We start from the raw sequence: 115343 nt of genomic DNA, 5'->3' as shown, positions 1-115343 counted from the left end.
CGTCATCGTTGCCAATGACGAGCAGGTTGTGGCTGTCATGCGCCACAGTCATGGCAATGGCAGCAGGCTCGGTGAAACCGACGCCCGTCACGAGTGCCACCGCATGGCTGCCACTGGCATGATGCCGCTCGAAGACGGCTATTTTGCACAGATCCTGCGCGGGATCTGCCGTGACCTCACCATTGCGGACCGGAACGGTCATCCGCACTTCCTTCGTGTCCACGTGATTTTCCGTGACACGAATGACTCGTACAGGTACGTTCCCCTCCTGTACTGGAGCCGCAATGCGGAAATCCGCAGCGCTCAGGTCGCGTCCCAGACGGACCGTGTCCATCACTTCCGCAGGATAAACGAAGCCCTCCCAATCGGCGACCATTTGGCCGTGCTCGGCCACCAGTTGACCCGCCGCAATCGTAGCGGTCACGTTCACTTCGGCCAGACGGCCATCGAGCAAAATAATATCGGCAATCGCCCCCGGAATAATCGAGCCGATATCCCGTGCTACGCCGAAGCGCTCTGCCGTATTCAGCGTAGCCATCTGAAACGCGGTCACGGGCTTGACGCCCTGCGCAATGGCATGACGCACGACGAAGTCCATCTGACCCTCATGGAGCAAGGATTCCGCGCTGCGGTCATCCGTCACCAGCATCATGCGACGGGTGTCGAGGCCCATTTCCGTGCTGGCGCGGATGGTCTCGGCCACATCATGCCATGCGGAGCCCTGCCGCATTTTGGCATACATGCCGAGCCGGATACGCTCGGCTACATCCTCGGGCGTGACACATTCGTGGTCGCCTGTAATCCCTGCGGCTGCATATACTGGCAGCCGCCAATCGTCGGAAGCCCATGTAAAATGGCCGTCCGCCACCTTGCCCGCGCGCAGCGTGGCCTGAATTTCCCCGATCATCACATCGTCTCCATAGACAACGCCCGGGAAATTCATAACTTCGCCCAGCCCGATCATATCCGGGCCCCAGCTTAAGGCTTCCTCGACTTCCGCCGGGCCGAAGGAGGCCCCTGTCGTTTCCAGTTCCGGCCCTGTGGACGGAACACAAGAAGCCACCTGCATGTAAGCAGCCAGCGGTGTCGTACGTGCTTCATCAAGCATCAGGCGAAGCCCTTTCAGACCGAGAACATTGGAAATTTCATGCGGGTCAAAAAATCCACCCGTCACGCCCAGCGGCAGCACCGCTTTTGCAAACTCGGTTACCGTAAGCTGCGTGCTTTCGATGTGACAATGTCCATCCAGTAATCCCGGTGCCATATAGCGGCCTTCCGCTTCAATGATCACGGTGTCTTCTCCAATGGTATGGCTAACGTCCCGACCGACGTATGCGATACGGGAGCCCTGCACAGCAATAGACATTCCCGGTAATAATTCGCCCGATACCACATTGACCAGCGTTCCTCCGCGGATAACCAGCGATGCCTTGCGCTCCCCTCTGGCTGTAGCTACCAGCTCGGGTACACAGTCCGCCAGCGGCGCGCGTTGAAATACACTCTTCATGTCCATTACGTTTTGTAACCTCCGTTTATGCTTCTTACCTGTTTTTCTTATTTGCTTATGTTACTGGAATACGTACAATTATGCCAGTCTTACAGAACAGGATCACTTTCTTCCACTTTACGGGTATACGTATCCGATACCTGCGAACTCACGAACGGTGTAATTTCGCCTATCGTATAGATGTGTAGCAAATGCATAGCCCGTGTACAGGCAGTGTAGAACAGCTTGCGCTCACTTTCACGCTGATATTGCTCCGCTGAACCGTCATAGATCAGGACCGCATCAAATTCCACGCCTTTTGCCAGGTAAGCCGGAATGATATGGACTCCCTTTTCAAAAGCCGGGGTTGTCTTCTTGATCAGCCTTGGCTTCACGGGCAACTCTCCTTCGAGCGCTTCATAAGCTGTCGCACTTTCTCCGGCATTTTTGCAGATCACTGCCACGGATTCATAACCCTCTGCCAGCAATTCCGTGATGTTCCCGACGATCAGACGATGCAGCGTTTCACGCGAACGTACCTCCGTAACACGAGGCTTCTCACCCTTGCGGTTAAACGGTACAATATGCTCGCCTCCAGCCACCATTCCCCGGGTAAACTCCACAATTTCCTGTGTCGAGCGGTAGCTGCGTGTCAGGGAAATCATCTCGGTTTGTTCCGCTCCATACAGCTCATAGAGAGGCTCCGCATCCTGAAGGACAGAAGCATGCGCATAGATCGCCTGATTAAAATCGCCCAGCGCGGTCATTTTAGCCTGTGGAAACAAGCGTTTGAAAAAAGCCAATTGGAAGGGTGAATAGTCCTGTGCTTCATCAATAAACACATGACGGATATGGCTATTGGAACGGAAGCCCAACATCAGCTCACGCAGATATAAAAATGGTGTCACGTCCTCATATGCCAGTTCCCCGGCCTGCATCCGATCCAGCGTTTGACGGCTGATTTCACTCCAGCTATCGGGCAGCTCGGCGTGATTGGCCAGCTGGCTCAGTAGCGTCTCATTCAGGAACAACTCGCCATATAAGCGGGTCGTGTCCACAAAGCGAAGTGCTTTGATCCATTTACGCAAAGGCTTCAAGCGGTCACTGACCACCATTCGCGCCAATATTTCCCGTTCACGTGTAAAATCGTCAAAGGTATGGCCTTTATTCTTGGATTTACGCCGCATGCGATTATAAGCACGCTGGTAATCCTCAGGTTCCATCAGGTCCATCTGCTGATCAACCCATGGAGCGGAGCATTCCTCTTTACCGAAACGGGCCAGCTCCTTGAGCATCCAATCCCGAAGCAGCTCCAGCCGATTCGCCAGCCGAACCGAAGCATCAAACCCATAAAACTTATGCACCATTTCCTCCAATGGAACCACCTCGCGCCCTTGAAACCGGATCGGTTTAAAACGCATACCCTCCTGCTCCAAATACGCCTTGTATCCGGTAATGGCTTGCAAAAACGTCTTGGACGACTTAAAGCGGATGCCTTCCATTCTGGCCTCATACCCCGGCTGTGAAGATGCCGACAATACATATTCCAGCTGCTCAAAAGGGTCTTCCAATTGAAACTCCCGGCCCAGCCGACGCTCCAAATACTCCTGAAGCGTCGCCTGGAGCATGTTTTCCTCACCCAATTCAGGTAATACCGTCGAAACATAGCTGTTAAACATCGGATTGGGCGAAAATAGCACTACCTGATCCGCGCGCAAGCGGTCACGGTACTTATACAGCAAATAGGCTACTCTCTGGAGCGCAGCAGATGTTTTGCCGCTTCCTGCCGCCCCCTGTACGATAAGCATCCGGCTTCGATCATCACGAATGATGCGATTCTGCTCCTTTTGGATGGTTGCCACGATACTTTTCATCTGAGCATCCGAGCTGCGACTCAGCACCGCCTGTAGCAGCTCGTCTCCAATCGTTACCCCTGTATCGAACATAAAACGAATCTGTCCATCTCGGATCGAGAATTGGCGCTTGAGCGTCAGTTCTCCTTCCATTTCCCCTGCTGGAGTCTTATAGGAAGCGGGACCCGGCATATTATCGTAATAGAGATTGGAAATCGGCGCACGCCAGTCGTAGACCAGAAATTCCTCATCCTGATTATCCAGCAGGGAAGCAATCCCCAGATAAACACGCTCTGCGGGCTGCCCTTCCTCAGCAAAATCAATACGTGCAAAATACGGTGATTCCAGCAGCTTTTTCAAACGACCTAGCGCCTCTGTAGAATGCTTGTGCCTGCGCTCCCGTTCCGACAGAATTTCAGATTGCTGACGTAAACTGGTGGATGTCTCTCCCACATCATCCGCCTCACTAAAGTTGATCGTTACCTCATCCCAAAAGTCTTTACGCATATCTACGACATCTCCGCGTACAGAGCCAACCTCCGTCTCCAGCTTCCGAATTCGCCCGCTAATGACAGCAGTCACGTCCTCTACTCTCCGTTGTTCCTCGTTCCATTGCTGCTCAGTAGCCACTGGCATCACTCCTGTTCCGTTTCCTCCTGCTCCACCGCAGGGCTAAACTATGCTCTATTATGGACCTGGGTATACCCCTGGCATCCCTCTGATCCGGGAAAATTGACTTACACTTTGAAACATGCTATAATATAAAATGAAGTGTGATTAACGACTTTAAACTTATGGTTTTATCATAAACATAGCATCCTCTATTGTAGCAAGTTTAACCCCTGTTCGCAACCAGCGGGCTTTTTTTATGCCTTTATATACGTAAAAAGCGGTCGTCCATCTATAAGATGAATACGGCCGCTTTTTACTTTTTCATACATTCGCTACTTGCTCTCTTCCACAGGATGAATATGTTCCGCCAGTCTGCTCAACCGCTCCAGTTGATGACCATAGTCATACATCGCAGCAGCCACAATCGAGAGTCTCAGCATCCCCTCCTGACAGTGGTCAAAACGGGTAATCGCATGCTTCATAAACTCACCGTTCGCCTGCTGGAACATTTCGCTTTCGTCCTCGTTCGGTTTCAGCTTATCTTCAAACTTCAGCAGCGCATGTTCATGGAACCGAATCAGCAGTTCCAGATGACCATCAAAAAACGCATCCGTTCCCTTCGGTCGCACAGACTGGAAGTAGTGCCTTTCCACCGCGTCCAGTACCTCATATCCTTTGTGCAAACTTCCGAGCATTTGCTTGTATACCACCATCTGTCTCGTCTGACTGAACCGGGAGCGCTTGAGCTTCTTCTGCTCTTCCTCGAACAAATGATATTTATCCGATAGCGATTTTATGGCTCCCTCCAGATTGCCTTTTTCCTCTTTAAAGACAGACTCCTTAATCTCATCGGAAATGGCGGTGCGCAGCAGCAAGGACATAGTGTTAAATACACTTTGAATCTGATTGATAAACTGTCTTTTCGGTTTCGGAGGAAACACCGTAATATTAATAACAAAAGCAGAAACAATCCCGATTAAAGTAAGCACAAAACGGGTCACCGCAAATTTCCAGTCATCCGAGGCTTCCATGACAGAAACAACGGTTACCAGTGTTAGTCCTACCGTATCAGCCATATTTAATTTCAGACATATCATAAGTACCAGCACACATACCAAACCAACCGCAATAGGCTCATTCGAAAATACCATTCCGCCCAGCAAAGCCATGATTGCACCTAGTGTGCTTGTTTGGAGTTGATCCAGAAAATAACGCCACGACCTGTATATTGACGGTTGCATGGCAAAAATAGCGGCTATCGCTGCCCCCACAGGCGAATGGGTGTTCAAAAGCATGCTCAGAAAAAGGGCGAGCGTCACTGCGATTCCCGTTTTTAACACCCGTGCTCCAAAAGCCAAAGCCATCCCTCCTGCTTACCCTTCAAATTTATTCATACCGAATTACTATAATGAAATTTCAATGTAAAGTCCATGCTTTATTATTACCCAAAACAATCGGAGACAAGGAATATTTATGAAATGCACAGATCCTGCTAGAATACATATCAATACAATCTACTGATCTGTATCAACGTCACAGGAGGACCGCATCGTGCCATGGATTAGCAAAATGTTAGACGAGCCTCGAAAGTGGCCGCGTAATATCCGATTGTTTTTTATCGCCAATCTGCTGTATCAGATGGGTACGGGAATGTTTTCCGTTCTGTATAACCTGTATATCCAGGAGCTTGGCTTTGGGGATGACATGAATGGCCGAGTGGTGAGCATGCAAGCACTGGCTACAGCCTTGCTATTTATTCCGGTCGGTTTTTTGGGGGATCGGAGGAGCCGCAAACACATGCTGGTCATCGGCGCGTTATTCAGCGGTGTTGCCTTTCTCATCCGTACCTTTACGGATACCAGTGGCAGTATGCTGGTTTTCGCCGTCGTTTCGGGTGTATTCGCCGCCTTTATTCAGGTGCTGGCTGTACCCTTTTTAGCGGAAAGCATCAGCAAAGCCCAACGCTTGAAAATATTCAGCTATTACTCTGCTCTTGTACTCGCAGCACAGGTCATGGGGAGCTTTGGCGGTGGTGTGCTTGCGGATGGGCTGCAAACGTGGGGGATCACACAGCTCTCCAGTCTGCGGGTTGCCCTGTTCCTCGGAGGAACGGCAACATTAACCGCTTTTATACCATTATTGTTCATGACAAAAGCAACTCATGTTGAGGAAGAAGCGGCCCTTGCGAAATCGACACCTGAACCGGTATCAGCGAATACGGCGGAATCCACGTCCGCTTTACCAGTACCACCTGCTCCTGCTGCTTCTTCGGATACCAGAGTCATCGGACAATTTGTCCTTGCCCAGTTTTTTCTCGGGTTGGGCTCAGGTCTGGTCATCCCTTATCTCAATTTGTATTTTACGAACCGCTTTTCCGTATCGCTCAGTGCGATGAGTTTGCTGATTGCTCTCGGTCAGCTGATGACGATCCTCTCTATGCTGATCGGGCCTACGCTTGGCAGCCGAATCGGACTGGTCAAGGCTGTCGTTGGCTTCCAATTGCTCTCGCTCCCGTTTCTCCTGATTACCGGCTTCACAAATGTCCTCTGGATTGCTTCCATCAGCTTTCTGTTCAGGCAAGCGTTGATGAATGCCGCCAATCCGCTGCAAACCGCCATTCTGGTGGAACGTGTATCGGATAAGAACCGGGGGATTGCCAACTCGGTTCTCCAGACGACCTGGATGCTAGGAACCGCAGGCATGGGACCTGTACAAGCCTATCTGGTTACGACCTACGGCAATTACTGGGGCTATGCCATCACGTTCAGTATGACAGGTGTATTTTATATTTTGTCCTCCCTCGTCTACTATTGGATGTTCCGAGAAAACCGCCCGTCCGCGGGTCAGCTTTTACAAAACCCGGCAAGCCCGTAAACAAAATCATGGCACAATAAAAGCCGGAGCCTCCAAGCGGACTCCCCTGGATCGTCATAGGATAAATGAGAATGGCGGAGGAGGAATGAAGGCATGCTTCGAGTCGCTTTATTTACGGACACGTATGCGCCTGACGTAAATGGCGCTGCCCTGACACTGGAACGATGGATTGGCTATCTGGAGAAACATGGGGTATCTACGCTCGTCTTCGCACCGGAGGCAGACCACCGTCTGCCCTCCGGACCGGGTGTAGAACGGCTTCGGAGCATTCCTTTTTTGTTGTACCGGGAATGCAGGCTTGCGATCCCCAACGCCAAACAGATCAACGACCGTTTGTCCGCCTTTTCCCCGCACCTGATTCATGTCGCTACCCCATTTAACCTTGGCCTGTACGGAACAAGCTACGCAGCCAAACACCATGTTCCGCTCGTCGCCTCATATCATACCCACTTTGATAAATACCTCGAATATTACAAGCTTCGCTGGCTTGAACCTGCCTTGTGGAAATACATGCTCTGGTTTCACAGACATTGTGAAAGGGTGTATGTACCCTCTGGGTCAACCATGGAGTTATTGCACAATAAAGGAATGAGTCAACTCGAAATCTGGGGCAGGGGCATTGATACCCATCGCTTCCAACCTAAAGTGGATCGTCACGCAGTATGGAGAAAATGGGGCGTTCGTGCAGACGCATTCGTTATTTTATATGTCGGCAGACTTGCACCAGAAAAGGGAATAGACACCTTACTGGATGCTTACCTCCAGTTGCCGGACGATGTCCGGGCAGAATCTGTGCTGGTCATTGCAGGAGACGGTCCACTGTACAAGGTCAAAACAGCGGCAGACATGGGGGTGCCAGAGCATGCAGTCCATTGGCTTGGCTTTGTGAAAGGGCAGGAATTAGCGGGGCTATACGCCGCAGCGGATGTATTCCTGTTCCCCTCCACTACGGAAACATTCGGCAACGTCGTGCTGGAAGCCATGGCGAGCGGAACACCCGTGGTCGGTGCCGATGAAGGCGGGGTAAAGGATAATCTCATTCATGGGAAAACGGGCTTGTTGTGTCCTGCCGGAGATGCCGCTTCCTTTGCCGAAGCTGTGCACCTGTTGTACAAAGACAGACCACTTCGTGATTCTATGTCCGTGGCGGGTAGAGCCTACAGCGTGGAACAGACATGGGACCGCATTTTCGAACGACTGCTGGACAGCTACATGGGTGCCGCAACCCTGCATCTCGACAGCCGCCCTATGACGCATATGTAGCCCTGGAAACTGCCGATCTCAGGATACATCAAAGGGTGGTTAAAAATGCTTTAGCATGCATTCTATAACCACCCTCCACTATCATTATAACTTTATACCGTCCAGCTATGTTCTCCTAAAGAAAGGAACACATTAATATCTTAGCTGTTTCAGCAGCTTGTTATGTACTCCGCTCAATAGAATCACGGCTGTCAGAGCGCCGATCAAAGCGAGAAGCATATCCCATTGGGTATCCCATATATCCCCTTGGGTTCCCAAAAAGGCTTCTGCGGCCGTTCCAGTCGCCTTGGCTACGGCAAACTCAATCAGCTCATACGCAGCACTAATCGCAAGGCACACACTAACCGTGAGAAAGGTCAGCCAGCCTCCGCTTCCCAAGGTCGTTTTACGCAGCAGCACTTCTCTGACAATAAGCGCAGGCACAAAGCCTTGCGCAAAGTGCCCAAGTCGGTCGTAATAATTACGCTCCAGCCCGAATGTATCCCGTATCCAGTTAAACAGGGGCACTTCCGCATAGGTATAATGCCCGCCGACAATCAAAATCAGCGCATGCAGCCATATCAGAGTATACACCAGATTCGTGAACCGGAATTGGCGGTAAACAGCCACCAGCAGTCCAGCTCCCAAAATCGCCGGAAGAACTTCCAGTACCCAAGTAAAATGATCCGCCGGATGGATAAAGGACCAGATGAGAGCAAGCACCAGTAATACAAGCAAAACAAGCGGGTAGCGATCATGTTTCGACCTTGCCGTTGCCTGTTTCATGCGTCATTCCTCCTCAGCCCGCAGCTCTATCCTTCATTCGTTACGATATGCTTGACACGCCCAACCTGTCCGTCTGCCAAACGCACTTTGATTCCATGCGGATGACGCGAAGAATTGGTCAAAATATCCTTCACCCTTCCTCGTGTCAGCTTTCCGGTAGGCTGATCTTTTTTAAGCACAATATCTACCTGAAGCCCTGCGCGAATATCTGATCGGTTCTGTCCGTTCATGGTTTCTATTCCTCCTCTCTATTCAAGCTTATGAAGCTACTCAGCCACTCAGTCGCATCTAAATCATTAGTTACGCCATTCATCCCGACGGCTGTATCCGATCCAAACCACGCACATCGTGGATACATAGCTAATGAACAAAATAGCAAATACCATCCCGCTAAACTCCACAAAATGAGTACGCTGTAGGGTATCTGCCCATATGGAGGACACCTGCACATACAGCTGGGAAGGCGCAGAAATAATATCCCACGTATTTCCCCGAAAGAAACGGCCAATATAAATGCCCAAGCTGCTGAGCAGCAATACCGCCAGCACAAACAGCCAGCTTACAAACCCGCCACGTGCACGTCGTACCAGCTGTCGTACAGATTCTAGAGATATAAATCCCATCGTAAGTCCAAGGACAGCGACCAACAGCATGCCCAGTACATGATTCCAGAAATAAGGCTCTCCCCAGAAGCGTTGCTCCCCCAGAAATGGATATCGGGCGAATACATGCAGCAAATCTGTGATTAAATACGGTGTGTTGGGATAAAAAAAGAGCCATACCGCTCCCGTTATCCAGAGCAAAAATGTTCTCGTTCCCCGCCGCCAGGAACTATAAATCACATCAAGCAGCAGCGTTAAAAGCATCGGGATCCAGGCCAGCATCATATTCCACCAAATAAAAAGATAAGGGCGGCCTCCCGAGGGCAGCCGCACGTTAATGATCCACAAGGTGCTGATCACTGAGCATACAGCTAATACGATAAAAACATACCCTTTTATAGGATAATTTAACGATCTTAAACGGGCATACATGTGTGTCTTTTCCTCCTTTGCAGCCGTCCAGCCTTTTGACGTTCCAATTTACACCTGTTCTGGACAGTGTACACCACAATCGCTTCAAGCTCAATGGAAGCGCTCCATTCAGCATGCTTCAAGACGCGAAAAAGCACCTGTTTTACGAGACTGATCTCATCCTCGGAAACAGGTGCTCATCGAACCTCAAACTTCACTCACAGGCAAAGGCGACATGCGGATCGTGATCGTCTGATCAAACGGAGCCATCCAATTGACCAGCAATGTGTGACAATCCACTGGGTATGCAGCCCCCCGAACCGAGTTAGCCGTATGCTCCATCGCTGTTCCTGTCAGCTCAAACCACGCATTTCCTGATTCATAGCGCGCCATACCGCCAGTCCAGCATTGCACCGCTTCATTAACCAGCCTATATTCCCCGCAAGTGAATTTCCCTTCACGCCCAAAAACAAATAAAATCTGTGTCATGCAGTCCACCGGACCTTCTGAACGAAAACGAAGCGTCCACACATCCTCCTGACGATCCACATCCACCCGGATTTCATGCTTTTGTTCATGGGTTAGTGGACGTTTGTGATGCGGGAGCAAATACCACGGACTAATTTCCTCCTGCGAGGTAGGCGGCAGATCGGCGGCAGCAACAGGCCCGTAATAGCCTTTGGCCTGCTGACCCGATAGCGTCCAGCCGGTTTCATGGGCAGTCAACTCCTGCATAGGCACGAAGCCCGGCAAGAAATAGGAAGCTGCCTGAACCGCCAGCAGACGCGCATCTCCATGACGCAACGACAGGAACGATGAAGCCTCGGTCATAAGCGTCGCGCTGGTATCCTTCTGCCGATATCGAGCAACCAGAGCACCAAAATCCGTATGCAGCCTGCTGTGATAAATGTGCTGATGATGCCCTGCCTCGTCCATCCGGCTCAGATAGTCAGTTCTCGGAAAGTCTCCGTTCAGCAGCTTGTTATAGGTGACAGGTAATGCAGCAGGCGATATTTTGCGGGTTTGCAAACGTGGCTCCAGCAAGAAGCACACAGCCGCATTAATCGGAGCACCGCCCGGATGATCCGTTACCTGAACAGCGGCGACAGCCATCGCTTCGAATATAGCATCCTCATCCTCGGTAGCCAGCATGGCATACGGGAGAAGATAGGAGGATAAATTCATCATCACGCCGAAGTCCTGTCTTCCCGAATACTCTGTGACCACTTCCCCATCCGGATGGACAAGATACACCATCATGTGCAAATTGCGCCGTACCGGCTCAAGCAGCTCCGGCAGCTTCAATAAACGGGCGGCATGAATCAGCATAATATCGCTGACAGCATTATAAATTCCATTGCTGCGTTCCGTCCATTCGCCATCCGGCGTCCCGTCCAGTCCTTCTGCCAGCCACATGCTGGCCTGGGCGAGCGCTTCGGGCAGATCAAACAGCTCGTGCAGGAAGCCCAGAGCAGCGCACAGTACCCAACGGTGATTCGGCGTATGGCAGCCTCCGGTCAGCATGACCGGAATCGTCCGCTCCAGAAACAGGCGGATCGCGTCAGTCACCCGGCGCAGCTCCAGCCAGTCGTCACCGATCAGCAACTGGTAGACCTGAGCGTAGCCCACTACCACGAACGCCGTATCCGGCGGCGAGTGAAAATTGGTCCAGCCCGGCGAAATAGAGCCGTCCTCATGCTGTACGCGCAGCATGTACTGCGCCGCCAGCTCCAGTCGGATCAGCACACCCTCATTCCGGTAATAAGCGGAATCCGGATTGACGAGCGCGGCCGCCCAGACCGCCATTGCCGCAGGAGTGCCAACCGAATGATTAGGCCAGGCAATCCCGTTCTCATCATCGGTCACCCCACCATAATAACGGTTGTCGACTTCCAGCACCTGATGGTCCATGCCCGGTTTCACCCAGGCATCATTGACCGCTACAATTTTACTATACATTCCCTCAGCCCCTGTGATATGCATAATCGTTGATCATCCTTGCGTCTGAAGTTTCGCTATCTTGCTTGTCAGCAACTCATGGCTCCGTTCAATATCCTCCGGCTGACAAGCTGCTTTCAGCTCATAGACCTTAATTGGGGCTTGCCGGATAATATTCACAAAACGATCAAAGAACTCCAGATCACCACTATGAATATAAGGGCACCAGTGATCGGATAACCCTATCGTTTCATGAATATGGACACCGAGAATATAGTCGATCATTTCATTGGCTTCCTTGGCATTATCGTACAGCCCCATTCGGTCCATAATTATGCCGTGTCCAATGTCATACCACAGATATACAGGGGCGCCCTTCAAATCGTCTATGATCGTCTTGGCCTCCTGTAAGGTAGGCATCTGATAACAGCGTGAACGCGTTTCGATACCAATTGCTACATCATAGCCCTTGGAGGCGATACGGTCACACACCTCTTCCAGACTGTCGCGGATACGCTGTACATAATGCCCGCTCAGCGCATTCCGCCGCTCCAGCATTTGTGCCCACAGCGCCTGATAAGCAGCCGAATCCCTGCCCTGCTCACGGTAAATCACTTCCAGCTCACCGCTGATATCGTAAGGAAACGGAACCTCTCCGGGATGTACAACCACCGCCTTTGCACCATAACGATGCGCATATTCCGCAGATTGTACCAGCAGCTCTATTGCGCGTTTTCGCTTCGTCTCATCATCAAATCCGAGCAGAACGGAATCCGTACCGTAATCCGGGTCAGGCGTATATGGAAACGTATTATGCACACTAGATATTCCGATTTCTCCCCGCTCAATCATAGGCTCAATCGTCGTCAGCATTTCCCGGGTAATGTTATAATTCAGCTCCACCCTGCCAAAGCCCAGCTCGCGGATTTCCTCCACAAGCTCCTGGCCGACAGTATGCCTTTTTAAATTCCAACAGGTGGAAAAGGAGTATTCCCCCTTCGCCTTCATCGTCATCATCCTTTCACCGCTCCAAGCATCACGCCGCTGACAAAATATCTTTGCAGCCATGGATAAACAAGCAGGATCGGAACCGTTGCGAAAATGACACTCGCCGCCTTCAGCCCTTCAGGTGTAATTCTCGCGCCGCTCGCTCCTTCCAGCCTCGACAGCTCGGACACCATGTTATTTTGAATCATTTGATACAGCTTGAGCTGCAACGGGAACAAATCCGGGTTTTGAATATACATCAGCGTATCTTGAAACCCATTCCAGCGCCCCACACCATAAAACAGACTTAATGTCGCCAGGACGGGCAGGGACAGCGGAAGCACAATCCGAATCAAAGTGCCGAATTGGCTGCTGCCGTCAATCTCTGCCGCTTCTCCCAAGCTCTCTGGAATCCCGTTAAAGAAGGAAATCAGAATAATCAGATAAAACGGACTGATCAGACCTGGTAAAATAAGGGACCCTATATTATTCAGCAAATGCAGATCGCGCACCAGAATGTATTCTGGAATGATACCGCCACTGAAAAACATCGTGACTACAATCATGAACATGATCGTTTTGCGGCCCTTTAAATTTTTCTTCGTTAATGGGTATGCAGCTATCACCGTCATCAGCATACTCAGCACCGTCGTGATCACGGTCAGCATGACCGTAAACCCGAGCGAACGAATCATGCTCATGTCGGAGAAAACTTTTCCATACGCCTTCAAATTGAACTCAACCGGAAACAGGGTAACCTCCCCGGACGTAATAGCCCGGTTTGAGCTGAAGGAAATAGACAAAATATGAATAAACGGGGCCAAACACAGCAGTACAGCCACAGCCACCAATAGGGTGGTTACAATATCAAAGGTGCGGTTCGCAGTACGTTCACTCATCAGATGTCAGCTCCTTTACCACTTACATAATACTTTCATCCGTCAGCTTCTTGGAAGCATAGTTCGCACCCAGTACGAAGATCAGGCCCACCACGGCTTGGAACAAACCAACCACCGTTGCCAGTGTGTATTGCCCGGACTCCATCCCGATGCGGTATACAAACGTACTTAGCACATCGGAATAATCCCGAACCGCCACGTTGCCAATCACATAAGGACGATCAAAGCCAATGGTGATCATATTGCCCAGATTAATGATGAGCAGCGTAGCAATCGTCGTTTTCATACCCGGGATGGTAATATGCCAAATTCGTTTCATACGCCCTGCGCCATCTACCTCAGCGGCCTCGAACAACTCCCGGTTAATTCCAGTCAAGGCAGCCAGGTACAAAATCGTTCCCCAGCCTGCACTTTGCCACACACCTGTAAGCAGATACGTGATCACCCAGTCATTTTTATCCGTCAAAAATGGAATCGCCTGAAACCCGAGCGAGGTCAGCACATTGTTAATCATGCCGGACTGCGTACCAAATACTTGGTACACAATCCCGCCGATAATTACCCAAGAGATAAAATGGGGAATATACAAAATCGTTTGCGAAAGCTTTTTAAACCAAACTACTTTCATTTCATAGAGTAAAATCGCCAGGACCAAGGGTGCCGGAAAAGATACCAGCAGATCAAGCAAATTCAGCACGATGGTATTGCGCAGTGTTCTATAGAAATCGTCCATGCGGAACACTTCCCGAAACGCGTCGAATCCGATCCATTCACTTCCCGTAATTCCCTGGAAAAAGTTGAAATCCTTAAATGCAATCTGCACGCCCCACATCGGGCCATATTTGAACACAATGAAGTAGGCCAAAGGCAGCACAAGCAACGCGTATAATTGCCAATATCTGCGGAAGTAAACGTTCCCTTTCATGCGCTGTCTCCTCCTTTACGTTCCGCCTTCTTACTTGCCTGTCATGGCCTTGTAAGCCTCGGTGCGCTCATCCAGTATCGCCTGACCGCCGCTTGCCATATAATCCTTCAACGCAGCTTCAAAGGTTGCATCAAATTGTGCGGACGGCGCCATCACCGATTTGACGACCATTTCATCAAACTTGTCCAGCAGCGAGTTGCTGTATTTGGACTCGGATTTAATCGGATGGTCAAATTTCAGCGGAGGAATGGTATCCGTGTTGGAAATATCCATTGCTTTGCGAACTTCCCCCTGGAACTGGGACGGCATACCCAAAATAAAGGCTTCCTTGTTCTTCTCATCATCGCCTGCAATCTTGCCGTTCGCTACGATAACTACATCGCCCTGATTATAGATACGGTCTTGTGCTTCTTGTGTCGGGTTTTCCTTGGCGACTGGAATTCCGTCTTTCAAGGTATAATTTTCGCCTTCCACACCATTTTGCATATCGAGCAGCACCTTTTCGGAAGACATCCAGTCGAGGTACTTGATCGCCTCAATCGCATGCTCACTGGATTTAGGCACCATAATGTAGAGTCCATTGGATGCAAATTCCGGCTTAGCATGCTTACCCTCACTGTTCGTGTACGGGTCCATTGGCGTCAGCTTGGCTTTCGGCTGGTTGGCCAACAGATTTGGATAAGCCGAGTCATTGTAAAAAATGTTGTCGTAATCCTCGCTGAAAAAGCCGGTATTGCCGCTTTGAATGTCCTGAGTCAGCTGTTTTTTATCCTTATCCAAACCAAAATCCTTGCTGATCAGATCTTCATTGTAAAGCTTGTTCATAAACTGAACTCCATCCTTGAATCCAGGCAGCAGGATCGGATAGTCACGGGAACCCAGCTTTTGAGTCAGCGTATATTTCTGCTCATCCGTCACTGGCTTGATAAAAGACCACAGCAGCGAATCATATTGTCCAGGCTCCATCGTCATCCCCATTGGAATCACCTTGCCGCCGGTCTTGCCGGGGTCTTTTTCCTTGAACGCTTTGAGCGTGTTATATAGTTCGTCTGTCGTTTTAGGGACAGGCATTTTCAGTGTGTCCAGCCAATCCTGGCGTATAAAGGAAGAATATTTCCCTAAAATAGTGCGCTTGCCCGGAATGGCGAACTGCTTGCCTTCCACCTGACCGTAGCTCAGCGTATCTTCACCGAGGAATTTTTTGAGATTCGAGCCATACTCATTCAGTAGCGGAGTCAAATCTGTCAGCCCACCTTGCTCTGCGTACCGCTCAAAAGTGCCGGAATCGTAAGTGAATACGATATCAGGTACATCGCCGCCACTCGCCATCAGGACATTCAGCTTGGTAACCTCTTCCGAGCGCTGAACAGGCACATACGATAGATCAATATTGTTGGGTTTGCCAAAGTTCTCTTTTGCATAACGGGTTAAATAGCTGTCAGTAATGGTGTAGCCTTGAGGTGTGTTGCCTCTGTCAAAAATTTCAACCTTCAATGAACCACCCTTGTCTCCGGTAGCAGCAGTCGAACTTTTGTCCGCCTCACCTGACGAGCATCCGCTCAATACAATCGACAGTGCAACCGTAGCTGCAAGCAGCAGACGCAGCTTCTTCAATGTTCCTTTGGCCTTATTTCCTCTCATTCCTGAACACCCCTTTGTCTGCTTTTTCCCGTTCGTCCCCTCTTCTTTAATGAGGAGGTTATGGCATATCATGCATCGGCATGTGTCTGTTCCTCCGGGTCCGGGATGTGCCTTAGTATGACATGAGCGTAGGAAAACTGACAATAAACTAGTTTCCCGATCATAAACAGTTTAGATGAAAGCGATTACTTAATACGATAAAACGCTTACTTTTATAAAAGATCACTATTTTCCTGCGGATAAACTATTTTCTCCGTTCGAATCGCGTTAGGTATGTTGCCATATCAAGTGACTTAAAAGTTGCTTTTACGCAAAAAAAAGCATCCTCCCTCTCATCAGGGTTGGGATGCTCTCTGTGTTTTGTTAAGTTTTAACGATGTAGTAGCTTCACTATACTACTCCTACGGCGAAGTCTCTGATGGAAGACTCATGGATAGCTTGCGCACCTTCTCTGTCTTTCCATCTTTACGGCTGCGTGATACATAAACCATCATTAACGCACCTAAGGTCGCGCTGATCAGACAAGCGAGATTCATTAACTGTGGCCCCCCGGCATGAAGGAGGTATCCATTCAACAGATTACCTACAATGCCCGCCAGTCCGGCGAATACCATATTGAACACACTTTGTCCGGTGGCCTGCATATCCTTTTCCGTCACATGCGATACATATTCAACAGCCGCAATGTAGAAAAATCCAAACGACAACCCATGCAACACCTGCACAGCGATCATAACCGCAGGATCAGGAAATGCCAGTTGAACTCCCCAGCGCAGCATATAGGCTACAGCCCCTAGCAAAAGGGTTCTCTCCAGCCCAATCCTGCGAATCACCCTGGAAGCCAGCAGCATAGAGGGCACATTCGTAATGGAAGCAACCAGCAAAGCAACCCCGACCAACTCTGTAGGTCCTCCCGACATTTTAAAGGCCAGTACAAAATAGGTATTAAATGCGGTCAACGTCTGATTTACCAAAAAGCTGCCACCCAAAAATATTAAAAACGTCCTGTTACGGATTAATTGACCGATACCGTCAGAAAACGATTTGCGCAACGCCAGATCTTCCTCCGTATTTTTCGGAAGCGCCAGGGCCGTCAGGGCCGCAAGACCGTTCAGTACCAAAAAAGGCACCCAAATCATGGACACCGATAGAAGCGACACAAACAGCCCTCCGGCATAACCGCCCACCGCATTACCTATACTCGCCATAAATCGTATGCTGCCGTAGGTCGCTCCTGCCTTTTTCGCTGTCACGATCGCATAGGAATCAGCGATCGGCGCCTGTGTTGCCGTGAATATAGCCATGATCGAATAAACAAGCGCCATCAGCACAAATTGCTCCGACTGATAACATACCGCCATTACACCCGGGACAGCCACACTCAAAATAAGCACCAGCCGCATTTGACGGTATTGATCCACAATAATTCCCCATACTGGCTGAACCAGAATGGATACCAGCGTACCGATCGCCATCAGCGCACCAACACTGGTACTCGTCAAACCGTTCTGAACCAGCAATAAGGTCAAATACGGGTTAAACATCCCCCCGGCCAAACCAATAAACAAATAAAAGCCTCGCAGCTTCAGCATTTGTGAGCCAACCATCTGGAATCCTCCCTGTTGTTTAGCGTACCTTGCTGCCCAGAATCGTCGCCAGCGCTCCGATGGCCCCGGCTTCATTACCCAGCCCAGCAGGTACAATGGTACAAGGAATGTCCGTCCATAAGGCTACTCTTTGCCGAATTTCATCCAAATAATACGCGCTCCCTTCAGCCACACCGCCGCCTACAACGATCATTTCCGGGTTCAGCAAGCTGATGACATTCGTCAAAGCCATCGCCATATGAGCCAGCACAGGCTCCAGAATCGTCTGTGCTTCCACATCTCCTTCGGCTGCTGCTTGCAGAACATGTCGCGCCCCAACATGTTCCCGTTGTCCATCCGCCAGCCGTACCATGTGCGTACCTGGTATGCCGGATGCGAGGGCCGATTTTACACTGTGTGTTATTGCCGTACCCGACGTTAAAGATTCGAACACACCGAACTCGTCCGTCCCTTTCCGTTTTGCCGCTTGCCGCGCCTGTTCCTCGCCTGCAATCCAGTAGGCCATCTCACCAGCTCCGTTGGCCGCTCCCTTGTACAGCTCCCCGTTCAAAATAAGACCGCTTCCGATGCCTGTTCCCACCGTTACCATCATCACATGACGTAATCCCCGGGCCGCCCCTAGCCATTGCTCTCCCAACGCAGCCATATTCACATCGTTATCCAGCACCAAGCGTCCGCCATAGCGCTGTCCAATGACAGATCGTATACCGCCATGCGCACCACTGTCACGTGTGCTGTCGTGCATATTCCATTGGAGCGCCGGAGCATGAGTGATCATGCCGCTATCATTATCTACCACACCGGGAAAGCCGATTCCGATTCCTTTTAATTGCTCCAGCGTCAAGCCTTCCTGCTCCAGACAGCTTTCCAGTTCCTCGAACAGACACTTAAAGAAAAAGGCTGCATCCTTCGTATGAACCGTCGGAATTTTATGCCTCACTACCACTTGCCGTTCCGCTGTACCGATACAGATCAGTGTCTTCGTCCCGCCGACATCAATGCCTGCTGCCCAGCCGGAAGCCTTCGGCTCATCCCCATATTGCTTTTGTACATCTATGTCCGCCATAGCCATCCTCCGTCATTCCGGTTCGCCCTCATGCCTGCCAATACATCGGCCGTTGACGCCCTGTAGGTTCAAGATATGGACATAAGTATCGCATTTGTCCCCCTGTGCCGCAATAAACTAAATTCCGCCCCATAAACCGACACCGTCTGCCCGCCTTTTTAACGAAAAAGCAAAAAAGGCGAGCGCCTAAAGCGCTCCCCCTGTTAACGATGAATCTTCCGGCTTCATTCTCAGCTTGCGATAATCTCCCGGCGTTACACCAACCACACGCTTGAACACCCGTCCAAAGGTAATCGAATTGGCATAACCGACCTGGGTGGCAATATGCTGAACCGTCTCTGTAGTGTTGCACAGCATTTGCTGGGCATGGTTCATGCGCAACCGGGTCAAAAAATCCACGAATTTCATATCAAACTCAGTTTTAAACAGATGACTGGCATATTTAGGCGATACATCAAAACGTTCGCTCAAATGATTCAAAGATAAATCCGGGTTCGTATAATGCTCTTCAATATACTGCTTCATCTCACTGACCATAGCCCGATAGCTCTTGGTTTCACTGGCTGCAACATAAGTCCGGTACACGGTGGTCATGTGTTCCAGCATCAGGGTGTGCATCAGGGCCAGCGAAGGAGCAGACTCCACCTCAAATCTCCACCTCTCCATCTCCGAACCGTTAAAATAACGATCCAATGCGCCCGACACGTCCTTCATCTCGCGCATTTCCCTTTCCAGCAGCTCCTGTAACCACTGAATCACGGTTAAAATATCCCCATCCTTCAACTTGTCCGTTTCCATCGTTGCGAATATACCTTCCAACTGTCCACGCCAATCATGGCTGGCCAGCCGAAAAGAACGGATCGTCTCTGAAATCAACGGCAGATACGTATATAACGGAATTTCATTGTCCTGCGGAACCTGGTCACTGGTCACAATATCGCGTACCCCGAGCGTTAGCCGATACCGAAGGGCAGAAACAGACGCCCGATAGGAATCCTTAATATACTCCAGCTCTTGAGTTTGACCACCAATTCCGATGGTGAGCTGTACACCCAGATGACCCTGTAGCCACTCGCAGCCCGTTTGCGCCATCTCTTGCAGCTTCACAGCCAGCAACCCTTCCCCATCACCATCCTCTTTCCGCAGCAAAATGGCAATTCTTTCGCGGCTCATCCATTCTGCCCAGCCCTGCCAACCATAAGTGGCTGCAAGCTCCTGCATCACACCAAGCAACGACAGGCTTAGGCGTTGATCTTCACTTCCATGCTCATTCGAACTTCTACTACCCGCTTGTGGTCCTTCGGTTGTGTACGGCTGCTCCAGTTCCAGATCATGCAGCTCTACCACCATGACGGCGTAGACACGGATAGCCTCTCTCTGGGTATCGTCCACAAAAGGAGACAGATTATCCAAACGCACCGCGGCCGTTTCCATGGTTGTACCTTCCATCAGGTCAAGGAACAGCTGTCGTCGCCGAATAAGTACATTCGCCTGCTCTTGCTGTTCATAATCGACCGTTTGCCGAATCAGACTTTGCAGCGCGTGATCAATCATCCACAGCTCATCTTTGTTGTTTTCCTCACCGGGGCGGCCCGGCAATTGTTGAATGCGCTGCATCATCAGTTGAATCGGCCTGTAATTTCTGCGTGTTACATAAATAATGTAGATCACTGCCAATACGACAACAGCCAGCCCGAGCACAATCCAAACATAAGAAATCACAGACACCCACTCGAACAGTTGCCCGGCACGAATGCCACTTTCGAAGCTCCACCCTAGCCGGGCCGACGGCAGATGAGTCAATTGCTGTCCGTCTTCCTCTTTTACAGCTCCCCCTGCGCCGGATGCAACCGGATAGATCGTATGCCCATTGCCATCCTTAATCACCAGATAAGAAACCGCCGGATTCGTCATTTGACCGATCATTTGCTCTAACGGATACACACCGATATTGACCACCAGCAACCCTTGTCCCCCGAACGGCAACGGAAGACGCTTATGCATCGAAATCACACGATCTGACGTATGTTTGCCCGGCTCCTTCCATTCCCGCACTGGTGACCACTGCCGATCCTCAGACCGCAGCGCCTGCTCGATATACGGATAATCGCCAAATGTCTTGGCATCCTGAAGTCCGCTCCTGGTAAGTACCTTTTGATCTTTCATCCTGTAAATATAAATAGAATGTACCAATTCATGATTATCCTTGAGCGCACGCAAGCTTCCTGCCAGTCCATACAACATCGTACTGCCGCTCTGCGCCTGTCCATTCAGAAAGTAGCTGTAGCTCTTATTGGTTTCCGCCTCGCTTAATACGTCCATTTCTACCTTCGTCAGCGACTTTTCCACACTGTCCATCACAAATCCGGTCGTGATCCGATTCGCCTTCCCGGTTTCATTACGCGATATCTCATTCACGATCAGGAAGGATAAAAAAATGAGAATAGACACGGTCAACATAAAAATCGGGAAATAGGAAAAAAACAATCTCCTGTACCAGCTCTTTCGCATCATATACCCCCTGCCGCCTAATGCTTTCATGACCCTTTTTATAGACCTTCGTCCAACACTAAGCATACTCGTGATGTCAGCTTTAATGCGATCTTGATTATACTTTGAACCTATTCTACCAAAATTAGAGGCTAAATAGATAGATTTCTCACAAATATCCATTAACATTAAATTTAAAAACTTATTTTTGTTAAATATACTAACACAACGAAAGCGCTGTACATATCATCACAAAATCATGTTTACAACAAAAAAAGGCTTATCCGCCTAAATGAAGTACGGATAAACCTGATCTGTTCTCTAATCTTGTATCCAATCTAGCAACGAGCGTACCGTCAGTTTGCCTGGAGAAGCTGCCTCAAAAGCCGAGCTCCCTCTGCCCAGAGCCAAAAATCCCACCGTTTTAGGAATACCGGGAGCCAAATCCAGATGATTGTCGCTGAAAATGCCTTCCTGGTCCGCCGACAGCCATACATGCCTCGCCAATACATCCGAGCGAAGGTTAAAGCTGCTTCCTCCGCTTCCCTGCACCTCTGTTACTTCAATATTCGGCTGCGGCAAATCCATCTCTTTTGTGTCAGCAAAATAAACTTCACAGGAATCCACCGGTTCACCGTTTTGTATCAAACGTGCGACCAGCATATGCTCAGCAGGGTTCAGGCCCTTCAGCCATTTGTCGGCAGGCAGTATATGTACCGACCCCGCTGCATTAGCTTGCTGCTCTACCTGAATGTCCTCTTCACGGATGGCCTTACTACCCCGGATATGCAAAAGCGTCAGCCGCAGCGTGCCTTGAACAGGTTTTAGCGTATCGTTGACAATATGCAGCTCCTTATTACCCTGCTCCGTATCCGCCACGCTCAGCAACACGTCTACAAAGCTGCGCTTAGCCGTATATTGCAGCGCCTTCCAGCGACCAAAATAGTCCATACTCGACCAGGAGGCAACGGGCCAGCAATCATTCATTTGCCAATACAATGTGCCCATGCAGTAAGGTTTGCGACGCCGATGCGCCTCGATGGCCATTTTCATCGCTTCCGCCTGTAAAATCTGACTCATGGGAAGAAAAGCTTTAAAATCCTTCGGCTCCCGCATGTACCGTTCCATATATTCTTTAATCAGGCGATTGCCCGCCCCGTTCTTTTGATGCGCCAGCATTACCGCAGATTCCAGCTCCAGATCGTTCTCTTCCGCATAAGCGCGCACGGACCTGTATTCGGGAAAGGACTGAAAGCCATATTCACTCATAAAACGCCCCACATGCACATGGTAATTCTCAAAAGGCTCAGATGCGTGCCACACGCCCCAGTAATGAACATCCCCAGCCGTCGAGGACGGATGAGCATGCTGATTTCGGTCTTCAGACAGGCCGATCAGTGGAGACGAGGGCCAATATGCCGTCTGCGGGGACCAGCTGTGTACCACTTCCGGTAAAATCCGGTGAAAGAGCGTCTCATAATCAAACCACAAGCGCTCTCGTTGCGCTGGCGTATAATTCTTTTTCCAGCCCCAGCCTCCCTTCTCCTCATAATGCGCCCAAGCCGAATCAATCTCATTATTGCCGCACCATAACGCGATACATGGATGATTGCGCAGACGCTTGATGTTGTCCTCCGCTTCCTTAGCCACATTGTCCAAAAAAGCTTGATCGCCCGGGTACATACTGCACGCGAACATAAAATCCTGCCATATCAATAAACCGTATTCATCGCAAAGCTCATAAAATACGTCTTCCTCATAAATACCGCCGCCCCAGACCCGCAACATGTTCATATGAGAGGCGGCAGCACTGGCAATCTCGTGCCGATACCTTTCCCGTGTCACTTCAGGGGCAAAGCTGTCATTCGGAATATGGTTGGCTCCCTTCGCAAACACTGGAACCCCGTTCAGTTCAAAATAAAAACTCTCTCCCGCCACATCCTGTTCACGCACAAGACGAATCGAACGCAAGCCCGTCTTCACCGTTTTTTCCGCGATTACAGCTCCTTCATCCCGCTCCACAAGCTCAGCTGCAAACGTATATAGATGCGGCTCTCCAAGTCCCCGGCACCACCACAGCTTTGGCTGCTCCATATACAATTCCAGATCCACCGTTTGCCTTCCCTTCAACAAACGAACAGGCTTCGACCACTCCCTGCCGTCAGCGGAAATACGCAGATCGGCTTCTCTGATCTCACCCGCATTCTCAATCTCTGCCACAGCCGTGAGTCTGGCTCCCTCTGCACTTATTTCATCCTGCCGGATAAACAAGTCCCTTACGATAAGGCCGGACCATGCCTCCACGCGCACCTCTCTCCAAATGCCACTCGTCACCAGCCTCGGTCCCCAATCCCAACCGTAATGGTAAGGAGCCTTGCGCGCGAAAACGCTTACCTTTTTGTCCGCCAAACCACCTGCTTCGGACTGATCATTCGGCGCAGGAAGAGCGTAACCTAGTTGTTCCAGCTTGGGCACATCCTCAGCTATTGGAGAACGGAACGCGATTTCCAGCCGATTCTCTCCCTGTTGAACCCATGCCTTCACATCCCGTCTCCACATCCGAAACATATTGTTGGCCGTCAAAACGGGGTGTCCATTCACTTTTACCTCCGCATACGTGTCCAAGCCCTCCAGCACCAATTCTACACACGGGCACTGAAGCTGTTCCACACTCATTTCAAAATGGGCTTCGTATATCCAGTCCTGTTTGTCAATCCATTGTACCTTCTCCTCGTTCGTTCCGATAAAAGGATCAGGAATTTTACCATGTCGTAAAAGGTCCGTATGCACACATCCCGGTACCTTCGCGCTAAGCCACTCATCACCTTGCGCTTCCCTAAACCTCCAGTTATCCAACCCTGTCACATTGAACATCGTCGCAAGCCTCCCTGTAAGGATGATTGGGAACATCTTGGCTCCTCTATAAACATAACAAAAATAACATTAAGCTAACAAATTAGTCAAATCGTTTTTTGTAAAAAAACAAATTGAAAAACAACAAAGAAAAGTCGCTCTCGCCCAAAAAAGGCTAAAAGCGACTTTTTTATCTTCCCCATGTACGGAGCTCAATCATCTACATCTGGACATCAACTATATTTGATTGTACTAATCGGGTGTTCATGATCATCATTTCCCTGACTGAGCCGCGGCGCATACCCCTCCCGTATGACTAGCTCCGCGTGCAGCAGCTTTTTCTCGACGGGCGAATCCGGGTTGGTTATACGCCATAGCAATTGATCCACCGCACGCATTCCCAGCAGCTCCTTATCCACTCTCACCGTAGCATAAATCGGCATCTGCTCGCTCGTATCGTCAAAACCAGTCACTCCACAGCGCCTTGGGACGTCAATTCCCTTTCGTTTGAGCACATCCACCACGTGCCCGGCAGTCACATCATTCACACATACAAAGATCTCAGGCAATTCATCCTCGGTCAGCTTGTCCAATTCCTCGGCGAGCTTCTGCGCTCCCATGTGGAGCAAAGCTCCGTTTTGCTTTAAGTCTATTCCTCCAAGCTCCAGTGTGGAGCGAAAAGCTTCCCAACGTTCATAGAAACTGTGAGCATCGTCGATATTTCCGACAAATTGAAAACGGGTATAGCCCCTGCACAGCACATTTCTCATGAGTTCAGACATACATGTGCGGTTATCTGTAAACACCGTATCGCTTAAAAACGCAGCATCCCAATGGTCCACCATGACGACCGGAATGCTCATCCGATAAATATTCAGCAATATAGAAGTAGAAATCGACCCCACTGTGATAATGCCCCTGATCGCTTCTGGATTCAGCAAAGAAAACATATCCTCTGTTGAAGGCTCCGTTAACGTCAGCATGTTCATTCCCTTTCCATTCAGGCGCTCAGAAATGCCTTCAAACACAGGACCCCAATACCTGGATTCTCTGTTCTGGTGCCGTATATTCGGAAATAACACCAGCACAGTTCCCGACCATTCCCCGGCATCCGTGTCCCGAGGTTCCACCCCCGTTGTCTTTGGATGATTGCGAAAATAGCCCATCTGGGCAGCCAGCTTGACCAACACTGCCCTCGTCTCCTCACTTACTCCGGGCTTGCCGGACAATGCACGCGAAACAGCGAACTTTGAAACACCGGCCGCATCCGCAATTTCCTGCAACGTTATTTTTCCACGCATCTTCTCACCCAACCCTATTCGGAATCTTTTTTTGCCTCTGCCTTTCCAATACATGGGTGTACCCATAAACTGGTATCATCGTAGCACACTTTGTTTTATATCATCAAACGATAGATTTACACAAATCCACACCATCCACCAAAATATGTTTGCATAATAAAAAAACAAACACATAACAAATCAACATAAATGACTTGACGTAGGGTTCGGTATTTCCTACAATTTACTATTGAAAGCACTTACATTATGTAAATCATACTTATAAAGGGGGATTTTGCAGATGTTCAAGATCAGGTCGGTACGACAAGGCTCCATCCTGCTCCTGGCTTTGTTGCTACTCGTCACGACGGGCTGCGCAAACGGAACAGGCGGTACGGCAGAAAAGGAAAATCCCGATGATACCAGTCCTGTTACACTTACTTTTTTTGGTGGTGACGCCAGCTCGAACTGGAATAACATGAAAGATGCAATTGGACAGGAAATTATCAAAAAAACGGGCGTGACACTGAACGGAGAACATGCCGTCAATGGCCGGAGTGAGGAAAAGTTTGCTTTGATGGCTGCCAGCGGAGAGTATCCTGACCTGGTCTATCCCAAAAGCGATGTCGGTAAGCTGGTCGATGCCGGGGCACTCATTGACTTAACCGACCTGATTGATAAATACGGCCCCAATATCAAGAAAGTGTACGGAGACTATTTTAACCGTATTAAATATAGCAATGACGACCCTGCCATCTACACCATTCCGACAAATTTGGGCGTAGATCACATCGCATTTGACGCACAAGCCGGGTTCGAAATCCAGCATCAGGCACTCGAGAAGCTCGGCTATCCGAAAATTCGCACGGTTCAGGATTTTGAAAAAGCACTCAAGGACTATGTAGCCCTATATCCCACCACTAACGGTCAGCCTACCATCCCCCTCTCCCTTGATGCCGAAGATTGGAAAATTCAAATTACCGTGACAAATCCGGCAGTTACCGCTACAGGCGGACCGGACGATGGAGAGTATTATATCGATCCCAAGACGCGTAAAGCCATTCTCCACTACAAACGCCCGGAGGAACGGGAATATTTTCGCTGGCTGAATCATATGTACAACGAAGGACTGCTGGATAAGGATACTTTTGTGCAAAAAAGCGATCAATACAAGTCCAAAATCGCCGCAGGTCGTGTGATTGGACTCATCGATCAGGAGTGGAATTATCAGGATGCCGAAAACGCGCTCAAAGCGGCGGGCAAGGATGAATTTACCTACGCGCATTTCCCGGTTACGTTAAGCGAGAAATACGAGGATCATTCCCTCCAGCCGCTTGGCTTTGATGCTGCATACGGGATCGGAATTACGACCTCGTGCAAAAATCCCGTGCGTGCCATCAAATTTCTGGATTTTCTGGCCTCCGACGAAGGACAAATTTTGCGCAACTGGGGAATCGAAGGCCAGCATTACAAAGTAGAGAATGGCAAACGGGTTATTCCGCCCGATGTGCAGCAACGTAAAAACACCGATAATTCCGCTTTTACGAGAGAGTCGGGCATCGGTTTGTACTGGATATGGGGACCGCATTACGGTGACGGCATCAAGGACCCTTCCGGCAACTACTATACGACGAACTATCCCGAGATGATTACCGAAAATTACAGCCGGGCCGAAAAAAAATCCCTGCAAGCCTACAATGCTCGAACGTGGAAGGACCTGTTCCCGAACGAAAAGGATTTTCCAGTGAAAGAATGGGGCGCCGCCTACAACATGCCCGTTCCGACCAATACGAACTACAATGTCATTTATCAGAAGTCGCAGGACATTGTGCGCAAACGGATTCCCGAAGCTGTACTCGCCAAGCCCGATCAATTTGATGCTGTCTATGACCGCATGCTCCAGGAGCTGGATCAGGCAGGTGTGCCGAAGGCTGAAGAAACCTACACCGGACTGATCCAAAATCGGCTTAAGCTGTGGAACGCAGAAAAATAACGATCAAATAAGCTGAACTTAAAAGTTACTTACTGTGCCACTACGCAGTCGGATGGTGCTTCGCTTGTACAGCACCATTCCGCCTACTCCGTTTTGATGCTTATTTTTTCAAGTCAGCTTATAGTTCGAGTTTGGCTTATATGAATGAAAGCTTACAGGGGCTGACAGCCTGATGCTGTTCAGCCCTTTTACCTTGAACGTTCTGTTTCATTCCATATATACATGACACGATGATGACTGTCTGTTTCCCTGCACGTTCTGCGAAGATTCCGTCGTTTGCTCCGCAGCCTCATACTCACTTCGCAAAATGCCCATTTGAATGATGTCATAGTATTGGCCTTCTCTGAACAGCTTTTGCCGCAGCCGACCTTCCTCCTTGAAGCCGCAGGCCAGATAGCAGCGATATGCACGTTCATTATATGAATAGACCTCCAGCTCCAGCCGATTCAGATTCAGCGTATGAAATACAAATTTCTGTAATAGCCGGATCGCTTCATGTCCGTAGCCTTTGCCCAGGTTATCATCGCGCCCAATCACAATGCCGAGCGTGGCATGCCGATTCATCCAGTTGATTTTAAATAAATCCAGTTGTCCAATATAGTCCAGTGTGTCTTTATGCGCAATAACAAAGCCCTTGATCTCGGAGTTACCGTCGATCATCATCTGTACATAGGCTTCGCTATTCGTCTGAGAATGAGGATAAGTAAAAACATCGCTCAAACCGCGTGTAATATCCGGGTCATTGACCCATTTTCGTATTTCCGGTATATCCTCCTGACGATACTCCCTCAATACGATGCGTTCCCCAATCATATGCGGCATAGTACATCTTCCCTTCGGTTATGTAATGGTATCTTAATATAGCATCAAACGACCCTGAATCCATAAATCCATTTCCCATCATACGTATCCCCCCTACAGTAAAAGGTAGATTTACCACAGTACCTCCTATTGACAAATCGTACATCTTCATCCCTCAAAACTCCAGTACATTTGTAAAATTCGCACGAAAAAAAAAGTTATTCTGCTTATCCCGCCCCCCGCTTGGACTTGCCCCCAATCCTTGTGCCCAACCTTTTAAAAGTGATTGACCTCACCTATATATAGATATAAAATAGAAATCGTACTCTAAATATAGTGTGCAACGCGTATTTTACACATATATCTTTAAAATACAGATATGGAAGTACCGATATAAATAGGCGTTAAAATTTTGGCGAAGCACAGCCAGCAAGGGGTTGCGAATCTTTACAGGATTTCGAGCCTTGGACAGATGCTGTTTTGCCAAATGTCAAGGAGGATGAATACAATGCTGATTGCCTATGATTCCAAGACCGGCAATGTAAAAAGATTTATCGGGAAGCTCAAGCTTCCGGCGGTCCAAATCCAGGAGCAAATGACTATAGAGGAACCATACGTACTCATTACATATACAACGGGGTTTGGACAGATACCTGAGAGGGTATCTTCCTTTTTGCAAAAAAATGCTCAAAACCTCGTGGGTGTGGCTGCCAGCGGCAACCGTAACTGGGGCGAGAGCTTTGCCAAAAGCGCGGATTTGATCTCCGACCATTATAACGTGCCTGTCATCAGTAAATTTGAATTATCCGGAACGTTCGGCGATGTAGAGCGTTTCAAACAGGAGGTGAGCCGAGTTGCGGCATATTGAACTGAACAACATGTTGATGAAACGCGATACAGATGGCTTTTTCCAATTGGAAAAGGACCAAGAGGCTGTAGACGAATTTATGAAGGAAGTCGAAGAACGGAGCTTGAAGTTTGCGGATACAGCGGCTCAAGTGCTCTACATGATTGAGAATGATTATTACGAAAATTTCTATAGTAGCTATACAGCTGACGAAATTAAGGATATTTTCCATATCACTCATAGTTATAATTTTAAATTTCCTTCCTATATGGCAGCATCCAAGTTTTATACGGATTATGCAGTGAAGAGTAATGACCGTAAGGTTTATCTGGAGCACTATCCTGACCGGGTGGCGGTCGTCGCCCTGCATTTGGGACGCGGTAACGCCGATACGGCGCGCCTGTTGTCCCGCTCGATGATGGAGCAGCGTCTCCAGCCGGCTACGCCAACCTTCCTAAATGCAGGCAAAAGCCGTCGTGGAGAACTGGTGTCCTGCTTCCTGCTCGAAATGGACGACTCCCTCAACTCGATCAACTACGTGCTAAACACTTGCATGCAGTTGTCCAAAATCGGCGGCGGTGTCGCGGTCAACCTGTCGAAACTGCGGTCACGTGGCGAAGCGATTAAAGGTGTAGAAGGCGCGGCTAAAGGAATTATGCCTGTGCTGAAACTGATGGAGGACGGCTTCTCCTACGCGGATCAGATGGGTCAACGTAAAGGCTCCGGCGCTGCATACTACAACATTTTCGGTTGGGATGTACTGGAGTTCCTGGATAGTAAAAAAATCAATGCCGACGAAAGAGTACGCCTCAAGACACTCTCCATCGGACTGATTGTTCCGAACCGCTTTTATAAGCTGGCTCAGGATAATGAGCCGCTGCATGTATTCGCTCCTTACAGTGTGTACAAGGCCTACGGTACGCATCTGGACGATATGGATCTGGATGAAATGTACGATACACTGCTTGCTGACGACCGGGTGAAGAAAAAGGTTGCGATGAGCGCGCGTGACATGTTGACCAAAATTGCCATGATCCAGCTGGAATCCGGCTATCCATACATGATGAACAAAAGTAACGCTAATCAGGCACATGCTCTTAAAAACGTGGGTCAGGTTAAAATGTCAAACCTGTGCACAGAAATTTTCCAATTACAGGAAACCTCTGAAATTGCAGATTACGGTCAACAGGATACAATTCGTCGGGATATCAGCTGTAATCTGGCTTCTCTCAACATTGTAAATGTGATGGAGCATGGGAAAATCCGCGAATCCGTTCACGAGGGGATGATTGCCCTGACCTCGGTCAGCGATATGACCCAAGTCGCGAACGCGCCGGGTGTTGCCAAGGCAAACCGTGAGATGCATTCTGTCGGTCTGGGTGTCATGAACTTGCATGGCTACCTTGCCAAGAACAAAATTGCTTATGAAAGCAACGAAGCGAAGGATTTTGTCCGTACCTTCTTTATGACGATGAACTATCACTCGCTGGAGAAAAGCATGGAGATCGCGCAAGCGGCCGGACAAAGCTTTTATGGCTTTGAGGAATCGGATTATGCGACTGGGGTGTATTTTGACCGTTATCTGAATACCGATTACCGTCCGACAACGGCACGTGTACAAGAGCTGTTCAACGGCATCTATATTCCTTCTCCAGAGGATTGGGACAAGCTGAAGGCAGACGTGCAGAAGAACGGCTTGTATCACGCGTACCGTATGGCGATTGCGCCGACGGCCAGCATTTCATATATTCAAAATGCGACGTCCAGCGTAATGCCAATCGTGGAACAAATTGAAACACGTACCTATGCGAACTCGACGACCTATTATCCAATGCCTTACTTGCAAAGAGATAATGTGTTCTTTTATAAATCCGCTTATCAAATGGATCAGTTCAAAGTGCTTGACCTGATTGCCGAAATCCAGCCTCACGTGGATCAAGGAATTTCGACAGTGCTTCATGTGAACAGTGACGTGACTACACGCCAATTGGCGCGTTGCTATCTCTATGCTGCTCACAAAGGACTCAAATCGTTGTACTACACACGTACCAAAAAGCTGTCTGTGGAAGAGTGCCTCACCTGCTCGATCTAAGACCGTATGGATAGCTTATAATTAGAAGTCCTCATATGTATGGATGCTTTTCATTAGAAGCTGTATCCAGCGTGATGTTCACCCTTTATGGGTTGGGACACGGCCTCGCGGATGCAGCTTCCGTATGTCAAGCATACGGTGATTCGCCTATGTCATTTCATTATGACTCTAGGAAATCTCGGAAGCTGAAGGGAGAATGCTAAACAATGACAGGTATACAAGCTGTAAACTGGAATCGCTCGGACGATGATTTCACACTGATGTTCTGGAATCAGAACATTATGCAATTTTGGACGGATGATGAAATTCCGCTGTCCGACGATAAAATGAGCTGGGTAACCCTCAGTGATATTGAAAAAGAAGCCTACATGAAAGTATTAGGCGGCTTGACGTTGCTTGACACGATTCAAGGCGGCGTGGGTATGCCGCAAATTATGGAGCATGTGGATGGGCTGCAACGCAAAGCTGTACTGAGCTTTATGGCGATGATGGAGCAAATTCATGCGAAGTCGTACAGCAGTATTTTTACAACCCTGGCTTCTACGGAAGAGATTGATAATATATTCCGTTGGGTAGAGGAAAATCCGCATCTCCAGACCAAGGCGGAAACCATTCGTCAGTATTATATGAATATTCATACGCCAAAAGACTTGTATCTCGCTATGGCAGCGTCAGTGCTGTTAGAAAGCTATTTATTTTATAGCGGCTTCTTCTATCCTCTCTATCTGGCGGGTCAGGGCAAGATGACATGCAGCGGAGAAATTATCGACCTTATTTTGCGGGACGAAAGTATTCACGGTGTTTATGTAGGTGTGCTGGCACAGGAGATTTATGCAGAGCTGGACGAGGAAGAGCAACGCGATCTGTACCAGACGCTGGTAGGGTTGCTGCGCTACTTGCACAATAACGAGGAACAATACACCGAGCAAATTTATGCTCCTATCGGGCTTGTGGACGATGTCAAAGTCTTCTTGCGCTACAACGCCAATAAGGCCATGATGAACCTGGGCTTTGATCCGTTGTTTGAAGAAGAAGAAGTCAATCCAATTGTATTCAACGGCATCAGCACCCACACCAAGCAGCATGATTTCTTTTCTAAAAAAGGAAACGGCTACGTGCGTGCAATGAATGTGGAGCCGCTGACTGATGATGATTTTAATTTTGGAGTGTAGGTAATAGGTATATGTGAAAATAGTTTGTTTAGGTGATGCTGAGGAAGACCACTCCGCAAGTGGATAGTTCTTCCGATCGCTGTTGTCAGGGGATTCTTTTGGATTAGAATTTAAGGTTAGAGTCCCCCGGCAAAGGCGAACGCTTCCCTTCTCCAGAATCCATCCACTCGCTGTTATAGTCATCTCTGCATACTGAGTCACATATCTTTGTATATTTGTAATACTTCCAAAAGAAAATCCTCATTATACCCTGTTTTTTGATGGAGTCGATCACACCATGCTTTAATATCCTTTATCTCAGGTTCATTTATAATTCCAGCCGTCGTACTCAGAAAACTCGACCAGTTATAAAACTCCCAATGTGCAATTTCGGATAAATACGGAACTCTACATTCTAGCAAAGGCGACTTTTTTATCGTGTTCTGAGAAATTTCCGCCGCCTTCCAAAATGTCGAGAATTCCAATGGTGCAAGATCGAACTTCTGACGACTCATTTTACCATTAGGTCTGTGATATAAGATTGTAACGGCATCCTGATGCGGTTGAACCTCAATTTCTGCTGCTGGAAAAAATCCTGTTAATCTCTCTGATGTAAAGCTTGGATGATCTGCATCTACTAATACTGGAATCAACCATTGGTCTCCCAAATCGCATAAATAACGTCTGCCATCTTCATTTTTAGCTATTACAGCGACGTGTGCCTCTGTTGTCCCCAAATCATGGCCGATAGGATAAGCTTCAATTCCTTCTTTTTCAAACTCGTGCAGCAGCCATATCGCTAAGTCAAAACAATTACCTGTAATCCCATACCGCTCATGGTGCTCCTTCATTAAAGACACATCTCTCTGTTTCTTTCCGTCCGTTTTCCTATAAAACCAAGCCTTCGTTAACGTCTCCATCGGAAAGGTATTAAACTTTTCCCATATAGACAAAATCTCGTTAGGGACTAACATCGTCAACCTCCTCAGGTCTCTCCATTTTGATCATCAAAGATCAGTTACACACATATTACCCTGTGCTTGTAAAAACTGATAAGGCCACCCATACTATAAGTGCATATTTGATTTTCAAATAAAAGCATAGTGCTATGATTGATAAGGAGGCCCAATGAATGGAACTTATTCACGTCATTAATGAGGCATTTCAGGCGGCACAATCAGGGGATGCTCTACGGTTAAAGGAGTTGCTGGAATCCTACCCAAGCCTGACCGACACTGAAAATAGCGATGGACTTACACTATTGGGATTTGCAGCACATTACGGTCATGCTGATGCCGTGCAGGTCCTTCTGGATCATGGAGCGGGCATTAATGCAATCTCTCACTCCAAAGTTTCTTTCATCCTTTCCAACACCGCCCTTCATGCTGCAATTGTCGGAGAGAGAAATACGGATGTAATCCGTCTCCTTTTGTCCCACCAAGCCCGGACCTACATCCAGGATAGCGATGGTCATACTTGCCTGCATACCGCTGCATATCATGATAATCAACCGGAAATCATTCGTCTGTTAATGGAGCACGGCGCTGATGTAAATGCCAATGGAACCGATGGAGAAACCGCACTGTCTCTTGCTGTTCAGCAAGGCCACCAGAACGTTGCAGAATACCTTCGCCAGCATGGAGCAACCTCTTGAACGAGGATTCATGCATAAAACAAAACGGCCAGATCACCAAGGTAGCGAAATCGGGCCGTTTTCCATTGTTTAAGACCGAGCCTCCGTGAAAATTTGAAAGGTGATACCAAACTTGTCCGTTACATTCCCATAAGCAGGACTAAAATGGGTTTCTTGCAAGGCCATCCCCACCTGTCCTCCTTGCTGTAGAGCGTCAAACATTTTTTGGGATTGCTCCACACTGTCGGTTGTAATACAGATGCTCACCTGATTCCCGCTGCTGAACGGCGAGCCAGGAAAGGTGTCGGAAAACATAAGCTCTGTCTCACCAACTTTGAGGGTGGCATGTCCCACACGTTCCTTGACCTCTGCGGGAATGGGAAAATCAGGGTTTTCAGGCATTTCACCGAAGGTTTGGATAAAAAGCAGTTGGGCATCCAATGCCTTTTCATAAAATTCGATTGCTTCTTTTGCATTTCCATCCATCGTGATGTAAGGAATCAAACGTTTTGACATTTTCAACACAACTCCTTCATTTTTAAAGCTATCCTGTCATTTCTCCTGTATTATATGCAAAAAGTGTTAAGATAAACAGAGTTGTTTGTTATCTTTCTTCTACCGATATGCCAAGCTGCTCCAGTTCTTTCATCGCTTCCGTCAGGTCGCGCTGAGGATGCAGCGTAGAGATCATCTGTGCATGAATCGGAACACCATTGAAAATCCGGCTTACAATCTCCAGAGAAATCGGCAGGTCATAGTAACTTTCAGCCCATTTCTGATATTCCTCCGGTGTATCTATAATTTTCCCCAGCAAAAAGGATGAGCCATCATCATACGCCTCAGGAATGTTCACGTTGCCCATACGCCATGCCGTATCTCCAGCTTCCCTCCATATACAAAAGGTAACGTCCTCCTTTTCCAGCGCCGATAACAGCATCATTCGTTCTTTTAAACCATCCGGCGTTACTTGTGTATCCAGCATCATATTTTTCATCCTTCCTAAGCTTCGCCTGCTGAATCACCTGCCGAATGAAGGACCCTTTGGCCTCGGTATACGCTAGACGATCATATTTGAACTGCTGCGCCAAATCTTCTACCCCAGCCATAATATCAATAATCGTCTTGGCTCCAAGGCCAGAAACGGATGTGCTCCCAATATGCTCTATACCCATACTTATATCTCCGAGAGTCTCTGCGATTTTTGTCCGCTCACACGCACTCTTTTACCCACTGCGGGTCATATTGCGATATCTCCACATGCGAGGACATCACGAACACGCCTCCCTTCATTGGTAGCAAAAAAAGGTATACCGAATATTCATAGAATGTTCCCTCTTAGTATATCATTTTCAAAATCACTTTTTTCCATAATTATGGTACATTAAATCGGAAGTAACTTGTGAACGAGCAGACAGAATGTCTGTTTCTTTTACAAATGAATCAATTGTCTACTAAAGTGTAAAAAAGCCTTCTGACCGCGTTAGACGCAAATCAGAAGGCTTTCTTACATTTTATCAGTCTCACTCGATAACAAAACAAAGCATACTAACCACTCTATTGCGGCTTCTCAATCACAATCAGACAGGTGCTATCCGGCAGGGGAACAGGCTGACCCTGCTCATCGGTAAATTCAATACGCCCAGCAAGCGCTTCCGCATATCCCTCCTGCAAATAGTGACGGCTCTCCCGGATTATAGCCTGCGATCCAAGCGTGCGACGAATACACTCTTCATACTGTGAAGGAGTTAAATACCCAAACTGCTCCTGCACTTCATGCACATAAGCTTCTGTTCCCCACGTGTAGGTGTATAGAAATTCCATCGCATCGTTCACAGGCAAAATAGCCTCATGCTCACTCACACGCTCCACTTCAATGTCGCGACCCGCAAAATCTTTGGCATATCGCAACAGCCATTCCATTCCGTCCGGCTCCAGGAACCGGATTCGTCTACGCTGTTCTGCCGGTTCAGTCATAATGCCGTCACGGAGAATGATCCGTCCGCCCGGTGCCAGCACACGATAGGCGCTTTGCAAAGCAGCCTCCACCGTATGCAGATTGAATCGGGCTCCATCCCGTTCAATGTAAGAATACAGCTCATGGAGAATGGAAGAAAAAATGACCGTGTCCATGCTCCCAGGCTCTATAAATTCCTCCAGTTGGAGGGCATCTCCTTTAATAACATCCCAACGGTGGCCCTCCAATTGCTTTTTACGTTTGAGCGCCTCAATAACGTTCACAGAAATATCAAGTCCCAACGGCTTCGCGTCCGGTATCTCCTGTTCAATCAGGTCCAGCAGCACACCCCCGCCCGGTCCGATATCTAGTACACGAGTTCCCGTCACGTAATCTAGAATGACCTTTTTGTAATCTACGGTTTGGTTCATATCCGTAAGGTATGTTTCCTCATTATGAAAACGATCATAAGCATCACGGCGCAAACCGAACAGATCAAACAGTAGTAATATAGCTTTGTCATACAAAGGCGTTTTTTCCGCCTCGATGCAAAAGTCGATCAGCTTCTCAGCCGCAGATGAAAAATGAAAATTGAAAAATACGGTACTCGGCAGTTCCTCTTTATGCTCCACAATCACATTCAAATGAGGATTATGCTTCCGTTTTCCTTTCAAGATATCCTGCCAGGATAGCGCGTGTAAATATTTTTCAATCATCCGTTTTTTATAAACGTTAATTTTCTTGATGCCGCGATAGTCATAATGCATGGTGTTCATGAGCGATTCAAAGCTGATATGACGCACCGTTGCAGGCAATTCCTGTCCCGTACCATCCCGTAACGTGAGCAAAAACACCTTCACCAGCTCCTGAAGCGAAAAATCCTGTAAAGCCGACTCCACATACCAAAGCGTCCGATTCTCCAACGGAGCCAGCGCCTTATCTACATTCAACTCGCGCTCCAGCTCGGCGTAGGCCTGCTCGAAGGGCTCCCCTTCATGAATAGAAACCGACCGTAATCTCTCCAGTCGTTCCTTTACACTCCAGGCCACAGGCGCGTTATCCCATGCGATCCAGCCAATCAGTTGCTCCACTTCACTCCGTACCTGCTCCCATAATGCAGGGTCTACCCCGGCGATAATGCACTCGTTCAGCGCCCGCAAGGCAAGCTCCAGTTCCTCGTGGCTTAACCAGCCCTTACGGGTCATTTCCAGCAGCGCCCGATTTTCCGCAAAAGGAATTTCACCCCGTATATACTGTCCGATTAATCCATGCGTCTCAATCAGAATCCGAGTCATAGTATTGCGGGGAAACACCGGTTTCTCCGCTTGAGCCTGTCTGACGTACAGTTGGGCGGAACCGATATTATGCACAAATAAATTGATGCCCTCCTGCTGCCAGCGCAGCCGTTCGCGAACTGTGCCTCCTTTGGCCGTCTCAGACCAAACCAGCACGTCTTCTAGCAGCTCCTTAATCCAGAAAGACAGCGGAAGCCCGTCCAAAATATGCAACGTATGCTCCACATAATCCAGTACGGGATTAGCATCCTTTAACTCCCCTATGGAGTGGATGCGTTCCAGATTCACAATACGCTCCTCAGCCGAAACGAGTAGTTTCAGCCAAGTCGGCGTATCCCAGGCCAGATCATTTTCTTTCCGATAATTAGCAATGGCTTTTAATGATTGCAGCATTTTTCTCACCTCGTGTGATTCGGATTCGGTATGCACATGAGACTTTGGAAAAAAACTTTAGGATAAAAAATTCTTGTATAAACTACACTTTACCATACATTTGCAGCTTCCATCCCGTGGAAAATATTAAACATTTTTATCAAATCAGATGCTTGGCATACCTTTCTCCTACAAAACAAATGGCCGTAACTCCAACATAAGGAATTACGGCCAGCCTGCTTACTTCCATATACAGTTTAAAAAAATCACCCTTGCTTTCCCGAAATAAAAAAATATCCCCCGGCCTAAAGCTCAGGGGATATCTTATTCCTCTTGTTATGCGTAGTAAATTATAATTCCTACTCTATTTAGAAAGCTACAGTATTGCTGTGCAACACATGAACCATCTACAACATTCGTATCGCTTATTTACCAGCAGGAACTCCATCCGGTACAGGAATGCCAAAATCAGGCGTCCCGTCCTCATGCCAGTTCAACGGCTGAACACGTGTATGGCGATTCGGGTCATACAACGGGTCACCCGTAATCTCCTTGTAATTCCGTGCATGATACACGATGACGTCATTACCGTCAGCCCCAACCGTAAAGCTGTTATGACCGGGTCCAAATTGGCCCGTTTCCTCATTCGTGCAGAATACCGGCTCAGGCGATTTCGTCCATGATTTCGGGTCGAGCAAGTCTGCATTCTCGTCCGCTGTCAGCAGCCCCATGCAATAATTATAGTCTGTGGCGCTGGCTGAATAGCTGATAAAGATTCGTCCGTTTCGTTTCAGAACTGCCGCTCCTTCATTCACCTTAAAACCGATGACTTCCCAATCATATTCAGGGGTAGTGATCATCACCTGCTCACCGCGTAGCGTCCACGGATTGCTCATTTCAGAAATGTACAGATTGGAATTACCGACGATGTCCGGGTCCTTCTGGGCCCACACATAATACAGAACTCCATGATGCTGGAAGGTTGTGGCATCCAGCGCGAACGTTTCCCAACGGGTTTTAATCTGCCCCTTTTCCACCCATTCTCCTTCCAGCGGGTTGGCCGAAGCATTTTCCAGCACGAACATCCGGTGGTCGAACAAACCTTCCTTCGTTTCTGTGGTGCGAGCTGCTGCAAAATAAATGTACCATTTGCCATCAATAAAATGAATTTCCGGTGCCCAAATGTTGGCGCTTAATGGGCCTGTTTCATATTTGTGCCACACGGCAACAGGCTCTGCTGTATTTAAGCCCTGAATGGTATGTGCCCGCCGAACCTCAATGCGGTCATACTCCGGTACAGATCCGGTAAAGTAATAGTAACCGTCACTATGCTTGTAAATCCAAGGGTCTGCCCGTTGCTCAATGACCGGATTAATGAAAGGTACATTTTGATTCATGGTTCTTCTCTCCTCTATGTGTAGTATGTAAGTTCATACAATTAATCGCCGATACGCTTACCCCAAATGGAAACTCCCTTGTCGTCCATACCCGTAAAAATTAAAGTTTGGCGACCCAGCTCCCAATCCCATGAAGGAAGCAATACTAGTTGTTCCTTGGTCCTTTCGGATGTATCGCTCCAATCCAGTGTTAAAGTACGCTTGCCGTCAAAGCTCCACTGGCCTTCAAGCGTTCCGCTGATTGCCCGACCTCCATCTTCCAGCCGAAGCGGTTCAGCTTCCACTTGACCGTCCACTTCCTGCTTCATCACGATGCGTTCCCAACTGCCGGGTAATAATCTTTTAGGTATATCCTGCTCCTGCTCGCCCGCATACCGTTCCGGCGATACGACAGGCCAGCCCTCAACGGTCCATAATATTTTGCGTACATGCAGATACGGCCAGCTCTTATCCGTTTCTCCCCGTGCATGATGCACGATATAATAATCCTCTCCGTCCTTCAGAACGGAATTGTGACCTGGCGCAACCCAGCCTTCTCCTTCGCTGAACCGATAACCACCCAATACCTTGTTCCCGATCTCATATTGGGGCAAGTAGCTGGTATCTGCCATATCATGTCCATTGATATCCACATACGGCCCTGTGATCGAATCCGAGCGGGCAACGCGTACATTGTAGTCCTCGAACAAAGAATCATATGAGACAAACAAGTAATATTTGCGGAATGCGGGATTGTACACAATGTACGGCCCTTCCACAGCACCGTCCTCTGTTGCCCGATCTCTGGCGGCAATATTTTTGCCGTAGCCGGACTCCTTCAGCTTTCCAGTCTGGGGATCAAGTGGCGTAATATAAATGCCTCCAAAAAACGAGCCGTACACCATCCACGGATTCCCCTCCGCATCCAGCACCGGATTGGCATCAATCGCATTCAGCTTATCATGCTCCTTCGTTTTAACGACCAGCCCTTCATCCTTCCACGGGCCTTCCGGCGAGCTGGATGTCTGCAATCCGATTGCTGACCGTGTGCTACCGAAGGTGGAGGCTGAATAATACATCCGATAGGCATCACCCATTTTAATAACGTCCGGTGCCCACAGATTGGTTGCTGATGACCATGCCCCCGCTTCCTTTGGAATGCCGGGCAGTGCATACTGCACCCAGTTCCAGTGAATCAGGTCGGTCGATTTACGTACCATGACCCCCGGTCTCAGCTCTCCACCTGCCTTTACATCCGTGGAATATACATAATAGCCCTGATCTGTTTTGATAATCGCAGGATCATGCGCATTATTAATCGTCCAGCGCTGCTCATCATTTATCGTACTTTGATCATACAAGTGATCGGGAGGCGGAGCCTGCGGATACACAGGGTCCGGGGTATTATCCCCACAGCCGGATAGGCCCAGCATAAGCAGCATCACCATAACTGTTGTTCTCCTCCTTCCTTTACCATTTACCATTACATATTGTGATTGCCTTGCATCATTCATCCGTGCCCTCCAGTGGCTACACTTAACCTTTGACACCGGAAATAGCAACCGACTCAATAATCTGTTTCTGGAAGATCAGGAATATAATCAGCACAGGTAACAAAGCGACTATGGAAGCTGCCATAATGAGCGGATAATCCGTCTGAATGGCATAGGTCGCATTAAAGTTCGCTATGACCAACTGCAACGTCTGCGTTTCCGGTGAATTCAAGTAAATAATCGGTGCCAAATAATCGTTCCAAATTCCCATGAACCATAAAATAAGCTGTGCCGCTACTGCTGGCTTAATAAGCGGGAATGTAATGGACGAATACAGTCGGAAATAAGAGCTTCCGTCAATTTTAGCTGCTTCGATAATGGCATCCGGTACACTGAGCAAATACTGCCGCAGGAAAAAGATCATAACCACATTCCCGAACAAACCTGGAACGATCAGAGGCAAGAGTGTATCTACCCAACCGAGCTTGGAAAACATCATAAACTGTGGAATCATAACCGTTGGGTATGGAATCATCATCGATGCGATGAGTAAAAGAAACAGTTTATTTTTATGAGGGAATCTCAGCTTTGCAAATGCAAAAGCAGCCACACTGGATGTAAAGGTACCCACAACGGTAACACTTACAGCCACAATCACGCTGTTCTTGATCCCGCTTAACAAAGGTCCCGCTTCCCAGATTTCCTTGTACTTGCTAAACTGGAACACCTCTGGTATCCATACCGGTGGAAGAGCAAAGACATCCTGCTTTTCTTTCACCGAAGTGGACAGCATCCACAGCAGCGGCGCGATCATCGCAATCGCTCCAATCGCCAGTGCAATAAAAATAATGATATTGGTAACTTTCGTTCTTTGACTATGGGACATAATCAGACTCACTCCTTTCCGCGAAAATCAATCCCCATCAAAGGACGATTTTTCATTCATTTTGAATTGAATCAAAGTTACGATAAAAATGAAGATGCCAAGAATCATAGCCATCGCGGAGGCATATCCCATTTGCAGGTTTTTAAATGCCTTATCCCAAATATAGAAGACGATTGAGGCGGATGAGTATTCCGGTCCCCCTGTAGGAGTCATAATGTTCATTTCAGTAAAGATTTGTGAACCGCCAATGATATTGGTTACGACCAGGAAAAAGGTCACTGGTTTCACCATTGGCCATGTAATGTTGCGGAACATTTGGAATCCGCTAGCTCCATCCAGCTCTGCTGCTTCATAGTAAGAGCGAGATACACTTTGCAGGGCTGCCAAATACAGTAACATCGTGTAGCCAAGACCCTTCCAGACCGTCATAAGGATCAAGGCAGGCTTAACCGTATCCTTATCCATCAGCCAATTGGGACCTTTAATACCGAACAATTCGAGGAATTGGTTCACCAGACCGTAGTCTCCGTTGTATGCCCAGTTCCACATAATAGAAACAGCAGCCAAAGAAGAAATAACCGGAATATAGTAGATCACACGAAACGTTGTCGTGCCCGGAATCTTGCGATTCAACCCCAGTGCCAGCAGCAAAGCTAACAAAAGACCGATTGGAATACCCAGCATTAAGAAAAGAGTATTGTACATCGATTTGTAAAAGAGTTCATCGGTAAATAAATCTTTAAAATTATCGAGACCAATAAAGTTCATTTGTCCCAATCCGTCCCAGTCTGTAAAAGAGCCGTATAACGAATAGACAAACGGGAACAACGTAAAGATTAGCAAACCGAGAATAGGAGGAAGGATAAATAAATATCCATATATTTTCTCTTTGCGATAGAGATTAGATTTGGTTATCACAGGGCTCACCTCTGTTTCTAATTTGGAATGAAGATGATGCCAGCAGCATGATATCAGCCACTAACATCATCCTCTATCCGCTATTTACGTACTATTTCTGTGATTTTTTCTCTTGCTCCACCGCTTTATCCAGCAGTTTCTGCATCTTCGGTTGCTCCTGCTTCACATAATCCGCTGCCGTAATTTTTCCGTCCAGCACAGGCTGAATATCGGTGAAGAAAATATCGTACCATTCTGCGTTATACGTATAGTTGCCTGGTAATGAGCGTCCATAGTCATTCACAATATCAATGAATTCCTGTTTATTGTTAGGCTTGGTTTTCGTATCTTTGGACCACTCATCTGCCATATCTAACAGATTCGGAATTTGTACCTTGGCATCTACAAGCTGCTTCATTCCTTCTTTGGAAGTCGTCAGATAGTTGACCAGTTCTACAGCTTCATCCGGGTACTTTGTTTTAGAGGAAACACCAATACCCAGAGAACCAATCCATGTTGCCGATTTGCCAGTCGATCCTGCCGGGAATGGCAACAGATCATATTCAAATGGCAGTTTTTCAAATGTACTCATATCCCAAGGACCTACCGGGAAGAATGCCATTTCGCCCTTCATCCAGCGTTGATAGGTGTCCAGTGTTTGTGACTGTTCAATACCAGGCGTAATCTTATATTTGTTTTGCATATCAGCAAAGTATTGAAGCGCTTCCGCAAATTTAGGATCATCAATCGTTACTTTCGTTTTGCTCTCATCCAACCAATCCGCACCATTGCTCCATACGAAGGCTTGCAATGCCCACTGAACGTTAAAACCTGTACCATACTGATCCGGTTTGCCATCACCATTCGTATCTTTTGTCAGCTCTTGGCTGACCTTGATAAACTCATCCCATGTATACGGTTTGTCTTTATCAGGTAACGGAACGCCTGCTTTTTCAAACATGGTTTTGTTATAACCCAAGGCGAATGGACCCAAGTCCTTTGGCATACCGTAAATATTTCCTTGGCCAGCCATTTTACCGTCATATCGATACAAATCCACACCGTATTTCCAAATGTTATCCAGCTTTATATCCTTGTTCTTCTCAATGTAAGGTGTAAGATCCTTCAGCACCCCACTATTTACATAAGCTTTCAAATCTCCAGGGGCAAAATAAAAGATATCTGGAAGATTATTTCCTGTAATCGCAGCTCTAAGCTTTGTAGCATATTGATCTGCTGCCGTCACGACCATTTTAACCTTCACGCCAGGATGTTCCTCTTCAAATTTCTTGATAACTTCCTTATAAGCCTTCTGCTCATCCGTACCACCACGGAACATGAACGTCAGCTCCTTGCTTCCATCACTACTGGAGCTTCCTCCACTACAGCCAGCCAGTGCAGCAACCATCAACAACAGCACAACCATTGTCATTGCAAAACCTTTTTTCTTTATCAACGCGACCCCTCCTAGAATTGAAATGAAACCGCATACATATAGTGTTGAAATAAACTTATACCACTTGGCCTATATTCATCTGTACGGTACATCATCTGCTGTTCACTCCAGCCTGTGATCATCATCCCTCTCATGTGCCATATAATTAACATTTTACTTTATCAATAATGAATTCGTTTACAAACAAAATATAGCACGGCATTCTACAGTTCGTCAATGCATTTATAAATCTTTTTAAATAAATATAAAGTATAGAATTAAATAGCATGAAAAACGAAATAAAATCGTATTTAAGTTATTTTATTGAAGAATTTAGAGTAAATAAACTTAAATGCGATTTTATTTAGGTGAAAAATCAATTCTGAGTTTCGTTTCACTCCCCTTTTTATTTTTGTAAAAATAATTTACAGCAAAGCGGTTTACTTCTTTCTGATTTTATTTTAACATAAATCAAAACAAATATATAAGCGCTTACATTACATTTTTTATAGATAAGGAAGGTCTATAGCTATGATTTATATTAAGGACTTAATGTCAGGGCTAGACATTTTCAAAGCGCTCGGCTCGGAAATACGCATTCAAATTTTGGAATTGCTCGCCGCCCATCAAGGACAAAGTATGAATGACATCGCTAACAGGCTTGATCTGAGCAACGGTACGATTACGATGCATATTCGTAAGCTGGAGGAATGTGGCCTTGTCGAGATCAATACAGTAAGCGGCAAGCATGGTACCCGAAAAATGTGCTATCTGAACAAGGAAAAACTGATGGTGGACTTGCGTAGCAGAGAGCAGAAAAATGTGTACGAGGTTGAAATTCGCATCGGTCATTATAGTAATTACCAGGCAGTACCTACCTGTGGCTTGGTGACCAGAGACAGCATTATTGGTGATTTTGATGATCCCCGCTATTTTGCAGATCCCGGGCGGCTGGACTCGGAAATGATCTGGATGGCAGATGGTTTTCTGGAATATCGGATTCCCAACTATCTGAAAGAGAATCAATCCTTTACCGAAATTCAATTTTCCGCAGAGCTGGGCTCAGAAGCACCGGGTTATTGTGAGGTATATCCTTCCGACATTTGTTTTCATGTCAACGGCATCCCGATTGGTCACTGGACTAGCGCCGGAGATTTTGGAGAAGTACCGGGGGTTCTGAATCCCGATTGGTGGCCACCGCATTTGAATCAATATGGCATGCTCAAATTAATTCGCATCAATCAACATGGAAGCTTCATTGACGGGTGCCGTATATCAGAAGTCACAATAGACGATATTGGGCTTAACTATAAAAGCGATATTACACTACGCTTATCCGTATCCGATCAGTCGGAGAACAAAGGGGGTCTCACCATTTTCGGCAAAAGATTCGGCAATTTCAGTCAGGATCTGCTGGTGCGTGTGCTTTATGAAGAACACGGGGAGGCCAACTATAGCTGATGGCTTCCCATATGTAAAAAGGCCGAAGCCCGTATTCATGGAATACGTATCCTCGGCCTAAGCGTGCTTCTCCTCACTTAAAGAGATATAGATCAACAGATAAAAAATGACCGCGATTCCAAACACCAGCCAGCTAAAAGACAACAAATGAAGCCTTGCTCCGGCATGTACCACCCATTTCCAAACATTCATCACGATCACCATGGGTTGCAACGCCACATCCCAGCTATTCCAGCGAGCAAATCTGCCGATATAGACACCTACACTGGACAGCCACAGGAACATAAAAACGATAGCCCACGCAAGCCAGCTGGAACAAACCTCTTGCAGCATACGGTGGATCGTAAATATACAAATGGAAGTAAGAAAAAGACCAATCCCTGCTGCCGAAAAAGACGTAAATAAGATCAACCAAAATTGAGTATTCAGCCAAAAACGCGAGTCAGGATTCACATCATAAAAACGGAATGCATGCAGTAATTCAGTCAGCAAATACAGCGCATTCGGCAGAAAAAACAGCCATACGACTCCGGCAATTAATAAAAAAAGCCTTCTCACTTTTATGTTTCCCAGCCTGGATAAGGCGAGCATTCCCAGAGAAATCAAGACTGGAATCCATGCCAGAAATATATCCCAGTACAAAAATTGATACATTTTCGTCCCACTTGTGGACTGCACATACATAATAAGCCCATAACATCCCAACGTAGCTACAAGCAGTACACCCAATAAGCCGGGCAGCTTATATCTCTTTCCTTTAAACAACAAACCCTTGTCCAGCCCCCTGCCTGAATATACGTATATACGTCAGGCTGGCATACTTGTTTATAGAAATGCTCACTCCGTTTATTACACAGTTCGTATGTCCCCGGTTACGTGATTCTCCACAGTCAAGGCATCAAAAGTAACATCACAACCTTCTCCGACCGGAGATTGTGCAACGACCCCAACCTTTAGCTCGTTTGGAACATCCATGCCAAAATATCTCGCCAACTTCCATTGCTGCCCGTCTGATGAATAATGAAAGGCAAAGCAATTTCCGGCTTTTGCCACTCGCAAATACGGATTGGAAACGTCCATCGTCCCAGATATACAATCATCGGATGTATCCCGTGTGACCACACTAAGAATAGAGGGAGTGCTTTCAAAATATTCAAAGCATAGCTTGGCCCAATGGGTATCATCCGCCATAATCATCAAGCATCCTGAATCATAAGGCTGCTTCATATCGACACGAACCCTCGTCCATATTGTAAAATCACCTTGAAGCGTTGTATGCAAAAAGGGTGCAGACGATTTTATCGCTGCGCCGGACGGATCTCTAAAGAAATCCGCCTGTGAAGGTGCAGATACCTGTAAATTCTTGGATTCATCGAATCTCCATACAGTCGGTTCGTTGATCCAGCCCCATCCCGTAGGCAAAACCTTGCCGTTAAAGCGTTCAAATACGTTCATATGGACACCATCCCTCTCTAGCCAATATAGTGCAAATAGCACAGTGAAATTTGGGGGACAATCCCCCTTGATACCACTATATACGTTATCTTCCAGTCGTCAATGATGAAGCTCCTGTCTTTAAAATTTATAAAAAAAGACTTGCCATCCTGAAATGTTGTGCTTATAATTACACCTAACTTGATACGGCAACAAATTTCAATGACGAGAACGAGTAAGCTATACAGCGGATTTGCAGAGAGTTGGGGCAGGTGAAAGCCAACATTCCGAGGGTAGCTGAACGCCATCTCCGAGAAGCAGGCTGAACCTGAAGTAAGCTCTGCCGCCTTTCCAGCGTTAACCGGAACACGTATTGATGGATACGTGAACAGAGTGTCATTTCTTATGGAATGAAACTAGGGTGGTAACACGGGTGTAAACTCGTCCCTTTACAGGGGCGGGTTTTTTTTGTTTTTCAAAAAGGAGGAAATCAATATGACGAACGTATCGACCACAGTATCTATAAGCGATTTTTTGATTCCAGCTGTACGGGAAATGCCGCCTTCAGGCATCCGTAAGTTTTTTGAATATAGTACGGGCAGAAAAGATATCGTTTCGCTTGGTGTTGGCGAACCGGACTTTGTGACCCCTCAACATGTCAGAAAGGCTTGTATCACAGCACTGGAAAATGGCAAGACCTCGTACACACCGAATGCTGGCCTTCCCGAGCTGCGTGAGGAGATTGCCGGGTATCTGGAGAGCAACTTTAACACGTCCTACAATCCGGCAAATGAAATCATGGTAACAATCGGTAGCAGTGAAGCGCTGGATTTGGCGCTCCGCGCCCTGATTACGGAGCACGATGAAATTCTCATTCCGGCTCCCTGCTATATTTCGTATTCACCGATCACGTTCCTGAATGGAGGGCATACGGTAACGGTTGAAACCTCTGCTGATCAGCAGTTCAAGCTGACGGCTGAAGCGCTCAAAGCCAAGCTGACTCCACGATCCAAAGTGCTTATTCTCTGTTATCCGAACAATCCGACAGGTGGAGTAATGACTTATGAGGACTGGCTACCGATTGCCCGCTTGGTGGAGGAGCATAATCTAGTCGTGATCTCCGATGAAATTTATGGTGAGCTGACCTATGGACAGAAGCATGTAAGCTTCGCCGCTTTGCCGGGCATGAAAGAACGAACCCTGCTCATCAGCGGCTTTTCCAAAGCCTTTGCGATGACGGGTTGGAGAGTCGGCTATGTATGCGGCCCGCAGGAGCTGATTTCAGCCATGCTGAAAATCCATCAATATACCGTTATGTGCGCTCCTATTATCGGGCAAATTGCCGCTATTGAGTCCCTGCGCCATGGGCTGGAGGAAAAAGACCGCATGATGGAATCGTACAATCTGCGCAGAAAATGGTTTGTTGAAAGCTTGCGTCAGACAGGACTGCCGTGCCATGAACCGAACGGTGCCTTCTACGCTTTTCCATCCATTACACACACGGGCTTAAGCTCAGAGCAGTTTGCCAAGCGGTTACTGGAAGAAGAGGGTGTCATTACCGTACCCGGCTCCGCATTCGGACCGGGCGGCGAAGGCTTTATTCGCTGCTCGTACGCATCGTCACAGGAACAACTGGAAATCGCCTTGGAGCGCATCAGTGTATTCTTGAAACGTCTGTAATCAGCCCTTCATATATGAACACTGGATAAAAACTACTTCAGCAGCTCCTGAATAAGCTTTTTCTGGTGTGCTGGCAAACCTTCCGGCCATTCCCCTACACGGCAATAACAAATGTCGGAGATTTCGGAGATTGGTCGGAAAGTACCGGGAATAACGCGGCCTGTAAAAATAAGATCCACGCGGTTCGGCGTCTGGCCAAATCTGGCTCGCGCCAGTGAGGTGATCTCTACCTCCAGCCCGGTTTCTTCCTTGACTTCACGCTGCAGTGCGGCTTCCAGCTGCTTCAGGTATACGTGCTTTAATAGTAGCACTTCCCCGGCATCATTCGTAAAAATGCCCAACACAGCAATCAGAAATTTGTGTTGCGCCCGATACACCAATGCATTTTTCAATCGGGTGAACGGCGTATGCTTATACATGAATACAAGCCAATCCCTCGGGATTTTATTTATCAGTAATGACCTATTCGACATAAAGGAGCGGAATGACACCATGAACATTCAAATCAGCCCACTGGCTGAGCAGCGGCTTACACAAATTCTCGGCGATCAACCGGGCTATATCAAGCTTTTTTACGACACAGAGGGCTGCGGCTGTGATGGTATTACGGTGCTCAAGAGCGTCAGCGCACCCGACAACGGCGATATAGAAGTACAGGCGGGCAGCTTGCCTTTTCTCGTTAGCGGCCAGCAGGGGATTTATTTTGAGGAATCCATGCGCCTTGATGCAGACGAGAAGTTCCCTTCCTATAAACTATCCAGCGATTCTACCTTCTATAGTAACAATGTGAAAACCCGGGATGTCCGGCCGTCCTAATCTTTAGGATGGTCCGGCATCCAGAACGTTTTGCACAAAATCGGTTTTAGCGTCCGTGTACGCTTCACGATCATGCTGATTTTCCATCGCCAGCTTCCTTTTTAATGCATCATATTGCTGAACCAGCTCAGGCCGTTCACGAAGACGGTTCCGAAACAACAATTGTTGATCCCAATGCTCCTCATGTTCCAGCATGAGATGCAGATGTCCCTTTCTTTGATCCTGTTCCACTTTAACCAAAAATCTTCTCCATTCCCGACCATCCAGCTCAGGCGGAACATAGCTCCAACCTGCTGGTTGCAAAGCAGATACAATCTGTTCCAGCCTATCCCAGGATTCCAATTTTGCCATAATGTCTATAATGGGCTTGGCGGAAAGATTGGGAATTGCCGTGCTTCCTATGTGCTCCATTTCCGTCACCTTAAACGGCAGTAGCAGCTCCCGCAACTCGTGAATAACCTGCAAGCCCTGCTCTGACCAGTCAGGATCAGGATTCACTATTTTTACAGGCTCCGTAGCCCACACTGGCCAATGTTCCTGATTTTGCTCCTCATGCATACCTTATCCTCCTTATCTCCACTCATGCATTCTCTCATTCAACCGTATCTTTTTTAATATCCTTTACTTCATCTTGCAACTTACGGCTGTATAACTGAGCATTATCCGCATCAAAACAAACAAAAAGTCCATCCTTACTTCTTTGAAATTTATGTTTACGATTAAAAATCATCTTAGATAACACCCATTATTAATATCAAAGGTCGCTCCCGTATAATGTCTGGATCTTTCCGATAGCAGAAACAGGACAGTATAAGCAACATCTTCTGCATTTAAAGGCTCTGGAATTAGCTGATGATTTGTATATTCCTCCTTTCTCCATTCAGGAATATGATCCATCATTGGAGTACTTACCATCGTTGGTGCCACAGCATTAACTCTTACATAAGGTGAAAAATTCATGGCACAGCTTTTAGTAAAGCCCAATATTGCAGCTTTTGATAATCCATAGATCGCATCCGAGCTTCCTTCCATTCCAGAAACAGAAGACATATTTACGATAATCCCCTGATGCTTCTTCTCAACCATGAACTTTCCAAAAAATTGCGAGAAATACACACATCCCTTAATATTTATGTCCAGCACCTGCTCTATTTCTTCCATACGATAGTCGAGTATACTCTTTCCTCTATAAACACCTGCATTATTGACTAAAGCTGTTATGTCCGTATGTTCTTCCTTAATGTATGTAAAGAAATGAGTTACTTCCGTATAGTTACTTATATCTATCAGATAGGTGTACAAACTTGGTGATTTCAGTTCAGCCTCAAGTTCATTTAAAGAATGTTTATTCATATCACACGCAATAACACTTGCACCTTCCCTTAAACATTGCTGAGTAATTTCCTTTCCAATGCCGGAAGCAGCGCCTGTTATTATAACTTTCATTGTATTAAGCAATGAAGAACCCCTCTCTCGTTCGGTAATATAGTTTTATTCAAAATGAAATAGTCACTTCAATAACATAAGTGTAGTCGCAACCGCATGATCCACAAAAGAACGCTCCGGACGTGACTTCATCATTACGGTAATCCCGATTAACAACGAGATCATCGTATGAGCCAAAGCTCGCGCGTCCGTAGTAGCCTCAAGCTCCCCTGACCGTATACCACGCTCGATGGTTTCTTGAAATACAGTAGAAAGATACATCTGATGTTCCCTCGTCAAAATTTCAAACTTCTCATCATGTGGGGCCAATTCTACCATCGTATTGATGCAAAAGCACCCCAGGTTAGGGCCTTCATCATATTCTTCTGCCACTACCCCTTCAAAAAAATTGCAAATTGCTTCTTTGACAGAAGCACTACTTAGCAGTCTGGACCGTACATTAGCAGCGTGGGATTGTGTGTATTTGCGCAGCGCGGCTTCGAATAATTGCTTTTTATCCCCAAAGGCAGCATAAATACTGGGGCGCTGAATTCCCATTTTGGAGGTTAAATCGCTTAAAGACGTAGCCTCGAACCCTTTTTCCCAAAAAAGTTGCATCGCTGCATCCAATGCCTTTTCCTCATCAAATTCCCGTGGTCGAACCATAAATAACCCCTTCTTTTCGTATCGTTCAGTATATTAAGATTGTATGATCATCAGAAGCGACTGTCAAATATGTACATGATAAACTCTTGACATCTCTTATGGACGCAAGTTATATTAACCTAAAATCATTACGTACCAATCGGTATATTATACTTATCGGTATGTAACTCGCAGAAAGTGATGTGGTATGTGAAAATGAAGATGTCAGAAGAAAAAGCCCCCGTTCGTTCCATGTCCCGATCTGTAGCGCTCTTATTTGCCATCGCCTGTGGGCTGGCTGTCGCCAACATTTATTACGCGCAACCATTACTGGACGCGCTGGCACACGAGTTTGGCATCACACATTCATCGGTTGGCATCGTCATTACAGTGACACAGATTTGTTATGCATTGGGACTGTTTCTGCTCGTCCCGCTTGGCGATCTTTTGAATCGGCGGCGGCTGATTACCGGACAAATGCTCCTATCTGTGCTGGCGTTAGTCGCAGTTAGCCTGGCTCCCACGCGTACAATCCTGCTCATGGGCATGGCAGCAGTTGGGCTGCTGGCTGTCGTCACACAGACACTTGTTGCGTTCGCCTCGACCTTGGCCGCCCCGGCTGAACGCGGACGCATCGTAGGTCTGGTGACCAGCGGTGTCGTTATCGGTATTCTGCTGGCACGAACCGTGGCTGGTGTATTGACCGATCTCGCGGGTTGGCGTTCGGTGTACCTTGTTTCTGCCGCATTGACGCTATTCATGGCTGTAGCGCTGTTTCGGGTGCTGCCACAGAATGAACCCAAAGGAGCAACGCTATCCTATCCGCAGCTACTTCGCTCGGTTCTCACCCTGTTCGTGCAAGAACGGATTCTGCGTGTCCGAGCCGTTCTGGCTTTGCTCATTTTTACTGCGTTCAGTATATTGTGGACTTCGCTAGTATTGCCTCTCAGTGCCCCGCCGCTATCTCTTTCACATACTGCCATCGGGGCCTTTGGTCTGGCCGGAGTCGCGGGAGCATTAGCGGCTGCGCGGGCAGGACGTCTTGCCGATCAAGGCTCAGGACAGCGAACGACGGGTATTGCGCTGGCTCTGCTGCTGCTATCCTGGTTGCCTATCGGCTATGCCGAGCACTCGCTGTTCGCTTTGGTCCTTGGCGTTATCCTTCTGGATCTGGCGGTACAGGCTGTGCATGTGACGAATCAGAGCATGATTTTCACTGTGCGTCCTGAAGCGCGTAGCCGACTTACCGCAGGCTATATGATATTTTATTCCATCGGCAGCGCCACTGGAGCCATCGCCTCGACTCATATGTACACATATGCCGGCTGGAATGGGGTATGTCTATTGGGTGCTGGCGTCAGCACTTTGGCACTTATTTTTTGGGCCGTAACCCGTAACACATCTATAGATCAGTTGTCACACACTAGAACTAAAACAGCTCCATGATAAACAATGTCCGCTTTATAGCGGACTACATATCCATTTTTCAAGCTACGTTCATTTTTACGGGTATTACGATGCGTACTACCCCACCACCATAAGGAGCTGCCTCGTTGTGATTTTCTAACATCATTGTACCCTGATGGTGGTTGATCACTTTAGCTGCAAACGTTAGCCCTATTCCATAATGCCCTTGCGAACTTCTGCTTTTATCTGCCATGTAAAAAAGCTGTGTAGCTCTCTTCAAGCCTTCTGGAGAGAATCCCTCGCCGCTATCTCTAATTGAAAACTCAATTGAGTTTCCTAAATAACTTACCTCCCATACTACAGTTCCCCCGGCAGGTGTATGATCCACAGCGTTGCAAAGTACATTCATTAATGCTCGTTGTAATAAATCCTGATACATATATACCTTGATGTCCAGCAGCTTATTATCCTTCAGCATGAACTGAACAGTTTTTTCTCCGCAATAGGCAATCGTAAGCCTGAATCAAGCTGTAACGGTGATGATGATTTTTCCAATTGATTCATCTTTTCGAACAAAGCTATGTATTCGTGTTCCCCTTGTCCCAAAGGCAATTGACTGTAATGCTCCATTTGTACTGCAATCGCCTGGAGGTCTGCCAATCTATCTTCAGCAACGCATGCCCTCCCCGCCTGTTCAATAAAGTATTGATACTGATCCAACACCGTAAGGGGCGGCCTTAGATGGGATAGAAGAAACTCCTTATCTATTAATTCCATGACATAATCCTTGATTCTTCCTCCTTCCGTATGAGGATACTTCTGACTTAGCCTTCGTGTGATATCCTGAAAGGATACAAATTCTCCGCAACTCTCATATACAATCTTAAATACAGGGGTAGCCCGAATACTGATTTCATCTGCTTTTCCATCTGTGCTGTATAATAAAAAAGCACGATCTCCCTTGACGTAACATGCATCATTCATCCTGAATTCAAGCCGATCCGCAGATTCTTTTTTCCAGCTTTTTAATCATGTTAAAGAGCCATTCCAGATCCACTCTGGCTTTTTTGTAAAATTGATGCTGATCAAATTCAAACTGATCTCCTGATGCAAACTGACCTGCTCCGACAGATGTAAAAAGTCCAAAAAGTGTCGTTCTTGTTGCCTTTCGTATCGCATATTTAATCATGGATTCAACAAAGTTTCTCTTCTTCTTACCTGTCAGTTTCTCTGGTTTATTTAAGAAATGTTTCATTGTTCCATACAATGTTTTGCTGGACACTAATACTTGTTCTCTAAAAGCAGGATCTTCACACAGCTGTTTCAAAAGCCTGTCTTGATCTTCGTTATTCAAAAAGGCCAAACTATTATTTTGTAACGGTAAACGAACCATAAACTGATCCGTTTGGTCATACAACGCTTTCATAACTATTCACCTACTTATTTTGAATTGTGACATTTTATACTATAAAACAGAAATATCAAGAAATTCTCAAGATGGAGTACCAAAAAACCTCTATATGCCGAACAGCACACAGAGGTTTCTTCTTTTCTCGTATGAAAGCAGATCATCACTTGATCGCAATGTAAATTAGTACAGGCTCATCAGGATTGCCATACACTTCAAAATCACCTGTGTACGACCGCTCTGCTTGTCCCGAGGCGGCCCAGCTCCAAATCGCTTGCCATACCCGGAAGACCGAGGAAGGTTCGGGTGTAGCTTGAAAGACAGCGTAACGCGCAGCAGGAATAACGAGTTGTTCAAGACCGTCAGGAGCTTCACCATCCGCAGCCGCTTCTTTTCCGATAAAAAAGGTATAGTCGCCAAAAACCCCATTTTCATAATTGGTATAGCAACCATAGACAGAACGGTGTTCTTCATGCCCGCTTATTCGTCCAGGCACATCTTCACTCCAGAAGCGTTCCCACATGCCTGGAATGATTGCCTGGGATGTTTGCTCATTCCGGTTGCTTGTACGTGCTGCCAGTCCGATCAGGCGAATCTCCCCCCGACTTTCCTCCCGGATCGGTTTAAAATCTTCTTCACGTTCCGTACTCTCCTGTGAACGCCAGCGTTTTAAATTCGGCAGATAACTACGCATCATCGCGACAGCCTCTTCCTTCTGCATCCCTTGCTCTGCGAGAATAGGCGCGCACTGCTGAATCATCTCCTCCATCGTCAGCTCAGGCTGCACAAACGCACCTTCCTTATAACAATACTTACAATATTCATCAGTTTTGGCCTGTTGTGCGTCCGTTCCGTATTGTTCCTCATGCTCCAGCGGCATCCCGCAACTTTGACAAGCTTTATCCATTTTCATAAATCCCCTTTCGTGATTGATATGACATCAGTATAACGAAACAAACCTGACAACTATCCGTCAGGTTTGTTTCTTTTATATGCTATGTTTTTCGAGATTCTCTATAGGAGGCTCTCCATAATTGGATGCAATACGTAACGCCATATCCCGAATCTTCTCCCGTAAATGGGTGGGTTCCTTGACGATCACATCCGGCCCCAGACTTAAAATAAATCCGTACATCCACGCATCCTCGGGAAAAGGAACCGAAACTGTATACATCCCTTCTTCCTGCTCAGTCAATGCTTCCACGCCAAACCAGTCTTCCGCCAGATGCCGGGATTTGTGGTTAAATTGCAGCGTAAAAGGCTGTACCGCCCTGACCGCCGCCAGCCGTTCCTCATTCCATGGCAGCACTTCATAGGAAAGGTCCCGGCGAGTGAAAGCCGTCTCCGTCACGACAGGATCACTCATGCGGGATAGTTTGAACAAACGAAATTGCTCCCTGTCGAGACAGTATGCGTATACAAACCATTGCTGTCCTTTCAGAACGAGCGTATGCGGCTCGACATTCCGTGCAGTCACGGCTCCCTGCGCATTCCGATAAGTAAAAGCAATCGTACGCGTTTGACTCAGCGCCTCCTTCACCTTTACCAGCTTAGCCTCCTGCGCAGACTGATTTCCCCAACCCGAATGATCGACGATAAACTGTGTAGTATTGACACTGAATTTCGCTTTTCCCGAATCCGGTATAATGCTTTCAAATTTATCGAGCAGCCGGGTTACATTCGGTCCACCTAACGACGAGGACAAGCTCTGCAAGCCCATCACAATGTCCTTCACATCGCCATCCGTCAGCACACTGCGATCCAGGCGGTAGCCATCCATCAGGCCGATTCCCCCATTTGCCCCCTGATAAGTTACCACCGGAATACCAGCCAGGCTAATCGCTTCGATATCTCTGTAGATCGTCCGTATCGAAACTTCATATAAATCTGCCAGTTCCTTCGCCTGAATTCTATTTTTTTTCAACAACAAAATGACGATAGAAAGCAACCGATCAATTTTCATTTCTCCAAAACCTTTCATTAAATAGATCACGCTTTTTGTGCTCTGAGTAAGCAACTGCATCTATGTCCGCTACGTGACCGGATTATTCTTGAACGCTTACGCTTCTCCAAAACGACTCCGCTCTCTTCGCTGCTTTTCTGCTCAAATATTTTCGATCTTCTTTTCGAATCTAAATCTACGCCTAATGAAATTCCTTGATCCTTTAAATATTGTTCTTTACAATCTTTTATTATGTCTAAAACTTCGGTGAATTTCTCTATTGCGAATTGATTAAGTAATTATAATCTCCATCTTACTCTAACTCTTATCTAAAATGAATCTGTTATTTCTAGAATAAAAAACCTCAGGCATTCCATCCCGTTGGATAGAACTCCTGAGGTTAAATCATTTATTTCACTTATGGCTCATAACGCTTAATAACGATGACCGCATTGTGGCCGCCAAAGCCGAAGGAATTGGATAGCCCGATATTTAATGAGGCCTTGCGTGCTTCGTGAGGCACATAGTCCAGATCACAAGCCGGGTCCGGGTTGTCCAGATGAACCGTCGGCGGAATGATGCCTTCCCTTAGACTCCGTACAAGTGCAATGGCTTCAACACCGCCTGCTGCTCCCAGCATATGACCGAGCATGGATTTATTCGCGGTGACCGGAATTTGGTAGGCATGGTCACCGAACAGTTTGTGTATCGCGAGAGTCTCGGCCAGATCGCCAACGGGCGTACTCGTTGCATGCGCACTGATCACATCCACCTCTTCAGGCGTGATATGGGCGGATTGAAGGGCTGCTTTCATCGCCAGATAAGCTCCGGTCCCTTCCGGGTGCGGTGCAACCATATGGTAGGCATCCGAGCTTGCGCCATAGCCAATGACCTCCCCAACTATTTCTGCGCCACGCTGAACAGCATGCTCCAGCGACTCCAGTACCAGAATGCCCGCCCCTTCGCTCATAACAAAACCGTCGCGGTCCTTATCAAACGGTCGGCTCGCAATCGAAGGCTCCTCGTTACGAGTCGACAAGGCCGTTGCATTGGAGAAGCTCGCAAGCGCCAGTCTGGTCACCGCTGCCTCCGCTCCGCCTGCAAAAATCACATCCGCATCTCCTGTGCGAATCGTACGAAACGCTTCTCCAATCGCCGTATTTCCAATGGAACAGGCCGTAACCGGCGAAAGCGTGGGACCCATCGCTCCGAACGCAATACTGATTTGCGCTGCAGCCATATTTGAAATCATCATAGGCACCAGGGTCGGACTGACTCTGCCCGGCCCACGATTCTCCAATACATTCACATTGTCCACCAACGTATCCAGACCGCCGACCCCTGATCCTACATAGACACCGACACGCTCCAGATTCGTGTTATCCAGCTCCAGACCGGAATCCTTCAGCGCTTGCTCTGCCGCAAACAACGCAAACTGCGTGAAGCGATCCATTCGTCTGGCGTCTTTACGTCCCCATTGCTTTTCTGCATCAAAATCCTGTACCAGCCCGGCGATCTGTGCTTTCAAATCAGACACATCGAACGTGTCTATTTTTCGTATACCTGAACGACCCTCCAGCAGATTCTTCCACAGCGTGTCCACGTCATTGCCCAGTGGTGAAACCACACCCATACCTGTAATTACAACTCTTTGCATACGCTCTTCATTCCTCCTGCTCGTTTGCTTACTTATAAATCTCATTTTAACCTTAGCTTATCCTATTACAAGTGTTTGTTTATCCTGGTATAATGAACACTACTATAGTTAGAGCCTTAACTGCTCATTACTTATCCACCATCGAATGGAGAGAACTCGCTATGAAACCGGAAGCACGTCTGGAAGCACTATCTGTTTTTCTCAAAACCAAAAGAGCCCGTTTACACCCGCATATGGTCGGTCTGCCGAACGGACCACGCCGCAGAACACCCGGCTTGCGCAGAGAAGAAGTGGCTCAATTAGCAGGTGTCAGCACGACATGGTACACCTGGCTGGAGCAGGGACGCGATATCAAGGTGTCCGCCTCTGTACTGGATGCCATTGCCGCCGCCTTGCAGCTAAACACGGATGAACGAAAGTATTTGTATGATTTAGCGCTTGAAACCGGATTTCAGACACCTCCTGCTCTTGCAGAGCAGACGGTTATTTCTCCATCCCTGCAAAAAATAGTACAGGAGCTGCGCTATTGCCCTGCTATTATTTCAGATCGGCGCTGCCATATTGTCGGCTGGAATGCAGCCGCGGCTCATGTGTTTATGGATTTTGCCGAGCTGCCCCATGAACAACGCAACATGATTGAACTGCTGTTTACCAAAAAAGAGTTTAAAAGTCTCGCTGTAAACTGGGAGCATTTCGTCAAAGGATTCCTTGCTATTTTCCGCGCTTATTACGGACAATATGTGACGGACCCTTGGTATGCACAGTTCATACAGAACATGAGCCGGGCTTATCCGGAGTTTAATGAACTTTGGAATCAGAGTGAGGTCAGCTCTGCGCCGGAGGTGCTGATTGAATTTCGTCATGCCAAGGCAGGCAAAATGTTGTTTGACCTGACCTCCCTTCAGGTGCAGGGCAGCGTCGATCTGCGTTGCAGCATCTACACCCCGAACGCACAAACCTCTACAGAAAGCAAACTCCAAAAGCTAATGGAAGGCAGCTAAAGGATTTCACCCCTCCTGTTATGAAGATATCTTTTTCCGTCCATACTACATCTACGATCTGTGCAACATAGATGTCAACAATGTGACAGAACCAAGAGCTTCATCTGCGCCATTACTAGGAGGGAGGGAATCCATCATGAAAGCTAAATCGACAAGTTCCCCAACATCACAAAATCAGGCAACACTGCCTGTTCCGGTGCAATTTGACCGTAGCTGGCAGGATGAGCTGGACCAACGCCTTCGCAAAGGAGGACCTTGGGGAGATTGGGGTCTATATCAGTTGGCGATTGAGGCAGAAAAGGCCAAGCTGGTCCCCAGCTTTGATGAGCTTCAATGTCTGAAGCATTTGCAAGACCTCACTCCGCTGCCCCATCAGCTGGATACGGCCCGTAAGGTATTGTTTGAAATGTCTGGTCGCGCCATCCTCGCTGATGAAGTCGGCTTGGGTAAGACGATCGAAGCTGGAATGATTCTAAAAGAATATCTGGTTCGCGGGCTTGCCGCCAAAGTGCTTATTCTTGTCCCCGCTTCTCTGGTGCTTCAATGGGTTCGTGAGCTGAACAGCAAATTTGGCATTCCGGCTGTCGCTCAGAAAAAAGCATATTCCTGGTCGTCCGAGGTCGTCGTGGCCTCTATGGATACAGCCAAGCGGGAGCCACACAGCAACATCCTGCTGGACACTGATTATGATCTGCTCATTATCGACGAAGCCCACAAGCTGAAAAATAAAAAAACATCCAACTACCAGTTCATTATGAAGCTGCGTAAAAAATATTGTTTGCTCCTGACCGCTACCCCTGTCCAAAATGATCTGTCCGAGCTCTTCAATCTCATTACATTGCTCAAGCCCGGTCAGTTAGGACGACACGGGGATTTTTCAGCTAACTTCGTTGTGGATAAACGTCTACCTAAAAATGAGGATCAGCTCAAGGATGAGCTGTCCAAAGTCATGATCCGCAACCGTCGCGGCGAAGGGCCGGTCCAGTTCACCAAACGAAATGTTTCCAACATTCACTTGGAACTTTCGCCGGAAGAACAAGCGCTATACGATGGAGTCACTTCCTTTGTCAAGGATCAATATCAGGCGAATGGCGGAAATTTGAGCAGCATGCTGTCTCTCGTTACCCTTCAGCGTGAAGTGTGCAGCAGCCGTGATGCGGTATTCGTAACGCTTGTCAATTTATCTAAAAAGATGGCGCCCGACTCTCCCTTGCGTGATCGCGTCTGGGAATTGGTCGCGCACATCAAAGCGATTAAAGCCAATTCAAAGGCGGAAAAGGCGCTTGAACTCATTCGTCAAATGAACGAAAAAGTGATAATTTTTACCGAATACCGGGCTACACAGGAGTATTTGCTGAACTATTTTCGTGATCGTGGATTATCCGCTGTTCCTTATCGGGGAGGCATGAACCGGGGACGCAAGGACTGGATGATGGATCTGTTCCGCGGACGCATTCAGGTGATGATTGCCACGGAGGCGGGCGGCGAGGGCATTAACCTGCAATTTTGCCACCATATGATTAACTTTGACCTGCCGTGGAACCCCATGCGTGTGGAGCAACGGATTGGACGTGTGCATCGACTGGGACAGACGCATGATGTAAATATTTTCAACCTGTCCACCACCGGAACGATTGAAGAGCATATCCTCCACCTGCTGCATGAAAAAATCAATATGTTCGAAATGGTTATAGGCGGGCTGGACGTCATTCTGGAACGGTTTGAAAAGAAGGAATCCATTGAAAAGAGCCTATATAGAATCATGCTTGAATCCAGCAGTGATGGTGAAATACGCCGAAAAATGCAAAAACTCGGTCATTCGCTGGATTCGATCAAACAGGAAATGAAACAGATTCGCACAGAAAGTCCATCTACTTCGGATACGGCAACCGATATGTCCTCCGAAGCCAATCAGATCAACGGGCGTTTGACGGGAACAAGCCAAGGCACCGCTGCTTTGCTAGGCTTGTCAGGCAGCGCTGTCCCTCCAGCCAAAGCCCGACGCGGCGCGAAAGGAGGCCGCTGATATGACCATGAATTCACAGCAGGTACAGCGCTTTGTCCTCACGTATCTGGAAGCGACCGGATGCAACGTGATCGAGAGGTCGCCCAACCATGTGACCGTCAAGCTTTCTCCCGAAGCGGATAAAGCTCTAACGAACCGCCCCTACTATTGGGGCTATGTAGAGCGTACCGGTGTTCCGGCGCAAACGATGTCGTTCACCTTTATTTTCGATGGGGAAGCCTACCGGACGGCACAGGAGAGTTCGATAGACAATACGTCGCCCACAAAGAATACGTCTCTCACCCCGTCACAAGCACAACCGGGGCAAGGATCACAACAGGCTCCAGCGTCCGGCAGTCCGGCACAGGATCAGGTCATGGGCCGTTACTTCGGCCATGTTCCAGCGTTACCGCAGTTGGGACCCGGACGTATTTTGCAGGAAGAACTTCACTATGGGAGTCGTCGGCTGCATCAAATTTTTGAAGCTGCACGGGATGGAGGAAAATATGTCAATTTGTTCGAGCAACCTAATGCTCGTCAATTATACGCCCGTTCTCCCGCAGTATATGAAGCTTGGTTAGGCGTCTGCTACAAGATCGAATTTGCCTGTGATTTGAAGCGGGAAGAACTCCACTGGCTTGGGATTTCACTCAAAAGCGGCACCATCGTACCCAACTTTGGTAGCATGCTTGAATCCCGGCAGCTCAGCCCGCTACTGGCAGGCAATATGCATGTGCAGCCTGCAAAATTATCTGTTCAGGAGGCCTCCATCTCGCTGGAAAACTACCTCAATGCTCAGCTGAGCCAGCAGGATTACAAGTGGGCTGTGCAGGCCAGAGAACGGTTGCGCGAGGAATTGGAGGTGATTGATCACTATTACGATGATTTGGTTAAGGAGCAAAAAGAAGAAGAGGAAAAAAAAGAAGCCGTACAAGAGCAGCATCAAGCCCGTCGCAAAGAAATGGTATGGCAATATGAACCCAAGGTGCTTGTATCCGCCATTAACTGCGGGATATTTCATCTGCGGTAACCAATATCTCACGCTCCTTCGCAGGCTGGTTGCAGAAGTATCGTCAGCTTTTAACATCGTACTTCAGACTATATCGGGTTTATTGCTGTACCGACAAGCTTTGCCAGGCCTGCCGCTACTTATCGACAGCAAAAAACGAACCCGGTCAGGACAGATGTGCCGACAAGGTGTAGCAGTCTTTTTATCGGACAAGCTTTATGCTGGATAAAAAAGCCTCCATCGGTGCATTAGCCGTCAGAAAGGTGGATTCCATTGAAAAAAAATTCCGGACACTATAGCGTTGGTATGATTGCGGCTGTTCTGATCGGCCTGTCCGCAGTCTGTCCGTTTGCTTCCATTCAAGCGGCCTCCTCAGCAACCCAAGACCACAACGCAAACCCGTCACCCTCTTACGAAGCAACTTCATTGGTTTCCTCATCGGAACCCACGAACAAGAACCAAGATGGGAAGCAGGGGCAAATCGAGGCAACTACTGTAAGCCCTTCCCTTTCCCCAGGTAACTCTTCTGCAAGTCCTCCTGCTCAGGAACAAGGGGTTCCAACGGACGTAAAGCGGGTTTCCACCGATACGGTGCAGTCGCTATCCACACAGCCGTCTTTTGCCCAGTGGAAAGATGCCGAGCTTAACTACCACCCGCTCGGTCCCGGAACACATAGCTGGCTCGTGCAGGTGAATCGTGCAGGAGAATACATTGGCTACCTGATTATCGGGGCAGATCATAACGGCGCTTATCAGCTTAATGAATACGGAAACGGGCCAGGCGGGCCGTACAGTATGAATTTACTCCGCCAATCCCTTAAATCCCTCCCAGAAACCAAACTTTCCTCCATTGACAAGCTGCAAATTACCCCCATGTATGAGGAACCGCTATTAGCCTACTGGCTGGTGCGTTCCTCCACTGGCATCGAAGTGTGCATCGACGCTTTTACGGGGGATCCATTGCCTGCGGAGGTAGCTGATGGGAGTTGGAAAAACAAGCTCCACAGCAGTACAATTCCTTCATCTGCTCTCTCTCTGAAAGCAGATGCACAGGCGATTACCCTTTCGGCTGAGCCTTTTGATCCCTATGACGATCTTAGTTGGCTTCTACCCAAACAAAAGCTTTCCATCCATAACGTACAGCAGTTTACTAACACACTGAGTGAATCATCACGTATCGTATTTTCTGCTACAGACATAAATTTCGCTTTTGGCGGCCCCTTAGCTATTAACGGATATCAGTCCTGGAACCCTTCGCATGGTCTCTCTCATCCTATTATGTATGCGGTAACCTGCCGCACCGGGCTTTCCCGCTTTGTCCCGCTGGATCAGCTGTTATCTGGCGGTGGATTTTATCGTATGCACTCCTATATAAACTGAACTTAAAAGTTTCTATCGTGCCACTGTGCAGCCGGATGGTGCTTCCCATCGCGACCGCTTCGCTTGTACAGCACCATTACGCCTACTCCGTTTTTATGTTCATTTTTCGAGTTCGTTTTATAGCCATTAATTAATGCAATCACCTTGATCATTTCTATAACACAAAAAGAGACCTCAAACGGCATTCCGTATGCCTCTTGTGGTCTCTTTGGCGATTTTAATGTCGTTCCTTTCGCCCTTTGCGTGCGGATTTAATCCACATATTCAGAGCGAGCGGCAGCATTCCGAACCATTTGTATACCCATGGCTCTCTTGATTGTTTACGGCTACGGCGTACATCGCGTGGCGTTTCCATATACCGAACAATTCGTTGCGTAATGTATGTCACCAGCTCGTCACTCTTGGCCATCCTCCGCGACCTCCTTTAATCTGCATCCCTGACATTATGTTCGCATTGCAGGAAAACATTAAATTCACGCGTTGGATGCAGATAAGTTTAGCTTGCTCATTTTCCAAAAAGTCTAACCCTGCGGGAATAACTATGCATGGTTTCCCTTAAATGGTACATACTATCTTAAACAAAATCGTTACCCGAAGGCTAATAATTTTGTTTAAGGCAGCTATGCTGCTTGGTTATAGTTGTTTATGTCTTTGTTAGCTTGTTTATGTCTTGAGTACCTGAATATCAAATTAATCAATCCGTCTATTGGAGGAATAGAACGTGCGAAAAGAAAAGCTAAACATCATATGGCTAATAGGAATGGGATTGAGTTTAAGTATCCTTTGCAGTGCTGTATTTGCCTCCTTTGCCTATGCAAGCGCCCAGCCCGGCGAAAAAAGCACCAATCCGAACAAGGACACAGAAAGTCAATCCAACGTACATTCGTCCTATCACGCTTTTGCCAAACCCGTTGTAATCATAGACGTTGGTCATGGAGGCGTGGATGGTGGAACGAGCCATAAGGGTCTTTTGGAAAAAGATATTAATCTCGCAATTGGTCAAAAGCTATATCTGATTTTACGCTCTCAGGGCTATCCTGCGGTCTTAAACAGGGACAAGGATTATGCTCTAAGCGACGATAACCGTTGGCTGCAATCCAAATCCCGACATCTGAAAGACCTGGCCCAGCGTAAGAGCCTGACAGAACAGCTGCCCACCGCTTTAGTCGTCAGTCTGCATGTGAATTGGACCAAACGTGCCGAAAAACGGGGGCCGATTGTTTTGTACCAGGACGAAGGCAGCAGCTATCTGTTGGCAGAACGGATTCAACATTCATTGAACCGCTTATTCTGCATGAACAGAGAAACGGTTTACGGAAAACCCTTCTATCTTCTGAACAAAATCCAGCATCCCTCTGTAATCGTGGAAACCGGATTCATCAGCAATGAACAGGACAGGGCCATTCTTTCGGGGGACCGCGGTCAAAAAAACGTCGCAGAAGCGATAGCCGAAGGCATTATTGCTCATTTGACGGTATGGTAGTGTGGGGTGGCAGGAGCTCCCTTCCATCCCCATACGGAACGTACCAAATCACTAATGCCCACAAACTTGGCGTGATCTTTTAGCGTGGGAACCGATGAATGGAGTGCCGCGGACGTGTACATGCCGGATACACCAACATGACCAATCGTTACACAGGTATCGTGCTCGTCCACCCATTCTCCCACCTTGGTCAGTTGCCGATTCACATGGGCGAGTGTATGGGTATCATCCAGAAAAATGTCATTGCGCACCGGTGGCATTCCCTTTTCTACGGCCAGCTCAGGCACTACTGACCAATAGTTCGTACGGCTGTCGACAAAAAATAGTCCATGCTCCTTGCAAACATCCAGAACAATGGACATAATGCGTTTGTCTGAGGTGACCTTGGAGCCCATGTGATTATTCATACCTATCGCAAAAGGGACTTCCTTAATGGCTGCTGTCACCTTGGCGCGTACTTCTTCATCCGACATATTCGCCTTAATCGCTCCAGGTCCAAGCCATTCGGGTTTTCCCTGCTTTGGCTCCATTGGAAGATGCACAATGACGTCATGACCACGCTTGTGAGCTTCCATGGCATCCTGCTTGGTGGAAGGCAGAAACGGCATCACCGCAACCGTAATTTTAACCGGCAAATTTAAAATTTGCTCTGTCCCTTTCATGTTGTTGCCCATGTCGTCGATAATGACGGCCACCATCTTTTGGTGCTGATCCTGCTTACCCGTAGCGCTCGCTACATCCATGCTCCAGACATTACCGCATACCGTAAACACAAGACCCACCACAATACAGGCAGTTAAGTTTTTTTTCATTCTCAGATTTTGGAAAACCACCTGTGCACAGCTTGGCTCTTTACGGCTGCGAGTAGCCTGTATAGCCTTCTTTATGACGTTTCTCAGGTTCTGCTTCGTTCGTTTACTCATTCAGGTCAGCCTCCTTCTCTGTCCCTTCATTGTGTGAGTAACGAGGCCTAAATATGTATGGGCAGACCCAAGGGGGTATCCCTGATCTGCCTTACGTACGCAAAATGTATGCTAAACCTGCTTACCAGTTCTGATGTATAAACTCATCACGACCCGATTGGGCGCGGTCTTCCTTGTAATGCTTCACATTCTTTTTGTGATAATCCTGATGGTAATCCTCTGCCGGATAAAATATGGAGGCCTGAAGAATTTCCGTCACGATGGGCTTGTCAAAGCGTCCGCATTGTGCCAATTGTTCCTTGGATTGCAGTGCGAGTTCCCGTTGCTGCTCCGTGTGGTAAAAAATAGCGGGTTTGTACTGTGTACCCCGATCCTGAAATTGACCTTCCCCGTCTGTGGGGTCCGTTTGGGGCCAATACAATTCGAGCAGCTTTTCATAAGGAAACAACTCAGGCTCAAAAGTAATCTGCACCACCTCGTAGTGACCTGTACTTCCTGTTTTAACCTGTTCGTAGGTCGGATCGGGAATCGTCCCTCCAGTATAGCCTGAGACAATGCCATGAATGCCCGGCTGCTCCTCGAACGGAGTCACCATACACCAGAAGCATCCTCCTGCAAAAGTTGCTTTCTCCATCTCTCAACCAACCTTTCAATAGCTTCATCATAAAGTGCGTTATTCTCTATCATATCTTAAAGGGGAACCTTATAAAAGAAATTTTCTCCCTTTACAAACCTCAACCGATATCCGTATTACATAGTCGTCCGGATTTTTTTCTGCGAAATAGCTGAGCAACTCCACCGCGTACGCATTTCCGCATACAGCCTTCCCATTACTCTCTATATATTTTCTTATAATGGAATACGTTTCTGACATTGTTTCATATGATCCTCTGTGATTCATGACTGCATAGAGCCCTTGGGGTTTGGTGATCATTCTCTCCCCCAAAATCGGAGCCTTGAGTTTATTGGCAATATAGTCCGTATAATAATCGCCTGACTCAAAACGATCCTTGCATAAAATCGTCCAGATCGGAAACTCGTAATCAATAAAGTGATTTTCGCAATAATCTCGATGTTCGCTTAATTTGTGAGCAAACTCCTTATCACCATCTCCCTGTTCCAATGGTGTGGCAATGAAATATTCCTCTTCACATTCCTCAATCGACGGCCCATCGTGTAACTCTCCGTTAGCTTGCTCCGTCATTTCAATGGCGCCTTTCAAAAGGCCTTGCAACCGTTTTATTCTAATCCGTTCTACTTCCAGGTCATGCAGTTTCTGTTTGAACAGTTCTATGAGTAGAGGCGTGTTCTGATTCTGAATAAATCCCTTGATTTCCTGTAGTGAACTCCCCGCCTTCTTCAGCACATTAATAATATCAAGCGTGTAACATTGCTGAATGGAGTAATAACGATAGCCTTTTTCGTTTGTGAATTCTGGTTTTAAGAGTCCAATCTCATCATAATGGAACAGGGTATGTTTGGTAACTCCGCAAGTTTTGGCAAGCTCACTGGTAGTAAAGTATTGGCTGTGACTTTTTGACATAACTCTTCCTCCGTTATGATTTTAGAAACCTAATAATTTTAGTATACCCCATGAATTTTCACTTGAGTATACGGTAACCCTATAGTTTAAAGTTTTAAATGCAATACCTTAAATTTGTATTAACGGAGGAAAACATGTCTAAATTCAAACGTTGGATGATTCTGGCTATCGTATCAAGCGCACTTTTACTTATTGTAATGGATATGACCATCCTTTACACGGCATTGCCAAGCCTAACCCATGACCTCGGTGCTTCCGCGTCAGAAAAATTATGGATTCTGAATGGGTATTCGCTCGTTATGGCGGGTCTGCTGCCAGCAATGGGAACGCTTGGGGACCGATTGGGTTATAAAAAAATCTTTACCCTCGGTTTGCTTGTATTTGCTGCTGCTTCGCTTACTGCCGCCTTTTCTCCCGTGCCCTTTGTATTAGTGGCATCTCGGGTTCTTCTTGCAGTCGGAGCGTCAATGATGATGCCCGCTACCTTGTCAATCATTAGGATTACATTTACTGATGAACGCGAGCGTGGATTAGCGATCGGAATTTGGGGCTCCGTTTCCGCAGGAGGTGCAGGACTAGGTCCTATCGTCGGCGGGCTTCTTTTAGAGCATTTTTGGTGGGGTTCTGTATTTTTGATTAACTTGCCAATTGCGATCATTGCTTTTGCATTAACTCTGATTTATGTTCCAAAACATGCGGGCAATAAAGAGAAAAAATGGGATCTTACCGGTTCCATCCAAATCATGATCGCCATGGTGGGACTCATCTATTCTATCAAAGAGTTTGCCCGTCGTGACGGGTCTCCAATATTGGCCGTAATAGGTGCGGTTATCGGCGTCTTGGCACTTATCATCTTTATCCGTCGTCAAAATAAAAGCGCCAGCCCTCTTATTGATCTTACTTTATTCAAAATTACAAGGTTCAGCACCGGATTTATAACTGCCTTGGTGGGTGCATTTGCACAGATGGGGATTCAATATATTGTAACCCAGCGTCTTCAACTGGTGGAAGGTCTGTCGCCTCTCCAAGCAGGACTGTACACGATAAGCATACCGATTGCATCTCTCATTGCCGGCCCGTTAACCGGGTCCATATTGCATCGCTATGACGTTATCCGTATTAAGAGCTTCTCTCTTCTGATTGCGGGTCTGGGTATGGGCATCTATGTTATGCAATTTAATTCAGGCATTGCCGGGCAGATCCTTGGATTGGCCCTGCTTGGTGCAGGCTTGGGAGCAGGTATGACAGCGGCATCTCATTCCATTATGAACTATGCCCCCCCTCAAAAAGCAGGTATGGCTGCATCCATTGAGGAAGTTGCCTATGAAATGGGGGGAGCATCGGGGATAGCTATCATCGGAAGCATGTCAACCCTTGTGTATACACTGGCTATGAAAGTCCCCTCGGGACTCCATGTTCCTGCGAATGTGAAAGACAGCCTGGATGAAGCACTCCTGGTTGCAGAGGGTTTGCCTGCACAGGCTGCAGAGGCATTGAAAGCTGCAGGCCGTTCTGCTTTTGATCAATCCTTTTTTGTTATCATTGTGGGTGTAACAGCATTTTTGGTTGTAGCTTCGCTAGTAGTCCGTTTGGTAGGGGCGCGCTCAAAGAAAAAAGGAGATGCTGAGTCCTGATACAGTTAATTTCATACAGTTAATACTAAACAACTGCCGCTATATCTTACGAGCGGCAGTTGTTTTATTCGTTATTGTCTAAACAGCAGCATTTGCTGATCAAGGTGAGTGATTTGAGTCCACAATGGCCAAAAGTTATGAACACCTGAATTATAGCTTAAAGATTTCTTCGACACAGGTCTTGAGCAACAGCTTAATCTCTTAAGCATATAAAAAGGTCCGTAAGCTGCTACAAAAGCAATTCACGAACCTGTATATTATAAGATGATGCGGTCGAGAGGACTCGAACCTCCACGGGGGTTAGCCCATACGGACCTGAACCACGTATGCGATTGGGATCCTAGCGGAATATAAGTCAATGGAACGGAATTAAAAAACCGTCAAAACCCTTGTAAAATCAAGGTTTCTGACGGTTTTTTCGTCTAATTCAAGCGCCCGGCAGGTCGGCAAAATGTGGTCGATTTTGGACGTTTGAGAGAACTCGGAGAGAACGACAACCGAACCAGCCCACTCTCTGCCATTGACAAATTAACGAAGCGACAGCTTCGGGGAGGCCTTTCTCCTCCCCTGACCAATACCTTCATTCTATGGGGAATATTGACCTCATTCCGAGCAATAAAGTCATCCTGTACGAGCTAAGCCCTCACACCATATAACCATTCCTGCCACATAGATGCAGTATGGCTCCTTATTCCCCGTATTTCTTCTTATAATGGCTTAGGGTCAGAAGCGGCCAGATGTAACGATAGCTATGATAATGAGAATAGAAGTTACCCGGGAGCCCGGCGCCCGTGGGATATGCGGTCGGCCAATCGTCGTTTTGCAGCAATTCCATCAACTTATATATTCCTCTATTTACGGCAGCAGACGGCTGCGGCTGAACCGCGATGAGTGCATCGAGTGCCCACGCAGTTTGGGATGGCGTGCTTTCCCCTAAGGGCATGTATTTCATCACCCGGTCGCTGGTGCAGGATTCACCCCAGCCCCCATCCGAATTCTGAATCTGCAAGAGCCATTCCGCTCCTTTTTGAACCGAAGTATGGTCCGCCGGGAGCCCGGCAGCCTCTAAACCAGTCAGTGCCGCCCAAGTGCCGTAAATGTAACAAATCCCCCATCTTCCAAACCATGATCCGTCTTTCTCCTGATGGGAGATCAGCCAGTTGACCCCCCGTTTGATGAAATCGTGCCTCGTGTCGAATCCGCAACAATTTCCGAGGTATTCCAATGTGCGTCCAGTAAGGTCGGCTCCCGAAGGGTCGATAGCGGCGGACTTGGCACCATCTATGGCCAGCCATGTGAGCATTTTCTTATTGGTGTTTTTTTCGAACGCAGGCCAACCGCCGTCTTTATTTTGCATAGACATAACCCAGTTTAGTCCCCGAGTGGATGAGTCACGATATTTAGGATCCGAACGGGACAGGCAGTGAATCGCTCTTAAAGCGGCTGTTGTGTCGTCTACATCGGGATTTAAGGTATTGGTCTCGGAGAATCCCCAGCCGCCAGGAACCGTATCCGGATTATGAACACTCCAATCCGCCGCTTTGTCCTGTTGTCTGGATAAGAGATAGGCTGCCGACCGCTGCACGGCCTCATGATCCCCGGCGACGCCGGACTCCTGCAGCGCATAGGAGATCAAGGCCGTATCCCAGATCGTTGAGGGCGAATTCTGAATGGTAGCTTTACCGTCAAAGCGGTACTGCATCTCTGTCAACCCTTGAACGGCCTTTAAAATAAGCGGATGCCGTTTATCATAGCCCAGTGCAAGCAGGGCAAAAACCATGAGAATGGTGCTGCTCGCATAACTGTATAGGGTGCCATCCGATTCGATTCGATTCAGCATGAACTGCTCCGCCTTGTTTAGAGCTGCTTCATGGATATAACGGGGAGTTCCGAGAAGTCTGCTGAGACCGATACGTATGCTTTCCGCGATCTCCCGGTGCTCCTGAGGTTGCGGCTCATCGTCATCATAGCGTGAATCGAACAGATCGGATACAATGGGAGCCTTATTCGTTGATATAGAGAAATTCCGGTCCGCCATGATCAGCATAGGGATCAGATGGATGCGGGAATAACCTGAGAATTCATACAGATTAATTGGCATATAGGCAGGAAAAAGGATGATCTCCAGCGGTATGAACGAGATCGATGCTGGCCATTTGCGCTGCCCCGTTGCAGCGAGAATCGCCTTTGTCAGAATGCTGGTCGATTTCCCCGGTCCACCTTGCGATTGGATGTAACGCCTGGCCCGCTCCATCGACTCGTCCGTCGGTTCACTGTACCCGGAATAGAGCAGGGCATAATAGGCATCAATTGAAACGGATAAATTACCTTCTTGCTCGTCCCGGTACCAACGCCAACAGCCTTCCGGCTGCTGCTCCACAAGGATGCGATCATGCAGACGCCGGATCAGCTCTTCATTCTGTATATCCAATATCCGAAAGAGGATCATGACATAAGCATCCATCGTCACCCCGTTCTCAAAGCAAAAATGCCATGATCCGTCTTGATGCTGCTGGCGCATAAAAAAGTTCTTCAGCTTCCTTGTCCCCTCATCGACCGTGCTCCGTGCATCGCCCATTCTCTTGTACCTCCATATAACGTCATGATGTACATTATATGAACGCCGGTACGAGGAAATGATGTGCCGCTTGCTGTCGTCTGACGGTTAAGCATTAAACACCAAAAAGGCCCCATACCATTTCAGGACTACAGACTCTTTTGTTGGTGCGATATAAAGTTGGCTTTTTCAGAAACAGTCATGATACTCCTTGCTATTATAGAATGTCCAGCCAGATTTTGAAATCCGTCGCCAGAAACAAATCAAAAGCAAGACCGCATTTACAGTCATTCTCGTACTTGGCGATTTAGACGCTTACACCAATGCAGCAAACATTCATGAGGGGTTACATCTGGGTGTCATGAGTACCACTTTACATATCCCGAATATGCAAAAAGCTCCTGAATCTCCACAGGGGAAATTCAAGAGCGTTCATTGTTAAGATGATGCGGTCGAGAGGACTCGAACCTCCACGGGGGTTAGCCCACACGGACCTGAACCGTGCGCGTCTGCCAATTCCGCCACGACCGCATATATGTTGTCGTTTGTCCTCGAAAGACCAATCTTTCTTAGCGACAAGATAGATCATACCATGCTCATAAGAAGAAGTCAAACACTTTATATTTCCATTCCCTCTTGATAAATTAGAAATAATACACTAAAATAAGAACATAAGTTCTTAAGAACACTAGTTCTTTTCGTTCAGTCAGATATGGAATATCATCACATTTTCCTAAGGCGGTGAATGGTTATGATCTCTTCAGTTACTACTCAGAATGAATTGTCTCTTGTGAAAAATTATCTGCTCCTTACCTTTATTCAAAAGGTATTTGAGCGGGACAGTCTTATTCTTGAAGAAAGCGGTATGCTGAAAACGCCTGATCTTTATGTCGAAATGGTTAACGCAGGAGTAGATCGTACCGGAATCTTACTATCTGAAATAAAACATGAATTTAATAAATGTCATATTCGTGTTTTGGACATACAACAAAACCACTCAGGCGTTCACGCCACCTATATAAGTAAAGGAAATAAAGAGCAGTTCAGTATGGCTATGCCTGTATTCCGCAAAGAAATGTATGAACGAATGCGCGCTTATCTGGGGCTCTCAACCTCTATGCCTCATACAGCTGCCTCCCCTTTACCCGAAAAACTTCGCCCCGAGTTTCCAGACAGCCGCTCAGCTTCCAAGCCCCTACGGTTTGTTGAACGAAGTCTGGTTACATCCTCCTCGGCCTATAAGCGTAAATCGCTTCGCCCTGCTGCTTCTGCCGCAAGCGGAAGTGCATAATCCCCGCACAGTCCGCAAACAAAAGAAGCTTCCGCAGACACCAACCGTGCTCGGAAGCTTCTTTACATAAACATCAGCTATCGTTATCCATTCCTACCCGCTATGAACGGTGTATGAAGAATTCCCATAAATCATTCGCTTTATTGCAGCGCCTTCTGCACACGAGTAACCCCTTGGCTAAGAGCATGTCCTCCGCCTACCGCTGCGGCTACAGCAATGGTCTCCATAATCTCCTGATCACTAGCTCCTTTGGACCGAGCCTCGTCCACGTGATAAAACGTGCATACCTCATTATTGGCACACAAACCAATACCTAGCGCGATCAGTTGCTTGGTCTTTTCATCCAGACTCCCGGCTTGAAAACACTCCCCGGTGAAACGGTGATATGCATGAACTACCTCCGGCAGCTTATCTTCCAAATGACTGATTTGATCCTTATACGCATGTATTTTCTCATTCATAACCGTCAAGACACAGCACACCCTCTCATATGGAGTATATTCTTATGTACTGTGTCCGGTTTACAGGCTGCATATGCCATCAACACGTACACCTATTTTATCCAGTCACTTCAAACCCTTTTATCCAGCCAGCCCGAGACCCATTCGTCTAATCCAGTTCTATCGGATTGTGTCGGGGTTCGCTGAACGACTGATATGTATAGCTGCGATCCAGCTTGACCACACGCCGATTCTGGCGGCGGATAAGCACCTGTTCCTCGTCCCACGCCAGCACTATGCCTACCACATCGTTGGACTCCAGCCCATCCCGCACGACGCGCACCTTCTCACCGGAGAGCCGATAGGCGTCTAATTCTTCATCATTAATCATCCCTGTCCCCCCTTATACAATCGTTTCAATCGTTTCTAACACGGCAGCTATCATTTATGCACATTAAAAAGTTTAAAAAGAGACCTAAACGAAATCATTTAGGTCTCTTCCCGCTTACTACTTATATGGATTGCCAACAGAGCGACAAATTATCCCGACTGATTTACACTGTGATCATGTTCTTTTGTATCGTTCTTCTCATACCAGAAGTCCAGCACTTGTGCAGACAGCACTCTCTGATCTACGTATTCCACTTGGTGGGCAGTAAATTCTTCTTTCCAAGAGAAGGACAATTCTTCGCATAAGTTAACCAACGTCAACAACTCAGACCAGGCCACATAGCGTTTGTACCAAAAAAACTGAGGATGTTCAATCATATAGGGGTATAAATCGTCAAATTCCGTATGCTTACAATCCAAGGCACGTTCAAAATGTACTTTAGCCGCTGCCAGTTTTTCCAGAAAAAACTGTTCGGTCAATTGCTCTTTCCCCATGTTGCTGCCTCCTCTCCCAAAACCTTAACTATATTATAAGCGAAATCGAAGCTCATGCAAAGGTTATTATTAGAAATAAGGATCAGCAGCTTTTGAATTGTTACTATTCGGCAAACTCAATCTTGCCGTCAGTTAACGATGAAATTCTGACAAGCGACTCTACCCGTATACCCTGCTCACGTATCGTTCTCGCCCCGGCTTGGAAGCATTTTTCCACGGCCACGCCGAATCCGACCAGCTCCGCACCGGAGCGCTGAATGATTTTGACCATACCTCTTGCGGCATCACCATTGGCGATAATATCATCAATGAACAGAACACGGTCATGCTCATGAATAAATTGACGGGACAGCATAATGTCCGTGACAATGCCTTTCGTAAAGGAAGGCACACGTTCGCATAATGCGTCCGGGTCGGCCAATAAAGTCTTTTTGCGGCGGGCAAACACCAGCGGTACACCCAACTCCAATGCTGTTGCGAAACCTATGGCAATACCCGAGGATTCCACGGTTACCACTCTCGTAATATTCTCTTCCCGGAAACGGGCTGCGAACTCTCGTCCCATTTCCATCGTCAACTCCGGATCCACCTGGTGATTAAGTAAACCATCCAGCTTCAACACCTGATCCGACGCAACGACGCCTTCTTTTAAAATCCGTTCCTTTAATACTTCCATTCCATGACCTCCCACGGCATTCCTATGCGGTAAAAGTACCATACATCACCTGACGCTTTCAAGCCATAGCTTGCTTTCCCATACGGTCATGTGACATTTTTTTTGCGCTTATTCCAAAACCACGCGACTATTCCTCCCAAAATAATCAGAAGAATAACCGCCAGCCCTACCCGATGCGTCACCTTTTCCATCAGCCTTGCGACCTGTTCCCAGCGCATACCCACCGCATGTCCAATCCCCAGAAAAGTACCGCACCACAGCAGTGCTCCTGCTGATGCATAAATGATATAGCGAAAAACACCTAGACGGGTTGTACCTGCCAGATATGAGGACACATGTCTCAAGCCGGGAACAAAATAACCGAACAGAATCCCCCAGGTGCCATAGCGCCCGAACCAATTTTCGGAAGAGGCAATTCTTGAGGGTGTAAGCCTCACCCATTTACCGTATCGGTACAACAGCGGCTTACCCAGCAGACGACCTAGCGTGTAGCTGACCATCATGCCCGTCATACTTCCAAAAAATGTAACCGCCAGCGCAGCAATAAAGTTGTAGTGTCCTTGTGACACGAGCCCACCGAAGGCGATCATCAGCACTTCGTCGGGGATCGGCATACCAGCTACTCCAAGGGCAAGCAAGCCGAACATTGCCAAATATCCATATTCCAGTATCCATGCAAGGATTTGACCCATAAATTACGCTCCCGTCAAGCTATTCATTGAATGCACTATAATTATTTCAGTCTCATACAGTCATGTCCCATTTCAGTTGAACATAGTTTGTATTATATGCTCGCTACAGCGTTATTCAAGCAGGCAAGGAGGGACTGGGGATGAAACGTAATATTCATGTTTTGCAGATTGCTTTTACATACATCGGAACAGTCGTCGGTGCCGGATTTGCTACCGGACAAGAAATATTGCAGTTTTTTACACAGTACGGACGTTGGGCTACACTCACCATCATGCTGTCCACACTCATATTTGTATGGCTGGGTACGAAAATGATGCTGATCGCTCATGATATTTCGGCCCGGTCCTATGAGGATCTGAACAGACACCTTTTTGGCACCAAAGTCGGAAAATGGATCAGCTGGTTCACGCTCATTATATTGGTCTGCGTCAACAGCGTCATGCTGGCAGGCGCCGGCTCCGTTTTCGTGGAACGCCTTCACCTGCATTACCAGACCGGACTGCTCATTACACTCATTGGAACGTATCTGCTCCTGAGTAAAGGCATCAAGGCTATCCTGCATATGAACACCATTGTTGTCCCTATGATGATGATCATGTCTATCCTGCTTGTTCACAGCACACTCTCTATGCCAAATCCCCAGAGCTTTATTACAAATACGTCCGATTATAGCATGCTGCGAGCTTGGCTTTCTCCGCTGCTGTATACTTCCTTCAATCTGGCAATGGCCCAAGCAGTGCTTGTACCACTCGGCAGCCAAACCTTCTCCCGCAAAACGATCCGCTGGGGCGGGATTTTGGGCGGGATCGGCGTCGGGTTTATGCTGATGTCTGCTCACTTTGCCATGTCGGCACATATGCCGGGAATTCGGCAATTTGAGATCCCGATGGGAAGCATTGCTTACCGTCTGGGGGCCTTGGTCGAAATCATTTACATTTTACTCATTTTCATGGAAATTTTCAGCACCTTCGTGGCCGACATTTACGGTGTCAGTCTGCAAATCCGCCAGCATATCCAAATTTCACCTAAGCTCATCACACTATTCATTATGCTCACATGTTTTCTAATCAGTCAGTTTGGTTTCAGCTCACTGCTGTCTGTTCTATATCCGATTTTCGGGATACTTAGCCTGATGTGGGTGGGCAAGCTGATCATGGCAGGACGGGGGGGACACTTCCGTTCCTCGCGTCCTCGCTCCAGCTTCCGGCATTCTGATTCAAAAACAGGTGATACACGCCATGGTTAGTGCTGGAATTTCAAATACATTTTCTTTAGCTCATTAACAGCCCTGCTCAGGGAATAGCTCGATTTAGCCTTGTCGCAAGCAGATCGCGCCAGCTCATAACGATAGGCAGGGTCTGCGATGACCTTTTCCAATGCGTCTGCCAGTGCCCTCGGGCTGTCGGGTGGCACAAGCAGACCATTTACCCCATCCTCAATTTGCTCCGGTATTCCTCCTACCTCTGTACCTACCAAAGCCAAACAGCTCAAAGCTGCCTCCGCAAACACGGAACCAAAGGCTTCCGCTCGTGAAGGCAAAACAAACACATCAAAGAAAGGCATAAACTCTTCCGGATGAAGCGTGTATCCATAAAAGATCGTTTCATGGTAAATATCTAACTGCCGCGCCAGCTCTTCCAGCTCGGGTCGAATGGGACCATCTCCGATAATATGCAGCACATAATTCTGATTTCTCTTTTTCAGCTCGGCACAGGCCTGTAACAAAGTATCCAGCCCTTTGGCAGGGACAAGGCGACAGACAGTTATAAGCTGTGTCACTTCATTTTCATGTGGTATGGGCTTGAAGCGCTTCTCATCATATCCATTCGGAATGACCACAATATCTTGCGGATTTTGTACATACGGCATCAAGTAATGCTGGAAAGAGCGGGATACTGAAATCAGGCGATCCGCCTTATGCTCCAACTCCCGATACAAGGACACCAGAAATTGATGCTCAGGCCCGTTCTCCTCTATTTTACCGTTTAGAATTAACTCCTTCTCATAAGAAGAGTGAATCGTCTGCACGAGCGGGATGTCGGGAAAAACAGTTTTCATAGCAATCCCGGCAATCGGGTGATGAGCATGAATGAGATCAAAGGGCTTCTGAATGCGAAGCCGGGTCCACCACAAATAGTCACGGTACGTCTGTATATATTTTTGGACAATCGAATATTGTTCATATTGCGTCCAGTCAAAGGTATCAAATATTACTTCTTCCCTGCCCTTGTTGCGAATTCGTTTAGGGATTGAAAATAGCTCCATTTCCCAACGCGGGGACATAAATCGCTCTTGCAGATATGGAATCATAGATGAAACGCCGCCCGGTTGCTCGGGTGGGAAAAAGAGAGCCTGTAGCAATTTCATGACGTGCTTCCCCTTTCAAGCGTTGTACTGCCCGGAACAAAGGTTGTATGTATAGGTTTCCGGATTTTCTGAAAAATGATATATTGAGAATAATTGCTAAGTACAAAAGAAAATTATAACATTTTAAATGGAATAAATCCTGTCTATTGTATCGGAACCATATTGCCCGTTCAATAGACTCACTATCTATACAGATGGAGTCGGTGACGTTGACGTTGTTGTCCTTATCGGGAACCTTCGGTTTCCCATCTCTGGCCGGGGCTGTAAGTGCCGCCTGCGGTTTGTATATTATACTCATGATGGCGCTGATGTGCGTGATCATATATAGCAGACAGCGAAAAAAAGCCTATATCCTTTTTTCGGTTGCCGCTATTTTTATTATGACATATGAAGCCATGAATCTCTATTCGGCAGGTGGCGGCAAAATGCCGCTACAAGGAATCGTGTGGCAAAATACGCTGGAGGCTGCTGCCTTTGTGCTTACCAATGCCGCCGTATTTCAGCTCTACCGGAAGCTAAAACGTGCGGGAGCATGGTCTTTGCTGTTGCTGGGAGCGCTACTGATATTGCCGGTTGGCGCATGGGCTGCCGGAATACTACCCAGTTGGATCAGCACAGCAAATCTCGTCGGGTTCACCCTGCTTTATCGACTCATTGTGCTTACTTTGAGCCTTGTGTTCATCATCCCACGAATCGGTCAGCCCAAAAAGTTTGCGCTGGGCTTACTGTTCTATTTACTTTGGCTTGGATGTCTGTGGTTGCGAGGTGACATTCCGGCAGAAAAAGGTGCAACAAGCACAGTTCTATGGATGTCATTTTTGCCATTGCTGTATTACACTACGTTGTTTCTAATCCTGTTCGAACGGATTGTGGAGCTGCTTCAACGGATTTACCGTTCCTCCATTACTGATGGTTTGACTGGGCTGTATAACCGTAAATACTTTTCGGGGCGATTGCGGCGATATATGGAGCAGGGAATCCGCGTGTCGGTCATTTTTTGCGATATTGATAATTTCAAAAAGCTGAATGATACACAGGGCCATGCCCGCGCGGATGATGTGCTTAAACAGGTTGCACAGATTATGGAAGAAGAACTGGATGAAATCGGACTGACCGGAAGATACGGCGGCGAGGAACTGGTCGCGATGGTCGTTGATCGGCGGGCCAAGGTCGGACAGGTCGCGGAAAGAATCCGTGAACGGGTCGCAGATGAAAGCATTGTGACCATCAGCGTCGGGCACAGCACGTTAAAGAAGGAAATGAACCCGGATGAACTGGTTAAACAGGCTGATCAGGCTATGTACATATCCAAAACAACAGGTAAAAACAAGGTCACGGCTTATACGGCAGCAGAAGTGAAAAAAAGCCGTGCAGCACGCGCACAATAAACATGCAGTCTGCCATATGTTAGCTGTAAATCATAGTCTGTACAGTAAAATGACGCACAGGGAACTCCCATAAGAGCCTGTGCGTCATTGTTGCTTCCCCTACTCCCATCAAGCCTCTGACGTTGCAGATGCCAAATCCCGGCCGATCCATGCCAGCTCCTCGTTTGTCAGCTCACGATAGCTGCCCAAGGATAGCTGATCATCCAGCGTTAACGGACCCATCGCCGTTCTTTTCAAATACGTAACCTTTTTGCCAACCGCCTCAAACATGCGCTTCACCTGATGAAACTTTCCTTCATGGATCACAAGTGAAATGTATGAAATGACTTCTTCATCTGTCTCTTGTGCTTTTTCATGACGAAGAATGGTCAATTGGGCCGGAAGGGTGACATAGCCGTCATCCAGCTCTACCCCTGCTGCAAATTGACGTACATCCTCTTCCGTGACATGTCCCGACACCGTAGCCTCATACGTTTTGGGAACATGTCGCCGTGGAGACAAGAGTTCATGCGCCAGCTTACCATCGTTCGTTAACAATAGCAGTCCTTCCGTATCTTTATCGAGCCGTCCTACCGGGAAAGGCTCAAAATGCCGTTCCTCCGCACTCAGCAAATCCAGCACTGTCTGCTCTCTTGTATCCTCTGTTGCGGATATAACGCCCGGCGGCTTATGCAACATGATATAAATGTATTCCCGAAAAACAACCCGTTCCCCGTTCACTTCAATCTGATCGTTGTAAGGGTGAACCTGCCAGCCGCTATCCTTGGTGGTTCGACCGTTCACGGTAATCATCCCTTGCTTTACCTGTCTCTTGATATCACTGCGCGAACCATAACCCATATGGGTTAGAACCTTGTCCAAACGCTGCGTCTGTCTTCCCTTCCCACTCATACTGATGTCCACCTCCAGCCTGTAGGGTATTCATTTTTGAGCATACCGTCCTGCCATTTTCCCCATCCGACAGAATATCCGTCAATGCATACGAGAGTGTAACCTTTGGGCTGTGCTTCGTTCTGCAGCGTCATTCGCTGAGCCGGGATGGATAGCGTTTCACCTTTCAAATAACGGATGGCATCCGTGTCTGAACTGGAGAGGTTTATACTCCTGACCGCCTCAGAAGGGCGCAAAGCCACCGCCAGCGGATGCGAAGGGACAAACCGACCATTCTTGTCTGTTCCCATAAACCAGCCCGGACGGACCACCTTAAGCCCGTCCAGACGATAGGATTCCAGCGGCGATTGATAAATCCGATCTCCGTAGACTACCGTATGGCCTGTAAATGACGCCTCAAGCTGCTCCTGTAAAAAATAGCGATAGGACTCCAGTACATCATGTTGTCCGCGTCCATCCCATTTTGCCGCATCTTTACCAGAACGAGACTTGTTGTTCCCGAAACCGCGTGCATTCGTTCCTTTACCCGATTTCCCGTCCATCCCTTTTCCATTCCGTTTGTAAACACCAGTTGCAGATCTGCCCTTTCCGTTTGCCATTGGCGCTTCCTTGATGGACAGCCGCTGATTATCCGCTTTAGCTGTACGACTGCCTTGATGCTGCAACACAGCGATAAAATGACCCTCACCCTCTATAAGATGGGGCCAAAGGCGTGCCGTTCCACACAGTTCCGGATGGGCTGCCGCGACCGCTTCACTCACCCATTCCGGGTGACCTGAAGCAAAGCCCGTTCCTGAAGAAGCAGGAACAACGTCAAAATCAGGATGTGCCTCCAGAAACTCTGCGATCATCCCTTCATTTTCTTCCGGTGCAAAGGTACAGGTCGAATAAACAATTCTTCCCCCGTCACTTAACATAGATGCTGCCACTCGCAAAATATCCCGCTGCATAACTACACATTTGTCCACCGAATGGTTTTCCCATTGCTTCGCCATATCCTCATCCTTGCGAAACATCCCTTCTCCCGAGCAAGGAGCGTCAATTAATATTTTATCAAAAAAATGCGGGAAGGCATTTGCGATTCGATCCGGGCTTTCATTCAGCACTACGGCATTTCGCACACCATATAATTCCACATTTTTGGCCAATGCCTTGGTTCGATCTGCGCTAATATCATTCGTTACGAGCAGACCGCTTCCTTGCAGCTTGGCCGCAATTTGGGTCGATTTCCCGCCCGGTGCAGCGCACAAGTCCAATACAGCCTCACCCTGAGCAACATTTAGCAATTCTACCGGAGACATTGCACTTGGTTCCTGCACATAATACAGTCCCGCATGATAATAAGGATGTAACCCCGGCTTTGTGCCGTACGGAACATAAAAACCTGTATCACACCACGGAATTGGCCGCAGTTCAAACGGCGAAATCGCCTTAAACGCCTCCACCGAAATTTTTAACGTATTGACGCGTATCCCGGCATGAGGCGTATGGTCATAAGCAGCCATAAAAGCCTCAAACTCGTCGCCGAGCAGTTGCTCCATGCGCTTCACAAATGCTGTAGGGAGCTGTACACCCATAATTTTAATCATCCTGTCCTGTTAAAATAAAATTTATTGTACCATAACCAACCTGTTAAGCTGCAATATCCGTGTGATTTACAAACTTTCACTACAAGCTGTAATGTTGTATAATAATGAGATTCATAGCTACATATTTTGTATTTTGATGGGAGAGATTGCATTGAACACCCAAAAATCCAACAAAAAAAAGCTTATACCTGTCATTGGCTTTTTTGTTGTGCTCGTCATTTTGCTTGGGGTGCTGCTCGCTTTGAATTCAGGCACCAAAAACAAGCTGTATGGCGTTTCCACAGCCTCGTTAAAGCCTGCCACCCAAGAGCTGCTGAATGATCCAAACTATCAGCAGATTATTAAACCGGAGGATCTGCAAAGCAAAATTGACAAAAAAGAAAACTTTTTCGTCTATAATTTTGCATCCGACTGTGTACATTGCCGCGCCACCACTCCCAAGCTAATGCCTTTGAGCAAGCAGGAGAACATTACCATGCACGAATTTAACCTGCGTGAGTATGAGGACGGCTGGGACAAATACAAAATTGAGTACACCCCTACACTCATCTATTATGAAAAAGGCGTGGAAAAAGAGCGTATGGTAGGTGGTTTGAAGGAAAGCCCTTCCGACAACGGCTATACACTCGACGATTTCAAAGCCTTTTTTGAAAAATATAAAAAGAATGTAACTTCCTAAACAACCTCCTAAATGACGTTCACACGGCTAAGGCTACTGAACGATAAAGCAGCCCGATCCCCTGAAACGGATCGGGCTGCTTGCTTTCATAGACACGCCTCAGATTACGTCGTGCCCTTCGTACCAGGCGAGGCAGAGCAGGAGCTGCGGCCCGCCTGTCTGCGCCTCACAGAAGCCTCAAGCGCCTGCTGACGCTGCTCATGCTTTTCCCCACGCCGCGGGCCTCTCTGCTGCGGGATATTGGCTGGTATGGACGACGATGCGTCCTCCACGGCCTGACGCAGCCCGGGATTGACGATTTCAATCGTCAAATCCCGATAAACTGGCGGCTGGCGCTGGAGATCTGCCGAGCCACCTACAACAGCCGCGGCAAGCTGGCTGGCGCAAGCGCGCGCCTCGTCCACCAGCTTCACCATGTTAATGCCCAGCGCCTGCGGAGACGCATGCTCCAGCTTGTGTACCGCGCTGTCCAGCATCATATGTCCGCCTCGGAAATTTCCGTTGCGAAAATGATACAGCCCTACAGCAATTTGCAGCAAACCTTTATATACAGGGTCACGGTCCAGCTTTAGCCACAGCTCTTCCAGTACCTCGTGACATTCAAAATAATCCCGATCCCGATTGAAATATACCAAATAAGCCACGTATAACGGTTCATAGGAAACGTTCACCATTTAATACTCATCCCTGTCGTCTTCCTTGGTAGAAGCTACCAGCAAATCCCTGACTTCATCATGGAGCAGCTTGATCCCTTCCATGTCGTGCCGTTCCCACAGCTCATTGAACCTGCGCTGCGCATCAATCGTTTCACTGATCTTATGGTAGAAATACAGACGGTGCATACCCGTCAGCACCTTGGATACGATATTCGCTTCATCCTCGAACTTCTTCTGCGCTTCTAATATTTCAAGACGCATCGAAGACATTTCATTATCCAGTACAAAGGCCGCCTCAGCTGCCTTTTTCAACCGTGTCCGCATATTATCCGGTAAGCTTTCACGATACTTATAACTGAGGGAATGTTCGATGGTTGCCCAAAAATTCATGGCTAAGGTACGGATCTGAATTTCTGCCAGCACAATTTTTAATCCAAGCGCTGTCTGCACTGGATATTCCACAATCATATGAAAGCTGCGATATCCGCTATCTTTATAATTGGTGATATAGTCCTTTTCATACAGTACAGTCAAATCCTTGCGTCTTCGAATATACTCGGCTACCCGCCGGATATCCTCAACAAATTGGCACATGATGCGGATTCCTGCAATATCCTCGATTCCCGTCTCCAGCTGATCAGAAGGAACCTGTAATCTCTTCGCTTTATCGAGGATGCTTGATATTTTTTTCACCCGTCCGGTTACGAATTCGATAGGAGCGTATTCCTCGCGCTTTTTCAGCTCCGCACGCATTGTTTTGAACTTGACCTTAAGCTCCTCCACCGCCTGATCATATGGCAGCAAAAATGTTCCCCAGTCTCTTCCGTCCATCCCCGTACCTCCTGTCTCTTCCGACAACACTTTTTTATCTGTGATCTGCACCAACAGCCTCGGTAATGTGTCTAAAGCCGTCCTTTCGCAGCAGCTCACGCAGACCGGCATGTAATGTCCGGTTCACTTCCGGTCCCTCATAGATCAATGCTGTATAAATTTCAATCAGGCTTGCGCCTGCTTTAATTTTGTCGTAAGCATCACGACTGCTGAAAATGCCGCCCGATCCGATAATCGGCAGCTTGCCATCTGTTTGGCGATACACTCGTCCGATGACCTCTGTAGAACGGTCACGCAGCGGCTTACCGCTCAGCCCGCCCGTCTCACTCGCATTCCGGTGCGTCAGGCCAGCCCTCGAAATTGTCGTATTCGTCGCAATGATACCGTCTACTCCACTGGCCGCAATCGCATCTGTCATATATTCCAGTTCCTCATCTGATACGTCCGGCGCAATTTTGACCAGTACAGACTTGGCTCCGCCATACTTCGTCGCCTGTACTCCCATCTCTGCTCGAACAGCTTCCAGCAGCGATTTCAGCTCACTGCCATGCTGGAGCTTTCGTAAATCCGGCGTATTCGGTGAACTAATATTCACTACAAAAAAGTCCGCATACGGATACAGCGCGGAAATGCACTTCTCATAATCCTTATGGGCATCCTCATTAGGCGTGTTTTTGTTTTTACCAATATTAACAGCGACCGGAACAGGCCGATGTTTTAGCGCAGCCAGACGTTTAGCCATGCTTTCCGCACCCAGATTGTTAAAACCCATCCGATTCACTAACGCCTCATCGGGAGGCAACCGGAACAAACGAGGGCGGTCATTGCCGGGCTGTCCCACAGGTGTCACCGTGCCCACTTCCATAAAACCAAACCCGATCGAGGAAAAGCCGGCAACTGCCTCCGCATTTTTATCCAATCCCGCAGCCAGTCCAATCGGGTTGGGAAAATGAAGGCCGAACAGATCAACCGCAAGATCCTCCGTTTCCTTGACTCCGTACATTCCCCGCAGCGTTGCTGTTCCACCGGGAAGCGCCCCCGCATACTTCAAGCCATCAATGACGACATGATGGGCCGTCTCTGGACTCATTTTGAAAAAAACAGGTTTCACAATCCTTCGATACAACACGATTCATCCACTCCGTTCTATGCCCTTGCGCAATCCTAAAAAAACATCTCTACAAAATAGTTTAGCTTTTTCCATACCAAAAAGAAAGTAATTTGCGACGTGCAGTATCAGGAACAATTCGTTTGTCATGGAGATGTCATTGAAAATGTATAATCAAACCATTTACAATGGACATAGTAAGACAGGGCTATAGCCCGTCAGAAAAGAGGGATTGCTGATATGAAGACCAAGCGCAAGCCGCCAAGTCTGCAAAAGAAAAAGGACGAGGTGAACAAGAAAGCGATTGTATGGACCGCCGTCAGTTTTGTTCTCCTCATCATTGTGATTGTTCTGGTCGTTATTTTGGCACAAGCAGGAAATCGTTAAACTTCATGTAGCAATAGCATCTAAAGCTAATTTAGCCAGTGATAGGTTTTGCGGGGATTCGTCTGGTCGTGCTGCGGCTCAGTTGTAAATCGGGAGCCAGGCACAAGCACTTGATCAGGCAGTCCCCCGTTACCAATGACCACCTCTGTACCTGAAGGTACGAGAGCAAATAACTCCTCCACATCCTCTTTGCCCATGCGAACGCAGCCTAGCGACTCATTTTTGCCAATGCTGTCCGACTCGTTGGTGCCATGGATGGCATAATTCGTTGCAGACAGCTGCATACCTCGGCTGCCAAACTCACCGTTGGACTTACCGTTCGGATTTACAACTTTATCCGTAATCACAAACTTCCCTTCCGGAGTTCGATCTCCACCCAATCCGATAGGATAATTGCGGATCAGCACATTACCACTCACCAATCCGAGCCTGTGCTTCGACTTGTCTACCACAATCCGCAACGGCTGCCCTAGAAAAGGCCGTCCATACAGCGACGACGTCAGCAAAGGACTGCTTTCAGCCGACGAGCCAGCTTGTTGGCTTGCTGCTCCTTTAGCCCTCTGTCCCTGTGAAGCAAGTAAATTACGCATAGGTGTAAAAGCCTTCTTCATTCCGTCTGTCGTACCGTACATCATATTATCTGGAAAGCTTCCGGTCAGCTCATCGAGACTTTGAGGAAGACGTTGATGCTGCGTACGAAAAGCACGCATGGAGCTATTCAGCACAGCCAGTTCTTCCTGTCCCACAGCCCATTGCAGACCTGTTTTTCGAAGCTTTTCACTGTCCGACGGCTTACAAGCACACGCTGCTGCGTCGTAAGACTGGACAGCCAAGCCTCCATTTCCTTTGTTTTGCAAACTAAGCAGCGGCTGCATACGATCTCTCCAGAGCATCCAAGAACCGCTTTGCTCCATGCCCAGCACTGTGGTCTCGGCTGGTAGACGACTAACCTTTGCCAACATATCTGCAAGTGCCGTTCCTGCTGAACTGCCTGTGCGCGCTTGGGCGGTAAACACGCCACCAGCACCAGGCCCACCGATCTGAGCCACTTCATTCGGGTCAGAAGTCTGTACTCCTGCCACTTGGACATTGTCGGCTGCCACAGGCTCTCTTCCTGACGGAACGGATGCACTTTCCCTCGAATGGCCCGGCGAATTGGCTGAAGGCACCCATATCAGAAGAAGTACCATCAACGTAGTTAACAAATAACGCGTTCGAGCCGTTCTCCGCGCCTTCTCCTTAGACATCTGAACCAGTTTATCCTGATACTCCATCCATACGTCTGCCGGAATCTGTTTATGCTCGAAGGCTTCGAACACTTCCCCCGCGCGATTGAAGCAATAATTTGCTTTGCCCTCCTGACCGCTGCTCTCATACTCTTTTCCGAGCAAATACCAAGCCATTTTATTATCAGGGTGCATTTTTACATACGATTTAAGATGAGGCGAATGATTCATCGGATCCTCCTGATCGTGTAGTCTTGCCCTATTATTTACTATGTATATCGGCCAAAATAGATCATATGGATAGCACATAAAAAAACAGCACCGACAGCACCTTTTCACCGTTGTACGGCAAAGAGTGCTGTCGGTGCTGTGCCTATCCAAGTAGACTTAACCTTCTTTATTGAATGGCTCGTCTGCAACTTTAATAGAATCAGTAGGGCAACCGTCGCAAGCATCCTGCATATCATCAAACAGGTCGTCTGAAATTGCCTTGATGCCTTGGTTTCCATCTCCATCAAAGATCACTTCAGCCAAGCCCTCATCGTCATAATCATAAATGTCCGGTGCTGTAGCACCACAGGCTCCGCACGCAATGCATGTATCTTTTTCTACCCAAGTGTATTTAGCCATAACTCTTCTCTGCCTCCTATACAATCAAACAAACCAGCTTTTGCATTCTATTCACATATTAATACAAACAAAAAATTATTACAAATTATTTTCATTGATCCTTTATGCAAAAAATACTTATAGCGTACGCCTCCGCTGCTTCGTATAAACTCACCAAAAAGTTTACTCAGGCGTCTGGAGATTGTCTTTTTGCAGCGAAGTTCCGCGCAGCTTGGAGTTACGAAGAAGTACCGAAGGGTCATCTCCCAGCATCCCGGCGGTCAGAACTGCATTTTCGCCAAACTTGTCTCGTAGCGCATCCATCGTCTTCAGCAGGCTTTCCTTTTTGGGCTGGTCCTTATATTCAAAAAGATCCATTTGAACGGCAGCTTCTTCCTTCGGGACTAACTGCTGAAGCGTAATTCCCAGCAAGCGCACAGGTTTGTCCTCTCCCCAATGCCGCCGATACAACGCACAAGCTTCCTTATATATATCCTCTGCACTTTCCGTAGGAATACTCCTTACCTGAGAACGCGTAAAGGTTTTCATCTCTGGCGTCCGAATTGTCAGTTGAATACCTCCTGCCAGCATGCCATGCCGTCGAAGCCGGCGTGCTACCTGATCGCTGATATTGAGAAGCACCCGTTGGGCTTGCTCCAGCTTCACCACATCCATGGGCAAGGTGGTGGTGTGTCCGATGGACTTGTTCGGCTCCCGCTCGGTATTGACCGGAGAATGATTAATCCCGTTAGCAGCCAGCTTTAACCACGAGCCAGTCACGCCAAATACGCCGATCAGCATATGCTCGTCCGCCTTGGCCAATTGGCCAATGGTGCGAATGTTCATTTGCCGAAGCTTGTCGGCTGTTTTTCGTCCCACACCAAACAATTGACCACAGGGAAGATTCCACAAAATATTTGGTACATCGCGCAAGCGCAACACAGATATCCCGCGTGGCTTTTTCAGGTCAGAGGCCATTTTGGCCAGCAGCTTGTTGGGTGCCACTCCGATGGAGCAGGGCAGTCCCAGTTCGTCCGCTACCCTGCGCTGAATTTCCTCCGCGATCTCCATAGGCGTTCCAAACTGCCTGGAACCTGTAATGTCCAGATAACATTCATCAATTGAAGTTGCCTCCAACATAGGCGTATACGAATAAGCAATGCTCATAAAAGCTTTGGAATAACGACGGTACAGGTGAAAATCAGGCTGAATCACGATAAGCTGCGGACAAATCCGCCGGGCTTGCTGGACGACCATCCCTGTTGAGATGCCCAATCGCCGGGCTTCATAGGAGCAGGTTACGATTACACCTCTGCGCAGCTCACTGCTACCCGCGACGGCGGTAGGTAAACCCTTGTATTTCTCCGGTTCCTCCGCTGCATGAACAGAACAATAAAATGCGTTCATATCGACATGCAGAATAACCCGCCCACCAACCGGATAATAAGCACTGACATCTCTCACGCTCAACCCTTCTTTTAACTATAAATTATAAAATGATTCTATGCCCTATTTTACATGAAATTAAAGGTTTTGCGGTCAAAAATGATATTTATATATTACATTTGAAGTCATAAGTTGATATAATCAAAAATCATACGAAACAAGGCAAGTTGACACCTTTGTATTTTCACGCGTTAAATGATTAAATAATCTGCTTAAAAAGCAAAGCACTACCAATCTGTGCAATCCGCGAAGGAGGAGTCCTCATGTCCACCGCTATTTCTATCTTCGATACAACACTACGCGACGGAACTCAAGGAGAAGGAATTAGCTTGTCTGCTGACGACAAATTGAAAATCGCAAAAAAACTCGATGATCTCGGTGTTCATTATATTGAAGGCGGGATTCCCGGGAGCAACAGCAAGGATATCGAATTTTTCAAACGAGTGCAAGAGCTGGGACTTCAGGCAAAGATTGTCGCCTTCGGCAGCACGCGCCGTAAAGATAGCATAGCGGCACAGGATGCCAATTTGCAACGGATTCTGGAATCCGGCGCCCAAGCTGCTACTCTCGTCGGCAAATCATGGGATTTTCATGTACACACTGCCCTACAGACGACGCTAGCAGAAAATCTGTCCATGATTTACGACTCCATCGCCTTTTTAAAGCAAGGGGGCATGGAGGTTATTTTTGATGCCGAGCATTTTTTTGACGGATATAAAAATAATCCAGAATACGCACTCGCCGTCATGAAAAAAGCAGAAGAAGCAGGCGCAGATTGGCTCGTCATGTGCGATACTAACGGTGGTACCATGCCGCATGAAATACAGGAAATTGTCAACATACTGCAAAGCCAGCTGACAAGTTCACGGTTGGGCATTCACACACACAATGACTGCGAATTGGCTGTTGCCAATACACTGAGTGCAGTACAAGCAGGCGCGAGACAAATTCAAGGTACGATTAACGGATACGGCGAGCGTTGTGGTAACGCTAATTTATGCTCCGTCATTCCAAATTTGCAGCTCAAGCTCGGCTACGATTGTTTGGACTCCGACAAACTAAAGCAGCTTCACAACACGGCCCGCTTTGTCAGCGAAGTCGCCAACGTGAATTTGCCTGTGAACCAGCCTTATGTCGGTAATGCCGCCTTTGCTCACAAGGGCGGTATCCACGTGTCAGCTATTCTGCGCGACTCGCGAACCTATGAGCACATCGCCCCCGAACTGGTGGGCAACAAGCAACGGGTGCTGGTCTCTGAACTAGCCGGACAAAGCAATGTTGTGTCCAAAGCGCAGGAACTGGGTATTACCCTTGATCCGTCCAGCAATGAGGCACGTGGCGTCATCAGCCGCATTAAGGAGCTGGAGCATCAGGGCTACCAGTTTGAAGGAGCCGATGCTTCACTGGAACTGCTCATTCGTGAAGCGGGCGGTGAAGTGAAGGAAATGTTCTCATTTGAGTCCTTCAAGGTGCTTGTGGAGAAAACAGCGGGCCGTCCAGTTGTATCCGAAGCGTTCTTGAAGCTGAATGTTGCAGGCACAAGCGTTTATACTGCCGCCGAAGGCAACGGTCCAGTCAACGCACTCGATAATGCACTGCGTAAAGCTCTTTCTCAATATTTTCCGGCACTGCGGGATATGCATCTGGCTGACTACAAAGTACGTGTACTTGACGAAAAAGATGCCACCGCTGCCAAGGTACGTGTGCTCATTGAATCCAAAAATTACGAGGACGTCTGGAGTAACGTGGGCGTATCCGAAAATGTAATTGAAGCCAGCTGGGAAGCACTGGTGGACAGTTTCCGTTATGCGTTGCTGGAAGCACCGTCTCCGAAAAATCAGCAGACCGACCTATCGCCCCAAGGACTGGTAAATCACTGATTTGATAAGTGCTTATATTGTTAAGCGGTGTCTTTAGCGGTCTATTCGGACCTCAAAGGCACCGTCTTTTTTTGCAGAAACTCTATTTTTCGTTCCAGATCCCCTTCGCTGAGCATGCCGATTATGATTTCACGTACCTGTCCATGACGGTCAACCATGACATGAGTTGGAAAAGCCGCCCCCCCAAACCGTTCAAACAGCGCCCCTTGCTCATCAAGCAAAACCGGAAATTGGAGCTTTAGGGAGCGGGAAAACTTTTGCACATCCTCCAACCGATCATAGCGTGTTACATTAATACCATATACGTCCACATCGTGCTTGTACTTGCTATATAGCTCATTCAGTACAGGTGCCTCCAAACGGCACGGATCGCACCATGAGGCCCAGAAGCTAATTACCAGCGCTTTGTCGCGCTTGACTCCCATATTGTAGGATTTGCCATCCAAATCTTTTAAAATCATGGAAGGAAGCGGTTGACCAGGCTGTATCTTTTGCATCACTTCTATAGTATCTAACTCTGTATCTACCCCTTTGCCAGCTTCAAGTCTTTCTCCGTCCTCATTTTCCTCCTGAGTTTGCACATTTTTAGCCGGTACGCTTGCCGCATAAGTATAAGTCATGTTTGTTTCTACTCCCCATGAAGCTACTCCTACCACCAGCATAACCATCAGGAATTTAATAAAAACAACTTTTTTCACAGTCCAATCACCCGGCCTTTCATCTGGATTACTCTCACCTTCTCCATATGGTGCCCCTTCTGCTCCCACCTCTAACCCTTCCAATCTATACAGATGCAAAAAAACAGCAAACCCACGAATGATCGCAGACTTGCTGTAATGTTGTTCTATATTGAAGCTTGGCTTAAATGAGCATACACATCTGCCAAATTGGTCACATTACGCTTCAGCATTTCCTGAACATAAGCCACCCACAGCTTTGCCGTCATTTTCGCGTCCTCTAACGCATGATGCCGTCCCTGAATCGGTATGCCCTGATAGGTCAGCAATTCATCCAAACTATACGTTTGGCGCTGCTGCGGCTCCAGCCATTTGGCGAGCATCATCGTATCCAGAACACGATGGGTCAGCTGCACTTTAGATGTTTTCCATAGCGCAGCATTCAAAAAAGCCTTGTCGTGAGCGCTGGCATGCGCTACAAGCACCCGTCCCCCTACAAAGGACATAAAGTCATGCAGCCCATCCATAAGCGGCAGAGCCTCATCTGTCATTTCCCGGGTAATCCCGGTAAGCTCCGTAATGTGCTCAGGAATTGCTGTACGTGGATTGACAAGCGTGTAAAACTGCTCTTTTTCCATAATCGTATCCCCGACCACCCGAATCGCACCGAACGATAAAATCTCATCTCCGTGCTGCGCTGAAAATCCCGTGGTTTCCAAATCAAAAACAACCGTCTCCAAACGCTCCAACGGGGTCCGCAATACTTCAGAGCGCCGTTGCTCCCGGGTCAAGGAACGGATAAAGGCCATCTGCTGAGCCGTAGGAGCTCCCATTACAGAAGCGATGGCTGATGGCACTCCTCCTCTGCGAAGAGCGCTCCAAAAGCCGCCTCCCTGCGTTGGCTCCTTCATGACCTTCTCCCTTCCGTAAACCGCAACTGTCTTTGCAGCGCACGATGCAGCCGCCGCACCGTTGAGAGCGCCTCGCGCAGTTCATGCCAGCCCTTACCTTGCTTCAACGGTTTGACAGCAAGGTAACCCTTGCTAACCAAGAGTCCGTTCTTCTCCTGCACCGGAGTAGCCATCCGAAGCTGAAGCGCGATCCGAAAGGCCCGCTCGCAAGCATCCAGCAAAGGAGACGGTGCTGCTTCCAGCAGCGCGAGCCGCCTGAGCCTTTTCAACGTAGAGGTCTCCTCCACCCCGTGCTGCAAAGCCCAAAAACGTACTGCATTTACCAACGGGATGTATAAACCGTATTTCACATCAAAATCGCCCGCGTGCTCCCCGAAGCGCTCGGTAACGATCTGACCCAAAATATTAAGTGTTGCTTTATGCCTTACCGTGTTCCTAAGTACCGCGGACGGCAAATCGGGACGCTTGCGCAGCAACGCATAAAAGCTTCGTTTCCATTCTGCTGACAATCGCTCATCTCCAGCGATATGCTTCATATCAGACGAGATAATCAGATAACGAATCGGCTCCCAGGCAAAATCATCCGACCATTTTGCCAGCTGCTCCTGCCATTCAGACAATGTTTGTCGCCATAGCGGCTCTGAACACATCACTTTCCCTTCACATTTCGGATATCCCAAATATTCCAGCATTGCAGACACCCTCCGGCCGAACTCCATAAAATATGTCTCTTTCCCGGCAGATGCAGCGTCACTGATAATCATACCGTTATCCTGGTCACTCCACAGCGTCGACTCCGAGCGTCCCATGCTGCCGAAGGCTATAAATGCGTAAGGGACGGGAGGAGGGCCGAAGCCATCCTCAACCATCCCTTTTTCGCACATTTGCACAGCTCTGGCCGCAATGCGGTCATGCATATCATTCGCCGTTTGTAACCAGTCTGATAACGGAGCGGAGGCTTGGGAAGCCAGCAGCCATTTTTGAGAATCGACCCTGGCCTGCCTTAGCGATTCAGGCGTATCTGCATGATCAATCGCTTCGGCTGAACTCACCCAAGGTGCCGTATTTTGCAGTTCCATACTTCCATCTCCTCCGCTCATCCTTACTGGCTCTTTATATTTTACATATTAGCTTACAGTCCCAGAACGCTTTTCAGCCTCGGCAACCAGTTTCATTTGCTCAGGATAGCCGTACGTACCATGCTCGCTTATATCCAGCCCCATCGTTTCTTCTTCTTCCGTAACACGAATTCCCATAATGGCTTTCATCGCACCCAGAATAATAAAGGAAATAACGAATACGAAAGCAAATGTCCCTACCAGTCCAAGCAACTGTACTCCCAATTGCGTAAATCCGCCACCATAGAATAGCCCGGCTTGACCAACCCCTGTTATTTTCACCAGCTCAGGAGTAGCGAACAATCCTGTGGATATCGCCCCCCACATCCCTGCAATACCATGAACGGAAAATGCATATACCGGATCATCTACTCTTGCACGCTCAAACCATTGTGCTGTGAAGAAGGTAATAATCCCTGCTACCGCACCGATGACCAGAGCCGCCCAAGGAGCTACAAATGCGCACGCCCCTGTTATTGCGACCAAAGCCGCCAGTACACCGTTCAGCATGGACGGAATATCCGCTTTTCCATAGACCATCCAGGATACCAGCAGGGCAAATACTCCACCTGCCGCCGCAGCAAGATTCGTGGTTACCGCCACATACCCGAAGAAACCGTCATTCATGGCCGATACAGCACTACCCGGATTAAATCCAAACCAGCCAAACCAGAGAATAATAACACCCAGTATGGAATACACCTGATTATGTCCAGGAATAATATTCGGCTTGCCGTCTTTATTGAACTTGCCCAAACGCGGTTTCAGCAGCAGTGTAGCGACAAGTGCCGCCGTAGCGCCTGTCAGATGGACTACCGTCGAACCGGCATAATCCTGCATGCCCAGCTTGCCAAGCCAGCCGCCGCCCCATACCCAGTGAGCTACAACCGGATAGATTATGATGGAGAACAAGATACCGAAAATGATGTATACACTTAATTTTGCACGCTCTGCCATTCCCCCACATGCGATAGAAAGAGACACAGCAGCAAAAGCAAAGTGGAACAAAAACATGATTGTAATCGGAACATCCAGACCTGAAAGGGAGTCAAACGATACAGCAGCATCCGTGCCGCTCATGAAGAAACCCGTCAACCCCATAAATCCGTTGCCGCCATCGTTACCGAAGCCTAGCCCGAACCCGAGAGCCCAGAATGACAATGCAGCAACGCCCGTGGTGAGTATCGTTTTACCAGCGACATGCCCCGCATTCTTCATTCGTGTGGAGCCAGCCTCCAGCAATGCAAATCCCGCCTGCATGAAAAACACAAGAATAAATGCCAAGAAGGTAAACGCCGTGTTTAATCCAGCTTGAAGCTGAATATTTGTCGGACCATCAGCAGCGAATGCCCCCACTGGAAAAGCCAGTACCGTCAGCATGGCCAGTAATGCAACAAACCACTTTTTTCTCATGAAGCCCACTCCCTCGAATGTTAAGTTTCTTTACACTTCGTGAAATTCTTATTGTCATTATAATCAGAATACATGAAACTTGACAAGATTTTTTTTATTAACTGAAAAAAATTAGATCTATAACTTCAAATGTCATGTTTACTAACTATTAAAGTAGCTTGTATCATACCCTAAAAAAGCATGACGTTTGACTGTACGGTTGGGAATCATGTAAAATATTTTTATAAGCACTCTGTTTGCAGATGCGTAATATGGAAGGCTGAATGAAGAGCGCGAGGTGAGGACAGATGGGGATATGAAGCTATTTCGAATTGGCGAGCTAGCCAAGACGGCTGGTGTCAGCGAACGGACCATTGATTATTATACGAAGCTTGGTTTGATCACACCTGAAGAACGATCTTTGAAAAATTATCGGCTATACAATGATGAAACTTTAAAAAGGCTTGAACGTATTAACCAAATGAAACAAGAGAAGTATAGCCTCGAGGAAATCAAACAGACATTAATGAAGTGGAATTCGGTTTCAGGCGAAGAGCACGTCACCGACAAGCTGACAAGTCTGGAGATGCACATGCAGCGCCTGGAGCGCGAAGTCAATGAGCTACAACCTCTTTTGGGGCAGCTCAAGCCCGTTCAAGCGCGTAAGCTGCTTACTGGTCTACTACCGCAAAGCGCCGCTTGTATCGAAGCTCTGAAGTATTTGCTGGAGCATAGCTCTATGATGTAAATTTCCAGGCTATACTGATGAAATAATATTGGAGGGTTGCTTTTATGATGGGGATGTATCTATTGATTATTCTTGCGTTCGGCTTATCCTTATGGGCGCAATTTCGTGTTAAAGGTACCTTTAATAAATGGTCTGATGTTCCTAACGAAAACGGCATGACAGGCTACGATGCCGCCCGGCACATGCTGGATCGCAACGGTTTGCATGATGTGCCCATTGAACCTGTGCCCGGTGCGTTATCTGACCACTATGATCCGATGCAACGAGTAGTACGCTTGTCCGAGCCTGTATATTATGAAAAATCTATTTCCGCAGTTGCAGTGGCTTGTCACGAGGTCGGTCATGCGATTCAGCATAAAGAGCATTATCCTATGCTGGCGCTGCGTCACCGGATTTTCCCGATTGTCAACTTCGCATCCGGTCTTGCACCGTTTCTGCTGATTGCCGGGTTCTTGTTCAGCTACACTAACCTGATTGGCTTAGGCATTATCTTTTTCTCGGCTACTGTCGCTTTTCAATTAATTACATTGCCAGTCGAATTTAATGCTTCCAACCGAGCCCGTGAAATTATGGTGTCCGAAGGATTTATCCGCAGTGATGAAGAACGAGGTGTAGCTAAAGTATTGAATGCCGCTGCATTAACATATGTGGCCGCCGCTCTCGTTTCCTTGCTGGAGCTGATTCGCTTGATCGGTATCTTCAACAGCCGTGACTAATCGCTTTTGTAGCAAAAAAAGGTTGTTCCTCCGCCATGATGATGGTAGAGGAACAACCTTTTTTATATTTTATCCAATTCCTTTACTCGCCTGTCCATTAGTCCGCTTTAGCACTTCCATCCGTCACAGTGCCACTACCTTGAAGACCAAAATATTGCAACAAAAAAGTACGGAACGATTTGGCAACCAACGGAAGCTTGTCGTCTCTACGGTGAATTAAGCCAATAGTTCGCGTCACTTCGGGATCAACAATCGACACTCTCGCAGGTTGGAGCGGATTGGTCTGGAACAACGCCATCTCCGGCAAAAGGCTGACCCCCATGCCTGCGGCAACTAATCCGCGGATCGTATCCGTCTCCTCGCCTTCAAAAGCGATGTCCGGCGTAAATCCAGCCTCCAGACAAGCCTGCCAGACAATCGGACGCAAAGAGTAACCATCTCTGAACAGAATGAACTTTTCTCCTTTAAGCTGATCCAGCGTGATGTGCCCAGCTGAAGCCAAAGGATGATTAGGAGGCAGGACCGCAAACAGTTCCTCAGTCAGCACTACATCGCCCTCGACATGATCATGACGATCCGGAAAAGGGGATACAAAAGCCAAATCCACCTCACCCGCTAACACATCACGGATCAAACTTGGGTACATCCCCTGTTTAAATCTAAATTTAACATTCGGATACCGTTTACGAAATTCAGCTACAACCGTAGGAATAAGATGAATGCCCAAACTGTGCGGGAAGCCTATACGAATTTCTCCACCCTCCGGGTCTAAAAACTCATGAACCTCCAGAACAGCCCGCTCCAAATCCTTTATAATCGTTTCAACCCGCTTGCAAAATAACTGCCCCACCGGTGTAAGCTGCAAGTTGCGGCCCTTTTGCATAAAAAGGTTCACACCCAGCTCCTCTTCAAGCTGATGAATTTGCCGACTGACCGCAGATTGCGCCACATGCAGCTCCTCGGCCGCCTGAGTGACATGTTCCTTTTGCGCTACCTTCATAAAGTATTGCAACTGTCGTAGTTCCACTCCGTTATTCGCTCCAATCTGTTTTTCAACATCAGGAAGAAGAGGTTAGGTGAACCTCTCCCTCTTCCTTGCTCTGCTGACTTACGGTAAAGCTGTCTTTAGTGACGTTTACGTTGGCCAGTCAATCTGATCATCAATCCATACAGGAAAAACCCGCTGAGCAGTCCTCCAAAATGGGCGGTCCAGTTAATGTTCGCCACAGCAAACGAAAACAGGATACCAAAGCCGAGCAGCGTGTACAGTGTTTTGCGCGAAGCCTCATCCATAAGCGTCCGCTGGAACAGGGCAACGTACAGAAATGCACCGTAGATGCCATATATCGCTCCTGAGGCCCCTACAGAGACCGTAGTTTCCGCTACCATGTTGTAATGCGCAATGGACATTACGTTTCCTACAATGCCTGTAGCAAGGTACAACAGCGCGTATCGAAAGGACCCTAGCAGACGTTCCAGCGGTGGAGCAAATACGAGAATCGCAAAGGAATTAAAGAAAAGATGATCAAACCCCGCGTGTAAAAACATAGCTGACACATACCGCCATAACTGGTTGGTAAAGGGATCCTCATTGATCAAGGCTCCATACCGAATCAGTGTTAAACTATTTTCCGATCCACCATGAACAGTCAGCACAATAAACATCACGATATTGATAAGCAGAATCAAACAGGTTACCGGGTAAAAACGTAAATAACTTTTCCAGTTCTCATAACGTAAAAAAATCAAGGCAATCCTTCCTTCATGGGTGTCTCCACCTTATTCAAATTGGACAATGTCTTTTATAAAAGATTATAATAGATTTCGGCACCGATAACCAATGCTAAAAACCAAGGAGGCTATTACATATGGCACAAGAACGTAAAGAAGTTGCTACTTTTAAAGGCAATCCTTTGACTCTCGTGGGTCCTGAACTGAAAGTTGGAGATCAGGCACCTGATTTTAAATTGCAAAAAAATCTGCTGGAAGCTGCTACGCTTCAAGACTTTGCAGGTAAAGTCAAGCTAATCAGCGTTGTTCCTTCTCTTGATACAGGCGTGTGTGACGCACAAACCCGTCGTTTTAATCAAGAAGCGGATTCTCTTGGGGACCAAGTCGTGATACTGACTGTCAGCGTCGATCTGCCGTTCGCCCAAGCTCGTTGGTGTGGTGCTGCGGGCATTGACCGTGTATTGACACTATCCGATTACAAGGACCATTCCTTTGGAGAGGCCTATGGCGTGTTCATTAAGGAATTCCACCTGGATCATCGCGCTATTTTCGTTATTGATCAAAACGATAAAATCGCTTATGTAGAATACTTGAGCGAAATGTCTGAGCATCCTGACTATGAGCAAGCGATTGCAGCGGTGAAGAAGCTCGTTTAATTCATGTCACTTACGTTGTGTGATTCGAATATTAAAAAAGCGAGTGAAGGGCTGCCTTCCTCGCTTTTTTTACGTTTATCTGTCACTTTGCTGCCCACATGTCTGCAATCACTGTACAACCTTATAAGCGGACAGTTTCTTGTCAATCACAGCGAACAACTGCAAAATAATGCGATAATTTGCACCCATGTCCCCCAGCGATCCGCGCGAAGCGGAATAAATATCCACAGCGCTCCGAACTGGCGAGACGGACAATATAGAAACGGTAATGTCCACAGTTCTGCCGAATGCTGTTCGCTTCTCAAGCGTAATCTCACCTACGGAGGGCACTTCATGCAGCACCTTGTAGCCAGGAATCTTTTTTAAAACGGACGATACCTCTTCCCAGGCCTTGTCCCTCGATAAGTTATAATAGCGCGTCTTCATTTGGGGGTCTTTGACCCGGTCGCTTGTACCTTCTTGGCTGCGCACAATCCCTACCAGAGTCCTCTTCAACGACAAGACATTTCCTCCTTCATGATAATCGTTGCTGAATACAGCACATCGATTTCCCTTTGCTGCAAGCGCTTTTATAAAAAAGTTAAAACAACAAAGTAAACCCGATCATACCTGCGGTATGCGATTGAGTACCTTATTTCTTATTTTAGCATTGTTACATACAAAAAACACCCTGTTTCTGCACGGAGCAGTATCAGGGTGTGTTGATTACGTTATAGAGTACCCGCCGATGCCGTCCGACCATAGCGTCTTCTGAACCTGCTTAAGCAGGTGGGTGACCGCAGGACAAACTTTTGAAGTCCCCTTGTCAGAATTGACAGGGCTTTTCAGCTGTCCACCCGTATTGATCTCCCTAGACATTGTCATTGGTTCAAAACAACAAATGACCGTAACGTGCATCGCAGGATGTGACCTTATTATAGCGCTTCTCACTTGGAAAGTAAATGCTAGGAGAAATCTGTTTTATTTTTGGAGGTTATCACTTTTCTTGTCTTCCGTGCTTGCTGCTTCTTCGTCTTTCTGTTTCATTTTTTCCATCTGATCCTGCATCTTGAGGAACGTTCCATAAAAATTAAAGAAAGCAAACCAGGCTACCACACTACCAATGAAGAACAAGAACAGCACAGGGTATTTGACCCCGATAAAGATAACAACCGCGCTACCGAGCAAGGTAGAAAATACACGGAACGGTCGAATGAGCGTCAGCAAGACCGCATTTTTGATCAGTTGTCCGATGGACATATGATAATGAGCAACCATCGAGAAAAAGTTAAACATGGATACGAGCAAAATAATCATGAGAATAAGCATGATAATGCCTACAATTTGCAAATTGCTGAGCTGCGTCATATACACGGTATAATCCACATACATAATGACAAACAGCAGCGTGTAAAAGATGCCTCCGATCAGGCTCTGCTTGTAGTTTTCCTTGTATCCTTTAAAAAAGGTACGAAACACACCTGCATCCGTATCGCCCATTACCCATTTGCGAACGACGCTAAACATGGCCGATGTAGCCGGGAATAAAGTAAGCGGTGCCAAAACAGCCATCGCCCAGTTCATTTGTAAAGATTCATTAGCCAAGTTCTGATTCATCACAAGTAGTTTGAGTATGAGACAGAACATAAAAGGCGACGAGCATAACACCCATAACAAATTGGTAGCCGCCAGTCGGGTAATCCATTCAGTCAGGCGATAAATACCACCCATAGCTCCTTTAAACTCCAACGTTAGTCTCTCCCTCCGCAAGCCCTGGCAGTTCCACGGCTCATGTTGCTGCGCCTGTAAATTCCGGCTGTTGACTATATCATACCGTATTTCATCCCCAATGCGCCAGTGAAATCAATACTTCAGCCGTCGAAGCAGGTTGCTAAGAATTTTATACTTTTTGATCTATAACAAAAAACCGAAGCGAGAATTCACTTCGGCTTTCCTGTTATTTCAATTCTTATTCAGAAGAGGAATCTTCGCGTCTTGCAGGACGACGAGTTTCTCCGCTACTGCTTGGACGTGGTCTGCGATCTCCGCTATTGCGGCTCGCGGAATCACGGTTGTAGCTACCGCCTTCTTTGCTGCCACGGTTGTAGCCACCATATCCGCCTTTGCTGCCACTACCACTGCCGCCAGTACGGTTGGAGTTATAACCACCGTTACTGCGTCCGCTGTAGTTAGACGGCTTGCGTCCGCCAGAACGAACATCCGGTTTACGACGTTTTGCACGAATTGGATCTTCCGGAGTCAGCTCAACAGACGCTTCTCTTTTCTCGCCAGTCATCAGCTTCAGAGCTGCGGAGAGAAGTTGTACTGAGTCATACTGCTCCAGCATTTGAATAGCCAAACCTTTGTATTCGTTCAGCTCACCGCTTTCTACAGCCTCCAGGAGACGTTCTGCGATGATGCGTTGTTTGCCTTCCAAAGCTTCAGCCAAGGTTGGAAGCGGCTTACGCGCAATACGGTGACGAGTTACACGTTCAATGAAATGCAGATGATCAATTTCACGAGGCGTTACGAAAGACCATGCTTCCCCTTCTTTACCTGCACGTCCAGTACGTCCAATACGGTGAACATAGCTTTCCGGATCTTGCGGAAGGTCAAAGTTCACAACGTGAGATACACCGGAAACGTCCAAACCACGGGCAGCTACATCAGTTGCTACGAGCACGTCAATGCTTCCGTCGCGGAATTTGCGCATTACAGCATCACGTTGGTTCTGAGACAAGTCACCATGCAAACCGTCTGCGGAATATCCACGTTTTTGCAGAGCTTCAGCAAGCTCGTCTACCCGACGCTTGGTGCGACCAAATACGATAGCGAGTTCTGGAGATTCCATGTCGATCAAACGGCTCAAAGCTTCGAATTTTTGACGTTCAGGAACTTCAATGTAGGCCTGATCAATCAGTGGAGCACTAACTTGTTTAGGGATAACTGAAACATGCTCAGGGTTTTTAAGGAATTGTTCAGCCAGTCTTTTGATATTAGGAGGCATCGTAGCCGAGAAAAGCATCGTTTGACGCTCGTCCGGAACCTGCTTCAGAATGGATTGGATATCTTCCATAAAGCCCATATCCAACATTTCATCCGCTTCATCCAAAACGACGGTGTTTACGTCTTCCAGCTTGATGGTTTTGCGGTTAATATGGTCGAGCAAGCGACCTGGTGTACCAATGATAATTTGAGGTTTCTTTTTCAAAGCGCGAATCTGGCGCACGATATCTTGACCGCCATAGATCGGCAGGGTGCGAAGACCTTTGAAGCGGGACAGCTTTTCGATTTCTTCAGCAACCTGAATGGCAAGCTCACGTGTAGGAGCCATAATCAGTGCTCTGATTTTGTCGTCGTTTTTAGAGATTTTGCTGATCAACGGAATACCAAAAGCTGCGGTTTTACCTGTACCTGTTTGGGCTTGGCCAATCATGTCTCTTCCTTGCAACGCAAGAGGAATGGATTGGGATTGAATCGGCGTCGCTTCTTCAAAACCTAGCTCTGTAATCGCCTCAAGTACTTTCGGTTCAAGATTAAATTCTGCAAATGTCGTCAAATTTATTCAAACTCCTTCATAATGGTGGATGTGGTGGACAATCCACAATGTTGTCTGTATTCTTAAGTAGCGATATTATTGTATAGGTTTTCCCAATACAGTAACAGTTTATTTAGGCCTATAACTGCATCTTTCTGTATAAACTCGGGTAACCTTATCCGATACATCTTAAACGAATTTATCCTTTTTAAAACAGTTTAAATTTTAAGTGTTTCTCTGGACAGAAGGTCCCTACTCAAGAATATCCACATCGCATTATAGCACAAAACAATTCATGAATACCAGCAAGTTGCTTTCCGTATATTTTAAATGAGGTGAAAAAACGTTGTTAAAAATAGTGTTAAACTGTTTTGTTGTCATTTTGGGAGCCGCTGCTATAGCAAGCGGTTTTAATCTGTTTCTCGTGCCCCACCACCTGTTGAGCGGCGGAGTAGCAGGGCTTTCCATGTTAATCGGCTACTTTACAAAATTCGATATCAGCGTGATGTATTTTGTCCTGAACATCCCGATGCTTATTGCTGGCTGGTTTATTTTGGGCAAACGATTTATTAGTATGAGCATTTTGTCTGTTGTCGCCACAACATGGATTTTGGCCTGTATTCCGGTGCAACCTCTCGTTAAAGATCCGCTGCTTGCCTCCGTTTTTGGTGGAGTACTGATTGGCGTTGGAGCAGGGATCTCCTTTCGGGTGGGGGGGTCTACTGGCGGTTTTGACATTATCGGCTCCATTGTCACCCGTTACCGCGATTTCCCTGTCGGAACTGTGCTCGTCGGTTTGAATGGACTGGTTATTCTGGCAGCGGGATATCTGAATAAAGACTGGAACATTGCCCTTGCATCCATGTTATCCATTTTCGTGACCGGCAAAGTGTTGGATCAGATTTATGTGAGCCACACCAAAATAACCGTTTACATCATCACTGAGCATACCGAGAAGCTGCTCAGCCGAATGCTGACAACGCCGCGTGGAGTAAGTAAAATTAAAATTGAAGGTGCATTTTCTCATACCGAAAAGGATATGCTGATGACAGTTACAACACGCTACGAGCTGGCAGAACTGAAACGCATTATTAAGAAAGTGGATCCTTCTGCTTTCGTTAATATCGTAGAAACGGTAGGGGTTATGGGCTCTTTCCGCCGAAGATAAGCACGAACCCAAGTGTCAAAATGCAGTTTCTGTGGTACACTATACGTGCGCTGTTCCCATATTATATAAAGACCAGCTTTACCTGCTATTTCACAGGCACTTTGCTTTTCCGATTCGTACCGAATGATTCTTATGGAATGATTCCGAGCAGGAAAGGGTGATTTTTGTGGAAATGGAAACGGTAAAACTGTCCGACATTGTCTTGAGATGGTATCCAGAAATGCTCCCGTTTCTCAAAAAGAATGAGCTGAACTCGATGATTGTACTTCGGGACGGGATGGCCATTCTCAAGCCCACGGATGCGCTCGAAATTATTCAGTACAGTATTTGTGAGCATCAGGACAATACGTATCTTCAGTAAACATCTTCATTAAATCTCTCCACCAAGTGCCGCTTCTTCCGGTCGCAATTGCGCAGCCGCGAAGAAAGCGGCATTATTTATGCCATTTTACGGATTCAATGAACAAGGGTTGGGTTAATCATGTAAGACTGTGCCTGATGATTCCAGTATTGGTTACAACCGTGTTGTTTTTCGATACATAACTTTACGTATAATCAGGTAAGCGACTTACATAAGGGAGAGAGTTAGGAAATGAATATGATTTGGGCAATTATGCTATTGGCAATGGGAATAGGCGGAAACGGGGATCATTCAGCCAACGCCCCAAATGTAAAAGATACGGTGGCAACGACAATCAGCAGCGCGATGATTCAGGCTCAGCACAGTAATATGAAGGTGGATGCCTCCAATCCTCCGGTTAAAATTGAACCACAGCCGACGACTCCTGCTATCAAGGGCATCTATGTTACGGCTTATAGTGCAGGCGGTTCGCGTATGACCCAGCTGCTTGAACTGCTCGACAAAACAGAGCTCAATTCCATGATTATTGATATTAAGGATGATGCAGGTTACATCACTTATCCAACGACCAATCCCGAGCTGCTGAAATTGGGCAAGCCGCAAAAATTCATTCGGGATATTTCCGGTTTGATGGACCGATTGAAAAAGCACAACGTGTACCCGATTGCCCGTATTGTAGTATTTAAAGATACGGTATTAGCCAACAAAAATCCCGAAATGTCCTTCCGCAATCCTGACGGCTCTGTCTGGAAAAACGGCAAGGGAGATGGGTTCGTCAATCCCTATAATAAAGAGGTTTGGGATTATAATATTGCTATCGCCAAGGAGGCGGCAAAGCTGGGCTTCAAGGAAATTCAGTTTGATTATGTACGTTTCCCTGAAGGCTTTGAAAAAAGAGCGGACAAGCTGAAATATACCAAATCCGATCAATCACGTGTGGATGCGGTCGCTGAGTTCGTGCAATATGCCCGTAAAGAGCTTGCTCCACTGGGTGTGCGGGTATCGGTAGATATTTTCGGGTATGCCGCATCCGTTCCTGCTGCGGAAGGAATCGGACAGGATTTCGCCAAAATTTCAGAAAACGTGGATGTCATTTCTCCTATGGTTTATCCAAGCCACTATACAACAGGCTGGTTCGGTGTAAAAGACCCTGACAAAAATCCGTACCAGACCATTAAAGGCTCGATGGCAGATACGCACAAAAAGCTTGACCCGACAGGCAAGCTGAAACCAATCATTCGTCCATGGATTCAGGATTTTACCGCAAGCTGGCTGGGAAGCGGTCATTATGCGAAGTATGGTAAAACCCAGGTCGAGGATCAAATTCGAGCGCTCAAGGATATGAAGGTTGACGAATATTTACTCTGGAATGCTACAAACCGCTATACTAGCGGAGTAACGTACAAATAATCCATGTATCCCGGTTTTATCATTATTTCTACACAATACACCAAATCATTTAAAGGTTTCCAAGGCTGCCCCATTCGTTTGATCATGGGTGCAGTCTTTTTTGTTGCTGTTCAAATACTGCTACATCCCTTACAATAAATACTTGACACGTTATGATATATACGATTGATAACTTCCAAGTAAGTGAGGACATAAACATGCATTTGACGCTAACTAACAGCCAAAAATGGAAGCAGCTTTTTAACATTTTGCTTCCTATTCTGGTAACACAGCTTGCACTATCCGCGATGACTTTTTTTGATACTAATATGTCGGGACACTTTTCTTCTGCCGATTTGGCTGGTGTAGCTATCGGAGTGAGTCTGTGGGTCCCTGTACAAACAGGCCTCAACGGAATACTTATGGCCATCACCCCTATTGTATCCCAATTGGTTGGAGCACAGCGCAAGGACAAGGTTTCTTACTATGTCATTCAGGCGCTGTGGCTCTCACTCACTCTATCCATGATTGTTCTGATTGCAGGTATTTTTCTCGTTAAGCCCATTCTTCACGGAATGAATCTGGAGTTGAGGGTTCATAATGTGGCCTTGTACTACCTTTGTGCGATGGCCTTCGGCATTGCCCCGCTCTTTGCCTATACGGTCCTTCGGAGCTTTATGGATGCGCTGGGACAAACTCGGTTTACAATGACCATCACGCTGATGTCGTTGCCTATCAATGTCTTGTTGAATTACTTACTTATTTATGGAAACTGGGGTTTTCCCCGTCTGGGGGGTGTGGGCTCCGGAGTAGCAACTGCCGCCACGTACTGGATTGTTATGCTTGTCGCTGGCATGACCACACATCGGGGAAAGATATTTGCCGAATACGGGGTTTTCAGCAAGATATACGGCATCGCTGCTAGCGCTTGGAAAGAGCTTATCAAAATCGGCGTACCCATCGGCTTTGCGATTTTTTTCGAGACCGCTGTCTTCGCAGCTGTTACCCTCTTCATGAGCAGTTATAATACTGCAACAATTGCGGCTCATCAGGCCGCTATGAACTTTGCGACCACGCTGTATATGATTCCACTCAGTATTTGTATGGCGCTCACAATTCTGGTTGGGTATGAGGCAGGGGCAGGACGATCGCGGGATGCAAAAATATACAGCGTAATGGGGATCAGCAGTGCGATTGGTCTGTCATTGATCACGGCTGTTGTGCTTGTGATCTGGGGCGAACAGGTCGCAAGGCTGTACTCCACCGATCCACAGGTTATTCTGTTAGCGCAACATTTCCTGCTCTATGCGATTTTCTTTCAAATATCCGACGCTATCGCTACACCTACTCAAGGAGCACTGCGTGGATATAAGGATGTAAATTCGGCCTTTCTGATTACGTTCCTGGCCTATTGGGTTATCGGACTTCCTGTAGGATATATGATCGCACGTTGGACATCATTTGGTCCCTACGGCTACTGGATTGGCTTGATTACAGGTTTGGCTGCGGGAGCAGTGGCACTTCTCTTCCGCCTGCTGGTTGTACAACGACGTTTTACCGAAAATAAACGACACGCAGAGGCTGTTTAGCCTTTGCGTGTATCAGCGTGTTTCCATGACATAGGCAGTACCCGAAGTTATTCTTTTTTTCTCCACAATAGCTACTTCGTTCAGTTTCGGAGGATACAGAAAATGTCTCTCCACATGCTGATCCACAGCCTGAAATGCCTGCTCCTCATTTTCCGCAACGAGAATAACAGTTAAGGCTCCTTCCGAGCTGTCCACTTCGATTTTGAACAAATACATGGTTTATTTCCTCCAGATCTGCTTTAAATGTCAGGATTTTGAAAAATTTGATTCCAGCGCTCCAATTACAGGTCGCTTCTTGGATTTTTGCAAAATCCTCATGTTAAAAAATAAGCGGATGACTGGGGTCATCCGCATGAGTTTAAGAATTCCTAGATGTGAATCAATTTGTTACATAAAACGGCTATTCATTACTGGGACAAGCGCAAAGCCAGCTCGTAAAGCTCCATGTTGAATTCTTTTTTCGTATTTACGACCTTGTCAATATCAGTGGCTACCAGCTTGCCATCAATCGTTCCGCAAGCCTTGTCCGATATACCCTCAATCAATTGACGAACAGCAAAGTCACCCAAACGGCTTGCCAGATTACGGTCAAATGCGGTTGGTGTGCCTCCACGTTGAATGTGTCCAAGCACCGTTACACGCGGCTCATAATCCGGACAGTTTTCCTGGATTACCTGTGCTACGGTTTCACCTTTGCCTGCGCCTTCAGCAACGATAATGATACTGTGGCGTTTGCCGTGCTTAAAGTTTTGCTTCATCCGATCAGATACTTCATTCAGATCAAACTCTACTTCGGGCACCAAAATCGTTTCTGCGCCGGATGCCAGACCTGCATGCAAAGCAATATCGCCGCAATGACGTCCCATAACTTCTACGATAGAAGAACGTTCGTGGGATGACATCGTATCACGCAGTTTGTTGATGGCGTCCACTACGATACTAACCGCCGTATCAAAACCAATCGTATAGTCGGTGAAGGAAATGTCATTGTCAATCGTACCCGGAAGACACATGGTTTTAATTCCTTGCTTGGTCAGTTTGTTAGCCCCTTGATAGGAACCGTCGCCACCGATCACGACTACGCCATCAATTCCGCGGTTACGCAAAATTTGCGCGCCTTTTTTCTGCCCTTCTTCAGTCGTAAATTCCTTGCATCTTGCAGATTGAAGTACTGTACCCCCACGTTGGATAATATCTCCGACACTTCTCAAATCCATCGGGAAAATATCATCATTCAGCAGGCCCTGATATCCGCGCTGAACCCCGAATACTTCAAGTCCAAAATACAAGCCGCTGCGCACAACGGCGCGAACTGCGGCGTTCATCCCCTGTGAATCTCCACCACTCGTTAATACTGCGATTTTCTTAACTGCTGTCATGATTTATGACCTCCTCAAAATGTTCATAAAAGCCTTCTTATCCATCGACTGTTTAATAAGAAAAACAAACGCATGAGCGGACTGTTTTTCATTAAACGTTTCGAAACCGCGCGCACTTCCTGCTGCTCGCTAACTTTGGGGTCGGATAAATATAACGCCAGCAATCCCTCGATAATCATCCGGTGAAAGGAGCTGGCAGGGACATCTGCAATATCAACCCGCGCCCGATTCACAACGTAGGCGATCCGGTCCAGCATCATGTCGGCATCTTCATAGTAATTGCAGAAGTTAAGATCTCCGCCCTTCCGGTCTTCGTCTTGATCGATTAGATAATCCAGCAAAATATGAAGACTGCACACATGTGGAAAATACGATGCATGTATTGAGGCAGCCCCCGCATCCGTGAGATGCCGGTCGCTGGCAGCAAGAAACAGCATAAAGACCCCCAGGGTTGAACCGGTAGCCGCAGCAAATTCGTTCCAGCGCAGCTCCGGTGTACGGCCCTTATGAACCGACCACCAATCCAATAGCGCTTGTTCGCGCAATTCGGGTTTAATGTGCTTGTAAACTTGCAAATCCGTGTATAATCCCGCCAGATCCTGAACGTAAGGCATTGCCGCCTCATAGCCCGGAAGCCTGCTTACACAAGACTGACAGGTTGTCACCAGCCCGGTCAAATAACCGCCATCCTCCTGCTCACGACGCAAAGCGTAATAATTCACTGGCTTGGCTGCCGGGTTGACCGCATCCAGCATAGACTGATGCAACAGCCTGAAATCATCCGGGTCCATGGACGTGCTGCGATCACACAGGTTGTCCAGATAATCGCTAATCGTCTGGTACGCCACAATAAGCGGAATTAACGTCTGCCGGGCAGACATATTCCCTGCGGCATAAACCGCCCCGCCTACACAGTGAAACGTCTTTTCTGCTATGCTTGCAAGTGCCTGACTTCTCAGCTCGGGATCCGGAATCTGTTTAGCCTTGTGTTTCCAATTTCCCAATTCCTGCTTCGTTTCAGGGAGAATGTGCTTGTACATTCGGCTCATTAGACCTATGGGGCCTCTCGGAACTTGATAACGTCCTTGCTCAACATAACTCAAATGACGGTGCCTCCACATTGTTGTCTACGTAATTATACCTATCCAAACCATACTCATTATAATATGATCGTCCTTTTAGCACAAATGAACAACCTCACTTTTTCTTTAATATTTAAGAAAAATGAGCCATTTTCAAAAAAAATCTTTATAGCTGTCATGATCAAATGCACAAAAATTGAAATTAAACAAAATTTACCCTGATTCAAAATAGGTTAAAAGCCCTGCCTATCCCTCATCCTCTACGGGCTTCAAGCCTTGAAAGGCATCCCCCATGCTGGCCTGCTTCCATTTTCCAAAAGCATAATAGAAAATGACCGCTACTGCTGAGATGGCAAAACCGACAGGAAAGCTCCACCATACAGCATCCAGACCATATTCATCGACGAACGCATAGGCCATAGGAATACGAATGCCCCATAATGAAATGATGGTAATTAAAAGTGGCACGACTACGGAACCCGTAGATCGCACAACCCCTGTAATGACATTTGTAATACCGAATATGACAAAAGACCACAACGTAATCAGATTAATCCGCATCCCCAGTTCCAAAGCGCCGCCGCTAGAAGGAAGGAACATCAGCAAGGCCTCCCGGTTGAAGATGTAAATCAATACTACTAATCCACCAGTCAGTACAAAATTGTACACAATTCCAATCCATGTGATCTTGCGCACCCGATCCCAACGCCCAGCCCCGATATTTTGTGCCGCAAAGGAAGACACAGCAGCACCCAGCGCCATGGCTGGCATCTGCACATAGCTGGACAAGTTATTTGCTGCAGTATAAGCCGCAGCCGCCACTGTCCCGTATCCGTTAATCAAGTTCATCAACGCAATTGCACTGGAGGAGACAGCAATCATTTGCAGACCCATAGGCACTCCCTTACGGATTAAGGTCCCAATAATTTCCCAATCGAATCTCAGCAAATGAAGCTCTGAAGATGTAATACGCAAAAAGTATTTTACACGGTAAAGATAAATGAGAATCAGCACAAAGCTGACCCCTTGAGCGATCAGTGTAGCCGCTGCGGAACCCCCGATGCCCATCGCGGGTATAGGTCCCCATCCAAATATTAACAGCGGATTGAGCAGCACATCCAGTACGACAGAAACGAGTAGAAAGTAAAATGGTGTTTTGGAATCCCCCGCCCCTCTCATCACGGTCATAATATAGTTATAACCGTACAAAAAAGGCATGCCCGCAAAAATAATACGCGTATATGTGATTGCCATATCCACAGATTCAGCAGGTGTGTTCAGCACACGAAGAATCCAGGGAGATCCAAAAAATCCAATAATGCCTACAGCCAGAGCAAGTACAAGAAAAAAGACTGCACTTGTGCCTACTATACGCTTGGTTTCAGCGACATCTCCCGCACCAATCTTCTGTCCGATCATGATAGTGGCAGCCATGGTGACACCAAAGATGGCGCTGATGAGAAAAAACATAATAATGTTTCCGTTGGAAGCGGCGGTCAATGCAGCCTCGCCCAGAAACTTGCCGACCCAGATCGAATTGATCGTTCCATTCAGCGACTGTATCACGTTTCCGAACAGCATCGGCAAGGAGAATAAAAACAGTGTTTTGGCAATTGGACCTTCGGTCAAAGAAGGTTTACGACTCGCCTCTGCTGCGCTCATCTTATCAACTCCTTCAATAATAACGAATGTTTTGTTTCCATTACGGTATAATACCCTATTCCAGTTCAGCTTTCTCATATCATAAACTTTTTTACGCAAAAAAGCGCAGTCCCTTAAATTTTAAGGAACTGCGCTCTCAATTCATCGTTTAACCGTAATATATAAGACATCCGCATAAACGGAACATTTCTTACAATTCAGTTACACTTACAGTTTATTTACGTTAGCTGCTTGGGGCCCACGGTTACCTTCAGTGATTTCGAATTCAACCGCTTGACCTTCTTCCAAAGTCTTAAAGCCGTCGCCTTGGATTGCGGAGAAATGTACGAATACGTCCTCGCCACCATCCACTTGGATGAAGCCATAACCTTTTTCTGCGTTAAACCATTTTACTGTACCTTTCAAGTGAACAACCTCCTAAAAATACCGCCATCTATGGCGAATATCCATATTATACTTCATGCTTTTTCACAATGCAATTGATGTTTTGAGGGCTTTTGCAGGCTGGAATGATTTGCTTTTGCGGCGGAAACTGCGGTATCATGAACCAAAACATCTTTAAAATCGGAGACATGCATATGATGAAAAAACACGAAATATACAAAAAAGACAATTGGAACATGATGACTGTCGAGGTGCAGGGCCGTTACATCGTTCTACGGGAAATATCCGATGACTGGGGCGAAGAAGCCCACACGTTTTTGAGCCGTCCGGCGCTGATGCATTGGGCTCAAAATCGGTTTCCCAAGCAGTCCTTTCAAGATAACGAGGAAGAGTGGCAGCAGATCATGAACGCTTTCAAACAGGTATAGCGCATTCATGGTATCCAATAGCTTTCTCATCTTCATTATTCTGGCCTTTACGCTGGGCGGAGTGCTGATCATGAAACGTGATACGTTACCGGCTCCTCTCAAAAAGTGGATGGCCCTCACTGCCGTAATCATGGTTTGCTTTGCCTTTTATCTTATTGTATACAGCTTATTAAATATAGGTTCCGACCCAAGGTAAAGAAAATTATACTTTTGGGCGCAGGAGGTCATACTATGGCATAACAAGCCATGGTATAAGGAGGATATGCCGTTACATGCATGCCACAAAACCTCTTGCTCTGCTGCTCACGGTCAGCGTGGCGGTTTCTTCGTTTTGGCAGCCGCCCCGTACCGCCGCAGCCCCACCCCACATTTCGTTCGATCAGAGGAGGCTCTCCATGAGTGAAATCGTAAAACGCGCAGATGCGCCTGCGGAAAATACCTGGAAGCTAGAAGATCTGTTTCCAGACCGCAAAGCATGGGATCAAGAGTACGAAGAAGTTAAACAACTAGCCAAAAAGGCTGCACAATTCCAGGGCAAGCTGAATTCAGCCGAAGTGATTGTCAATTGCTTTAAGCTGGAAGATGAACTATCGCTCAAAACCGAGCGCGTATACGTGTACGCCCATCTACATCATGACGAGGATACCGCTGAACCTACATATCAGGGCCTTTCGCAAAAAGCCAAAAAATTAGGCGTTGAGGTCAGTGAAGCCCTGTCTTTCGTGACACCTGAAATTTTGGCGCTGCCCGACAATCAGCTCGATGCCTTGATTGAAGATCCGAAGCTGGCAGATTATCGCTTTACGCTCCAGGAAATGAAACGGGAGAAAGCGCATATTTTGGGTAAGTCGGAAGAAGCCCTGCTCGCACAGGTCGGTAACCTGGCTCAAGCACCGCAAACCATTTTCGGTATGCTGAACAATGCCGATATGAAATTCCCTAAAATCAAGGATGAAAACGGCAAAGAGGTTGAGCTAACACATGGCAGCTATATTCAATTTCTCGAAAGTCCGCACCGGGAAGTTCGTGAGCGTGCTTTTAAAGCGGTCTATGATACGTATGCCAAAAATAAAAATACGATTGCTTCCACACTGAGTGCCAATGTGAACAAAAATGTTTTTTATTCTAATATTCGCAAATACCCTTCTGTACTGGAAATGTCGTTATACGGTGACAATATCCCAAAAGAAGTGTATACCAATCTGATTGACACCATTCACGAAAGCTTGCCTTTGCTGCACCGTTATATCAAGCTGCGTAAAAAGCTGCTGGGTGTGGATGAGCTTCATATGTATGACCTGTTCGCTCCGCTTGTGGACGAATACAAGCTCGACATTTCGTTTGAAGATGCTAAAAAGCAAACGAAGGAAGGTCTAAAGCCGCTGGGCAAGGACTACCTGGCTTCGTTGCAAAAAGGCTACGATGATCGCTGGATTGATGTGTACGAAAATGAAAATAAACGTACAGGTGCATATAGCTGGGGTGCTTACGGCACTCACCCTTATGTGCTGCTGAACCATAAAGATAACCTGAACAGCATGTTTACACTCGCTCATGAGATGGGACACGCGCTGCATTCGTATTACTCGGATAATGCGTTGAAGTATCGGGATGCCCAGTACACCATTTTCCTGGCTGAAGTAGCATCGACAACGAATGAAGCGTTGCTGATGGACTACTTGCTGAAAAAGTCCACCGATCCAAAAGAGAAAATGTACCTCCTTACCTACTATGCAGACCAATTCCGCACGACGGTATTCCGTCAAACGATGTTTGCGGAGTTTGAGAAAATCGTACATGAGCGGGCAGAACAGGGAGAGTCCCTTACACCGCAGCTTCTATCAGAGATTTATTATGATCTGAATGTGAAATATCACGGCTCTGGCATGAAAGTAGACAAAGACATTGAAATGGAATGGGCGCGTATCCCCCATTTTTATAACAGCTTTTATGTCTACAAATATGCTACCGGCTTCTCTGCGGCAACCAGCTTCTCGAAACAGATTCTGGAAGAAGGCCAGCCAGCCGTTGACCGTTATTTAGGATTCCTGAAGAGCGGCGGTAGCGATTATTCGATTAATATTTTGAAGAAGGCCGGCGTGGATATGTCCTCTCCGCAACCGATTCGCGAAGCAATGAGCGTATTCGAGGAAGTTATTACGGAAATGGAAAAGCTGACCGCCGGAAAGTAAAACCATACACGATTAGAATCTGGCATTGAAACGATGCTCGGATAAATCCCTTGTCCATGACGGGCAAGGGATTTTATAATGTAGCGGAAGGAGGTGGCATTTTGAAAACACAATGGTCTTTGATTGCAGCTCTTGTTATTGCTTTGTTAACGGCTGTATTCGCTGTCATTAACGTGAAATCGGTCCAAGTAAATCTACTATTTCGTACGGTCAACGTTCCTTTGATTTTACTTATTCTCGGCTGCACTCTTCTTGGAGGGCTTATCGTCGGTTCCTTCGGTATTTTCCGTCAATATAAGCTTCAGAGAGAAATCAAACGTCTGACCACCCAGCTTCATACACTGCAAGAAGAGCACACACCCGTTGTGGAAGCATATGCGGATACGGCCTATGGCACGACGGGTTCGTCCAGCGCGGTGTCTACATCCGACAAGGTTACAGAGCAAACGTTCTCTGACCCTGACCGGTTGTCCAAATGAGGAGGAGCAACAACATGATGATTCACCTGAATGAGAATTATATAATGACCTTTCTGAATCAACTATTGAACACCCCCAGTCCCAGCGGTTACACACATCATGTGATGGAACTGATCCGTAAGGAAGCCGCAAGCCTTGGGATGCCCATAGAATGGAACGCCAAAGGCGGTGCCATCTTGACCCTGGAGGGCCATGAAAAAGACCGTACAGTTGCGCTGAGCGCGCATGTGGATACATTAGGCGCAATGATACGCTCGATTACCAGTCACGGCACCTTGCGGCTGACATCTGTCGGCGGTTTCATGATGAACAGCATCGAGAACGAATACTGCCTTATTCATACCAGAAGCGGACAAACGTATACAGGCACGATTTTGTCGAGCCATCCGTCTGTGCATGTCTATGATGATGCACGCAGCTTTGAACGCAAGGAAAGCCATATGGAGGTGCGGATCGACGAGCTTGTCGAGTCCAAAGAAGATGTGCTCCAGCTCGGCATTGCGGTAGGCGATTTTATTTCGTTTGACGCCCGTCCGGTCGTGACACCCAGCGGCTTTATCAAGTCGCGGCATCTGGATGATAAAGCCAGCGTAGCTGCGCTGTTTGGTTTATTGGAATCCGCTGTACGCGAAAACTGGAAGCCCCGTCATACTGTTAAGCTGCTCATCTCCAACTATGAGGAAGTCGGTCACGGAGCTGCTTACATCCCTGAAGGGGTCAGCGAGATGATTGCCGTCGATATGGGTTGCATAGGCGAGGATCTGAGCTGCAAGGAGACGGATGTATCCATTTGTGCCAAGGATTCTTCCGGACCTTATGATTATGACATGACGACTCGTCTGATTGAGCTGGCCAAGGAGCTGAATATCCCGTATGAGGTTGATATTTATCCGCACTATGGTTCTGACGCTTCGGCTGCGCTGAAAGCAGGTAACAATATCCGTGCTGCGCTGATCGGCCCTGGCGTACACGCCTCCCATGCGATGGAGCGTACGCACAAGCAGGCTGTGGTGAACACTGCTCGTCTGCTTGCCGCTTATGTGACGGTTTAATCCGAACAATGACGACCGACCTGTTCCACTGAGAATAGGTCGGCGAAGGCTTGGCGAAAGGAAATCACAACTATGGATCTGAAGAAACTACGTTACTTTATCGCAGTCGCAGAAGAACTACATTTTAATCGTGCTGCAAAAAAACTGAATATCACCCAGCCCCCCTTGAGCCAACAAATCCAAAGCCTTGAGGAAGAGCTTGGCGTGAAACTTTTGGAACGAACCAAAAGGCAAGTTCGACTTACGTCCGCAGGAGCCATCTTTTTAGAAGAATCCAGAAACATGGTTTCTCAATTGGAAAAATCCATTAAAATGACACAGCTTGCAAGTCAGGGGAAATTCGGACATTTATCCATCGCTTTTGTTGATTCGGCATCTGGCAGTCTGATGGTTAACGCCTTAAAGAAATTCCGGGAGCGTTTTCCAGACGTGAAGCTTACGTTGTTTGAAATGACATCTGCCCAACAACTGAAAGCCATACAC

At 47.5% G+C, this 115343-nt stretch carries 107 protein-coding genes, 1 tRNA gene, 1 other RNA gene, 2 pseudogenes and 1 other annotated feature (2 of these 112 running past the window's edge); of the genes and pseudogenes, 36 read left to right on the top strand and 75 right to left on the bottom strand.

Annotated elements, in window-relative coordinates; translation table 11 throughout:
* From ABIA61_RS01115 to ABIA61_RS01105, 3 genes are all read right to left on the bottom strand, one after another.
* On the bottom strand, positions 1-1513 hold the 5' portion of the coding sequence (locus ABIA61_RS01115; protein WP_283655545.1) for an adenine deaminase. Its footprint begins 329 nt before the window's first position; 1513 of the gene's 1842 nt are visible here — the first part of the coding sequence; its start codon is at positions 1511-1513; its stop codon lies beyond the left edge, outside the window.
* 83 nt (positions 1514-1596) lie between these two features.
* Positions 1597-3975, bottom strand: a complete 2379-nt coding sequence (helD, locus tag ABIA61_RS01110) for an RNA polymerase recycling motor HelD (protein ID WP_404580404.1) — start codon at positions 3973-3975, stop codon at positions 1597-1599.
* Positions 3976-4283: 308 nt separating this feature from the next.
* A complete protein-coding gene (locus ABIA61_RS01105; protein WP_283655544.1) occupies positions 4284-5315 on the bottom strand; it encodes an FUSC family protein in 1032 nt (343 codons plus the stop codon).
* A 187-nt stretch (positions 5316-5502) separates the two neighbouring features.
* Here ABIA61_RS01105 and ABIA61_RS01100 point away from each other — a divergent pair, with 187 nt between their 5' ends.
* Positions 5503-6825: an MFS transporter gene (locus tag ABIA61_RS01100; RefSeq protein ID WP_404520930.1), complete on the top strand. Its 1323-nt coding sequence runs from the start codon at positions 5503-5505 to the stop codon at positions 6823-6825.
* Positions 6826-6918: 93 nt separating this feature from the next.
* Complete coding sequence (locus ABIA61_RS01095; protein ID WP_283655543.1) at positions 6919-8088, top strand: glycosyltransferase family 4 protein; 1170 nt, start codon at positions 6919-6921, stop codon at positions 8086-8088.
* A gap of 132 nt (positions 8089-8220) precedes the next feature.
* Here the strand turns inward: ABIA61_RS01095 and ABIA61_RS01090 are convergent, their stop codons facing one another.
* From ABIA61_RS01090 to ABIA61_RS01030, 13 genes are all read right to left on the bottom strand, one after another.
* A complete protein-coding gene (locus tag ABIA61_RS01090) occupies positions 8221-8853 on the bottom strand; it encodes a DUF2238 domain-containing protein (protein ID WP_283655542.1) in 633 nt (210 codons plus the stop codon).
* 26 nt (positions 8854-8879) lie between these two features.
* Positions 8880-9083 carry a YwbE family protein gene (locus tag ABIA61_RS01085; RefSeq protein WP_404580203.1) on the bottom strand — a complete coding sequence of 68 codons (204 nt, stop codon included), beginning with the start codon at positions 9081-9083 and terminating at the stop codon, positions 8880-8882.
* 66 nt (positions 9084-9149) lie between these two features.
* Entirely contained in the window at positions 9150-9887 is a 738-nt protein-coding gene (locus tag ABIA61_RS01080; protein WP_283655540.1) for a DUF1361 domain-containing protein, read from the bottom strand.
* A gap of 186 nt (positions 9888-10073) precedes the next feature.
* Complete coding sequence (locus tag ABIA61_RS01075) at positions 10074-11825, bottom strand: hypothetical protein (RefSeq protein WP_283655539.1); 1752 nt, start codon at positions 11823-11825, stop codon at positions 10074-10076.
* Between the two features lie 33 nt (positions 11826-11858).
* Positions 11859-12821, bottom strand: a complete 963-nt coding sequence (locus tag ABIA61_RS01070; RefSeq protein WP_283655538.1) for a sugar phosphate isomerase/epimerase family protein — start codon at positions 12819-12821, stop codon at positions 11859-11861.
* Positions 12818-13690, bottom strand: a complete 873-nt coding sequence (locus ABIA61_RS01065; RefSeq protein ID WP_283655537.1) for a carbohydrate ABC transporter permease — start codon at positions 13688-13690, stop codon at positions 12818-12820. The genes ABIA61_RS01070 and ABIA61_RS01065 overlap by 4 nt, the downstream gene beginning before the upstream one ends.
* A 22-nt stretch (positions 13691-13712) precedes the next feature.
* Entirely contained in the window at positions 13713-14615 is a 903-nt protein-coding gene (locus ABIA61_RS01060) for an ABC transporter permease (RefSeq protein ID WP_283655536.1), read from the bottom strand.
* 30 nt (positions 14616-14645) lie between these two features.
* Entirely contained in the window at positions 14646-16256 is a 1611-nt protein-coding gene (locus ABIA61_RS01055; protein ID WP_404580202.1) for an extracellular solute-binding protein, read from the bottom strand.
* Between the two features lie 401 nt (positions 16257-16657).
* Positions 16658-17863, bottom strand: a complete 1206-nt coding sequence (locus ABIA61_RS01050) for an MFS transporter (protein WP_283657814.1) — start codon at positions 17861-17863, stop codon at positions 16658-16660.
* A gap of 19 nt (positions 17864-17882) precedes the next feature.
* Entirely contained in the window at positions 17883-18929 is a 1047-nt protein-coding gene (locus ABIA61_RS01045) for an ROK family protein (RefSeq protein WP_404580201.1), read from the bottom strand.
* 186 nt (positions 18930-19115) lie between these two features.
* A complete protein-coding gene (locus ABIA61_RS01040) occupies positions 19116-21389 on the bottom strand; it encodes a helix-turn-helix transcriptional regulator (RefSeq protein WP_404529694.1) in 2274 nt (757 codons plus the stop codon).
* 351 nt (positions 21390-21740) lie between these two features.
* Positions 21741-24293 (bottom strand): beta-mannosidase, encoded by a 2553-nt coding sequence (locus tag ABIA61_RS01035; RefSeq protein WP_404520933.1) that lies wholly within the window; start codon positions 24291-24293, stop codon positions 21741-21743.
* Positions 24294-24505: 212 nt separating this feature from the next.
* The gene (locus tag ABIA61_RS01030) at positions 24506-25573 is read right to left on the bottom strand and encodes a LacI family DNA-binding transcriptional regulator (RefSeq protein ID WP_283655531.1); all 1068 of its coding nucleotides are present in this window, start codon (positions 25571-25573) and stop codon (positions 24506-24508) included.
* Between the two features lie 280 nt (positions 25574-25853).
* On the opposite strand from ABIA61_RS01030, the gene ABIA61_RS01025 reads away from it, so the two are divergent.
* Positions 25854-27545, top strand: coding sequence for an ABC transporter substrate-binding protein (locus tag ABIA61_RS01025; protein ID WP_404520934.1), 1692 nt, complete (start codon positions 25854-25856; stop codon positions 27543-27545).
* Positions 27546-27752: 207 nt separating this feature from the next.
* Here the strand turns inward: ABIA61_RS01025 and ABIA61_RS01020 are convergent, their stop codons facing one another.
* Positions 27753-28367, bottom strand: a complete 615-nt coding sequence (locus ABIA61_RS01020) for a GNAT family N-acetyltransferase (protein WP_404520935.1) — start codon at positions 28365-28367, stop codon at positions 27753-27755.
* A gap of 487 nt (positions 28368-28854) precedes the next feature.
* Here ABIA61_RS01020 and nrdI point away from each other — a divergent pair, with 487 nt between their 5' ends.
* The 3 genes from nrdI to nrdF all read left to right on the top strand — a co-directional run bounded on the left by nrdI (position 28855) and on the right by nrdF (position 32457).
* On the top strand, positions 28855-29214 hold the full coding sequence (gene nrdI, locus ABIA61_RS01015; protein WP_044646968.1) for a class Ib ribonucleoside-diphosphate reductase assembly flavoprotein NrdI: 360 nt from the start codon (positions 28855-28857) through the stop codon (positions 29212-29214).
* On the top strand, positions 29201-31285 hold the full coding sequence (gene nrdE, locus ABIA61_RS01010; RefSeq protein WP_283655528.1) for a class 1b ribonucleoside-diphosphate reductase subunit alpha: 2085 nt from the start codon (positions 29201-29203) through the stop codon (positions 31283-31285). Before nrdI ends, nrdE begins: the two co-directional genes overlap by 14 nt.
* 206 nt (positions 31286-31491) lie before the next feature.
* A complete protein-coding gene (gene nrdF / locus ABIA61_RS01005; RefSeq protein ID WP_044646970.1) occupies positions 31492-32457 on the top strand; it encodes a class 1b ribonucleoside-diphosphate reductase subunit beta in 966 nt (321 codons plus the stop codon).
* A gap of 197 nt (positions 32458-32654) precedes the next feature.
* On the opposite strand, the gene ABIA61_RS01000 is transcribed toward nrdF, so the two are convergent.
* Positions 32655-33410, bottom strand: a complete 756-nt coding sequence (locus ABIA61_RS01000; RefSeq protein ID WP_404520936.1) for a hypothetical protein — start codon at positions 33408-33410, stop codon at positions 32655-32657.
* A gap of 158 nt (positions 33411-33568) precedes the next feature.
* Here ABIA61_RS01000 and ABIA61_RS00995 point away from each other — a divergent pair, with 158 nt between their 5' ends.
* Positions 33569-34090, top strand: coding sequence for an ankyrin repeat domain-containing protein (locus ABIA61_RS00995; protein ID WP_404520937.1), 522 nt, complete (start codon positions 33569-33571; stop codon positions 34088-34090).
* Positions 34091-34159: 69 nt separating this feature from the next.
* On the opposite strand, the gene ABIA61_RS00990 is transcribed toward ABIA61_RS00995, so the two are convergent.
* From ABIA61_RS00990 to ABIA61_RS00950, 9 genes are all read right to left on the bottom strand, one after another.
* On the bottom strand, positions 34160-34585 hold the full coding sequence (locus tag ABIA61_RS00990; RefSeq protein ID WP_283655525.1) for a VOC family protein: 426 nt from the start codon (positions 34583-34585) through the stop codon (positions 34160-34162).
* Between the two features lie 88 nt (positions 34586-34673).
* Positions 34674-34931, bottom strand: coding sequence for a hypothetical protein (locus ABIA61_RS00985; protein ID WP_283655524.1), 258 nt, complete (start codon positions 34929-34931; stop codon positions 34674-34676).
* Positions 34909-35241 (bottom strand): GrpB family protein, encoded by a 333-nt coding sequence (locus tag ABIA61_RS00980; RefSeq protein WP_404520938.1) that lies wholly within the window; start codon positions 35239-35241, stop codon positions 34909-34911. The genes ABIA61_RS00985 and ABIA61_RS00980 overlap by 23 nt, the downstream gene beginning before the upstream one ends.
* Before the next feature lie 382 nt (positions 35242-35623).
* Complete coding sequence (locus ABIA61_RS00975; protein WP_404520939.1) at positions 35624-37711, bottom strand: class I SAM-dependent methyltransferase; 2088 nt, start codon at positions 37709-37711, stop codon at positions 35624-35626.
* 404 nt (positions 37712-38115) lie between these two features.
* Positions 38116-39087 (bottom strand): glycoside hydrolase family 43 protein, encoded by a 972-nt coding sequence (locus ABIA61_RS00970; protein ID WP_404580200.1) that lies wholly within the window; start codon positions 39085-39087, stop codon positions 38116-38118.
* Positions 39088-39128: 41 nt separating this feature from the next.
* Complete coding sequence (locus tag ABIA61_RS00965; RefSeq protein ID WP_404580199.1) at positions 39129-40514, bottom strand: arabinan endo-1,5-alpha-L-arabinosidase; 1386 nt, start codon at positions 40512-40514, stop codon at positions 39129-39131.
* 88 nt (positions 40515-40602) lie between these two features.
* Positions 40603-41445 (bottom strand): carbohydrate ABC transporter permease, encoded by an 843-nt coding sequence (locus ABIA61_RS00960; RefSeq protein ID WP_044646977.1) that lies wholly within the window; start codon positions 41443-41445, stop codon positions 40603-40605.
* A 27-nt stretch (positions 41446-41472) separates the two neighbouring features.
* A complete protein-coding gene (locus ABIA61_RS00955; RefSeq protein ID WP_044646978.1) occupies positions 41473-42363 on the bottom strand; it encodes a carbohydrate ABC transporter permease in 891 nt (296 codons plus the stop codon).
* Between the two features lie 91 nt (positions 42364-42454).
* Positions 42455-43798 (bottom strand): ABC transporter substrate-binding protein, encoded by a 1344-nt coding sequence (locus tag ABIA61_RS00950; protein WP_283655519.1) that lies wholly within the window; start codon positions 43796-43798, stop codon positions 42455-42457.
* A gap of 510 nt (positions 43799-44308) precedes the next feature.
* Between ABIA61_RS00950 and ABIA61_RS00945 the strand changes: the two genes are divergently transcribed.
* Complete coding sequence (locus ABIA61_RS00945) at positions 44309-45238, top strand: ArsR/SmtB family transcription factor (protein ID WP_283655518.1); 930 nt, start codon at positions 44309-44311, stop codon at positions 45236-45238.
* A gap of 57 nt (positions 45239-45295) precedes the next feature.
* On the opposite strand, the gene ABIA61_RS00940 is transcribed toward ABIA61_RS00945, so the two are convergent.
* Both ABIA61_RS00940 and ABIA61_RS00935 read right to left on the bottom strand, forming a co-directional pair.
* On the bottom strand, positions 45296-46006 hold the full coding sequence (locus ABIA61_RS00940; RefSeq protein WP_283655517.1) for a DUF1361 domain-containing protein: 711 nt from the start codon (positions 46004-46006) through the stop codon (positions 45296-45298).
* Positions 46007-46087: 81 nt separating this feature from the next.
* Entirely contained in the window at positions 46088-46693 is a 606-nt protein-coding gene (locus ABIA61_RS00935) for a DUF1349 domain-containing protein (RefSeq protein ID WP_283655516.1), read from the bottom strand.
* Between the two features lie 192 nt (positions 46694-46885).
* Positions 46886-47124, top strand: a binding site (T-box leader).
* 43 nt (positions 47125-47167) lie between these two features.
* Here ABIA61_RS00935 and ABIA61_RS00930 point away from each other — a divergent pair.
* Positions 47168-48352 (top strand): aminotransferase class I/II-fold pyridoxal phosphate-dependent enzyme, encoded by a 1185-nt coding sequence (locus ABIA61_RS00930; protein ID WP_404580198.1) that lies wholly within the window; start codon positions 47168-47170, stop codon positions 48350-48352.
* 32 nt (positions 48353-48384) lie between these two features.
* On the opposite strand, the gene ABIA61_RS00925 is transcribed toward ABIA61_RS00930, so the two are convergent.
* The gene (locus tag ABIA61_RS00925) at positions 48385-48771 is read right to left on the bottom strand and encodes an NUDIX hydrolase (protein ID WP_283655514.1); all 387 of its coding nucleotides are present in this window, start codon (positions 48769-48771) and stop codon (positions 48385-48387) included.
* Positions 48772-48844: 73 nt separating this feature from the next.
* Here ABIA61_RS00925 and ABIA61_RS00920 point away from each other — a divergent pair, with 73 nt between their 5' ends.
* Complete coding sequence (locus ABIA61_RS00920) at positions 48845-49168, top strand: iron-sulfur cluster biosynthesis family protein (protein ID WP_283655513.1); 324 nt, start codon at positions 48845-48847, stop codon at positions 49166-49168.
* A gap of 3 nt (positions 49169-49171) precedes the next feature.
* Here ABIA61_RS00920 and ABIA61_RS00915 read toward each other — a convergent pair whose 3' ends face one another.
* The 4 genes from ABIA61_RS00915 to ABIA61_RS00900 are packed head-to-tail and all read right to left on the bottom strand — an operon-like array spanning position 49172 to position 51259.
* Positions 49172-49726: a GrpB family protein gene (locus tag ABIA61_RS00915; RefSeq protein WP_192511246.1), complete on the bottom strand. Its 555-nt coding sequence runs from the start codon at positions 49724-49726 to the stop codon at positions 49172-49174.
* A 34-nt stretch (positions 49727-49760) separates the two neighbouring features.
* The gene (locus tag ABIA61_RS00910) at positions 49761-49898 is read right to left on the bottom strand and encodes a hypothetical protein (RefSeq protein WP_170970824.1); all 138 of its coding nucleotides are present in this window, start codon (positions 49896-49898) and stop codon (positions 49761-49763) included.
* Positions 49895-50626 (bottom strand): SDR family NAD(P)-dependent oxidoreductase, encoded by a 732-nt coding sequence (locus tag ABIA61_RS00905; protein ID WP_137062592.1) that lies wholly within the window; start codon positions 50624-50626, stop codon positions 49895-49897. Before ABIA61_RS00905 ends, ABIA61_RS00910 begins: the two co-directional genes overlap by 4 nt.
* Positions 50627-50677: 51 nt before the next feature.
* Positions 50678-51259 (bottom strand): TetR/AcrR family transcriptional regulator, encoded by a 582-nt coding sequence (locus ABIA61_RS00900; protein ID WP_137062591.1) that lies wholly within the window; start codon positions 51257-51259, stop codon positions 50678-50680.
* A 195-nt stretch (positions 51260-51454) separates the two neighbouring features.
* Between ABIA61_RS00900 and ABIA61_RS00895 the strand changes: the two genes are divergently transcribed.
* Complete coding sequence (locus ABIA61_RS00895) at positions 51455-52684, top strand: MFS transporter (protein WP_283655512.1); 1230 nt, start codon at positions 51455-51457, stop codon at positions 52682-52684.
* 40 nt (positions 52685-52724) lie between these two features.
* Here ABIA61_RS00895 and ABIA61_RS00890 read toward each other — a convergent pair whose 3' ends face one another.
* The 5 genes and pseudogenes from ABIA61_RS00890 to fabF all read right to left on the bottom strand — a co-directional run bounded on the left by ABIA61_RS00890 (position 52725) and on the right by fabF (position 57652).
* Positions 52725-53123, bottom strand: coding sequence for an ATP-binding protein (locus ABIA61_RS00890; RefSeq protein ID WP_283655511.1), 399 nt, complete (start codon positions 53121-53123; stop codon positions 52725-52727).
* Positions 53117-53900, bottom strand: a pseudogene (locus ABIA61_RS00885) (lantibiotic dehydratase). The gene ABIA61_RS00890 and the pseudogene ABIA61_RS00885 overlap by 7 nt, the downstream one beginning before the upstream one ends.
* A gap of 316 nt (positions 53901-54216) precedes the next feature.
* Entirely contained in the window at positions 54217-54960 is a 744-nt protein-coding gene (locus ABIA61_RS00875) for a zinc ribbon domain-containing protein (RefSeq protein ID WP_404520945.1), read from the bottom strand.
* Between the two features lie 81 nt (positions 54961-55041).
* Positions 55042-56016 (bottom strand): helix-turn-helix transcriptional regulator, encoded by a 975-nt coding sequence (locus tag ABIA61_RS00870; protein WP_404580197.1) that lies wholly within the window; start codon positions 56014-56016, stop codon positions 55042-55044.
* Positions 56017-56413: 397 nt separating this feature from the next.
* The gene (fabF, locus tag ABIA61_RS00865; RefSeq protein ID WP_404520947.1) at positions 56414-57652 is read right to left on the bottom strand and encodes a beta-ketoacyl-ACP synthase II; all 1239 of its coding nucleotides are present in this window, start codon (positions 57650-57652) and stop codon (positions 56414-56416) included.
* A 161-nt stretch (positions 57653-57813) separates the two neighbouring features.
* Here fabF and ABIA61_RS00860 point away from each other — a divergent pair, with 161 nt between their 5' ends.
* The 4 genes from ABIA61_RS00860 to ABIA61_RS00845 all read left to right on the top strand — a co-directional run bounded on the left by ABIA61_RS00860 (position 57814) and on the right by ABIA61_RS00845 (position 63047).
* Positions 57814-58653, top strand: coding sequence for a helix-turn-helix transcriptional regulator (locus tag ABIA61_RS00860; RefSeq protein ID WP_283655505.1), 840 nt, complete (start codon positions 57814-57816; stop codon positions 58651-58653).
* A 136-nt stretch (positions 58654-58789) separates the two neighbouring features.
* Positions 58790-60679: a DEAD/DEAH box helicase gene (locus ABIA61_RS00855; protein WP_404580196.1), complete on the top strand. Its 1890-nt coding sequence runs from the start codon at positions 58790-58792 to the stop codon at positions 60677-60679.
* Between the two features lies 1 nt (position 60680).
* Entirely contained in the window at positions 60681-61688 is a 1008-nt protein-coding gene (locus ABIA61_RS00850) for a YqhG family protein (RefSeq protein WP_404520949.1), read from the top strand.
* 252 nt (positions 61689-61940) lie between these two features.
* A complete protein-coding gene (locus tag ABIA61_RS00845; RefSeq protein WP_283655503.1) occupies positions 61941-63047 on the top strand; it encodes a hypothetical protein in 1107 nt (368 codons plus the stop codon).
* 2 nt (positions 63048-63049) lie between these two features.
* On the opposite strand, the gene ABIA61_RS00840 is transcribed toward ABIA61_RS00845, so the two are convergent.
* Both ABIA61_RS00840 and ABIA61_RS00835 read right to left on the bottom strand, forming a co-directional pair.
* The gene (locus ABIA61_RS00840) at positions 63050-63232 is read right to left on the bottom strand and encodes a hypothetical protein (RefSeq protein WP_283655502.1); all 183 of its coding nucleotides are present in this window, start codon (positions 63230-63232) and stop codon (positions 63050-63052) included.
* Positions 63233-63264: 32 nt separating this feature from the next.
* Positions 63265-63456 carry a YqzE family protein gene (locus ABIA61_RS00835; protein ID WP_025685457.1) on the bottom strand — a complete coding sequence of 64 codons (192 nt, stop codon included), beginning with the start codon at positions 63454-63456 and terminating at the stop codon, positions 63265-63267.
* Between the two features lie 312 nt (positions 63457-63768).
* On the opposite strand from ABIA61_RS00835, the gene ABIA61_RS00830 reads away from it, so the two are divergent.
* Positions 63769-64530, top strand: a complete 762-nt coding sequence (locus ABIA61_RS00830) for an N-acetylmuramoyl-L-alanine amidase (RefSeq protein WP_283655501.1) — start codon at positions 63769-63771, stop codon at positions 64528-64530.
* On the opposite strand, the pseudogene ABIA61_RS00825 reads toward ABIA61_RS00830, so the two are convergent.
* The 3 genes and pseudogenes from ABIA61_RS00825 to ABIA61_RS00815 form a co-directional block, all read right to left on the bottom strand.
* Positions 64505-65453 (bottom strand): annotated as a pseudogene (locus tag ABIA61_RS00825) (divergent polysaccharide deacetylase family protein). The gene ABIA61_RS00830 and the pseudogene ABIA61_RS00825 overlap by 26 nt on opposite strands.
* A gap of 121 nt (positions 65454-65574) precedes the next feature.
* Complete coding sequence (msrA, locus tag ABIA61_RS00820; protein ID WP_283655499.1) at positions 65575-66087, bottom strand: peptide-methionine (S)-S-oxide reductase MsrA; 513 nt, start codon at positions 66085-66087, stop codon at positions 65575-65577.
* Positions 66088-66156: 69 nt separating this feature from the next.
* On the bottom strand, positions 66157-66996 hold the full coding sequence (locus ABIA61_RS00815; RefSeq protein ID WP_283655498.1) for a MerR family transcriptional regulator: 840 nt from the start codon (positions 66994-66996) through the stop codon (positions 66157-66159).
* A gap of 134 nt (positions 66997-67130) precedes the next feature.
* Between ABIA61_RS00815 and ABIA61_RS00810 the strand changes: the two genes are divergently transcribed.
* Positions 67131-68630 (top strand): MFS transporter, encoded by a 1500-nt coding sequence (locus ABIA61_RS00810; protein ID WP_404520952.1) that lies wholly within the window; start codon positions 67131-67133, stop codon positions 68628-68630.
* Positions 68631-69318: 688 nt separating this feature from the next.
* Here ABIA61_RS00810 and shc read toward each other — a convergent pair.
* Together shc and ABIA61_RS00800 are read right to left on the bottom strand one after the other, a co-directional pair.
* On the bottom strand, positions 69319-71208 hold the full coding sequence (gene shc / locus ABIA61_RS00805) for a squalene--hopene cyclase (protein ID WP_404580195.1): 1890 nt from the start codon (positions 71206-71208) through the stop codon (positions 69319-69321).
* 426 nt (positions 71209-71634) lie between these two features.
* Positions 71635-71718, bottom strand: a tRNA-Leu gene (locus ABIA61_RS00800).
* A 220-nt stretch (positions 71719-71938) separates the two neighbouring features.
* On the opposite strand from ABIA61_RS00800, the gene ABIA61_RS00795 reads away from it, so the two are divergent.
* Positions 71939-72478: a YhjD family protein gene (locus tag ABIA61_RS00795; RefSeq protein WP_283655495.1), complete on the top strand. Its 540-nt coding sequence runs from the start codon at positions 71939-71941 to the stop codon at positions 72476-72478.
* A gap of 140 nt (positions 72479-72618) precedes the next feature.
* On the opposite strand, the gene ABIA61_RS00790 is transcribed toward ABIA61_RS00795, so the two are convergent.
* The 5 genes from ABIA61_RS00790 to ABIA61_RS00770 form a co-directional block, all read right to left on the bottom strand.
* Positions 72619-72948 (bottom strand): carboxymuconolactone decarboxylase family protein, encoded by a 330-nt coding sequence (locus ABIA61_RS00790; protein ID WP_283655494.1) that lies wholly within the window; start codon positions 72946-72948, stop codon positions 72619-72621.
* A 139-nt stretch (positions 72949-73087) separates the two neighbouring features.
* Entirely contained in the window at positions 73088-73309 is a 222-nt protein-coding gene (locus ABIA61_RS00785; RefSeq protein WP_283657806.1) for a hypothetical protein, read from the bottom strand.
* A gap of 149 nt (positions 73310-73458) precedes the next feature.
* Positions 73459-73803 carry a hypothetical protein gene (locus ABIA61_RS00780; RefSeq protein ID WP_007429850.1) on the bottom strand — a complete coding sequence of 115 codons (345 nt, stop codon included), beginning with the start codon at positions 73801-73803 and terminating at the stop codon, positions 73459-73461.
* A gap of 103 nt (positions 73804-73906) precedes the next feature.
* Entirely contained in the window at positions 73907-74479 is a 573-nt protein-coding gene (locus tag ABIA61_RS00775; RefSeq protein WP_025686483.1) for a xanthine phosphoribosyltransferase, read from the bottom strand.
* A gap of 86 nt (positions 74480-74565) precedes the next feature.
* The gene (locus ABIA61_RS00770) at positions 74566-75171 is read right to left on the bottom strand and encodes a DedA family protein (RefSeq protein WP_283655493.1); all 606 of its coding nucleotides are present in this window, start codon (positions 75169-75171) and stop codon (positions 74566-74568) included.
* A gap of 140 nt (positions 75172-75311) precedes the next feature.
* On the opposite strand from ABIA61_RS00770, the gene ABIA61_RS00765 reads away from it, so the two are divergent.
* Positions 75312-76418: a YkvI family membrane protein gene (locus ABIA61_RS00765; protein WP_283657805.1), complete on the top strand. Its 1107-nt coding sequence runs from the start codon at positions 75312-75314 to the stop codon at positions 76416-76418.
* Here the strand turns inward: ABIA61_RS00765 and ABIA61_RS00760 are convergent.
* The gene (locus ABIA61_RS00760) at positions 76415-77539 is read right to left on the bottom strand and encodes a glycosyltransferase family 4 protein (RefSeq protein WP_283655492.1); all 1125 of its coding nucleotides are present in this window, start codon (positions 77537-77539) and stop codon (positions 76415-76417) included. The two genes, ABIA61_RS00765 and ABIA61_RS00760, sit on opposite strands and share 4 nt — an antisense overlap.
* 194 nt (positions 77540-77733) lie before the next feature.
* Here ABIA61_RS00760 and ABIA61_RS00755 point away from each other — a divergent pair, with 194 nt between their 5' ends.
* On the top strand, positions 77734-78927 hold the full coding sequence (locus ABIA61_RS00755) for a GGDEF domain-containing protein (RefSeq protein ID WP_404580194.1): 1194 nt from the start codon (positions 77734-77736) through the stop codon (positions 78925-78927).
* Positions 78928-79035: 108 nt separating this feature from the next.
* On the opposite strand, the gene ABIA61_RS00750 is transcribed toward ABIA61_RS00755, so the two are convergent.
* Positions 79036-79818: a pseudouridine synthase gene (locus ABIA61_RS00750; protein WP_283655490.1), complete on the bottom strand. Its 783-nt coding sequence runs from the start codon at positions 79816-79818 to the stop codon at positions 79036-79038.
* On the bottom strand, positions 79815-81395 hold the full coding sequence (locus tag ABIA61_RS00745; protein WP_283655489.1) for an RsmB/NOP family class I SAM-dependent RNA methyltransferase: 1581 nt from the start codon (positions 81393-81395) through the stop codon (positions 79815-79817). The genes ABIA61_RS00750 and ABIA61_RS00745 overlap by 4 nt, the downstream gene beginning before the upstream one ends.
* Before the next feature lie 163 nt (positions 81396-81558).
* Here ABIA61_RS00745 and ABIA61_RS00740 point away from each other — a divergent pair, with 163 nt between their 5' ends.
* Positions 81559-82086: a thioredoxin family protein gene (locus ABIA61_RS00740; protein ID WP_404580193.1), complete on the top strand. Its 528-nt coding sequence runs from the start codon at positions 81559-81561 to the stop codon at positions 82084-82086.
* A 104-nt stretch (positions 82087-82190) separates the two neighbouring features.
* On the opposite strand, the gene ABIA61_RS00735 is transcribed toward ABIA61_RS00740, so the two are convergent.
* Genes ABIA61_RS00735 through ABIA61_RS00725 form a run of 3 tightly spaced genes read right to left on the bottom strand, consistent with a single transcriptional unit; the run spans position 82191 to position 84702 of the window.
* Positions 82191-82760, bottom strand: coding sequence for a DUF309 domain-containing protein (locus ABIA61_RS00735; protein WP_283655488.1), 570 nt, complete (start codon positions 82758-82760; stop codon positions 82191-82193).
* Positions 82761-83573 (bottom strand): GTP diphosphokinase, encoded by an 813-nt coding sequence (gene yjbM / locus ABIA61_RS00730; protein WP_283655487.1) that lies wholly within the window; start codon positions 83571-83573, stop codon positions 82761-82763.
* Between the two features lie 34 nt (positions 83574-83607).
* The gene (locus ABIA61_RS00725) at positions 83608-84702 is read right to left on the bottom strand and encodes a quinone-dependent dihydroorotate dehydrogenase (protein ID WP_044646355.1); all 1095 of its coding nucleotides are present in this window, start codon (positions 84700-84702) and stop codon (positions 83608-83610) included.
* 219 nt (positions 84703-84921) lie between these two features.
* Here ABIA61_RS00725 and ABIA61_RS00720 point away from each other — a divergent pair, with 219 nt between their 5' ends.
* A complete protein-coding gene (locus ABIA61_RS00720; RefSeq protein ID WP_283655486.1) occupies positions 84922-85068 on the top strand; it encodes a hypothetical protein in 147 nt (48 codons plus the stop codon).
* Positions 85069-85094: 26 nt separating this feature from the next.
* On the opposite strand, the gene ABIA61_RS00715 is transcribed toward ABIA61_RS00720, so the two are convergent.
* The 3 genes from ABIA61_RS00715 to ABIA61_RS00705 all read right to left on the bottom strand — a co-directional run bounded on the left by ABIA61_RS00715 (position 85095) and on the right by ABIA61_RS00705 (position 88367).
* Entirely contained in the window at positions 85095-86525 is a 1431-nt protein-coding gene (locus ABIA61_RS00715; protein WP_404580192.1) for a L,D-transpeptidase, read from the bottom strand.
* Positions 86526-86681: 156 nt separating this feature from the next.
* Entirely contained in the window at positions 86682-86924 is a 243-nt protein-coding gene (locus ABIA61_RS00710) for a ferredoxin (RefSeq protein WP_014280869.1), read from the bottom strand.
* A gap of 162 nt (positions 86925-87086) precedes the next feature.
* Positions 87087-88367, bottom strand: coding sequence for a DNA polymerase IV (locus ABIA61_RS00705; RefSeq protein WP_404580191.1), 1281 nt, complete (start codon positions 88365-88367; stop codon positions 87087-87089).
* 245 nt (positions 88368-88612) lie between these two features.
* On the opposite strand from ABIA61_RS00705, the gene cimA reads away from it, so the two are divergent.
* A complete protein-coding gene (gene cimA / locus ABIA61_RS00700) occupies positions 88613-90229 on the top strand; it encodes a citramalate synthase (protein WP_404580190.1) in 1617 nt (538 codons plus the stop codon).
* A 41-nt stretch (positions 90230-90270) separates the two neighbouring features.
* Here the strand turns inward: cimA and ABIA61_RS00695 are convergent, their stop codons facing one another.
* The 4 genes from ABIA61_RS00695 to ABIA61_RS00680 form a co-directional block, all read right to left on the bottom strand.
* Positions 90271-91011 carry a TlpA family protein disulfide reductase gene (locus ABIA61_RS00695; RefSeq protein ID WP_404580189.1) on the bottom strand — a complete coding sequence of 247 codons (741 nt, stop codon included), beginning with the start codon at positions 91009-91011 and terminating at the stop codon, positions 90271-90273.
* Between the two features lie 62 nt (positions 91012-91073).
* Positions 91074-91817 carry an exonuclease domain-containing protein gene (locus ABIA61_RS00690; RefSeq protein ID WP_283655482.1) on the bottom strand — a complete coding sequence of 248 codons (744 nt, stop codon included), beginning with the start codon at positions 91815-91817 and terminating at the stop codon, positions 91074-91076.
* Positions 91814-92896, bottom strand: coding sequence for a DUF294 nucleotidyltransferase-like domain-containing protein (locus tag ABIA61_RS00685; RefSeq protein ID WP_283657799.1), 1083 nt, complete (start codon positions 92894-92896; stop codon positions 91814-91816). Before ABIA61_RS00685 ends, ABIA61_RS00690 begins: the two co-directional genes overlap by 4 nt.
* Positions 92897-92944: 48 nt before the next feature.
* Positions 92945-94348, bottom strand: a complete 1404-nt coding sequence (locus ABIA61_RS00680) for an ammonium transporter (protein ID WP_283655481.1) — start codon at positions 94346-94348, stop codon at positions 92945-92947.
* 295 nt (positions 94349-94643) lie between these two features.
* Between ABIA61_RS00680 and ABIA61_RS00675 the strand changes: the two genes are divergently transcribed.
* Both ABIA61_RS00675 and ABIA61_RS00670 read left to right on the top strand, forming a co-directional pair.
* Entirely contained in the window at positions 94644-95075 is a 432-nt protein-coding gene (locus ABIA61_RS00675) for a MerR family transcriptional regulator (protein ID WP_044646349.1), read from the top strand.
* 44 nt (positions 95076-95119) lie between these two features.
* On the top strand, positions 95120-95791 hold the full coding sequence (locus tag ABIA61_RS00670; protein ID WP_283655480.1) for a zinc metallopeptidase: 672 nt from the start codon (positions 95120-95122) through the stop codon (positions 95789-95791).
* A gap of 97 nt (positions 95792-95888) precedes the next feature.
* Here the strand turns inward: ABIA61_RS00670 and gltC are convergent, their stop codons facing one another.
* Positions 95889-96818, bottom strand: coding sequence for a glutamate biosynthesis transcriptional regulator GltC (gltC, locus tag ABIA61_RS00665; RefSeq protein ID WP_014280860.1), 930 nt, complete (start codon positions 96816-96818; stop codon positions 95889-95891).
* A 98-nt stretch (positions 96819-96916) separates the two neighbouring features.
* A complete protein-coding gene (locus ABIA61_RS00660) occupies positions 96917-97540 on the bottom strand; it encodes a rhomboid family intramembrane serine protease (protein ID WP_283655479.1) in 624 nt (207 codons plus the stop codon).
* Positions 97541-97659: 119 nt separating this feature from the next.
* Between ABIA61_RS00660 and tpx the strand changes: the two genes are divergently transcribed.
* Positions 97660-98178, top strand: coding sequence for a thiol peroxidase (gene tpx, locus ABIA61_RS00655; RefSeq protein WP_014280858.1), 519 nt, complete (start codon positions 97660-97662; stop codon positions 98176-98178).
* A gap of 108 nt (positions 98179-98286) precedes the next feature.
* On the opposite strand, the gene ABIA61_RS00650 is transcribed toward tpx, so the two are convergent.
* The 4 genes from ABIA61_RS00650 to cshA all read right to left on the bottom strand — a co-directional run bounded on the left by ABIA61_RS00650 (position 98287) and on the right by cshA (position 101716).
* On the bottom strand, positions 98287-98679 hold the full coding sequence (locus ABIA61_RS00650; protein ID WP_283655478.1) for a DUF1499 domain-containing protein: 393 nt from the start codon (positions 98677-98679) through the stop codon (positions 98287-98289).
* Between the two features lie 213 nt (positions 98680-98892).
* Positions 98893-99086, bottom strand: a non-coding RNA gene (gene ssrS, locus ABIA61_RS00645) — 6S RNA.
* Positions 99087-99138: 52 nt separating this feature from the next.
* Positions 99139-99906 (bottom strand): YesL family protein, encoded by a 768-nt coding sequence (locus ABIA61_RS00640; RefSeq protein ID WP_404580188.1) that lies wholly within the window; start codon positions 99904-99906, stop codon positions 99139-99141.
* A 220-nt stretch (positions 99907-100126) separates the two neighbouring features.
* Positions 100127-101716 (bottom strand): degradosome RNA helicase CshA, encoded by a 1590-nt coding sequence (cshA, locus tag ABIA61_RS00635; protein ID WP_283655476.1) that lies wholly within the window; start codon positions 101714-101716, stop codon positions 100127-100129.
* A 325-nt stretch (positions 101717-102041) separates the two neighbouring features.
* On the opposite strand from cshA, the gene ABIA61_RS00630 reads away from it, so the two are divergent.
* From ABIA61_RS00630 to ABIA61_RS00615, 4 genes are all read left to right on the top strand, one after another.
* On the top strand, positions 102042-102863 hold the full coding sequence (locus tag ABIA61_RS00630; RefSeq protein WP_283655475.1) for a YitT family protein: 822 nt from the start codon (positions 102042-102044) through the stop codon (positions 102861-102863).
* Between the two features lie 172 nt (positions 102864-103035).
* Positions 103036-103224: a hypothetical protein gene (locus tag ABIA61_RS00625; RefSeq protein ID WP_082067170.1), complete on the top strand. Its 189-nt coding sequence runs from the start codon at positions 103036-103038 to the stop codon at positions 103222-103224.
* A gap of 231 nt (positions 103225-103455) precedes the next feature.
* The gene (locus ABIA61_RS00620) at positions 103456-104634 is read left to right on the top strand and encodes a putative glycoside hydrolase (protein WP_404580187.1); all 1179 of its coding nucleotides are present in this window, start codon (positions 103456-103458) and stop codon (positions 104632-104634) included.
* 197 nt (positions 104635-104831) lie between these two features.
* On the top strand, positions 104832-106202 hold the full coding sequence (locus tag ABIA61_RS00615) for an MATE family efflux transporter (RefSeq protein ID WP_283655473.1): 1371 nt from the start codon (positions 104832-104834) through the stop codon (positions 106200-106202).
* Positions 106203-106214: 12 nt separating this feature from the next.
* On the opposite strand, the gene ABIA61_RS00610 is transcribed toward ABIA61_RS00615, so the two are convergent.
* The 5 genes from ABIA61_RS00610 to ABIA61_RS00590 form a co-directional block, all read right to left on the bottom strand.
* Positions 106215-106418, bottom strand: coding sequence for a DUF3906 family protein (locus tag ABIA61_RS00610; RefSeq protein ID WP_014280850.1), 204 nt, complete (start codon positions 106416-106418; stop codon positions 106215-106217).
* A gap of 191 nt (positions 106419-106609) precedes the next feature.
* A complete protein-coding gene (pfkA, locus tag ABIA61_RS00605; protein ID WP_283655472.1) occupies positions 106610-107581 on the bottom strand; it encodes a 6-phosphofructokinase in 972 nt (323 codons plus the stop codon).
* 23 nt (positions 107582-107604) lie between these two features.
* Positions 107605-108684, bottom strand: a complete 1080-nt coding sequence (locus ABIA61_RS00600) for a tetraprenyl-beta-curcumene synthase family protein (protein WP_283655471.1) — start codon at positions 108682-108684, stop codon at positions 107605-107607.
* A gap of 225 nt (positions 108685-108909) precedes the next feature.
* Positions 108910-110325 (bottom strand): MATE family efflux transporter, encoded by a 1416-nt coding sequence (locus tag ABIA61_RS00595; RefSeq protein WP_283655470.1) that lies wholly within the window; start codon positions 110323-110325, stop codon positions 108910-108912.
* A gap of 207 nt (positions 110326-110532) precedes the next feature.
* On the bottom strand, positions 110533-110730 hold the full coding sequence (locus ABIA61_RS00590; RefSeq protein ID WP_010348936.1) for a cold shock domain-containing protein: 198 nt from the start codon (positions 110728-110730) through the stop codon (positions 110533-110535).
* Positions 110731-110903: 173 nt separating this feature from the next.
* Between ABIA61_RS00590 and ABIA61_RS00585 the strand changes: the two genes are divergently transcribed.
* The 6 genes from ABIA61_RS00585 to ABIA61_RS00560 all read left to right on the top strand — a co-directional run.
* The gene (locus tag ABIA61_RS00585; protein ID WP_044646374.1) at positions 110904-111137 is read left to right on the top strand and encodes a hypothetical protein; all 234 of its coding nucleotides are present in this window, start codon (positions 110904-110906) and stop codon (positions 111135-111137) included.
* 7 nt (positions 111138-111144) lie between these two features.
* Complete coding sequence (locus tag ABIA61_RS00580) at positions 111145-111333, top strand: hypothetical protein (protein WP_025686450.1); 189 nt, start codon at positions 111145-111147, stop codon at positions 111331-111333.
* Positions 111334-111532: 199 nt separating this feature from the next.
* Positions 111533-113329 carry an oligoendopeptidase F gene (pepF, locus tag ABIA61_RS00575; RefSeq protein WP_404520973.1) on the top strand — a complete coding sequence of 599 codons (1797 nt, stop codon included), beginning with the start codon at positions 111533-111535 and terminating at the stop codon, positions 113327-113329.
* Positions 113330-113385: 56 nt separating this feature from the next.
* On the top strand, positions 113386-113808 hold the full coding sequence (locus ABIA61_RS00570) for a LapA family protein (protein ID WP_283655468.1): 423 nt from the start codon (positions 113386-113388) through the stop codon (positions 113806-113808).
* 14 nt (positions 113809-113822) lie between these two features.
* Positions 113823-114860 (top strand): M42 family metallopeptidase, encoded by a 1038-nt coding sequence (locus tag ABIA61_RS00565; RefSeq protein WP_283655467.1) that lies wholly within the window; start codon positions 113823-113825, stop codon positions 114858-114860.
* A 72-nt stretch (positions 114861-114932) separates the two neighbouring features.
* Positions 114933-115343, top strand: partial view of a LysR substrate-binding domain-containing protein gene (locus ABIA61_RS00560; protein WP_404580186.1) — the beginning only. 489 nt of this gene lie beyond the right edge of the window; the window shows 411 of its 900 coding nt (coding positions 1-411); the start codon lies at positions 114933-114935; its stop codon lies beyond the right edge, outside the window.

The sequence above is a fragment of the Paenibacillus sp. RC21 genome, assembly GCF_044907935.1.
In the GTDB taxonomy this organism is placed as follows: domain Bacteria; phylum Bacillota; class Bacilli; order Paenibacillales; family Paenibacillaceae; genus Paenibacillus; species Paenibacillus terrae_A.
Note: the sequence above shows the minus strand (reverse complement) of the source record. Positions and strands in the feature narration are given on the sequence as shown.

Coding starts and splice junctions, on each gene's coding strand:
- helD (WP_404580404.1), bottom strand. CDS start 3,975: ATGCCAGTGGCTACTGAGCAGCAATGGAACGAGGAACAACGGAGAGTA.
- ABIA61_RS01105 (WP_283655544.1), bottom strand. CDS start 5,315: ATGGCTTTGGCTTTTGGAGCACGGGTGTTAAAAACGGGAATCGCAGTG.
- ABIA61_RS01095 (WP_283655543.1), top strand. CDS start 6,919: ATGCTTCGAGTCGCTTTATTTACGGACACGTATGCGCCTGACGTAAAT.
- ABIA61_RS01090 (WP_283655542.1), bottom strand. CDS start 8,853: ATGAAACAGGCAACGGCAAGGTCGAAACATGATCGCTACCCGCTTGTT.
- ABIA61_RS01085 (WP_404580203.1), bottom strand. CDS start 9,083: ATGAACGGACAGAACCGATCAGATATTCGCGCAGGGCTTCAGGTAGAT.
- ABIA61_RS01080 (WP_283655540.1), bottom strand. CDS start 9,887: ATGTATGCCCGTTTAAGATCGTTAAATTATCCTATAAAAGGGTATGTT.
- ABIA61_RS01075 (WP_283655539.1), bottom strand. CDS start 11,825: ATGTATAGTAAAATTGTAGCGGTCAATGATGCCTGGGTGAAACCGGGC.
- ABIA61_RS01070 (WP_283655538.1), bottom strand. CDS start 12,821: ATGATGACGATGAAGGCGAAGGGGGAATACTCCTTTTCCACCTGTTGG.
- ABIA61_RS01065 (WP_283655537.1), bottom strand. CDS start 13,690: ATGAGTGAACGTACTGCGAACCGCACCTTTGATATTGTAACCACCCTA.
- ABIA61_RS01060 (WP_283655536.1), bottom strand. CDS start 14,615: ATGAAAGGGAACGTTTACTTCCGCAGATATTGGCAATTATACGCGTTG.
- ABIA61_RS01055 (WP_404580202.1), bottom strand. CDS start 16,256: ATGAGAGGAAATAAGGCCAAAGGAACATTGAAGAAGCTGCGTCTGCTG.
- ABIA61_RS01050 (WP_283657814.1), bottom strand. CDS start 17,863: ATGGTTGGCTCACAAATGCTGAAGCTGCGAGGCTTTTATTTGTTTATT.
- ABIA61_RS01045 (WP_404580201.1), bottom strand. CDS start 18,929: ATGGCGGACATAGATGTACAAAAGCAATATGGGGATGAGCCGAAGGCT.
- ABIA61_RS01040 (WP_404529694.1), bottom strand. CDS start 21,389: ATGTTGACCGTGTCTATTCTCATTTTTTTATCCTTCCTGATCGTGAAT.
- ABIA61_RS01035 (WP_404520933.1), bottom strand. CDS start 24,293: ATGTTCAATGTGACAGGGTTGGATAACTGGAGGTTTAGGGAAGCGCAA.
- ABIA61_RS01030 (WP_283655531.1), bottom strand. CDS start 25,573: ATGCGTGGAAAAATAACGTTGCAGGAAATTGCGGATGCGGCCGGTGTT.
- ABIA61_RS01025 (WP_404520934.1), top strand. CDS start 25,854: ATGTTCAAGATCAGGTCGGTACGACAAGGCTCCATCCTGCTCCTGGCT.
- ABIA61_RS01020 (WP_404520935.1), bottom strand. CDS start 28,367: ATGCCGCATATGATTGGGGAACGCATCGTATTGAGGGAGTATCGTCAG.
- nrdI (WP_044646968.1), top strand. CDS start 28,855: ATGCTGATTGCCTATGATTCCAAGACCGGCAATGTAAAAAGATTTATC.
- nrdF (WP_044646970.1), top strand. CDS start 31,492: ATGACAGGTATACAAGCTGTAAACTGGAATCGCTCGGACGATGATTTC.
- ABIA61_RS01000 (WP_404520936.1), bottom strand. CDS start 33,410: ATGTTAGTCCCTAACGAGATTTTGTCTATATGGGAAAAGTTTAATACC.
- ABIA61_RS00995 (WP_404520937.1), top strand. CDS start 33,569: ATGGAACTTATTCACGTCATTAATGAGGCATTTCAGGCGGCACAATCA.
- ABIA61_RS00990 (WP_283655525.1), bottom strand. CDS start 34,585: ATGTCAAAACGTTTGATTCCTTACATCACGATGGATGGAAATGCAAAA.
- ABIA61_RS00985 (WP_283655524.1), bottom strand. CDS start 34,931: ATGGGCAACGTGAACATTCCTGAGGCGTATGATGATGGCTCATCCTTT.
- ABIA61_RS00980 (WP_404520938.1), bottom strand. CDS start 35,241: ATGGGTATAGAGCATATTGGGAGCACATCCGTTTCTGGCCTTGGAGCC.
- ABIA61_RS00975 (WP_404520939.1), bottom strand. CDS start 37,711: ATGCTGCAATCATTAAAAGCCATTGCTAATTATCGGAAAGAAAATGAT.
- ABIA61_RS00970 (WP_404580200.1), bottom strand. CDS start 39,087: ATGAATCAAAATGTACCTTTCATTAATCCGGTCATTGAGCAACGGGCA.
- ABIA61_RS00965 (WP_404580199.1), bottom strand. CDS start 40,514: ATGGTGATGCTGCTTATGCTGGGCCTATCCGGCTGTGGGGATAATACC.
- ABIA61_RS00960 (WP_044646977.1), bottom strand. CDS start 41,445: ATGTCCCATAGTCAAAGAACGAAAGTTACCAATATCATTATTTTTATT.
- ABIA61_RS00945 (WP_283655518.1), top strand. CDS start 44,309: ATGATTTATATTAAGGACTTAATGTCAGGGCTAGACATTTTCAAAGCG.
- ABIA61_RS00935 (WP_283655516.1), bottom strand. CDS start 46,693: ATGAACGTATTTGAACGCTTTAACGGCAAGGTTTTGCCTACGGGATGG.
- ABIA61_RS00930 (WP_404580198.1), top strand. CDS start 47,168: ATGACGAACGTATCGACCACAGTATCTATAAGCGATTTTTTGATTCCA.
- ABIA61_RS00925 (WP_283655514.1), bottom strand. CDS start 48,771: ATGTATAAGCATACGCCGTTCACCCGATTGAAAAATGCATTGGTGTAT.
- ABIA61_RS00920 (WP_283655513.1), top strand. CDS start 48,845: ATGAACATTCAAATCAGCCCACTGGCTGAGCAGCGGCTTACACAAATT.
- ABIA61_RS00915 (WP_192511246.1), bottom strand. CDS start 49,726: ATGCATGAGGAGCAAAATCAGGAACATTGGCCAGTGTGGGCTACGGAG.
- ABIA61_RS00910 (WP_170970824.1), bottom strand. CDS start 49,898: ATGATTTTTAATCGTAAACATAAATTTCAAAGAAGTAAGGATGGACTT.
- ABIA61_RS00900 (WP_137062591.1), bottom strand. CDS start 51,259: ATGGTTCGACCACGGGAATTTGATGAGGAAAAGGCATTGGATGCAGCG.
- ABIA61_RS00895 (WP_283655512.1), top strand. CDS start 51,455: ATGAAGATGTCAGAAGAAAAAGCCCCCGTTCGTTCCATGTCCCGATCT.
- ABIA61_RS00890 (WP_283655511.1), bottom strand. CDS start 53,123: ATGCTGAAGGATAATAAGCTGCTGGACATCAAGGTATATATGTATCAG.
- ABIA61_RS00875 (WP_404520945.1), bottom strand. CDS start 54,960: ATGGATAAAGCTTGTCAAAGTTGCGGGATGCCGCTGGAGCATGAGGAA.
- ABIA61_RS00870 (WP_404580197.1), bottom strand. CDS start 56,016: ATGAAAATTGATCGGTTGCTTTCTATCGTCATTTTGTTGTTGAAAAAA.
- fabF (WP_404520947.1), bottom strand. CDS start 57,652: ATGCAAAGAGTTGTAATTACAGGTATGGGTGTGGTTTCACCACTGGGC.
- ABIA61_RS00860 (WP_283655505.1), top strand. CDS start 57,814: ATGAAACCGGAAGCACGTCTGGAAGCACTATCTGTTTTTCTCAAAACC.
- ABIA61_RS00855 (WP_404580196.1), top strand. CDS start 58,790: ATGAAAGCTAAATCGACAAGTTCCCCAACATCACAAAATCAGGCAACA.
- ABIA61_RS00850 (WP_404520949.1), top strand. CDS start 60,681: ATGACCATGAATTCACAGCAGGTACAGCGCTTTGTCCTCACGTATCTG.
- ABIA61_RS00840 (WP_283655502.1), bottom strand. CDS start 63,232: ATGCCGTTTGAGGTCTCTTTTTGTGTTATAGAAATGATCAAGGTGATT.
- ABIA61_RS00835 (WP_025685457.1), bottom strand. CDS start 63,456: ATGGCCAAGAGTGACGAGCTGGTGACATACATTACGCAACGAATTGTT.
- msrA (WP_283655499.1), bottom strand. CDS start 66,087: ATGGAGAAAGCAACTTTTGCAGGAGGATGCTTCTGGTGTATGGTGACT.
- ABIA61_RS00815 (WP_283655498.1), bottom strand. CDS start 66,996: ATGTCAAAAAGTCACAGCCAATACTTTACTACCAGTGAGCTTGCCAAA.
- ABIA61_RS00810 (WP_404520952.1), top strand. CDS start 67,131: ATGTCTAAATTCAAACGTTGGATGATTCTGGCTATCGTATCAAGCGCA.
- shc (WP_404580195.1), bottom strand. CDS start 71,208: ATGGGCGATGCACGGAGCACGGTCGATGAGGGGACAAGGAAGCTGAAG.
- ABIA61_RS00795 (WP_283655495.1), top strand. CDS start 71,939: ATGATCTCTTCAGTTACTACTCAGAATGAATTGTCTCTTGTGAAAAAT.
- ABIA61_RS00785 (WP_283657806.1), bottom strand. CDS start 73,309: ATGATTAATGATGAAGAATTAGACGCCTATCGGCTCTCCGGTGAGAAG.
- ABIA61_RS00780 (WP_007429850.1), bottom strand. CDS start 73,803: ATGGGGAAAGAGCAATTGACCGAACAGTTTTTTCTGGAAAAACTGGCA.
- ABIA61_RS00775 (WP_025686483.1), bottom strand. CDS start 74,479: ATGGAAGTATTAAAGGAACGGATTTTAAAAGAAGGCGTCGTTGCGTCG.
- ABIA61_RS00770 (WP_283655493.1), bottom strand. CDS start 75,171: ATGGGTCAAATCCTTGCATGGATACTGGAATATGGATATTTGGCAATG.
- ABIA61_RS00765 (WP_283657805.1), top strand. CDS start 75,312: ATGAAACGTAATATTCATGTTTTGCAGATTGCTTTTACATACATCGGA.
- ABIA61_RS00760 (WP_283655492.1), bottom strand. CDS start 77,539: ATGAAATTGCTACAGGCTCTCTTTTTCCCACCCGAGCAACCGGGCGGC.
- ABIA61_RS00755 (WP_404580194.1), top strand. CDS start 77,734: ATGGAGTCGGTGACGTTGACGTTGTTGTCCTTATCGGGAACCTTCGGT.
- ABIA61_RS00750 (WP_283655490.1), bottom strand. CDS start 79,818: ATGAGTGGGAAGGGAAGACAGACGCAGCGTTTGGACAAGGTTCTAACC.
- ABIA61_RS00745 (WP_283655489.1), bottom strand. CDS start 81,395: ATGGGTGTACAGCTCCCTACAGCATTTGTGAAGCGCATGGAGCAACTG.
- ABIA61_RS00735 (WP_283655488.1), bottom strand. CDS start 82,760: ATGGTGAACGTTTCCTATGAACCGTTATACGTGGCTTATTTGGTATAT.
- yjbM (WP_283655487.1), bottom strand. CDS start 83,573: ATGGACGGAAGAGACTGGGGAACATTTTTGCTGCCATATGATCAGGCG.
- ABIA61_RS00720 (WP_283655486.1), top strand. CDS start 84,922: ATGAAGACCAAGCGCAAGCCGCCAAGTCTGCAAAAGAAAAAGGACGAG.
- ABIA61_RS00715 (WP_404580192.1), bottom strand. CDS start 86,525: ATGAATCATTCGCCTCATCTTAAATCGTATGTAAAAATGCACCCTGAT.
- ABIA61_RS00710 (WP_014280869.1), bottom strand. CDS start 86,924: ATGGCTAAATACACTTGGGTAGAAAAAGATACATGCATTGCGTGCGGA.
- cimA (WP_404580190.1), top strand. CDS start 88,613: ATGTCCACCGCTATTTCTATCTTCGATACAACACTACGCGACGGAACT.
- ABIA61_RS00690 (WP_283655482.1), bottom strand. CDS start 91,817: ATGAAGGAGCCAACGCAGGGAGGCGGCTTTTGGAGCGCTCTTCGCAGA.
- ABIA61_RS00685 (WP_283657799.1), bottom strand. CDS start 92,896: ATGGAACTGCAAAATACGGCACCTTGGGTGAGTTCAGCCGAAGCGATT.
- ABIA61_RS00680 (WP_283655481.1), bottom strand. CDS start 94,348: ATGAGAAAAAAGTGGTTTGTTGCATTACTGGCCATGCTGACGGTACTG.
- ABIA61_RS00675 (WP_044646349.1), top strand. CDS start 94,644: ATGAAGCTATTTCGAATTGGCGAGCTAGCCAAGACGGCTGGTGTCAGC.
- ABIA61_RS00670 (WP_283655480.1), top strand. CDS start 95,120: ATGATGGGGATGTATCTATTGATTATTCTTGCGTTCGGCTTATCCTTA.
- tpx (WP_014280858.1), top strand. CDS start 97,660: ATGGCACAAGAACGTAAAGAAGTTGCTACTTTTAAAGGCAATCCTTTG.
- ABIA61_RS00625 (WP_082067170.1), top strand. CDS start 103,036: ATGGAAACGGTAAAACTGTCCGACATTGTCTTGAGATGGTATCCAGAA.
- ABIA61_RS00620 (WP_404580187.1), top strand. CDS start 103,456: ATGAATATGATTTGGGCAATTATGCTATTGGCAATGGGAATAGGCGGA.
- ABIA61_RS00615 (WP_283655473.1), top strand. CDS start 104,832: ATGCATTTGACGCTAACTAACAGCCAAAAATGGAAGCAGCTTTTTAAC.
- ABIA61_RS00610 (WP_014280850.1), bottom strand. CDS start 106,418: ATGTATTTGTTCAAAATCGAAGTGGACAGCTCGGAAGGAGCCTTAACT.
- pfkA (WP_283655472.1), bottom strand. CDS start 107,581: ATGACAGCAGTTAAGAAAATCGCAGTATTAACGAGTGGTGGAGATTCA.
- ABIA61_RS00595 (WP_283655470.1), bottom strand. CDS start 110,325: ATGAGCGCAGCAGAGGCGAGTCGTAAACCTTCTTTGACCGAAGGTCCA.
- ABIA61_RS00585 (WP_044646374.1), top strand. CDS start 110,904: ATGATGAAAAAACACGAAATATACAAAAAAGACAATTGGAACATGATG.
- ABIA61_RS00580 (WP_025686450.1), top strand. CDS start 111,145: ATGGTATCCAATAGCTTTCTCATCTTCATTATTCTGGCCTTTACGCTG.
- pepF (WP_404520973.1), top strand. CDS start 111,533: ATGAGTGAAATCGTAAAACGCGCAGATGCGCCTGCGGAAAATACCTGG.
- ABIA61_RS00570 (WP_283655468.1), top strand. CDS start 113,386: ATGACGGGCAAGGGATTTTATAATGTAGCGGAAGGAGGTGGCATTTTG.
- ABIA61_RS00565 (WP_283655467.1), top strand. CDS start 113,823: ATGATGATTCACCTGAATGAGAATTATATAATGACCTTTCTGAATCAA.